This window comes from Pseudobacteriovorax antillogorgiicola, assembly GCF_900177345.1.
In the GTDB taxonomy this organism is placed as follows: Bacteria; Bdellovibrionota_B; Oligoflexia; order Oligoflexales; family Oligoflexaceae; genus Pseudobacteriovorax; species Pseudobacteriovorax antillogorgiicola.
Map to the genome: position 1 here is coordinate 56581 of NZ_FWZT01000014.1, position 115343 is coordinate 171923.

Annotated in this window: 101 protein-coding genes and 2 tRNA genes (1 of these 103 running past the window's edge); 54 read left to right on the forward strand and 49 right to left on the reverse strand. The window is 45.6% G+C overall.

Annotated features, from left to right (window positions below; genetic code table 11):
- Window positions 1-30 precede the first annotated feature (30 nt).
- Both B9N89_RS17860 and B9N89_RS17865 read left to right on the forward strand, forming a co-directional pair.
- Window positions 31-106, forward strand: a tRNA-Ala gene (locus B9N89_RS17860).
- A 269-nt stretch (window positions 107-375) separates the two neighbouring features.
- A complete protein-coding gene (locus tag B9N89_RS17865; RefSeq protein WP_234996127.1) occupies window positions 376-2766 on the forward strand; it encodes an ATP-binding protein in 2391 nt (796 codons plus the stop codon).
- 114 nt (window positions 2767-2880) lie between these two features.
- Here B9N89_RS17865 and B9N89_RS17870 read toward each other — a convergent pair whose 3' ends face one another.
- Complete coding sequence (locus B9N89_RS17870) at window positions 2881-3246, reverse strand: PilZ domain-containing protein (RefSeq protein WP_132321495.1); 366 nt, start codon at window positions 3244-3246, stop codon at window positions 2881-2883.
- A 349-nt stretch (window positions 3247-3595) separates the two neighbouring features.
- Window positions 3596-5101, reverse strand: coding sequence for an ATP-binding cassette domain-containing protein (locus tag B9N89_RS17875; RefSeq protein WP_132321493.1), 1506 nt, complete (start codon window positions 5099-5101; stop codon window positions 3596-3598).
- A 564-nt stretch (window positions 5102-5665) separates the two neighbouring features.
- Here B9N89_RS17875 and B9N89_RS17880 point away from each other — a divergent pair.
- Complete coding sequence (locus tag B9N89_RS17880; protein WP_132321491.1) at window positions 5666-7087, forward strand: aldehyde dehydrogenase family protein; 1422 nt, start codon at window positions 5666-5668, stop codon at window positions 7085-7087.
- Here B9N89_RS17880 and B9N89_RS17885 read toward each other — a convergent pair.
- The gene (locus B9N89_RS17885; RefSeq protein WP_132321489.1) at window positions 7084-7890 is read right to left on the reverse strand and encodes an RNA methyltransferase; all 807 of its coding nucleotides are present in this window, start codon (window positions 7888-7890) and stop codon (window positions 7084-7086) included. The genes B9N89_RS17880 and B9N89_RS17885 overlap by 4 nt on opposite strands.
- A gap of 2 nt (window positions 7891-7892) precedes the next feature.
- Entirely contained in the window at window positions 7893-9932 is a 2040-nt protein-coding gene (metG, locus tag B9N89_RS17890; protein WP_132321487.1) for a methionine--tRNA ligase, read from the reverse strand.
- A gap of 267 nt (window positions 9933-10199) precedes the next feature.
- On the opposite strand from metG, the gene B9N89_RS17895 reads away from it, so the two are divergent.
- The gene (locus tag B9N89_RS17895; RefSeq protein WP_132321485.1) at window positions 10200-11603 is read left to right on the forward strand and encodes a hypothetical protein; all 1404 of its coding nucleotides are present in this window, start codon (window positions 10200-10202) and stop codon (window positions 11601-11603) included.
- Window positions 11604-11618: 15 nt separating this feature from the next.
- On the opposite strand, the gene B9N89_RS17900 is transcribed toward B9N89_RS17895, so the two are convergent.
- Both B9N89_RS17900 and hrpB read right to left on the reverse strand, forming a co-directional pair.
- A complete protein-coding gene (locus B9N89_RS17900) occupies window positions 11619-12827 on the reverse strand; it encodes a hypothetical protein (protein ID WP_143478212.1) in 1209 nt (402 codons plus the stop codon).
- Between the two features lie 265 nt (window positions 12828-13092).
- Window positions 13093-15618, reverse strand: a complete 2526-nt coding sequence (gene hrpB, locus B9N89_RS17905) for an ATP-dependent helicase HrpB (RefSeq protein WP_132321481.1) — start codon at window positions 15616-15618, stop codon at window positions 13093-13095.
- Window positions 15619-15737: 119 nt separating this feature from the next.
- Here hrpB and B9N89_RS17910 point away from each other — a divergent pair, with 119 nt between their 5' ends.
- Window positions 15738-16682, forward strand: coding sequence for an RluA family pseudouridine synthase (locus B9N89_RS17910; RefSeq protein ID WP_159455455.1), 945 nt, complete (start codon window positions 15738-15740; stop codon window positions 16680-16682).
- 10 nt (window positions 16683-16692) lie between these two features.
- Here B9N89_RS17910 and B9N89_RS17915 read toward each other — a convergent pair whose 3' ends face one another.
- The gene (locus B9N89_RS17915) at window positions 16693-17847 is read right to left on the reverse strand and encodes a small ribosomal subunit Rsm22 family protein (RefSeq protein ID WP_132321477.1); all 1155 of its coding nucleotides are present in this window, start codon (window positions 17845-17847) and stop codon (window positions 16693-16695) included.
- Window positions 17848-17951: 104 nt separating this feature from the next.
- On the opposite strand from B9N89_RS17915, the gene lipA reads away from it, so the two are divergent.
- From lipA to B9N89_RS17960, 9 genes are all read left to right on the forward strand, one after another.
- Window positions 17952-18869: a lipoyl synthase gene (gene lipA / locus B9N89_RS17920; protein ID WP_132321475.1), complete on the forward strand. Its 918-nt coding sequence runs from the start codon at window positions 17952-17954 to the stop codon at window positions 18867-18869.
- A gap of 5 nt (window positions 18870-18874) precedes the next feature.
- Window positions 18875-19756, forward strand: a complete 882-nt coding sequence (locus tag B9N89_RS17925) for a lysophospholipid acyltransferase family protein (protein WP_159455456.1) — start codon at window positions 18875-18877, stop codon at window positions 19754-19756.
- Window positions 19757-19768: 12 nt separating this feature from the next.
- Entirely contained in the window at window positions 19769-20416 is a 648-nt protein-coding gene (locus B9N89_RS17930) for a hypothetical protein (RefSeq protein ID WP_132321471.1), read from the forward strand.
- A gap of 13 nt (window positions 20417-20429) precedes the next feature.
- Window positions 20430-21605: an acyl-CoA dehydrogenase family protein gene (locus B9N89_RS17935; RefSeq protein ID WP_200820740.1), complete on the forward strand. Its 1176-nt coding sequence runs from the start codon at window positions 20430-20432 to the stop codon at window positions 21603-21605.
- A 145-nt stretch (window positions 21606-21750) separates the two neighbouring features.
- Entirely contained in the window at window positions 21751-24057 is a 2307-nt protein-coding gene (locus B9N89_RS17940; protein WP_132321469.1) for a tetratricopeptide repeat protein, read from the forward strand.
- A 271-nt stretch (window positions 24058-24328) separates the two neighbouring features.
- Window positions 24329-24610, forward strand: a complete 282-nt coding sequence (locus B9N89_RS17945; protein ID WP_132321467.1) for a hypothetical protein — start codon at window positions 24329-24331, stop codon at window positions 24608-24610.
- A 103-nt stretch (window positions 24611-24713) separates the two neighbouring features.
- Entirely contained in the window at window positions 24714-26123 is a 1410-nt protein-coding gene (locus tag B9N89_RS17950) for a tetratricopeptide repeat protein (RefSeq protein ID WP_132321465.1), read from the forward strand.
- Between the two features lie 15 nt (window positions 26124-26138).
- Window positions 26139-27308 (forward strand): hypothetical protein, encoded by a 1170-nt coding sequence (locus B9N89_RS17955; protein ID WP_132321463.1) that lies wholly within the window; start codon window positions 26139-26141, stop codon window positions 27306-27308.
- A 190-nt stretch (window positions 27309-27498) separates the two neighbouring features.
- Window positions 27499-27575 (forward strand) — tRNA-Val (locus B9N89_RS17960).
- A 48-nt stretch (window positions 27576-27623) separates the two neighbouring features.
- Here B9N89_RS17960 and B9N89_RS17965 read toward each other — a convergent pair.
- Window positions 27624-30140 carry a DUF2309 domain-containing protein gene (locus B9N89_RS17965; RefSeq protein WP_159455457.1) on the reverse strand — a complete coding sequence of 839 codons (2517 nt, stop codon included), beginning with the start codon at window positions 30138-30140 and terminating at the stop codon, window positions 27624-27626.
- 19 nt (window positions 30141-30159) lie between these two features.
- Window positions 30160-31758 carry a proton-conducting transporter transmembrane domain-containing protein gene (locus B9N89_RS17970; RefSeq protein WP_132321459.1) on the reverse strand — a complete coding sequence of 533 codons (1599 nt, stop codon included), beginning with the start codon at window positions 31756-31758 and terminating at the stop codon, window positions 30160-30162.
- Window positions 31759-32019: 261 nt separating this feature from the next.
- Between B9N89_RS17970 and B9N89_RS17975 the strand changes: the two genes are divergently transcribed.
- Window positions 32020-32301 carry a helix-turn-helix transcriptional regulator gene (locus B9N89_RS17975; protein ID WP_132321457.1) on the forward strand — a complete coding sequence of 94 codons (282 nt, stop codon included), beginning with the start codon at window positions 32020-32022 and terminating at the stop codon, window positions 32299-32301.
- 35 nt (window positions 32302-32336) lie between these two features.
- Here the strand turns inward: B9N89_RS17975 and mltF are convergent, their stop codons facing one another.
- The 6 genes from mltF to B9N89_RS18005 form a co-directional block, all read right to left on the reverse strand.
- Window positions 32337-33788, reverse strand: a complete 1452-nt coding sequence (gene mltF, locus B9N89_RS17980) for a membrane-bound lytic murein transglycosylase MltF (RefSeq protein WP_132321455.1) — start codon at window positions 33786-33788, stop codon at window positions 32337-32339.
- Window positions 33789-34212: 424 nt separating this feature from the next.
- Window positions 34213-34986 carry an OmpA family protein gene (locus B9N89_RS17985; protein ID WP_132321612.1) on the reverse strand — a complete coding sequence of 258 codons (774 nt, stop codon included), beginning with the start codon at window positions 34984-34986 and terminating at the stop codon, window positions 34213-34215.
- Window positions 34986-35780 carry an OmpA/MotB family protein gene (locus B9N89_RS17990; RefSeq protein WP_132321453.1) on the reverse strand — a complete coding sequence of 265 codons (795 nt, stop codon included), beginning with the start codon at window positions 35778-35780 and terminating at the stop codon, window positions 34986-34988. Before B9N89_RS17990 ends, B9N89_RS17985 begins: the two co-directional genes overlap by 1 nt.
- Window positions 35765-36085 carry a hypothetical protein gene (locus tag B9N89_RS17995; RefSeq protein ID WP_132321451.1) on the reverse strand — a complete coding sequence of 107 codons (321 nt, stop codon included), beginning with the start codon at window positions 36083-36085 and terminating at the stop codon, window positions 35765-35767. Before B9N89_RS17995 ends, B9N89_RS17990 begins: the two co-directional genes overlap by 16 nt.
- Window positions 36075-36827 (reverse strand): motility protein A, encoded by a 753-nt coding sequence (locus tag B9N89_RS18000; RefSeq protein WP_132321449.1) that lies wholly within the window; start codon window positions 36825-36827, stop codon window positions 36075-36077. The genes B9N89_RS17995 and B9N89_RS18000 overlap by 11 nt, the downstream gene beginning before the upstream one ends.
- Window positions 36828-36907: 80 nt before the next feature.
- Window positions 36908-38161, reverse strand: coding sequence for a lytic transglycosylase domain-containing protein (locus B9N89_RS18005; protein ID WP_132321447.1), 1254 nt, complete (start codon window positions 38159-38161; stop codon window positions 36908-36910).
- 234 nt (window positions 38162-38395) lie between these two features.
- On the opposite strand from B9N89_RS18005, the gene B9N89_RS18010 reads away from it, so the two are divergent.
- The 8 genes from B9N89_RS18010 (at window position 38396) to B9N89_RS18045 (ending at window position 49126) form a co-directional block, all read left to right on the forward strand.
- Window positions 38396-39715: an NfeD family protein gene (locus B9N89_RS18010; RefSeq protein ID WP_132321445.1), complete on the forward strand. Its 1320-nt coding sequence runs from the start codon at window positions 38396-38398 to the stop codon at window positions 39713-39715.
- 120 nt (window positions 39716-39835) lie between these two features.
- Window positions 39836-40606, forward strand: a complete 771-nt coding sequence (locus tag B9N89_RS18015) for a slipin family protein (RefSeq protein WP_132321443.1) — start codon at window positions 39836-39838, stop codon at window positions 40604-40606.
- Between the two features lie 127 nt (window positions 40607-40733).
- Window positions 40734-41942 (forward strand): proline dehydrogenase family protein, encoded by a 1209-nt coding sequence (locus B9N89_RS18020; RefSeq protein ID WP_132321441.1) that lies wholly within the window; start codon window positions 40734-40736, stop codon window positions 41940-41942.
- Window positions 41943-42298: 356 nt separating this feature from the next.
- Window positions 42299-42994 carry an outer membrane beta-barrel domain-containing protein gene (locus tag B9N89_RS18025; RefSeq protein ID WP_132321439.1) on the forward strand — a complete coding sequence of 232 codons (696 nt, stop codon included), beginning with the start codon at window positions 42299-42301 and terminating at the stop codon, window positions 42992-42994.
- Between the two features lie 9 nt (window positions 42995-43003).
- Window positions 43004-44578, forward strand: a complete 1575-nt coding sequence (locus B9N89_RS18030; RefSeq protein ID WP_132321437.1) for a hypothetical protein — start codon at window positions 43004-43006, stop codon at window positions 44576-44578.
- A gap of 18 nt (window positions 44579-44596) precedes the next feature.
- A complete protein-coding gene (locus B9N89_RS18035; protein WP_132321435.1) occupies window positions 44597-47683 on the forward strand; it encodes a tetratricopeptide repeat protein in 3087 nt (1028 codons plus the stop codon).
- A 10-nt stretch (window positions 47684-47693) separates the two neighbouring features.
- Window positions 47694-48869 (forward strand): tetratricopeptide repeat protein, encoded by a 1176-nt coding sequence (locus B9N89_RS18040; RefSeq protein ID WP_132321433.1) that lies wholly within the window; start codon window positions 47694-47696, stop codon window positions 48867-48869.
- Window positions 48866-49126: a hypothetical protein gene (locus B9N89_RS18045; RefSeq protein WP_132321431.1), complete on the forward strand. Its 261-nt coding sequence runs from the start codon at window positions 48866-48868 to the stop codon at window positions 49124-49126. The genes B9N89_RS18040 and B9N89_RS18045 overlap by 4 nt, the downstream gene beginning before the upstream one ends.
- Here B9N89_RS18045 and hutF read toward each other — a convergent pair.
- The 4 genes from hutF to B9N89_RS18065 all read right to left on the reverse strand — a co-directional run bounded on the left by hutF (window position 49119) and on the right by B9N89_RS18065 (window position 52574).
- Complete coding sequence (gene hutF, locus B9N89_RS18050) at window positions 49119-50489, reverse strand: formimidoylglutamate deiminase (protein ID WP_132321429.1); 1371 nt, start codon at window positions 50487-50489, stop codon at window positions 49119-49121. The two genes, B9N89_RS18045 and hutF, sit on opposite strands and share 8 nt — an antisense overlap.
- 2 nt (window positions 50490-50491) lie before the next feature.
- Window positions 50492-51304 (reverse strand): N-formylglutamate amidohydrolase, encoded by an 813-nt coding sequence (locus tag B9N89_RS18055; protein ID WP_132321427.1) that lies wholly within the window; start codon window positions 51302-51304, stop codon window positions 50492-50494.
- Window positions 51305-51476: 172 nt separating this feature from the next.
- A complete protein-coding gene (locus B9N89_RS18060) occupies window positions 51477-51857 on the reverse strand; it encodes an Hpt domain-containing protein (RefSeq protein WP_132321425.1) in 381 nt (126 codons plus the stop codon).
- Window positions 51858-51866: 9 nt separating this feature from the next.
- Window positions 51867-52574: a response regulator transcription factor gene (locus tag B9N89_RS18065; RefSeq protein ID WP_159455459.1), complete on the reverse strand. Its 708-nt coding sequence runs from the start codon at window positions 52572-52574 to the stop codon at window positions 51867-51869.
- A 454-nt stretch (window positions 52575-53028) separates the two neighbouring features.
- Between B9N89_RS18065 and B9N89_RS18070 the strand changes: the two genes are divergently transcribed.
- Window positions 53029-53607 (forward strand): hypothetical protein, encoded by a 579-nt coding sequence (locus B9N89_RS18070; RefSeq protein WP_207912312.1) that lies wholly within the window; start codon window positions 53029-53031, stop codon window positions 53605-53607.
- A gap of 45 nt (window positions 53608-53652) precedes the next feature.
- On the opposite strand, the gene B9N89_RS18075 is transcribed toward B9N89_RS18070, so the two are convergent.
- Together B9N89_RS18075 and B9N89_RS18080 are read right to left on the reverse strand one after the other, a co-directional pair.
- On the reverse strand, window positions 53653-55065 hold the full coding sequence (locus B9N89_RS18075) for an undecaprenyl-phosphate glucose phosphotransferase (RefSeq protein WP_132321419.1): 1413 nt from the start codon (window positions 55063-55065) through the stop codon (window positions 53653-53655).
- Window positions 55062-56162: a glycosyltransferase gene (locus B9N89_RS18080; protein WP_132321417.1), complete on the reverse strand. Its 1101-nt coding sequence runs from the start codon at window positions 56160-56162 to the stop codon at window positions 55062-55064. Before B9N89_RS18080 ends, B9N89_RS18075 begins: the two co-directional genes overlap by 4 nt.
- 336 nt (window positions 56163-56498) lie before the next feature.
- Here B9N89_RS18080 and B9N89_RS18085 point away from each other — a divergent pair, with 336 nt between their 5' ends.
- The gene (locus tag B9N89_RS18085) at window positions 56499-57635 is read left to right on the forward strand and encodes a sigma-54 interaction domain-containing protein (protein ID WP_159455460.1); all 1137 of its coding nucleotides are present in this window, start codon (window positions 56499-56501) and stop codon (window positions 57633-57635) included.
- On the opposite strand, the gene frr is transcribed toward B9N89_RS18085, so the two are convergent.
- The 5 genes from frr to B9N89_RS18110 all read right to left on the reverse strand — a co-directional run bounded on the left by frr (window position 57632) and on the right by B9N89_RS18110 (window position 61546).
- Window positions 57632-58186, reverse strand: a complete 555-nt coding sequence (frr, locus tag B9N89_RS18090) for a ribosome recycling factor (protein WP_132321413.1) — start codon at window positions 58184-58186, stop codon at window positions 57632-57634. The genes B9N89_RS18085 and frr overlap by 4 nt on opposite strands.
- Before the next feature lie 18 nt (window positions 58187-58204).
- The gene (gene pyrH / locus B9N89_RS18095) at window positions 58205-58921 is read right to left on the reverse strand and encodes a UMP kinase (RefSeq protein ID WP_132321411.1); all 717 of its coding nucleotides are present in this window, start codon (window positions 58919-58921) and stop codon (window positions 58205-58207) included.
- Between the two features lie 111 nt (window positions 58922-59032).
- Window positions 59033-59929 (reverse strand): translation elongation factor Ts, encoded by an 897-nt coding sequence (gene tsf / locus B9N89_RS18100; protein WP_132321409.1) that lies wholly within the window; start codon window positions 59927-59929, stop codon window positions 59033-59035.
- Window positions 59930-60053: 124 nt separating this feature from the next.
- Window positions 60054-60833: a 30S ribosomal protein S2 gene (gene rpsB / locus B9N89_RS18105; RefSeq protein ID WP_132321407.1), complete on the reverse strand. Its 780-nt coding sequence runs from the start codon at window positions 60831-60833 to the stop codon at window positions 60054-60056.
- A gap of 176 nt (window positions 60834-61009) precedes the next feature.
- Window positions 61010-61546 (reverse strand): YceD family protein, encoded by a 537-nt coding sequence (locus B9N89_RS18110; RefSeq protein ID WP_159455461.1) that lies wholly within the window; start codon window positions 61544-61546, stop codon window positions 61010-61012.
- Between the two features lie 279 nt (window positions 61547-61825).
- Here B9N89_RS18110 and B9N89_RS31430 point away from each other — a divergent pair, with 279 nt between their 5' ends.
- From B9N89_RS31430 to fabD, 3 genes are all read left to right on the forward strand, one after another.
- Complete coding sequence (locus B9N89_RS31430) at window positions 61826-63268, forward strand: hypothetical protein (protein WP_159455462.1); 1443 nt, start codon at window positions 61826-61828, stop codon at window positions 63266-63268.
- Window positions 63269-63398: 130 nt separating this feature from the next.
- Complete coding sequence (rpmF, locus tag B9N89_RS18125) at window positions 63399-63614, forward strand: 50S ribosomal protein L32 (RefSeq protein ID WP_132321401.1); 216 nt, start codon at window positions 63399-63401, stop codon at window positions 63612-63614.
- Window positions 63615-64538, forward strand: coding sequence for an ACP S-malonyltransferase (gene fabD / locus B9N89_RS18130; RefSeq protein ID WP_132321399.1), 924 nt, complete (start codon window positions 63615-63617; stop codon window positions 64536-64538).
- A gap of 52 nt (window positions 64539-64590) precedes the next feature.
- Here the strand turns inward: fabD and B9N89_RS18135 are convergent, their stop codons facing one another.
- The 4 genes from B9N89_RS18135 to B9N89_RS18150 all read right to left on the reverse strand — a co-directional run bounded on the left by B9N89_RS18135 (window position 64591) and on the right by B9N89_RS18150 (window position 69885).
- Window positions 64591-65934 (reverse strand): M16 family metallopeptidase, encoded by a 1344-nt coding sequence (locus B9N89_RS18135; protein ID WP_132321397.1) that lies wholly within the window; start codon window positions 65932-65934, stop codon window positions 64591-64593.
- Window position 65935: 1 nt separating this feature from the next.
- Entirely contained in the window at window positions 65936-67303 is a 1368-nt protein-coding gene (locus B9N89_RS18140; RefSeq protein WP_132321395.1) for a M16 family metallopeptidase, read from the reverse strand.
- 176 nt (window positions 67304-67479) lie between these two features.
- Window positions 67480-69465 (reverse strand): 4Fe-4S dicluster domain-containing protein, encoded by a 1986-nt coding sequence (locus B9N89_RS18145; RefSeq protein WP_132321393.1) that lies wholly within the window; start codon window positions 69463-69465, stop codon window positions 67480-67482.
- 99 nt (window positions 69466-69564) lie between these two features.
- On the reverse strand, window positions 69565-69885 hold the full coding sequence (locus B9N89_RS18150) for a hypothetical protein (protein ID WP_132321391.1): 321 nt from the start codon (window positions 69883-69885) through the stop codon (window positions 69565-69567).
- A gap of 92 nt (window positions 69886-69977) precedes the next feature.
- Here B9N89_RS18150 and B9N89_RS18155 point away from each other — a divergent pair, with 92 nt between their 5' ends.
- The 7 genes from B9N89_RS18155 to B9N89_RS18185 all read left to right on the forward strand — a co-directional run bounded on the left by B9N89_RS18155 (window position 69978) and on the right by B9N89_RS18185 (window position 76536).
- Window positions 69978-71300, forward strand: coding sequence for an MATE family efflux transporter (locus B9N89_RS18155; RefSeq protein ID WP_132321389.1), 1323 nt, complete (start codon window positions 69978-69980; stop codon window positions 71298-71300).
- Window positions 71301-71521: 221 nt separating this feature from the next.
- Window positions 71522-71998, forward strand: coding sequence for an RrF2 family transcriptional regulator (locus B9N89_RS18160; protein ID WP_132321387.1), 477 nt, complete (start codon window positions 71522-71524; stop codon window positions 71996-71998).
- A 33-nt stretch (window positions 71999-72031) separates the two neighbouring features.
- Window positions 72032-73471 carry a Fe-S cluster assembly protein SufB gene (gene sufB, locus B9N89_RS18165; RefSeq protein WP_132321610.1) on the forward strand — a complete coding sequence of 480 codons (1440 nt, stop codon included), beginning with the start codon at window positions 72032-72034 and terminating at the stop codon, window positions 73469-73471.
- Window positions 73471-74223 (forward strand): Fe-S cluster assembly ATPase SufC, encoded by a 753-nt coding sequence (sufC, locus tag B9N89_RS18170; RefSeq protein WP_132321385.1) that lies wholly within the window; start codon window positions 73471-73473, stop codon window positions 74221-74223. Before sufB ends, sufC begins: the two co-directional genes overlap by 1 nt.
- Window positions 74224-74241: 18 nt before the next feature.
- Entirely contained in the window at window positions 74242-75522 is a 1281-nt protein-coding gene (gene sufD, locus B9N89_RS18175) for a Fe-S cluster assembly protein SufD (RefSeq protein WP_132321383.1), read from the forward strand.
- Window positions 75512-75964, forward strand: coding sequence for a Fe-S cluster assembly sulfur transfer protein SufU (sufU, locus tag B9N89_RS18180; RefSeq protein ID WP_132321381.1), 453 nt, complete (start codon window positions 75512-75514; stop codon window positions 75962-75964). Before sufD ends, sufU begins: the two co-directional genes overlap by 11 nt.
- An 8-nt stretch (window positions 75965-75972) precedes the next feature.
- Window positions 75973-76536, forward strand: coding sequence for a NifU family protein (locus tag B9N89_RS18185; protein WP_132321379.1), 564 nt, complete (start codon window positions 75973-75975; stop codon window positions 76534-76536).
- Between the two features lie 76 nt (window positions 76537-76612).
- On the opposite strand, the gene B9N89_RS18190 is transcribed toward B9N89_RS18185, so the two are convergent.
- Entirely contained in the window at window positions 76613-76819 is a 207-nt protein-coding gene (locus B9N89_RS18190) for a hypothetical protein (protein ID WP_132321377.1), read from the reverse strand.
- A 145-nt stretch (window positions 76820-76964) separates the two neighbouring features.
- On the opposite strand from B9N89_RS18190, the gene B9N89_RS18195 reads away from it, so the two are divergent.
- The 3 genes from B9N89_RS18195 (at window position 76965) to B9N89_RS18205 (ending at window position 82059) form a co-directional block, all read left to right on the forward strand.
- A complete protein-coding gene (locus tag B9N89_RS18195) occupies window positions 76965-78665 on the forward strand; it encodes a S41 family peptidase (protein WP_132321375.1) in 1701 nt (566 codons plus the stop codon).
- Window positions 78666-78737: 72 nt separating this feature from the next.
- Complete coding sequence (locus B9N89_RS18200; RefSeq protein WP_132321373.1) at window positions 78738-79994, forward strand: hypothetical protein; 1257 nt, start codon at window positions 78738-78740, stop codon at window positions 79992-79994.
- Window positions 79995-80022: 28 nt separating this feature from the next.
- Window positions 80023-82059 carry a S9 family peptidase gene (locus tag B9N89_RS18205; RefSeq protein ID WP_132321371.1) on the forward strand — a complete coding sequence of 679 codons (2037 nt, stop codon included), beginning with the start codon at window positions 80023-80025 and terminating at the stop codon, window positions 82057-82059.
- Between the two features lie 38 nt (window positions 82060-82097).
- Here the strand turns inward: B9N89_RS18205 and B9N89_RS18210 are convergent, their stop codons facing one another.
- Window positions 82098-82460 (reverse strand): hypothetical protein, encoded by a 363-nt coding sequence (locus B9N89_RS18210; RefSeq protein WP_132321369.1) that lies wholly within the window; start codon window positions 82458-82460, stop codon window positions 82098-82100.
- 245 nt (window positions 82461-82705) lie between these two features.
- On the opposite strand from B9N89_RS18210, the gene B9N89_RS18215 reads away from it, so the two are divergent.
- Both B9N89_RS18215 and B9N89_RS31435 read left to right on the forward strand, forming a co-directional pair.
- Window positions 82706-84316 carry a CocE/NonD family hydrolase gene (locus B9N89_RS18215; protein ID WP_159455463.1) on the forward strand — a complete coding sequence of 537 codons (1611 nt, stop codon included), beginning with the start codon at window positions 82706-82708 and terminating at the stop codon, window positions 84314-84316.
- A gap of 130 nt (window positions 84317-84446) precedes the next feature.
- Window positions 84447-84614, forward strand: a complete 168-nt coding sequence (locus B9N89_RS31435) for a hypothetical protein (RefSeq protein WP_159455464.1) — start codon at window positions 84447-84449, stop codon at window positions 84612-84614.
- Here the strand turns inward: B9N89_RS31435 and B9N89_RS18220 are convergent.
- The 4 genes from B9N89_RS18220 to B9N89_RS18235 form a co-directional block, all read right to left on the reverse strand.
- Complete coding sequence (locus tag B9N89_RS18220) at window positions 84604-85602, reverse strand: radical SAM protein (protein ID WP_132321365.1); 999 nt, start codon at window positions 85600-85602, stop codon at window positions 84604-84606. The genes B9N89_RS31435 and B9N89_RS18220 overlap by 11 nt on opposite strands.
- A gap of 96 nt (window positions 85603-85698) precedes the next feature.
- Window positions 85699-87810 (reverse strand): response regulator, encoded by a 2112-nt coding sequence (locus tag B9N89_RS18225; protein ID WP_132321363.1) that lies wholly within the window; start codon window positions 87808-87810, stop codon window positions 85699-85701.
- Between the two features lie 3 nt (window positions 87811-87813).
- Entirely contained in the window at window positions 87814-88287 is a 474-nt protein-coding gene (locus tag B9N89_RS18230) for a GyrI-like domain-containing protein (RefSeq protein WP_159455465.1), read from the reverse strand.
- 21 nt (window positions 88288-88308) lie between these two features.
- Entirely contained in the window at window positions 88309-89547 is a 1239-nt protein-coding gene (locus tag B9N89_RS18235; protein WP_132321359.1) for an acetate kinase, read from the reverse strand.
- A 194-nt stretch (window positions 89548-89741) separates the two neighbouring features.
- Between B9N89_RS18235 and B9N89_RS31440 the strand changes: the two genes are divergently transcribed.
- The 4 genes from B9N89_RS31440 (at window position 89742) to B9N89_RS18250 (ending at window position 91965) form a co-directional block, all read left to right on the forward strand.
- Window positions 89742-89906 carry a hypothetical protein gene (locus B9N89_RS31440; RefSeq protein ID WP_159455466.1) on the forward strand — a complete coding sequence of 55 codons (165 nt, stop codon included), beginning with the start codon at window positions 89742-89744 and terminating at the stop codon, window positions 89904-89906.
- A gap of 156 nt (window positions 89907-90062) precedes the next feature.
- Entirely contained in the window at window positions 90063-90797 is a 735-nt protein-coding gene (locus B9N89_RS18240) for a hypothetical protein (RefSeq protein WP_132321357.1), read from the forward strand.
- Window positions 90798-90984: 187 nt separating this feature from the next.
- Window positions 90985-91359 carry a hypothetical protein gene (locus B9N89_RS18245; protein WP_132321355.1) on the forward strand — a complete coding sequence of 125 codons (375 nt, stop codon included), beginning with the start codon at window positions 90985-90987 and terminating at the stop codon, window positions 91357-91359.
- Window positions 91360-91464: 105 nt separating this feature from the next.
- Window positions 91465-91965, forward strand: a complete 501-nt coding sequence (locus B9N89_RS18250; RefSeq protein WP_132321353.1) for a hypothetical protein — start codon at window positions 91465-91467, stop codon at window positions 91963-91965.
- A 17-nt stretch (window positions 91966-91982) separates the two neighbouring features.
- On the opposite strand, the gene B9N89_RS18255 is transcribed toward B9N89_RS18250, so the two are convergent.
- Window positions 91983-92597 (reverse strand): YitT family protein, encoded by a 615-nt coding sequence (locus B9N89_RS18255; protein ID WP_132321351.1) that lies wholly within the window; start codon window positions 92595-92597, stop codon window positions 91983-91985.
- Window positions 92598-92824: 227 nt separating this feature from the next.
- Here B9N89_RS18255 and B9N89_RS18260 point away from each other — a divergent pair, with 227 nt between their 5' ends.
- From B9N89_RS18260 to B9N89_RS18270, 3 genes are read left to right on the forward strand one after another with little or no spacing between them, the layout of a single operon-like run.
- The gene (locus B9N89_RS18260) at window positions 92825-93637 is read left to right on the forward strand and encodes an MbnB/TglH/ChrH family RiPP precursor modification enzyme (protein ID WP_159455467.1); all 813 of its coding nucleotides are present in this window, start codon (window positions 92825-92827) and stop codon (window positions 93635-93637) included.
- Window positions 93621-94391, forward strand: a complete 771-nt coding sequence (locus B9N89_RS18265) for a putative DNA-binding domain-containing protein (RefSeq protein WP_159455468.1) — start codon at window positions 93621-93623, stop codon at window positions 94389-94391. Before B9N89_RS18260 ends, B9N89_RS18265 begins: the two co-directional genes overlap by 17 nt.
- Window positions 94388-94732, forward strand: a complete 345-nt coding sequence (locus B9N89_RS18270; protein WP_132321345.1) for a DUF427 domain-containing protein — start codon at window positions 94388-94390, stop codon at window positions 94730-94732. The genes B9N89_RS18265 and B9N89_RS18270 overlap by 4 nt, the downstream gene beginning before the upstream one ends.
- 82 nt (window positions 94733-94814) lie before the next feature.
- On the opposite strand, the gene B9N89_RS18275 is transcribed toward B9N89_RS18270, so the two are convergent.
- The gene (locus B9N89_RS18275) at window positions 94815-95099 is read right to left on the reverse strand and encodes a hypothetical protein (RefSeq protein ID WP_132321343.1); all 285 of its coding nucleotides are present in this window, start codon (window positions 95097-95099) and stop codon (window positions 94815-94817) included.
- Between the two features lie 249 nt (window positions 95100-95348).
- Window positions 95349-95645 (reverse strand): RNA recognition motif domain-containing protein, encoded by a 297-nt coding sequence (locus B9N89_RS18280; RefSeq protein ID WP_132321341.1) that lies wholly within the window; start codon window positions 95643-95645, stop codon window positions 95349-95351.
- Window positions 95646-96116: 471 nt separating this feature from the next.
- On the opposite strand from B9N89_RS18280, the gene B9N89_RS18285 reads away from it, so the two are divergent.
- On the forward strand, window positions 96117-98852 hold the full coding sequence (locus B9N89_RS18285) for a TonB-dependent receptor plug domain-containing protein (RefSeq protein WP_132321339.1): 2736 nt from the start codon (window positions 96117-96119) through the stop codon (window positions 98850-98852).
- Here B9N89_RS18285 and B9N89_RS18290 read toward each other — a convergent pair.
- The gene (locus B9N89_RS18290; protein WP_132321337.1) at window positions 98849-99547 is read right to left on the reverse strand and encodes an energy transducer TonB; all 699 of its coding nucleotides are present in this window, start codon (window positions 99545-99547) and stop codon (window positions 98849-98851) included. The genes B9N89_RS18285 and B9N89_RS18290 overlap by 4 nt on opposite strands.
- A gap of 93 nt (window positions 99548-99640) precedes the next feature.
- A complete protein-coding gene (locus B9N89_RS18295; RefSeq protein WP_132321335.1) occupies window positions 99641-100000 on the reverse strand; it encodes a hypothetical protein in 360 nt (119 codons plus the stop codon).
- A 251-nt stretch (window positions 100001-100251) separates the two neighbouring features.
- On the opposite strand from B9N89_RS18295, the gene B9N89_RS18300 reads away from it, so the two are divergent.
- A complete protein-coding gene (locus B9N89_RS18300; protein WP_200820742.1) occupies window positions 100252-101361 on the forward strand; it encodes a mechanosensitive ion channel family protein in 1110 nt (369 codons plus the stop codon).
- On the opposite strand, the gene B9N89_RS18305 is transcribed toward B9N89_RS18300, so the two are convergent.
- From B9N89_RS18305 to B9N89_RS18320, 4 genes are all read right to left on the reverse strand, one after another.
- Window positions 101315-101854, reverse strand: coding sequence for a DUF4112 domain-containing protein (locus B9N89_RS18305; protein WP_132321333.1), 540 nt, complete (start codon window positions 101852-101854; stop codon window positions 101315-101317). The two genes, B9N89_RS18300 and B9N89_RS18305, sit on opposite strands and share 47 nt — an antisense overlap.
- On the reverse strand, window positions 101809-102888 hold the full coding sequence (locus B9N89_RS18310) for a transporter substrate-binding domain-containing protein (RefSeq protein ID WP_132321331.1): 1080 nt from the start codon (window positions 102886-102888) through the stop codon (window positions 101809-101811). Before B9N89_RS18310 ends, B9N89_RS18305 begins: the two co-directional genes overlap by 46 nt.
- Before the next feature lie 456 nt (window positions 102889-103344).
- Window positions 103345-104982, reverse strand: coding sequence for an ATP-binding response regulator (locus B9N89_RS18315; RefSeq protein ID WP_159455470.1), 1638 nt, complete (start codon window positions 104980-104982; stop codon window positions 103345-103347).
- 176 nt (window positions 104983-105158) lie between these two features.
- Window positions 105159-105992, reverse strand: a complete 834-nt coding sequence (locus B9N89_RS18320; RefSeq protein WP_159455471.1) for a substrate-binding periplasmic protein — start codon at window positions 105990-105992, stop codon at window positions 105159-105161.
- 265 nt (window positions 105993-106257) lie between these two features.
- Between B9N89_RS18320 and B9N89_RS18325 the strand changes: the two genes are divergently transcribed.
- Together B9N89_RS18325 and B9N89_RS18330 are read left to right on the forward strand one after the other, a co-directional pair.
- Window positions 106258-106917 (forward strand): hypothetical protein, encoded by a 660-nt coding sequence (locus B9N89_RS18325; RefSeq protein WP_132321325.1) that lies wholly within the window; start codon window positions 106258-106260, stop codon window positions 106915-106917.
- A gap of 258 nt (window positions 106918-107175) precedes the next feature.
- Window positions 107176-107943, forward strand: coding sequence for a carbohydrate binding domain-containing protein (locus B9N89_RS18330; RefSeq protein WP_132321323.1), 768 nt, complete (start codon window positions 107176-107178; stop codon window positions 107941-107943).
- A gap of 208 nt (window positions 107944-108151) precedes the next feature.
- Here B9N89_RS18330 and B9N89_RS18335 read toward each other — a convergent pair whose 3' ends face one another.
- Window positions 108152-108544 carry a hypothetical protein gene (locus B9N89_RS18335; RefSeq protein WP_132321321.1) on the reverse strand — a complete coding sequence of 131 codons (393 nt, stop codon included), beginning with the start codon at window positions 108542-108544 and terminating at the stop codon, window positions 108152-108154.
- A gap of 406 nt (window positions 108545-108950) precedes the next feature.
- Here B9N89_RS18335 and B9N89_RS18340 point away from each other — a divergent pair, with 406 nt between their 5' ends.
- Both B9N89_RS18340 and B9N89_RS18345 read left to right on the forward strand, forming a co-directional pair.
- On the forward strand, window positions 108951-109238 hold the full coding sequence (locus tag B9N89_RS18340; RefSeq protein ID WP_132321319.1) for an RNA recognition motif domain-containing protein: 288 nt from the start codon (window positions 108951-108953) through the stop codon (window positions 109236-109238).
- Window positions 109239-109500: 262 nt separating this feature from the next.
- Window positions 109501-112551 (forward strand): hypothetical protein, encoded by a 3051-nt coding sequence (locus B9N89_RS18345; protein WP_132321317.1) that lies wholly within the window; start codon window positions 109501-109503, stop codon window positions 112549-112551.
- A 404-nt stretch (window positions 112552-112955) separates the two neighbouring features.
- Here B9N89_RS18345 and B9N89_RS18350 read toward each other — a convergent pair whose 3' ends face one another.
- From B9N89_RS18350 to B9N89_RS18360, 3 genes are all read right to left on the reverse strand, one after another.
- Window positions 112956-113270, reverse strand: a complete 315-nt coding sequence (locus tag B9N89_RS18350) for a helix-turn-helix transcriptional regulator (protein ID WP_132321315.1) — start codon at window positions 113268-113270, stop codon at window positions 112956-112958.
- 21 nt (window positions 113271-113291) lie between these two features.
- The gene (locus B9N89_RS18355) at window positions 113292-113519 is read right to left on the reverse strand and encodes a hypothetical protein (protein WP_200820743.1); all 228 of its coding nucleotides are present in this window, start codon (window positions 113517-113519) and stop codon (window positions 113292-113294) included.
- A gap of 394 nt (window positions 113520-113913) precedes the next feature.
- Window positions 113914-114810, reverse strand: coding sequence for a LysR family transcriptional regulator (locus B9N89_RS18360; protein WP_132321313.1), 897 nt, complete (start codon window positions 114808-114810; stop codon window positions 113914-113916).
- 152 nt (window positions 114811-114962) lie between these two features.
- On the opposite strand from B9N89_RS18360, the gene B9N89_RS18365 reads away from it, so the two are divergent.
- Window positions 114963-115343: the 5' portion of a YceI family protein gene (locus tag B9N89_RS18365; RefSeq protein WP_132321311.1), read on the forward strand. It continues 183 nt past the right edge of the window; 381 of the gene's 564 nt are visible here — the first part of the coding sequence; the start codon lies at window positions 114963-114965; the stop codon falls past the right edge of the window.

The following is a 115343-nucleotide window of genomic DNA, read 5'->3' on the forward strand; positions in this document are numbered from 1 at the left end:
ATGGGCAATATATTCAATTCCTTCGGGAATGGGGGTATAGCTCAGTTGGTAGAGCACTGCGCTGGCAGCGCAGTTGTCAGCGGTTCGACTCCGCTTACCTCCACCAAAAAAAGCCGCACAGTATTAAAACTGTACGGCTTTTTTTGATTGGAATTAATCTCAATCCCCGCCTAGCCCACGGTCACGCTCATTCCATTAAAAATTTCCTTAAGTAAGAATCTGTAAGCTACCAAAACGATACATAACAAGCTGATTTTGTGGGTTCTCCGTAGTCTGTGGCTCGCCAAGCCTACAGAACAAGACTAGGGTCCCGATAATAGAGATGCGAATCCGAGGAATGTGTAGTGCATTGAGGTAACCATGAATCATTTCCCCATGCATAGGATTATTGGCGGCATCATTATGCTGACTTTAGGGGTTCATTTTTTGTCGTGGTTTCTCTCCCAGTCAAGCCTCCAAGGAGTCACACTCGTTCAGGAGCCTTTGCACGCAGCGGTGGAAGTTGCTGGATCGTTGATCGCCCTTGCAGTGGGGTTGGCACTACTCTCCCGATGGGGAGAGATCTTTTCGGATTCAGGCAATACCAAACCAGTGGCTTGGGCCATGATTGCTATGGGCGTGATTGATGGTATGCACGGCGTCATTAGCCCCGGGAACAATTTTGTTTTTTTGCATAGCCTGGCTAGTTTTGTTGGTGGTTTGTTTTTTTTGAGCGTATTTTTCCCGAAGCTGATCGATCCCATTCCGCCCAAGCCGGGCCTAGCTATCCTGGGGGTTGTGCTCAGTGCAATTTTTTTATGCACTCAAACTTGGCCAGAACTGATCCCGAGAATGCTTACGGACAGTGGCCATTTTAGCAGCAATGCGATCTTCCTGAACTGGGGAGGTGGTCTTGGGCTAGCGCTGGCTGGAGGTAAACTTCTCCGAGACTATTATCGGCAAAGATGTATCCACGATCTCCTATTTAGCCTTCATTGTCTGTCGTTTGCAGCTGCTGCAATGATGTTTGAGGCGAGCAAGCTCTGGGATGTGTCTTGGTGGGCCTGGCATATCCTGAGGTTGTTCGCCTATGGAATTGCCCTGGCGGTGCTCCTCCACGAGAAAGTTGAAAGTGATCAGTCATCTTGGCAAAGTTTGAGCCGAACGATCGCCAAACAATCGAAAAAGCTAGGCCGTGTTGCGGATAATTTAAATCTAACTCTTGAAGCTGCGAATATTGGCATCTGGGAGTTCGACCCAATCCAGCTATCGTTGCGAGGGGATGAGCGCTTTCGAGCCCTTACGGAACAAGATCAAGGAGACTCCCTGATATCTTTTACGCGGCTGAAGTCATCGATTCACCCTGACGACTACGCATCGTTAAAGAAAAAGCTTTTGTCTGTGGAATCCATCGTCGACATTGAGCTGGATGTTCGCGTTGGAAACGAGCACGAGTTTGTGCGCTACTTGAGGCTGAAAGGGAAGGTGCGTCGACATGAAGAGCGATCTGTCATACTCGGAGTCTGCTGGGAAATCACCGATATCAAAACCCATGAGCACCGCTTGGTCCAAGCGCGGCTCGAAGCTGAAAAAGCTAAGTCTGCCGCTGAACAGGCGAGTCGAGCAAAGTCGATGTTTCTATCGAATATGAGCCATGAAATTCGTACACCTTTAAATGGAGTGATGGGCCTATCGGAGGAGATTCTGGAAGAGACCCCGAAGGACCACCCTCACTATCAAGCGATCCATTCCATCGTCGCTAGCGGGCAGTCCTTGCTATCGATTATTAACGATATTCTCGACTACTCGAAATTAGAGGCGGGCAAAGTCGAGCTTGAGCCAGCACCGGTTGATATGCGGGATTTACTGGAAAACCTGATCAATCTTTTTAGCTCTACAGCATCCAGAAATAGTGTCAGTTTGAGTTATTCTTTGGACATGAATACGGCTGAATATCCTGTTTGCGACCGTTATCGGCTTCAGCAAGTGCTCAATAATCTCATATCCAATGCTATCAAATTTTCTCCTGGGGGGTCGGTTAGAGTCGAGGCGAAGCTTATTGTAGCCAATGATGAAACTCATGGTGGCAAGGATCGTGTGCTTGAAATTATCATTGAAGATAGTGGGATCGGTATCAATGAAGAGAACCTCCAAAAACTATTCACCCCGTTTTCACAGGCGGATATGTCCACAACAAGACGATTCGGGGGCACCGGCTTAGGGCTGTCTATCTGTAGCAGCCTCGTTCAGCTGATGGGTGGCAAGATTGATGTCGAAACTGAAATTGGCTTTGGTAGTACTTTTAAGGTGTCGCTTCCAGTGAGCATTGCTCAGCTGCGACCCATGCGACAAAAAGCTAAGATGGACCTGGAGCTGTTAGACTCTGACCTGAAGATCTTGGTGGCTGAAGACAACAATGTCAATCAGATGGTGATAGAAATGAGCCTTAAGTCGCTTGGATTCAGCCCAACGATTGTTGAAAACGGTCAACTCGCTTGTGCAGCAGAATCTAGATCAAATTTTGATGTGATTTTTATGGATTGCCACATGCCGGTGATGGATGGTTTTGAGGCGACAGCAGAGATTCTAAAAGATCGAAAGGGGCGGCATACTCCACTGGTTTGTGCATTGACTGCAAGTGTTATGAAAGATGATATCGATCGCTGCCATCAATGCGGAATGGAACGGGTTTTATCAAAGCCTGTGCGGAAGCACGACCTTTATGAAGTTTTACTTCAGGCTAGCCACATTCGTGGACATTCAGATAAATTAAAGGCGAGCGCTTAAACATAGCAGTTTATCTTCGGCTCGGAGGACATACCAGCTAAATTTTTTAGATGGTATGTAAGATGGAGTATTCACTAAGTCATGAGCGAGATGCCCAAGTTTGATCAATGCAATCTATCCTGCTTTGGTGAAGCAGCGTTTTCTTGAAACTCGGCGATGAATCTCTAAAGCAATCACACCTTGGATGACGGTTTCGATATCAAAATCGTGGGATCTAAAACCTATGTCTTGATATAGATCGCTGCTATGAAGCCAAGACACCTGCAGTGGAATAAAAATTTGATGCTTTGCAATGGCTAACGTTACGAAGTCACCTAGCTTGAAACAAGCTTTTTTGGGAATACTGAGTTTAATTCCGGAAGGGCAGACGTCGCGCACTTTACATGGGAAAGACTGGCTGCATACCTGAAGGCTAAGCTGTTGATCAATTGTTGCTAACGATACGAATTTACGGGCGACAGAACGTTTTTCCTCTAACATAAGCAAGGTTCCTTATCGTAGTCCTCTAAACAAAATATGCTGCTGTCGAAACGACGTTTGCATAAAACTAGTATCGACTCCGCCCACGAGGAGTTAGACGAAGAATTCTTTGGATCGGCGACAATTGGATTGGTGTTACGGTGAAGGTTTCTTCGTTGTGCAGTAAGGGGGCTTGGCCGTAGAGAAAGGAGTAGCAAGGATGGAGCTACCCAATAATTTCAAGGAAGCTCAACCTGCCGACCTAAAACTACCAGCCAAGCAATGTAGATGTGCCTTCCAAGTTATCTTCCAAACAGGGTAGAAAAATACCCTGCCACCTTTTTCTTAAATCTGAAAACCTACTGCTGACTTAGTCTCTGATAAGCTCAGAGCCGTCATTGACCCGCTCAATCCTAAAGAAATCTCGGCAAATTCTCTGTCTGAACGCTCTGTCATGACTCACAAGAAGAATGGCTATCGGGGCATCGGCCAATGCACTTTCAAGTCTCCGCATGGAATCCAGGTCGAGGTGGTTGGTAGGCTCGTCCAGGATCAACAGCTCTTGCTTGCTCGCAATAGCCCAGGCCGTTGCTATTTTCCTCACTTCACCGGGAGAAAATGATGGAGTTCGAAGTAATTTCTTCGTATCAGCCCCTAAGCGAGCGAGAATGTGGATACTTTGTGTGAAAGACTCTTTTGTTTGGCCTTGCCAATTGTCGATGATCGCTTGTTGCTGATCAAGAGCTAGCTCTTGACCCAGATAGAAATATTTCTGGGTGCGAAGATTTTGAGAGGTCAAAACCCATTGGAGAAAGCTCGACTTGCCAGAGCCATTGGGGCCAGATATGGCTACCTTATCCAAACTTTTTATCGTCAGCTCTGGATTCCTCAGGAGACGGCCGCTTGCCATCGATCCAAGGCCAGATGGCAAGTGTAAAAGTGTTCGCTGGGCCTGCTCGGGATTGTCAAAAAAGACCTTCCCTTCGAAGGATTTTTGATAGCCGATACGAGCTTTCTCGTGATGGATCTTCTCCTTGTCGCGGATTAGCTTCGATTTTTTACCCGCGAGGCTCCCGTCTTTGGCAGTGAGTTTGGCGAGGTTGATTTTCTCTTTTGTTGAGTGGTCTTTGCCATCGACAGAGCGCTTGCTCAACTTACCTTTTGATCGAGACTCTTCCTGACGAACCCTCTGCAGCTCTCGCTCTACTTTTTTTATTTTTTGCGCTGCTACCTGGGCCATGTGTTCTTGAGTGGAGGCCTGAGAATCAAGCAAATCCTGAATTTGCTGGTAGTTACCAGCCATCAAGCCTGCTGACCCGTCCTTAAAAACAATACACTGCTGACATAATTCATTGAGCAGCAGACGATCGTGGCTAACGAGCAAGCCTAAACCCTTAAAACTTTGAAGAAGTTCTAGAAGAGCAAGCCTATTTTTTTCATCCAGGTGATTGCTCGGTTCATCGAGAAGCAGGATATCAGGTTGGAAATAGAATGCGCAGCCTAGCTGCAATCGTTTTCGTTCCCCGAAACTTAAGGCCTCAAAAGGCTGGAGTAGGATTTCGAAGAGATCAAGTTTTTCCTTGATCATCATTGCGTAGCCAGAGTAGTCCTCCTGGAAATCATCGATCCTGGGAGGAGGCGTTAGAGCTTCCTGGGGGCAGGATGTGACTAGCCCCTTGCTTTGAATGCTACCCTGGGTGGGCTGCAAAGCTCCACTAGCAATCTTTAGGAGAGTCGACTTTCCACAACCGTTGGGTCCTACAATGCCGGTCCATCCTGGTGAAAGATGACAGGAGATATCTGTAAATGTGGGATACTCTTGCTGATGGTGTGTATGGCCAATGCTAGATAGGCGCAAATATATAGTCGCAGTCATAACTTACCTCGGTAGTCGATTAGAGTTTGATCGAGTGGTTTGGGTAAGTTATTTGTTCATGGGCCCTCTACCTAGGTTAAGCAACATTCAGCCTACTCTAAATCGGCTAAATTAGCAAGGTCCTTGAGTCCCAATTACCGGCTTCCTCCCGCTCCTATACCATTGGGTGCTAGAAATATTCCTTCCAGTAAAATTGGCCAGATAGCAACTTGCGATTGGTAAGGTTGACTGCCATAACGCTAGGCGCCGGTTGCTTTCTCTGAAATTCAATGGCATTCAACTGCCTCCTTCAAGAGTTGATTGCTGTCGCAATGTCCATTGCACGAAGACACGAGTTAGCATGCCCTCTCCAGCACCAAAGGCTGGTGAAAATCCCGTTTCCTAGTGGAAGGCCACTTCGTATCGGTGATGTGAAGTGGTCATTCTTATCTAACCATAACCAAAATTCAGGCTATTCTACAGTCCACTTCGAAAACTTGTTTGAGAAGACCGGCCGTCACCGCTAAGATGCCTCCAAGCAAGGATGATCGTAGGCAACTGACTTAAAGTCTTTTAGGAGACACTATGGAAACGGCTATAGCTAGGACGCACGACAACGATATTAAAAGTGTTTCAGGGCTTTCACTGCCCCGCATTTTGGAGTTGCAACGGTCATACTTTGAATCGGGCCGAACCCAGGAATACGGCTTTCGGATGGAACAGCTGCGCCGTTTTCAAGATTTAGTTCAAAAATACGAACCGAAAATATTTAAGGCGCTCGAAAAAGACTTGGGCAAGGGGCGCCGAGAAGCCCTGATGACCGAGATTGGGTTGATTCGACATGAAATCACTTATCTTCGTAAACACCTGAAGAGCCTCATGAAGGTAAAGCGCGTGGCGACACCGGTACACTTGGCTCCATCGAAGTCCTACATCAGGCCCGAACCCCTTGGACTCGTTTTAGTGATTAGTCCTTGGAACTATCCCTTCTACCTCTCCTTAGTTCCCATCATTGGGGCTCTAGCTGCGGGCAATTGTGTAGTACTCAAGCCGTCAGAGCTATCACCTTCATGCTCAGAGCTGATGGCAGAGATGCTTGCCGATATTTTTCCTGAAGAGTATGTCACCACGTTTTTGGGTGGTATCGAGGTTGGGACAAACTTGATCGATAGGCCATGGGACCACCTGTTTTTTACTGGTAGCACCCAAGTAGGAGCGTCCATAGCTGAAGTAGCTGGTCGGCATCTCACACCCCTAACCTTAGAGTTAGGTGGCAAAAGCCCCTGTATCGTTACTTCATCTGCAAAGATAGATGTTGCTGCCAAACGAATTGCCTTTGGAAAATTAACCAATGCTGGTCAGACTTGTGTAGCGCCTGACTATATTTTGGTCGATGAGCAGGTTCGAGACTCGTTCATCCCAGCTTTACAAAATGAGCTTAGCCAAGGCTTTCAAGCCGACAATCCGCAGGATACTAGCTATGGTCGGATTATTTCCGAAAGGCATTTCAATCGTCTTCTTCAAATGAAGGAACAATGTCGTGTGATCTGGGAAGGACCTGTGCGAGCTGAAGATCGGTTTATGGCACCTTGCTTGCTAGAAGCCGAATCTGATTCAGCAGTCCTAAATGAAGAGATCTTTGGCCCTTTGCTGCCTGTTGTCAGCTATCAATCTTGGGACGAAGCTATCGAATTTATCAAGAGATATCCCAAACCTCTTTCTGCCTATCTTTTCAGTGAAGATGCTTCGGATATGGAACAGTTTCAGTCTAGGCTCAGCTTTGGCGGTGGCTGTATCAACGATACTATGATTCACTTGGCTAATAATAAAATGTCATTTGGTGGAGTGGGTCCGAGTGGTATGGGTGGCTACCACGGCAAGTATTCGTTTGAAACATTCTCTCACCAAAAGCCTATCGTCCAGTCCTCAAGCCTTATTGATCCTCCGTTTCGCTATTTGCCGTTCAGCTCGTGGAAGGAAAAAGCCTTACGATTGTTTCTGCGTTAGAGTTGCGTGGGGTTGCTGCCTTGATGCTGCCTAAGGACTTCACCAAGGGTCGTTCCTAGGGCGACCCCCACATTCAGAGAATTCTTCCTGCCACGAAGCGGTATCTGAATCACTCCATCACAAGCCTTTATAACACTGGGGTTCATTCCGTGGCGTTCATTACCAACGACGATTCCTATAGGTCCAGTTAGGCTGGCTTGGTAAAGATTTTCCGCATTCGATGCTGTTTCCAACGCATAGACCCTAATGCCTTCGTCCTGGAGCTTCTTGATGGCCTCATGACTCGTCTTGAAGTGCTCCCAGGGCACCAGGTCGCTCGTTCCCATAGCTGTTTTGCGAGTTTTGTCATTTTCGGGAGTGGCTGTATATCCGCAGAGATAGAGCTTGCGAACTCCAAAGCACTCGCAGGTACGAAAGGCTGAACCAACATTGAATGCGGATCGGATATTATCCATGATCACATACACGGGTAGTGTGCTACTTTCTTGGGGTATGGGGCGATCGCCTTCAACTAATTCCAGATCGTGGTCCACCACACCGCGACTGTGATTCCGCTCTAGAGGTACAAGTATTCCTAGGAAGTGGTCTCGGCTGATGTGCTCGTGAACTAAACGCTCATGTCGTTGAAGCTCCTTGACCAGTTGGTGCGGATGTTCTCCACACCACTCTAGGATCTGTCTGAGGTCTGCGAGACGCTCTTGATGGCCCTCGCAATCCCAAAGCTGATCGATCTTTTGGCTAAGCTGAACAATACTCCGTAAAGCTTGAGTAAAGTGATATTTGATAAACTGATCGTGATTCAAATTTAGCTAATCCTTTGCCCTGGCTGCGCTCCGGAGTCTGGGGATAAGATGTGGATATCTTTTCCGTCACCGGCTGCAAGCACCATCCCTTCTGACATTCCAAACTTCATCTTCCGTGGCGCGAGGTTGGCAACCATAACGGTGAGTCTGCCCACTAAATCTTCAGGCTTGTAAGCCGATTTGATGCCAGCAAAAACGTTTTTTTGACCTGCCTTGCCAATATCGAGAGTAAGTTGCAGGAGTTTGTCAGCTCCTTCCACCGGCTTAGCATCGACAATTTTTGCTACCCGCAAATCCACTTTCATGAACTGATCGAAGTCGATGGTGTCTGCAATCTCATCAGAGTTTTTAGAAGCTTTTGCCTTGCTCTTCGTCTTTTTCTTAGCTTGCTGTCCCTGCTGACCTAAAAATTCTTTCGTTTCGTTTTGGATGGCTTCCACCTGTTTGGGATCAATGCGCTTCAAGAGGTGCTTGAAGGGCTTGATCCCATGGTTTTCAAGTACTTCCGTAGCATTTTCCCAGGTATAAGGCCCTTCGTTGAAAAGCTCTTCCACCTTTGCTGTGTAAGACGGCAGTACTGGTTTAAGGTAGATGGCCATAATCCGAAACAAATTCAGAATCGTAGTCAAGACTTCCTTAGTCTTATCCTGGTCTGTCTTGATCAGCTTCCAAGGCTCGTAGTGATCGAAATACTTGTTCGCTTCGTCAGCAATATCGCGAATGCCAATCATGGCTTTCGAGAAGTCAGCCTGTTCGTAATGCTGAGCTACGGTTTCACCGATCTTTAGAGCTTTTTCGACTAGCTCTCGACCTTCTGTAGAAAGGCTGCCCATGGTGCCATCGAGCTTGTGAAGCATCGATGCGCCCCGCGATGCGACATTTGTAATTTTGCCGATGAGATCTGAATTCACCCGAGAGACGAAGTCTTGCAAATTGAGATCTAAATCGTCCACACCGCTATTGATCTTACATGCCAAGTAGTAGCGCATGTAAGCGGCTTCCATGTGCTTGAGGTAGGTTTGAACCATGATAAAAGTGCCACGAGACTTACTCATCTTCGTGCCGTTAACGTTGAGCATGCCATGCACCATGATTTTACTTGGCGTGCGGTAGCCGGATGCTTTTAGCATTGATGGCCAGAACAGGCTGTGATGGTAAACGATGTCTTTGCCAATCACATGGTAGATTTCGCGATCCTCGCGATTCCACTCCTCTTCAAAGTTGCGGTCGTTGCGGTCACACCATTCTTTGAAGGAGGCCATGTAACCAACAGGAGCGTCGAACCACACGTAGTAGTATTTCTTGGGATGGCCAGGGATTTCAAAGCCGAAATAGGGCTCGTCTCTTGAGATACACCAGCTTTGCAGTTGGTCGTCTTTGAGCCATTCATCGAGCTTGTTTTTGATAGATGCCCCTGTGTGCTGAGGAACCCATTCTTTCAGAAAATCTTTGAAATCCTGCAAGCGAATAAACAGATGCTCGCTTTCCTTTTGTACGGGCTGATTGCCGCAAAGCGAGCAAAAGGGCTTTTTCAACTCGTGCGCACTATAAACAGTGCCACAGACCTCGCATCCATCGCCATATTGCTCCTCGGCGCCACACTTTGGGCAGGTCCCTTTGACGAAGCGATCTGGTAAAAACATCTTATCATGTTCGCAGTAAGCCTGTTTCAAAGACTTCCGCTCCAGATGATTGCCCTTGCTGAGAGCTTCAAATATGGATGCAGCAAGTGCCTCGTTGTTTTCAGTGTTGGTGGACGAGTAATTATCGTAGGCCACTTCAAAGCCTTCGAAGTCTCGAAGGTGGTCTTTCCGAGCCTGGTCGATGAGCTGCTCGGGTGTGATACCCTGCTTCTGAGCACTAAGCATGATAGGCGCGCCATGTGTGTCGTCGGCGCAGATAAGTTGGCAGTCATGACCCTGCATTTTGAAATACCGAGCCCAAATGTCTACCATGAGGTGTTCAAGCATATGGCCCAGATGGATTTGGCCATTGGCATAAGGTAGGGCGGGTGTAATCAAAATGTTTCGTTTCTTTGTCATGACACGTCCTTATCGAGTACAAAGGTATTTATGCGTCTAAATGGTATTTGCTAGACGCAATGCTAAAGCTTCATAGCTTTAACCCAGAATCGCCTTCAAGAACAGCCCTTTTGGATCGGAAGGCTGTACTCATTGACGGTGTGGGGTGCTTGAAAAAACTCAATCCATTGAAAGCTTTTTTTCGCTTACAATGGTCTTACTTTAAGGCTTGCGAAGTTTGCGGTATGAAAGAAAGAGGCTTCGTAGTTACATCACAGGAGTTCGGTTATGACCAATCGGTTCTTAGTATCCTCTTTGGCATTTGTCTCTCTACTGACTGCTTGTACAAAGGCAAGTGAAGACAAGGAAGCGAAGGTTGGAGAAACGCGTCTTTCTCCTGCGCCTACAATCTTACCTCTCATCGATGGCTCGTGCAGCCAGGGTGTTGCGACCTTCGATCAGCTCGACTTCACGCTGTGGAACGGCCAGCAGCTTACCAACTCGCCCTTCCAGCAGAACTGGACGTCAACCGATCGAATGGAATCTAATCTTGTGAATCAGTTCCTCTACGGGTTTCAAGAGGTATACACCATCAAAGACAAGTGTCGATTCACTAAATCCTTGAACGAGCTGCTATCGCCAGACTGTCTTGAGGACTCGAATGTGACCAGCAATCCAAGAGTCCTACGTATCTGTGAAGGCCAAAATTTTCCTAGAAACTCTATTGAAGCGGCAAGCCTTAGCGTGGCCGGTGCCTTTGATCTAGTAGAAACGTTTTTAAGTAGTTTGGATTTAGAAAGCCTGCCTGACTCTACCAGTGTTCTAGTCTTGCCAGATATTCAGTTCGCACACTCCGATCAAAAGACGTCGGTGTCACTTACAGATAACGCAGCCTGGGTGCTCTCTGAAAGGTTTGTTGGAGTGCCAACCTATATTGTCGTTTACCCCGCCAGTGAGGACTATCTAGAAAGTGGTCGGCCCCCGTTTTGGGAAGTCCCATGGATAGTCGCTCATGAATATGGCCACCACCTTTTCTATAGCCTCTTACCCGACAATGTCCGAGTCGAGTATGGCTATCTTACAGAGTGGCGTGATAGCAAGCCATTTCATGGCAATTGGTTTGTCAACCAAGCTCCTGCTGATGCTAAAGATCAGCGCCTGATGACTGGCATCAACGAAGGCGTTGCAGACTTGCTAGCTCACTATGTCTTTGGAAATAGCTCAAAACAAATCACTAGCTTGAGCTGCGTCTTTGATCAGAGAAATCCAGCTTCAGAGGAACTTAACGATGGTCAGGTCAAGTCGTTTGTGTATGAGGATGGCAAGCTCTCAAGTGATCCATGTGACTTTGTTGACTTTACGGACGTTCATACTATAGGTTCTGTACTGGCATACTTTGTCGACCAAACCATGACCAAACGCGGTGTGACCGAGCCTCAGGCAAAGGGGCAAATGTTGATAGAGATGACTGATCGTTTTGCGCAGCTTTTAGCTGACGATATTAAGGAAGGTGGAAAGCCAGGTGTTATGATCAGATTCGTGACAGCGGTCATCCAAATTTCTCAAGAACGTTGGGGGGCTCTTAACGCCGACGAATGTCAGTTCATCGATCAAATTTTTGGTGATGTTTTTACGAAACAGCAAACGATGCTAGAGGTACAAGGGGAAGCTTGTGAAGCTCCCCTCTTCTAGGCTTTGATATAGAACCTAGCGTCTTGTAGAGTACGTTACATTTGCGGAGAGGTCGACGGTATCAAAGTCAATGACTCCGGTTTCTGCATCGTGGACCAGAAAGTCCACTTGGGCATTTTGGTGAAAGGTATCAATTTCACTTTGAGTGCCAGAGATGCGAGTGATGCTCGAACAGTCGGTTGTGCTACAACCGTCTTCTTCAGCCTGAAATGTCGTTCCCTGTGCCATCTCATAAAAGTTGTAAGCCACAGCTGTTCCAGGTTCGCCTTTCACTGTCACTATAGTGCTCCAGAAGCTATCAACGCCTTGGCCTTCTAATTTCAGGGCTTCAATGCTGCTAATGCTGGAGAATGCGCCCGTCGAGGATAATTCCCCATCGATGGCAAGCCTAATCCGGCGAACGTAGCTGGTATTGTTGTCCGAATCGGTAGATTCCCCAAGAGTTTCGTAGTTGACTCTGTTAGTAACGAGATCTACAGAAAAAGCCCATCCTTCCGCCCGAGCAGCGATCACGTTGTTAGACGCTCGGATATAGAAGGATTCAGGCTCACTTTCTGTCGTGAGTGTGATTTTTCGATCGTAGCCGTGATCATCGCCAAGATCTGTGAGAGTTACATCCTGAAGGGCGTAGACGCCATCGCCACCGTCAGAGAGCCTTTCGACGATCCAGGCATCGGCGCAATTTGTGGAGAGGGTGATTGTGATGTTTCCTACGTTGTTGCCTTCTGTGGTCCAGTCGTCGTCAGAATCCCAAGCACCAGCACGCTCAAGTTCGCAAAGCAGAACTCCGGGAATCCCAATAGCCCCAAGTACGCTGTCAGGTGATCCTGAATTGAAGGCTACAGCACAGTACATGGAGGCTAGGGGAAATTCAGCATCGGTTTGTTCCATCCGCGTTCCGTCTGTTGTCATCGGGTTGCCATAAACTGAGCATCGAGAGTCGCGATCGCTGACGGTTTCACTCTCCTCGTCGCTGTCACTACTGTCACCGTCCTGGAGATTCATTTGGAGCTGTTTTTTCAAGTACAAACCGGAACTTGAAAGACCTACATCATCGGCTTCGATGGATCCTAAGGCTAAGACTCCCACATTGAGTGCGGTCCCTGTGGATACCTCGACATCCGTAGCGGTCGTCGTCGCGTCATCGTCACTATCCTCTTCACCGCAGGCCACTAGGATGCTCAAACCCACGAGAGCCATTGGAATCATAAATTTCTTCATCATTGTCATTTACCTCTAAGCTCGAAAAGAAAACATTTAAACCGGCGATTCGGATTAAGAGCGAACTTCATCGTCGCCCTTAGATGTCTTCGGATTGGTTTCCTAGAGTCCTTGATAGGGAGGTCGGCTGATATGATTACTTTAAAGAAAGGGCTTTTGTGTAGAACCTACAGTGACTTCGAGAAAATACGCACAACGAATTGTATCTTTCAGTATGATTTGATGAATATCGCTTGTCCATGTCTTATCTTCTGCCGAAAGTCTACGGTTATCCTTCGAGAGGGTTTTCCGGCCATTGATGCTTTGGATAACGCCGAGCTAGTTCCTTGCGAACGATGGCATAGGAGCCGCTCCAAAAGCCGGCTAAATCTTTGGTCGTCTGGGCAGGCCGTTGATTGGGAGCCAGCATGACCAGTGTTAATGGCCAACGGCCACCACAGATTTTGGGCCCCTCTTGTAATCCAAAAAAATCTTGAATCCGAGACGAAATCGCAGGGGAGTGTTCACCGAGGTAGGTGATCGTCCGTTGCCGTCCATTCAGTTCGATTTTATCTGGGCAGTTCAAATCGAGAAGCATTTGATCTTCATAAGACAACTGTTGGTAAATAAAGTTTCGCAGTGATGTTTGCCTTATCTCCTCAGCTCTGGTCTGTCCCTCACAAATAGCGTGAATGAGGAGTTCTAACATTTCACCTTCGAAAACAGGCAGGCTATGCTCTACTCCAGCATCGCGCATCAATTCAAGTTTACGATGATAGGTTTTGAGGTCATCATCGTGATCAAAGGGAAAAGGCCAATTTTTCAAGGTGGTTTCTGTCAGAATTTGAGTGATCTGGTCCGGTTCTGCTTCACGTGATTCTTCTTTAATCACAAATTGCCCATAGTAGACGCGATTAAAGGCCAGTACTTTCTGGCTTTTGTCGTCCATGGAAACATCAACCTGAGTGCTAAGCATAGGAGATACTTGGAAGAGTTGCTCCAATGAAACGCTCGAAGCGGTTCGAATCTGAGTTTTGATCGCAGCATGCTGGCGGCCAGGAGTTTCGTGAGCATCCAAAACGATCAGGAACTCCCCTTTACGAGCGACTGATGAATCTGCCAAAACACCTCCCCGCCCGAGGCAGAAATGGAAGTGACGGAGGCTCGGGTTCCGTTTATTTTTCGCTGCTGGCCGATACTTCGCCACGCGGTCTGGAAACCCTGCTAAGACCGCTTGGGACAGGGTGCGATGATTAATACGCTTGATAGATTCCAAAGGCCTCGCCCCAAGGTTATTCTGCAACGATCGATAGAGTCTTGTAACTCGATCGACCTTGCGAGAGTCAATGGCATGAGTGAGCTGAATGCTTTCTAAGTCTTGTTTTTTGACCCACTTTAAGAGTGTGTTACTTTGGAAGCTAAGATCGCAAAAGCCCTCTTCGAAAGCTCTGGAGCCTCGTTGAAGGATCATTCCTTCACTGATTAGACATGAAGCAAGGATTGCTTCTTCGAAAACTTGAAGTGATTGCCCTTCCAGAATAATCGCGCCTAGACGAGGGTGAAGTGGAATTTGAGAGATCGCCTGTCCCTTAGTTGTTAAGGCACCATACTGGTCGATCGCGCTGAGTCTTTTTAAAGTCTCAGAGCTGCTTTCCAGATGCTTCTCAGGTGGGGGTGAAAGCCAGGGCAAGCATGTGGCGGGGTCGGCATCCGCAGCAAGTCGCGATTTTAAGAATAGGATCAGTTGAGAAAGCTCGCTTTGACTCATCTCGTGAGGGGTAAAACGGTCGCGCTTCAGAAAGTCGTTTTCATCAAAAAGTCTGTAGCAGATACCTTGTTGTGTTCGCCCAGCACGGCCTGTTCGCTGGATGCAGGAGGCTTGGCTCACTGCTGCTTCTTGTAACATAGGCAAACCGCTCCATGGGGCATAGGAACTAATATTGGCTAAACCAGTATCAATCACACCCGTGATGCCATCAATTGTTAAAGAGGTCTCGGCGACGTTAGTGGCCAGGATGATCTTGCGCTTCCCGGTTTCCTGGAATGCTTTTTTCTGCTGCTTTGGGGGCAGGTCTGCCATCAAAGGCAGGACGTCGAAGTCTTGTTTTGCTAGGACCCTTTGCAATGCCGCCTGGGCTGCTTGGATCGGTCGCCGTCCACTTAAGAAGACCAGGATATGTCCAGGATACTCGCGCCTTTGAATCATGTCCTGGACTGCCGCGATAACCTTTTGCTCCGTACTTTCTTTCGCTGCACCAGGCTTGTAAACAATCTCCACCGGATACACGCGACCTGGCACTTCAAATGAATTTGACTCAGGGAGATAGTTATCGAGAGTGCTTAGATCAACAGTTGCTGACATGATCAATAATTTTAGATCAGGGCGCTGGTTTTCCTGTAAGTGGCGGATGAAAGCTAAGGCTACATCAGTGTCGAGATGTCTCTCATGAAACTCATCAAGGACAATGTGAGTGAACCCTTGGAGAGTGGGGTTGGATTCCAATAGCCTGAGAAAGAGCCCTTCCGTCATGAACCGTAATTTCGTTCGGGGGCCAATCTTCTGATCGAAGCGAATCTGGTAGCCTACATCCTCCCCTATGGTGCTGCCATGCAGTTCGGCGACATGTTCGGCAGAGAGTTTGGCGGCTAGGCGTCTTGGCTCCAATACGATGGTACTGGCCTTATCTTGAAGCAGAGCTAAGGGAATCCGGGTAGTCTTACCTGCGCCTGGCTCAGCCTTGATGATTGTTACGGGGTTGGCCTTGATGGCGTTCAAGATCTGAGGGGTGTAGGAGTCGATTGGCAACTTGAGCATAGAACTTCCAGAAAAAGATTCGCTTTAGACCATTTGCTTATCATAGGATGCTGATTTTGGGTAGATTATACTCGGCCAAAATGTTATGTAAGCCTGTCGCCATTGAAACGGGAAGATATATGCAAACTGTTGAAATACTTGCTAAACGGGGATTAGTCGGCAAACGACTCGATCTCGCTATGGTCGAGGAGACCAAAGGCCTATCCCGAAGAAAGGCCAAGTCGTTGATCGATGACGGTTCGGTATTCGTGAACGATCAGAGGGTTCGTATCGCATCCAGGCAATTAAGTTTTGGAGATCGTTTAACTTTTCGTTACGTTCCAGACAACAAGAAGAAGCCTCAGCCAGTTCAGATCAGCGAGCGGGACATCTTATTTGATCAGGCTGGTGTCATTGCTATCAACAAACCTGTAGGCTTGCCGTCTCAAGAAACTAAAAAGGGAGATCGCTTCCATGTGGTTCCCCTGGTGAAGCGCTTCTTTCAGACCAAAGGTCGTGATTTAGAACACTTGGCCCTAGCCCATCGACTAGACAAAGAAACATCTGGCGTTCTTCTTCTTGGCGAAACCCCAGAGATCGTTGCGCATCTTATGGATCAGTTTCGGGAAAAAACCATCGAGAAAACCTACCATGCCTTATGTTATGGGAAGGCCCAAGATGAATTTGAAGTACGCTGTCGCCTGACAGCGATCAACCCCAAGAATGGAACAGTAAAGGTCTCCCAAAAGTCGGGTAAGGACTCGCAAACCTTCTTTACAAGAAAAGAGTATTATCAAAAATCGGGAATGAGTTTAGTGGAATGTCGGCCTGTGACCGGCCGTAGCCATCAACTGAGGGCTCATCTGGCAAAAGTTCGGAACCCCATTGCTGGTGATAAAGTCTATGGCGATACTCACCCGAAGCTTTCAGATGAGTTATATCATTTGGTATCGCAGCACCATTATTTGCATGCACGGCTTCTCAAGTTTACCCTGCCTGGGCAAAGCAAGAAACTGCAGGTGAAGGCCCCTTATCCCAAGACTTGGCAGTCGATCATCGAACTCCTACGAAGTCCTTTGACCTAGCGGCCAGAGGCTAGTCCTTTTTTCGATCCTGGAAAACTTCACCGCGATTGAGAACTTTCTTTCCAGTTACTTTCGAAGGGCGCTTTCCAAGATCGTCTCCCTTACAAATCAAGTACTCGAAGTCGTCTTTGTAACGATCTTGAATCTTTGGTCGTCCCACGACCACTGATTCACCTGGCTTACCGGCTTTTACTAAACCGGCTTTTTCCGAAGCCAAGGCATAACCAGCATACTTCAATTTTGAACGATTGATCTCTAAATAGCGATCCAAGTCGGCCATGATTTGTGGCTGAGCCCAGGTTGTTTCGCTGTAGCACCAATCTTTGGGTTTTTGCAGCATCGGGCAAGGCACAGAGCTAGGGCATGGGTAAAGGGGGTGATAGCCCATCATCGATAGGTCGTCGCGAAGCTCCATGGCACTCCGAGCCAGATTTTGATTAGCTGGTTCAATAATCAGGAACAGAGTAGGCTTGAGCATGGATTCCATCGCAAACTCCTGGAATTTTCTTTGAGCCTTTGGGTTTTTGAGAAGCTCATTCCATACATAGCCAAGGATAACGATATTGAGTTCGGAATCGGAGAGCTGGCTCGATATCATATCGAAGCAGTTTTCGAGGCGATCTTTTTTAGATCGAATGCTTCCCTTGAATCCTACGTGTTTGAATCCCAGTCTTGAAGCATCGAGAAATGGGCCTTGCGTGTCTACTAAGGACAAGGACATTTTAGTTTTAGGACTGCGCTTCATCACGAACGCCGCAAGGGTTTGGCTGACAGCTCCAGTGCCGCAGCCCAGATCAAAAACCTTTGCACCTTCGTAGGAAGCCAGAGTCTCACTAAACTTGTGACGCTGATCCATACGATCCAATAGGTTCCAGGCACGGCCACAATTCGCTAGGTGAAAGCCGAGAAGATAAGCGCTAGTCTGCTTTTTAGGGTCCAAGAGGTAACGGGGTAGGTTCTGCCTGTCGGTGGTAAAGGCCTCCCAAAGAGAGCGTACATTGCCTCGTTCGTTGCGAAGAATTGTTTTCAGCTTTTCTTGCTTGCTTGAGTCCCTTGGAATACCCTTCAATCGTGCTGTTTCGATAATCGTGGCTTCCCATGCTGATATCAGCGATGAGGGAAGGGCAACTTCTTGAAACTGGCGGTTTGTGTTAGTCTTTTTCAATTGGGGTATCCTAAAGTGGAAATAGCTTATAAACAGTGTTAAGTTCGCGAGCGTTGTCACTTAGCATAGATTTGCTTGATAAGCTAGAAAGACAGGATAAAAAATTGACACAAAAGCCAGAAGCAAAAAAAGACCTCCATGTGAATAAGCCAAAGTGGCTTAAGACTAAGATTCCCACTGGCTCCACATACTTTGACATCAAGCGGGACCTTCGCAAGAAGCAGCTTTACACCGTTTGTGAAGAGGCAAAGTGTCCCAATATTTCAGAGTGTTGGGCCACCAATACCGCTACTTTCATGATTCTAGGGGATACTTGCACGAGAGCTTGTCGCTTTTGCAATGTGAAAACCGGAAATCCACAGGGTTGGCTCGACGATAACGAGCCCAAGAAGACCGCTGAATCTGTTAAGCTGATGAAGCTTCGCTACGCGGTGCTCACGATGGTCGACCGGGATGATTTGGAGGATGGTGGTGCCGCTCATGTGGCCCGGGTTTTCGATGAAATTCGCAAGACTTCGCCCGACTGCCGGTTGGAGTTCTTGGGAGGAGACTTTCAGGCAAAGGATGATTCCCTTGCTAGAATTTTGGAAGCTATGCCCGAAGTTTTTGCCCACAACATAGAAACCATTGAGCGTCTAACCCCTAGGGTCCGCGACGCTCGTTCCACCTATCGCCGCAGTTTGGCTGTACTCAAGAGAGTTAAAGAATTAGCGAACTATCAAGTTTTCACCAAGAGTGCAATCATGTTGGGCTTGGGTGAAAGCAAGGACGAAGTCGTTCAGTCCCTTAAAGATTTACGAGACCACAACGTGGACTTCATTACCATGGGTCAGTATATGCGTCCATCCAAGCGGCATCTATCGATCAAGGAATTTGTGGAACCCGAAGTCTTTGAAGACTTGAAGGGAATCGCCTATGACCTTGGTTTTCTAGGAGTTGCATCGTCGCCACTTGTTCGAAGCTCCTACCGAGCCGGAGATCTTTACGACCAAGCTTTGGAGTCCCTCAAACAAAAAGGTTAGTGGCCGTGATTTCATTGCAGTTGGTTCTTATCCGTGGTCTGATTTATGCCTTCACTCTTATTCCCAAGCCATTTGTTAGGCCACTAGCAGCTTCGCTGCTGTGGCTTCTAAGACCAGTCCTTGGTAAAGAAAAAGAAAAGCTCTATCGCAATCTCGAAGAGGTTCTGAACCTGCCTCGCCATAGTATTTTTGCTAAGAATTTTGCCCGGCAAGTGTTGCAGCACCAGATTGAATCTGGGATCGAATCGCTGGTATCAGCCGAGAAGGGGCCCCGTCATGACCCGATCGAGATTCTTGGGTTTGAGTCCCTTGAGGCTACAATCAGCGATTTAAAGGCAGCAGGCAAGGGCCTGATCGTTATAACAGGTCACATGGGAAGCTGGGAGTTCGTAGCAAAATACTGTGCCCTGGCTACCGGGGAAACCTTTAACGCCTTGGCTAAGCCATCCAAGTCTCCAGCGGTTACCAAGTATTTGGAGTCCTCTCGAAGTAAGATGAATACCCGGGTGCTCTGGACGGACCGCAAAACTCTGCTCAAAGATATGATGCTAAGCTTAAAGCACGGCCAGATCTTGGGCTTCGTGATGGATCAAAAGCCTGATGGTCGACAGGGGCCCGAGGTGACATTTTTTGATCGGCCAACGAAATTTGTTGCAGGCCCAGCAAAACTCGCGACGCGGATGCAGGCGCCAGTGCTAGCGGTTTTTTGTATGCGAGAGGGGCCTTGGCGGTATAGAATAGTCCACAAAGTGGTTGCATCACCCCATCACGAAGAGCGTGACGAAGTCACCCTTACCCAAGCCATGGCCGCTGAAATCGAGCGTGTCATTCGACTTTACCCCGAACAGTGGGTTTGGAACTATAAGAGGTGGCGATTCCAGACTTAAGAAGGAGTGCCAATGAAGTCGATTTCCCTTAAAGCGGAGCCGATCCATTTTCTCGAAGTTCTCGCTTTCCCGCTGGCATTATTTCATCTATCACCCCATCTTGAATCACTCTATCTTGGGGCTGCACTGGGCATTGTGGGGCTTTTTTTGAAGCTTTGGCTGTTTGCTTATCCTAAAAAGAAGAATCGCAAATTTGAAGTCTATGGCCCGTATCGCTTTTTAAGGCACCCATACTTTTGTAGTACTCTCATCTTGATCTGCGCCGCGGCAATGACAAGCCGTTCCTTGGTATTGTTCTTGGTGCTGATGAGTTTATTTGCGATCATTTTCCTCAAAGAAGCCCCAGGGATCGACCAAACTCGGCAAGATGTCTTTGGCGGGGAGTATCTTTATTATAAAGCATGTATTAGTAGCCTGGTTCCGGGGCTGATTCCGTACCCGGCAGTGACTCAGAAAGATCCTTCCCTGCGAAATCTGTTCGACGTGAGGTTTAAGGCAGAGATCGATTCGATCATTGCCACCAGCGTCTTCTACGGCTACGTATTCGCATACCTAGAGTTTCACCAAATTCGCAGTTATCATTTTCTTTTTGCTGGTCTCTTTATGGGAGTACTGCTACTACGACTAGGCCGTCTGATTCAATGGAACGCGAATTCTTAAGGAGCAAGTCAACGTGAAAACTCCTCACTGTCACCCTTACCCAGACTACATGAATATCTCTGAATTACTGACTGAGGAGCAGAATCGCTTGCTGGGCGAAGCTCGCCGTTTCGTAGAGGAGGAGCTTGAACCAAGCATAGCTGATCACTATGAGGCAGGTACCTTCCCAAAGGAAGCAATCGCTCGCATGGGTGAAGCTCATCTTATAGGCTCCAACCTTGCAGGCTATGGGCTCCCTGGCTACGATGAAATATCCTATGGCTTGATCATGCGAGAGCTGGAACGCTGCGATTCAGCCTTTCGGAGCTGCGCTTCGGTGCAAGGTTCCCTTGTGATGTATCCTATTGCCAAGTATGGCTCTGACGAGCAAAAAGACACATGGTTGGAAAGGCTCGGAAAAGGGTCTGCTATTGGCTCATTTGCCCTTACTGAACCTCAAGGTGGCTCTGATCCAGGCTCTATGGAAACTCGCGCTGAGGATCGTGGTGACCATTGGCTGTTATCAGGGGAAAAACGCTGGGTCACCAATGGTACCTTGTGTGACGTGGTGCTTGTCTGGGCGCGAACGGATGATGGTGTTCGAGGCTTTCTATGCCCTGCAGATACTCCTGGTGTGAAGTTTAGAAGTATCAACCGTAAATTATCACTTCGAGCTTCTGCAAGTGCCGAGCTAAGCTTGGATCAAGTGAAGCTTCCTAAGTCAGCTGAGCTCCCAGCAGCCAGGGGGCTTGGTGCGGCATTAAATTGCCTGAATCAAGCCCGTTATGGAATCGTTTGGGGGGTTATAGGAGCAGCTGAAGCTTGCTATGACGAAGCCCTCAGCTATGCTCAGGAGCGGCAACTATTTCAAAAAAAGCTTAGCCAGTTTCAGATGGTCCAGGGAAAGCTTGCGGATATGACACTGGCCATCAGCCAGGGGCAGCTTTTAGCATTGCGGCTCGGGCAGCTGAAGAATGCGGGGCAGCTGTTGCCTGGACACGTCTCTCTTGGCAAGCAAGGTAACGTCAAGGCGGCCCTTGAGATAGCACGCACCTGTCGGGATATTCTGGGAGCTAACGGAGTTCTCCTCGATTATAAAACGATGAGGCATGCTTGTAATTTAGAGACTGTGTTCACCTACGAAGGAACTCATGATATCCATCGTCTTGTGGTCGGGCAGCAAGTGACGGGTAAAGGGGCATTTTCCTGAACTTGTGAATTCCGTAAAAAGTGACAGTTATTTGTTCATTTCTAGATACTCTGGAGTCCTCTCGTAACGTGACTCTATGACCAAGGCTTCAGATTCCTGTACCTGCACCGATAATAAACGAAACTGGTCGAATTCGAGGTAGGTGTTGAATCTGAACGACCCCAACCAAAAATTAGAATATGCAAATAAGCTGATCTTCGTGAAGGAGTACAAGAAGGCTCAGAAGATTATCGAAGAGCTTATTCGTCATGATTCTTTTACACACAACCTCTTGGTTCATCTCCGGCGGATCGAACTGGCTGTTAAGCTGGAAAATTTGGAGACCCTGAAGGTGGAATACGAGAGAGCCACTGAGAAGAATCCAGATAATGCCAACTCGAAGATTTGTCATATCCTAGTTGAGCAGCATGGTGAAATGATCAAGCCTGAGGAAGCAGTGATTCGCTTCCAGTCGCTGCTCCGCATTGTCGGTCCCCATCCTGCCATCTACTACGGGATTGGGTTCAGCATGGAGATGGAGGGCAATTTCGAACGAGCCCTCTTCAACTATGAGCAGTGTACGACCTGCGATCATGGCTGGTATCCAGGTTACTTCGGAATGAGTCAGATCTACTATCACCTTGGTGATGACGAAAAAGGCGATCATTACTTCTTCATGTTTGAAGAATTAGCTCCCTATAATGTCTATGGCAATTTTGAAACCCATCGCAAGCTTTCCCACGAATTTGTTCAGGATGAAGAGTTTGAGTCAGCGGAACGAGCCATTATATCTCTTTCCGAGTGGTGGATGGACAATAAGGGCTTCTGTCCCATTGAAATTCAAATCTACGAACGCTTTTCGACAGCGAAAATAGCTGACCTGGCAGGCGATCAGCACCGCGCTGAGCAGAGACGTTCTCAAGGAGAGCTCCTTGCCCGAAGGGCGATGGAATCAGAGGATGAGCCCGAGACTGTTCTGTATTTTATCGCGAAAACTTTGGAAGAGTTCTCAGAACTCAATATGGCGTTGGAGTTTTATAAAGAGATTCTGAGTCGCGAGGCAAGTAGCCCCGACATGGTTCAGAAGATTGGCTCTCAGTTTCTTTCGGTCGGCGAGTATGAGCTTGCTAATGAGATATTTGAAACGGCCTACCATCATCATCCGGATCACCCCGAAATACGATTTTGTTGGATGGTATCGAAACTTCGACGCTCTGGTGTGAATGTCGAGGAATATCTCATCGATAAGGAAAGATTGCGAGCACTCTTAGAAAACCAATCAGACAAAGTCGAATTGCTATCACTGCTTCACTCGCTCATGGCTAAGTATGGCCAAGATCCTGATGTTCAGGGGCATATGGGAGATGTCTATCTTAGGCTCGGCAACCAAGACCGTGCCGCCAAGCACTACGAAAAAATGTATGAAATAGATGGAAAGAGTCTCGTGACCAAACTGAAATATGCGTCGTATCAAATGCAATTTGGTGATATAGAACTGGCGAAGCAAATCTTAGACCAGATATCAGAAGTGGATCTTGAAGATTCGTCCGACCAAAAAAGTGAATTGCTATGGCTAAAGTCGAACTATGCCTACCAAACGGAAGATTACAGGAAAGGCCTAGATTATCTCAATCAGGTTCTTAAGCACGATCCTTGGCATGTCGCGTATCTAGTTCAAAAAGCACTTACCCTGTCGGCGCTGGCCCAGGATAAGGTTAGCTTCAATCTCTATGACTCTGTGCTAAAAAAGCTCTCAAAGAATGATGAAGAGGGCTTGGACTGGGATGAATTTACGAGAAAATCTACCATGATAGCTCAAGCCAATTTGCTAGAGTTGGATTACTGTCGCTGCAAGATCAGGTTTCTTTATGCAAACGGTGATGAAAGAAATCTTGTTGCTTTAGTCCATGCTGCCTGCAAACTTGATCCTGGTAAGACCACTTATGACTTTTTAAAGCTTTTGAATACAAACTTCGATAGTCCTAATATCTACTGGGCTTTGGGTCAACTCTACAAAGAGCTTTGGCAACTTGAGGCAGCTTCGGTTTGGTTCGAACAGATTCTAATTTCTCTAGACGCTACTGATGATCATAAAGCAAAAGCCTATCAAGAGCTGGCGGACTGCTTTATCTGGCGAGGCGTGATGATCGACAGGGCTGTGGAATATGCTAAGATTGCCTTAGATATGTCTAACGAAGGGCGGGAAGCAACTTTGCGGACGCTAGCTCATAGCCTCTTAAAAAAAGGTGAAGTGCGGCAAGCCGAAGTTTATCTCGACGAGCTTGAAGATGAAGACCCAGAAGTGATCTATTTGAAAGGACTAGTTCACTACCGCAATGGAGCTGCAGGGCAGGCTAATGAAGTCTGGAAACCCTTGCTGAGCCTGCCTGCCGATCGCTTACGCTTGCACACTATCAAACAGCAAGTCATGAAGTACTATTTCGATAAAGTTCCCTACAAAACTATTAACTAAATATTAACTCTCTGGGGGAAGGTTTGTCTTTCAAACTATTCCTTCTTTACCTCCGAAATGCCTTCCGTTTTTCTGTTGACACTCGCAATCGAATATGGAGAATGTAGCTCGAGCATTAAATTACATCGTGAATAAAAAGTTATCTGCCCTCTGAAGGAAAGGCTTATCCCCATCTTGGTGCGTCTTTCAAAAAGGGATCAAGGCAGGAAGCTTTGCAACACAGTGTCCACCACTGGGGTGCATCAGTCTACTTTTTTCAAGGGGAAGAACAATGAAAGTTATCCAAGATTGCAAGTGCTGCGGTGAAAAAACCAGAGTTCGTCATCGTGACTTCAGCCCCCATGCCTGGGCGGTTCTGATGCACTGGGAGGAGATTGATGCTTCGGCTGTTGGTCAGCCAATCTGCGATTCCTGCTATGATGATCTCCGAGAGCTGTTGATTGAGCGTTCCAGAGAGGTGGATGCGGCCATGGCTCATGGGCAGATTCAACAACTGCAGTTTGTAGTGGATCAGACGCTTTCCAAAGTTCGCGATACGCCTATAGCAAGTTAATTCGATGTAGGCATATTTTACCTATGAATCATAGAGACTTACACTAAAGTATTGTGACACTCTGCCGAAATAAATAGCAGTATGCTGTTTAATGGAGGCAGAGATGTCCACTATCCTCAAGTCATCTAACTTTGTTGATCCTCAGTACCTCACGTGTTTGCGTTCCTATTGGAATGGCCAAATCGAAACTAGCAAAAAGCAAATCGTTAAAGGAATTTCGTCTGCAAAGAACCCAGGCGTGGACTTACTTCTGTACCGACTTTGGATTGAGCTAGCTGCGCAGGAGCGTGACTCTACCACTCTGAATATGCTTAAGGCTCACTTGAATAAATTAGCGGATGAGTCAGAAGACTATAAATCAATCTACTACTCATTGATTGCCCTTGTTCATTTTGAGCTGGATGAAATTGAAGCAGCCGAGCTCATGATTAATAGCCTTGATGCGGAGAAGCATAATCTATATTTTTGCGAACTCAGGTTTTGGTTAACTACAAGGGATTTGGAGCAAAATCCGGATGAATCTTGGCTATTTCAATTCAAAACAATCGATTATGTGGTGATAGAAAAAGTTGCTCGGTACTTTGCAACAAATAGTGCGTACGATCGGTCGTTGGGGGTTTGTCATGCTGCTGAGAAAGCTTATGCGAAATCACATTTGGATAAGCAAATTCAGTTGCAGCTCATCATGAAGCTGGGTTGTTGGAAGGATGCTTTAGAGGCTTCTGATTTTCTTCATAAAAAATTCCCACAAAATCCAAGCTTTCTTCTTGATGCTGGTTATGCATCATTCCAACTCAAAAAGTATAAAGACGCAGTTGACTACCTTGAAATGGGAAAAGGAGTTTCTTACGAGCAAGATCCAGATATCCTTAACCTACTAGGTCACTCCTATGTTGAGCTTTTTAAGCAAAGTCATAAAGAGAGCTACTTCAAGAAAGCGAGCAAGGCCCTTGAAACAAGTATAGATGTGTCACGAGAAATGGGCTTACCAATTGAATATCCTTCGAACCAGAAAATGAGGCTATTGAAAATGAAAGGACATAATGTGGAAATTACAGGGCGATTCTGGTTGGCAAAGCTCAATGCTCAAAGCTTCGCACAAATTAGAACGAAAGGTGAGTCAGACGTTCGTTATCTTAGAAAGCCTCTCGGAGGGCAAGCGCAGCCAGGTGATTTATGCTTCTTCGTTTATGAGGATAAGGTGGATCGAGATGGGCGCAAAGTTTGGCGACTTGGTGCTCTCTATAAAGTTATTGAAAAACCCGAATGGGATCCTATTCATCGCTATCAGAATCTTCTCTCATTACAGTTTCTACCAGAAATTGCAGTATCATTAGATATACACGAAGAAGGTCGGAAGGCTGGTGCGGTTCACAACCCTGAAGATCCCAGACGATTCGATGTTTTTGAAATTGATCAATCCGGCTTTGATGTGATTATAGATAATGTTTGTGAAGCTTTAGGGGAAGATGATCAATTATCCCGTACTCTGACGCAACTTAGAAGCGCCTAAAGGTAAGGTGGACCTATGATTAGAGACTCTATCATCATTGCATTCACTGTTTTGCTATCCACAGCCATGTATGGGCAAGAGGCAGTTCCAGGAATGGGACAGGGCTATGCTGTCGTTGAAGGTAAAGACTTTGCGATGAAACCACCAGCAGGCTGGGAAGTCGCTAAGGAGATCAATGGTGCGTCTCTATTTTTTCAAGCGCCTGATATCGAGGGAGATATCTATCGTCGTAATATCCGTGTCATGTCTTTTAGCGGGCCTCGCTATCTTGATGATGTTTCCTTTGAAGAATTTGCCAAAGAAATTCAGGAGAACTCGTCCAAAATTTCGAATGCTTTGAAGAGCTATCAGATACGAGACTTAACACCAGTCGACTTATCAGCTGAAGTTAAGGGTGGCCTCTTTTATGCGGACTTCACCCTCAATCAAGTGCCCATGATGCAGATGCATATTCTGGTTTCCTCCGCGGAACATCACTTTCTGATGACCTATACAGATACCCGGGAACGATTTGAAAATACGAGCAATGGGCTTTTAGATGAGGCTTACCAGTCCATGCAGTCTGTTCGCATTAAGACTAAACCGCCCGCGAGAACAGATTTTGCTCTTAAGATTGGTATTGGAGTCACACTTGTAGTTGTTTCATTCATATCGGTGACTGTTTTCCGTCGACATCGAGTTAAACAGCTAGGTCATGGACTGGATGAGTATGGGGAGGACGAGGATGCTGTTGAACCCACTCAGAAAGTTGAAGAAGAGGCAACTCACTTAGAGGCAGATGGAGAGGCGTGGAGTGATGACGAACCGCCTAAAAGTGATATATCGACAGATGGGTGGCATGATGAAGAGGCTCCTAAAAGCGAAATTGTTGCCGATGAGTGGAAGGATGAGGAGCCGGCGAAAGCCGATCCGGTAGCGGACGAATGGCAAGACGAAGAGATGCCCAAGAGCGAGGTCATCGCCGATGATTGGAAAGACGAAGCGCCCACCAAAAATGATGTTGTAGCGGATGATTGGCAGGATGAGGAAGTCGCTCCGGTAGAGGATACTAAAGCCAAAAAACCAAAACGTGAGAAGAAGCCTAAAAAAGCAAAGAAGAAGAAAAATATCTACGATTTGGATGAAGAAGACGAAGCGGCACTAGGTGGTGATGACGACGATTCCGATGGCTGGAAAATAAGTTAAGCGGCGAAATGGCCAACTACCAGGCTCCCTAACATGCTAAAAAGACACTATTTGCATATAGATTTCCAAAATCAACAAAATCTCTAAAAACTCAGTTGACAGAAAAATCTGTATCTGCGATAAGCAGAGTCCTCGATGCAGTAGGCACTTGCCAGGTGCAGCGAGAAAGTCATCTTACGATGATGTAAGTGGGGATATAGCTCAGCTGGTTAGAGCACCTGCCTTACAAGCAGGGGGTCTCCTGTTCGAATCAGGATATCCCCACCACTAACTAAAAAAGCCTCGGTTTAAACCGAGGCTTTTTTAGTTTCAGCTCTAAACCTTCCGGTACATGCCTCCTCGGGTTCTGCGGAAAACACTACCATCGCTGGACTCAATTCTCAAGAGATGCAACCACTCGTGGTCAACTAACTCTCGAACCGCCTCATGTCTTTCAATAATCGATTCGATAGCATCTTCAGGAGCTTCAATATAAACCGATAAACGGAGTGGTTCGTGAGTTAATGACTCCCCATCGGATATAGATTCATAGGCCAAGCCGATTCTTAAGTCGCCACCGTTGCCCTCGACGACCCCACTTTCTCCAGTGATATTGTGCAATGTCTTACGGCCAGCACCATAGTAATTGGGAAGGGCGACGGAGCCGTAGTACTGCATGTTTATCCAATTTGTTACAATCATTGGAGCTGTCATGATTCCTTCGAGGATCTTGAAACTATCGTCTGCTTGCCAGTCATAGTCATGGAGGAAAGCCCTGCTTCCTAGGTTGATGCTCGCGGTTCGATCACGGGGGGCAATGATAAAACATGCATTGCCTGCCAGGCCCCACTCGGGACGAATCTCAGACCAATTATCCGCGCGTCGCCCGGTTTGTGGGTCTAGTACATCAGAACGAGCTGTTTGCCGCTCCTTTGAAGTTTGCATTGAGGCTTTATGAAGAGTTTTTCGAACTTTGCGAAGATCATTGTGATACAGGGCAGGAATCTTCTCTTCGTCAAGGAGATAGACTTTATCTGTCACTGTTTCATGCACAGCGGGAACAAAGCGTGTTTCGCGAGGAATGTCAATTCCCTGTTCACGCAAGCCCCCGCGAATTTGCTCATCATTAAGCAGAGCAGTCATAAATCGGGCATTGATATCCCCCGCATGGCCTCCACAGGCACCGCAGTCTAGGGCCGACGCTAGGGCGTTGTTGGTGGTCGTTGCACCATGGCCACAAAGAATCACCAGTCGACCGAAGTCTCTTGTTAGCCCCATACTTTTCAGGACTGTTAAGCACCGACTAACTTTCTCGGTCAGGGTAAGAGCTTGTCCATCGTGAGTTTGGGCCGTTTTGATGCATGGCTCTGTTTCATTGGAGGAGAAACGAGCCGGTGTGTCTTGGCCAGTAATCCTTGCTGCAAGAGTTTTCCATGTTCGTAGAATCAAGTTACCAACGGCTAGTATTCCAAATAGCTCAACGTATAAAAACGAAGCTAACGATGCTTTGCGGAAGTTCTTAAAATAGCTGAAGATGTACATGAGCTCAAAGCGCTTCGCATGACTTAGCTCAGAACTTTGCTTTTTTGGGGATTCTACCAGTTTGTAGGCAGGAGCGATCAGAGCTGGTAAGCGATGACCTTCGCAAGCCTCATGGGATCGATGGAAGTCAATAGGAGCACCAAAAAAACCGGCAAAACCCATGGTCTGGAACTCATCAGAAACTTTCTCAATGCGACGGCGAATCATTTCAGATCGAACGTCGATGCAAAGTGCGATTTTATAGGGAGCTTGAGCCCGAGAGCTTGCAACAAGTTGCTTACCTATTTGCTTGCTCACTCGTCTCTGGTAGGAGAATTCCAGAGCTAATTGCCAGACATAGGGCACAAGGTGAAACGACTGAGGGGCTTGAATCTCTTGATCTATTTCATTGAAACTATGAGCCCAACTATCTGCCTGAGACGGATATCGCTCCGAAAATTCTTGGAATACGGCGTAGTCGTAGATGATGCGGACAGCCAAGAACTCTACAAGCCTTGCTTGAAAGGAAACCTCATATCCTAGATCTCGTTGCCACTCCAGATACTTGAACTGAGACGACCACCCAATCATGCTGGCAAGGAGCCTTTGCAGATAGGCATACTGTCCGAAAGGGCTTTCGATTCCTAGAGCTATTAAAATGTTGGAGATAGCATCTTCAGGTCCTGATTTCAGGAACCTTTGAACAGTTTTCGGGAATGACGGAAGGCCAGAGTGGATCATTGCTTTGTCGAAACGTTGAGCTTCAAACCAGCCCTCCCAAAATGATCCCGATTGCCATGGGTAACGGACGTTTGCTTGATGGCTATCAAAATAACCAGCACAATATTTGCTTAGATCTTCAATGACAAGTTGATGGATATCCTGGTCTTCTTTTAGGCTTTCTGCAAAACTAAGAAATGTTCGGGACGCTTCTTGAGTGTTTTGCGTGAGTTCGTGAAACTCACCTGCAGCTTCGGGGATCTCTGGCCACTGCTGCCTCGCCTGTTCAAGGGCCGATTGAAGCGCCTTCTCGGAAATATCCCCTGCCCTGTACCGCTGTTGATAGTAGGCTAAAGGCATAAATAGAGACTGGTGAAAAACAGCCTCCAGTTCATAAAACACATCATTGATATGTTTATCTCGTTTAAACCAGAAGGGGTTTACGGCAACCGAATTTTGTAATGGCCATACCGGTGTAGCAAGCTTAAGGCTTTCGTCTAATGGGTTCATTTTCACAGTATCTTCTTCTACAGGCTCATGGCTCTGTTTGTAGCTGAGCCGCGGGTGAGTTCGTCTCCCTGAAGGTCGGGCGTCTCCGTGAATTATTTTCATGACCATTCCTTCTATAAAATCAAATGGGGGAATTTGTCGAATAATCTTTTGGGAAAAACCTAGCCAAATATCTTGAACTTATTTGCCCTGCGTAGCCTGCGTTCCATAGGTGGAGATAAATACGCTTCCAGAAAGGAGTACGCGGATCAAATAGCCGACCACTGATCCAAAACCCAGCTGCGAACATGGCAAATGATAGGTATACAAGGCTGAGTTGAGTAAGGATGAACTCGCTTGTTAAGACCACTGACGGCACAGTTCCTTCTAGGAAAATCACCATAGCCTCTTCGAGTTTAGCATAGGCAAATATTGCTGCGGCCATGAGCGTAGTGATTGCAAGTAGTAGCTTACCTGTACTGACGACACTGGGAGCTGTGAAGACGTTTTGGGCTAAAGACAGCATCATGATAGCCCCATAGGTGAAGAGAGCAATATAGTTACCATCTTGATAGATACTGCCAGCATATATGATCACAAAGCCAACGCTGATAGCGGCGCCACTGAGTAAAGGTGAAGGCACCTTAAGTTTTAATCCAGACTTCTTCGCTTCTTCGATGAGGTGCCCCGTGGAGAGAAATGCATGGGCTTTGTAGAAGCTGTGGGCGATGATGTGGAACAAAGCCATCCCGTAGGCTCCCAGGCCACAGGCAAAAATCATGATCCCCATCTGGCTAATCGTCGAGAACGCCAGCTTCTTCTTAATATTGTTCTGAGTCACCATGACTAAGGAGCCATAAACCGCGGTGAATGCTCCCGAGATCAATAGGACGCCATGTGCGATTTGATTTCCGTCGAGGAGGGGGCTGAAGCGAATGATCAGAAAACCGCCAGCATTAATCACTCCAGCATGCATGAGGGCCGAGATTAATGTTGGAGTTTCCATGGTTTCTGGAAGCCAAAGATGAAATGGTAATTGAGCGGACATTGTGAGGGCCGCAAAGCTAAGAAGAATGCCGATGGTAGTGCCTGTTAGTGCCATCTCGGACGTCATTTTTTGGTTCGCTGTGGCGAATAGGTCTTGTAGGTCCGAGGAGCCGAGGTTTGTGTAGGCCATTACCACAGCGATAATTAAGCATAGGTCTCCGAGCCGCGTGATCACTTGACGTTTGCGCGCTGCAAGGAGTGCATTCGGCCGTTCCGGGTAGTAGCGAAGCAACTTGTTCAGGCTGTAGCTGGTCAGCATCCACATGATGGCCAGCATGAGTAGGTTATTGGCTAGGATTAACAGCGAAACAAAAACAATCAGGCCAAGCATATGCTTATAGAAGAAGCTTTGCCTGCTATCGCCATCAAGATATCGAATTCCATAGTGTCCAATGGCAACGCCTAAGATCGAAACCATGAGAAATATTGGAGATGATAAGGAGTCGAAGCGAAGGGTGAGAGACAGATCGAAGCTTGCTAGCTTGAACCCCAAAACTTCGATAAAGCTAGGGCCATAGTGAAGAGTGAACACCAGCATGAAGGTGCTAATAAGGAGAAGTGACCACAGCATGGCAAGCGTTCCTAGTATGCTGACTCGATCCTTGCCCATAACCTCTCCTTCACTGTAGTCTATTTGGCTTACTCTGTCTCGGCTCTTATGATAGCGAATTTGGTGACATAAATCGAATTTCATGAAACACTATTCACGAAAAATATGTCGTATATTGGTATCGGTATGCTAACGGTTTTCTTTAGAAAAACCAAGTAGAATCAGTGATTTGTGCTAAGGTTTGTGAATTGCTGGGAAAACTTGCCTTAGGGCCAGGACAGATACGGCTCAAGGGCGCATAGACAGCAAGGTTTTCGGGCTGCTATTCAAGAAACTTGCATAGCGGTTCGAAAAGCATTTTAGTAGAGCCTACACTAGCCAGATTGACTATAAGAGCGATCCAAGATGACCGAAAAAAGCAATAAATGGACATTCCTTACAAACCACGCCCACGTGTTCATATGCCTGGCCCGAGAACCTCAGGTCACCCTCCGTGACGTTGCTCTTCAAGTGGGCATAACCGAGCGAGCGGTGCAAAGAATCGTTGCCGATCTTGAGGATGGCGGCTACATCGTGCGTACCAAGGATGGCAGAACGAATCGCTACCGCCTGTCCATGAGCAAAAAATTGAGGCACCCAGTAGAAAGAAACTGCACTCTTCGTGAACTCATCGATCTTATCAAATAAGAGTGGCCTGGGCTGCTAATTCTCTACATTCCAAGCTAGTGGCTGGAAGCCTCTTTCAGGTCTTCGCTCTTTAGCTGGCTGATAAGAACTCGCTCGTAGTTTCGAATATTTCTTACGTACTGAACTGGCTCATGCCCGCGGGCGTAACCGTAATCAGTTCTCTTGTAGTACTTCTTATCAGCAAGGAGAGGGAGTATCGTTTTTAGATCGCGCCAAACATTTGGGTTCTTACCCAAGTCGATGGCAAGCTTTCTAGCATCTTGCACGTGATAGTACCCCACATTGTAAGCGGCGAGGCCAAACCATCGGCGATCCTGAGGCTCGATATAAGTCGGAAACCTATCGATAAGGTGCTTCAAATATTGAGCTCCGGCTAGCATACTTTGCTTTGGATCGATGCGATTAGTAACTCCAAGATTTCTTGCGGTGGGAAGTGTGAGCATCATGAAACCACGGACTCCGGTTGCACTCCGGCTCTTTGGGTTCCAGTGGCTTTCTTGGTAGGCCACTGATGCTAGAAATGTGTAGTCGAGCCCGCTGATATCGGCAGCTTCTTGAATGATATCATCAAATCGTGGCAGTCGTTCCTCGATCCTTTGTCGGAATATATAAATATCGTAATAGTCGTGATCACCTGTGGAACCAAAGTATTTTTCGTAGAGTTGGGCAACAAGATCACTTTGGGCATCTTCGGCGAACCAAGCCATACTTTTATCAACCAAGAACTGTGCCTTAGGATGAATCGGCCAAGCAATAGGGCCTCGATCGACAACAAACTTGGATTCGAGTTTGTCGATGAGGTGCTGATTTATGTTGAAGATTGTCTCGTCAGCGATAACGCAATCGAACTCTTTATCGTTTGCTTTCACGAGAAGCTGTTCAGTTGAAAACTCCGAGCTTGCTAGCCAAGTCATTGCAGGGTAGCGCTGATTGAGTCGCCGAAACGTTTCTTCGTGAGAGCTTTTTGCAGTAAAGGCGACTGATCTTGAAATCAAATCAGAGAGATCGTTTATGATAAGATTTTTCTGGCAAACTGCAACTTGGTCGATGTTGAGATAGGGCGGTGAGAACAGCAATGATTTGGAGCGTGTTGGTGTTTTGCTTAAGCCAGCAGCTGCGAAATGGACATCACCTCGACTGGTGGCGTCTAGAAGTTCTTCGACAGTGTCATAGAACTTAAATGTTGCCTTCCTTCCTAAATCTTGCACAAACGCCTTCGCTAAGTCGTATTCGAAGCCGCTTGCCTCCCCTTGGTTGTCAATGAAATAAGTTGTAGGGGCGTTGCGAGTGCCAATTATTATTTCATTGATATTTTCTAAAAGAATCTGAGCGTCGTCACGGTCGCGGTCGGACCCTAAAAAAAACATCGGTCGACAAGATAAAAAAAGTGAAGCAGTGATAAAAAGTGTGATCGACGTGAGAGACCTTGCAACGAAAGCTTTTGATCGCTTTTGATTCTTATTTAAGGTGTGCTTCTCATCATCCATAACTCCCTCTCCTTAAAACATTAGAGTCTTAAGAAGATAAAGCTTCGCATGGGCTTAGTCAATGGAGCTGCGACTAAAGTGCGGATGGGGGACGCAGTCAAAGACACCGTTTGGTGCGACAAACACTAGTAACTGACTAAAATAACTAACCAGCTTTCGCATACAGACAGCTAGGTAAATACCTTGCTTCCTTCATGTCTAGTTTGAATTAGAAACTTTTGACTTAGGTATTCTTCAAGAGTCAGGCGGTAGCCGTGACTTTCGTTAGGTAGTGGGCTATCACCAGCATCGCTTCCATCAGAAGAATTTTATAGATCAGGAAGTTGCTATGAAATCACTTGAGAAACGATCGCAATGAATGCTTTTTCTCGATCCCAATAAATGAGGAGAAATGCCTGCGTTCTTTTTATAGTTGAACAGCCAATTAATCAGCAGTGAGTACTTTGATCTCAATCCTACGATTTTTTCTTCGGTTGGCATCTGTGTCATTGGGAGCGATAGGTCTTTGGTCACCATATGAAATGGTATCAATTAGGTTGGGGCTCATTCCTATTTCGCGAGTGAGTATTCGCGAAGCATTAGCTGCACGAAGAGAGCCTAGTGTATGGTTATCAAACTCACCGTTTGATTTGACATTGTCTGTATGGCCTTCAATTAAGAGTTTGCGGCTCAGCTGGTTAAGAAGCTTACCAAGTCTTATGAAACGCTCCCGTCCCTGCCGAGAGAATCGATAGGTACCAGATTCAAAAAAGTATGCTCCCATAAGTTGTATGGTAAACCCTCGCTCACCTGGAACTGTATTCATGGAATTTCTAAGCCCAAAATCAATGCCATCTGATGTCATGGCAATTTGATCTAATAGCTTATCTACATGGCTCTTGTCACGGTCGATGGCGACTTTAGGATCTTCTTTAATAAGATAGCGCTTGGCGCCCTTGCTACTCGCTTCGCCGTAGTATGCCTTGAAGACGAACTCACCCTTTTTGATTTCACCAATTTCTTGATCTTTTTCGACGAAGTCCGGAACTTCGACAAAGGATTCTCGAATCGCAGCCGTATAGCCCAAAATACGATCAGAGGTACCTACCTCTAACGAGCCATAGAGCACAACGAATGCTGCAAACAATAGGGTCATAAGATCAGCAAAGCTGACGAGCCAACCTTCGCCACCACCGGCATCTTCCTCTTCCTCTTCCATTAAAACCTACCATCATCTTGATATATGAGATGGATCTCCACACGATTGTTCTTTAGGCGCCCATCCTTTGTTTTATGAGAGGCAATAGGTCGACTATCGCCATAAGACGTCGAATAGATGTTTTTTGGATCGAGCTTGCTGTGCTCCATCAAAACCTGTCTAACTCGCGAAGCCCTCAGGGCTCCCAGTTCGATTGGAGAAAGGCGGCCGGTTTGCGTTTCATCGGTGTGCCCTTCAACTAATATCTTAATGGCGTCACCTTTTAGCTGACTTGCAATAGATTTCAACTCTTCCATTCCTTTAGCTGATAAGGCTGCGCTGCCAGGGATAAAAAACGCCCGCCCTAACAGATTTAATGAGAAGCCAAATTCTGTCTCAGAGACTTCTGTGGCCTGCCGAAGACTATATTGAATTCCTCGACCCTTAGAACTGCTGTCTAAGAAAACTTCGATTCTCTGCATATCATCGTTTCGGCTGCGAAGTATAGACTCTGTTCGGTTGAACTTCTTTATAGCTGGATTAAAGGTCCGTTCTCGCTTGACTTCTTCGAAAGTTATTTTGCCTTTGTACATCTCACCCTTGCGAAACTCTTCGGGGATCTCATCGGGAATTTCGATGAAGGCTTCTCGAATAGACGATGAAACCCCTACGACTTGATCACTTTTGCCGCGAGGAGTGATACCATAGAGGACAACGAAGGCAGCAAATAAGAGTGTCATCAAGTCAGCGAAACTGACAAGCCAGCCGGAGCCTTCCTGTTCTTCTTCTTCCTCTTCCACTAATGACCTCGACACGGTTTGACACTGATGACTTTCTTGGGAAACGTGTCTGTATATTTAAGACTTGTATATCGAAAGGGAATCCCATTCATCTTATCAAGAAAATTAGGTTTTGCAGTAAAGTAGCAACGCTGTCTCCCGAGCTTGAAGTTTGCGACACAGATGCTTACCCAACCTTCTTCCACAGATGGATTGCCTTCTGGAAAAGGAATAAAATACCATTCGCATTGTTTTTTCCTTTGGGGGTCGCAACCTGTTAGAACAAAAATCGCAAGGCTACAAATGACGAAAAACGGCATGTTACGCCTTTCATTCTTCACCACTAGATTCCTTGCCCAAGTATGTCTCAAGGCGCTGTTGAATCAGCTTTGGATTGATGCCGTTTAAGATTCCGAGGACCCCAGTTTTTATGATGAGACAATTGGTAAGATGCTCACGGCTTCGATACTTGAGTTTTTTGGCTATCGGTATAAAAAACATGTTCGCCATCATTGCACCATACAGGGTAGTCACAAGAGCTACGGCAAGGCCTGGCCCGATTTTGGACGGGTCGGCGAGGTTCGCCATGATCACGATCAAACCAATCACGGTACCGATCATACCAAACGCAGGGCACGACTCTCCCATGTCATCATAAATTGCCGCTCCGTCGGCTAGATTTTTCTTCATAACCCGCATATCATCTGAAAGAATTTCATCGATGATTTCTGGAGCCGCCCCATCAACTGCAAGTCGAACTCCCTTGGCGAGAAGTGGATTTTCGATAACTTCTTTTTCTAAGGAAAGAATTGACTCTTTACGGGCCTTGTTTGCTAAGTCGATGATCTTATCGATGAGCTCTTCGGATGATTCAACATTGTTGAATAAAGCACCCATTCCGACTTTCACACCGCCAAGGAACACATTCAATGGCCATCTCATCATGGTAGCGGCCGCTGCCCCTCCAAGGACAATAAGAAGACTCATGAAGTCCCAATACATTAGGAGGCTTCCAGATAGAATCATAACGACCATGACCGTTATGGTTCCAATGACAGCTCCGAGTATGGTAGCTAGATCCATGAGAAAAACCTTTTGGAGGCAATATACTAGTCTTCATAAAAAGCTTATCATGATATGACTAGGTAGCTTTTACCGAGGCCTTAACTCAGGGGACTAGGTTCTTCAGGAGGAAGCTTCAGAATAAAGCCTTTGGGCAGCTTTGTTTTAGAAGATCTTATAGCTCTTGGTAGAATATCAGGATTAAGTTCCGCCAAAGTCTCGCGATCGATGTTATAGGTTTTTAGTACCGAACCTATGTTTGTACTCCTTTCAAGGGTAAGCTCTCTGAAACTTAGGGGAGTGGCATGATCTTCCGCTCTGTAGCCTTCTACCAGAGGCTTGGCGACCATCGCTGCGGCTATAAACTCAGCATAGAAGTTCTTCGATGCGAATCCAAAGCGCTTCTTGGAGTAGGATGAGATGAGATCTTCAAGTCGATCACTACCGACTCGCCTTATAGCTCTGCGGATGCCAAAGGGACCGTGGTTGTAGGCGGTTACAGCCAAGGGCCAATTTCCTGTTAGGCGTAGATTGTCATGAAACAGCCATGCTGCAATTCTCCCTGATTTAATTGGGTCACGGCGTTCATCAATACTCTGATTAAGAATCATTTTCTTTCGTGCTATAAATGGCATGATTTGATATACGCCGGAAGCACCTACCTTAGAAACGGCCTTAAGATTGAACGATGACTCGACAAATGCGATGTATGCCAGTTCAGATGGAATTCCAAGCTCTTCAAAGTGTGGGAGTATATGTGGTAGGTAGCGATGGGCAGCTGCAACGCCACGGAGGAAGAACTCCTTTTGCCCTCGTTGTGCCCTGAGAGAATGAGCTATTGTTTTATACTTATTCTTATCTGTGATGTGCTCAGACAAGTTTAATAGCCGTTCTTGCTCCTGAGTTTTCGGAACTCCCTTATTCTTTGCCAATGCTAAGAAATTGGCTTTTGCCAGCCTGATTCGATAACGAAGGGTTCTTCTTGGTTTGACCCGCTCATCAATCAAATCGTCTAAACGTACAACTTCTATAGCTAATTCCGGGTACTCCTTGGAGTGAATTACATAATCTCGGATGGAGTACGATTGGTATATCTTACGCCAAAAGTGTACTCGCCTGGATAGGGAGCCACTTACAGGAAAGGTATCAGCGAACATAAACTTTTGACCCTCGCGGTCAATCTCGTGCTGCGGGCATTGAGGGTGTAATATTTCATAGCTATTCCCAACAGTGGAAAGGGAAAGTTGGCACTCCTTTGGTAGCGCAGACCCATCCGGGTTGGCTGGGGCCATGGTGAGGGCGATGGAGATCGACGAGTAAAGCATAGCAAAGGAAAAGATCATAACGCGTAGCATACTTTGGAACCTTTCAGACGACAGCAGATACAAGAACAGGGAGACAGCACTTCGTTCGCTGTTGCCTCAAAGCAATGCTCGTTCCGCTTTTGACTTCAGATTACCAAAATAATTTTAGTGCCTTACAAAATTGATCTCAATGATGCGCTAGACGTTTGACCAAACATTGGACATTGCAAACTCTGGAGGTTTCAGCAATGATACTGAGGTTGCTAACTTGATTAAGGGGCGGACATGAAAGCTTGGTTGTTCCTGATGTGCCTCATGGGTGCTATCCTCAATTCTTCTGACTTGACCGGCGAGGATCGAAGCTACCAAAAGCTCAATTCAGCTTGGCTTGAAGTCGAAATTGGGATCATTGGGGCCGCTTCAGACGACATTCTTATGGCAGCCTTCGAACAGGTGACGCAGGACGGTTTGTCTGGGCTTGTGATTACGCTGGACACGCCCGGAGGCGCCCTACAAGCAACGCGGACCATGGTCAAGCGAATCTTATCAGCCCCGTTCCCTGTGGTTGTTTGGGTTGGGCCATCAGGAGCCCACGCAGGAAGTGCTGGAGCTTTCATCACCCTCAGCGGTCATGTCGCAGCTATGGCACCGGGAACTAATATTGGTGCAGCCCATCCGATTCAGGCTTCTGGGCAAGATATAGAGGAAGGCGAGGCTGCCAAGAAAATAGAAAATGATACCATCGCTTTCATGGAGTCGATTGCAGATTTGAGGGGGCGTAACAAAGAGATGGCGATTTCGTTTGTAGAAAACTCTCTTTCGATTACGGCGGAGGAAGCCCTAGAAAATAAGGTCATCGACTTTGTGGAGCCCAGCTTGCAAAGTCTTTTTAAGACTATGGATGGCAAGGTGGTTACCGTAAGGGACGAAAAGCAAGTCACTCTTGAAACAGCAAGTGTGGATGTCGTCCGATACGAGAAAAACCTTCGCCAAGAGTTTCTCGAAATACTCTCTAACCCCAATGTTTTCTATCTGCTCTTTGTAGCGGGAATTATTGGGATCGGCTTCGAACTTACCCATCCTGGTTCCATGGTTCCTGGTGTTATCGGTGGCATCTGTATCATCATTGCTCTTATATCAACTTCGGTTCTGCCGATTAATTTCGGTGCCATGATTCTAATTTTAGCCAGCATAGCTTTTATGATAGCGGAAGTTTTTATCCCGTCATTCGGAATCCTAGGAATTGGTGGCTTTATCGCCTTTGTCATTGGTTCAGTACTGTTGGTAGATTCCAGCAACGAGTTAGGGCTTAGAATTTCTTGGTTTACCATCGTGCCGGGCGCATTGGCGATCGCAGGCTTTGGGGCAGCGGTGGCTTGGCTCGTTTACAAGGTTGAAAAGTCTAAAGTGACCTCCGGCGCCGAAGGCATTGTTGGTAAACAAGGTCTAGTTCTAAATGATTTTGTCGAAGGTCAAGGACAGGTTCGGCTAGAAGGAGAAATTTGGTCGGCGCAATCAATGAACCAAGAGAGTTTTAGCAAAGGTCAAGAAGTTGTGGTGGACTCAAGAAATGGGCTTAGGCTGATCGTCAAAGCTAAGGTCTAGAGTAGCCACTGCAAAGTATCGTCCAGAGTTTTTTTAAGTGACGTACTAGCTCAATACAGTGCAAGAAAAATATTGAGGTAGAGATAGGTGAAACTCTATTGAAGGTGTAAGGAGATTTTTATGGGTATCGGTCTGATTATTCTGGTAATGCTAGTCCTGTTGATTTTGTTCTCTATGGTGAGGATAATTTCGGAATACGAACGAGCTATTGTCTTTCGCTTTGGTAGAGCCCTTCCTGAACCCAAGGGTCCAGGAATTATCTTTCTTATTCCCGGTGTCGATAGGGTTGAAGCCAAGGTCTCCATCCGAACAGTAACCATGGATATCGATCCTCAAGATGTAATCACCCAAGACAACATTTCTCTAAAAGTGAATGCGGTCTTGTATTTCAAGGTCATCGACTCCATGAAAGCTGTCCTTAACGTCGAGAATTATCTGTATGCCACAGCGCAACTTGCCCAAACGCATCTCCGTTCAGCGCTTGGTGAGCACTCGCTTGACGAACTTCTAATGAATCGAGAGAAAATCAATTCCCAGCTACAAACAATTTTGGATCAGAATACTGATCCTTGGGGGATTAAAGTCGTGGCGGTGGAAATCAAGCATGTGGATCTCCCACCTGATCAGCAAAGAGCGATGGCAAAGCAAGCGGAGGCGGAGCGAGAGAGGCGCGCAAAGGTAATCGCTGCGGAAGGGGAACTTCAAGCAGCACGACAACTCAGAGAAGCTGCGGATACCCTAACTGAGAACCCGGCGTCAATTCAGCTTAGATATTTGCAAACGATCGCTGACATTTCGGATAATAATACCAAGACGATTATATTCCCGCTGCCACTTAACATATTGGATATATTCAATAAGATTGCAGAAGATAGCAACGATAAGGTCTAGGTGACGCCCTTCTTGGCAGTCTTGTAAAAAAAGAATGATTCAGAAAGTAACAAAGCTCCAAAAAGGAGCTTTTTTTCTGAAAATCTGCTATCCACTAGGCTCTCGATTATCGATTGGGGGGAACTAAATGGCGAAGGGGCCAAATTTGAAGATCAAGCCTATGAAAAATGTAGATTTTTCTGATACCCAGGTGGCATTTGCTCACCTTGAGGACAGTGAACTCCGCAAGGCGTTTCTGCTTTTCAAGATGTTAAGCTATCCTAGCCTGGTAAAGCTAGGGCCAATTCTTGCTGGTCTCTCCTTAAAGCTCCGGCTTCCCATTCGACGATTGGTTAAGAATACCATGTTTGGTCAGTTTTGTGGCGGTGAGGATATTGAAGAGTGCCGCTCCACGATTCAGAATCTTGCTCACTCAGGTATTGGAACAATACTAGACTTCGCTACCGAAGCTTGTCGCAATGAGGAAGACTTTGAGCGCGTGAAGCAAGAGGTCAAGCATACTATCGAATTGGCCCAAATGGAGCGCGATGTTCCCTTTGCAGTCTTCAAACCTACTGGCTTAGGTCGGATTAATTTGCTCGAAAAGCGTGACCGTAAGCTTGAACTCAGCGATGCTGAGAAAGAGGAGTTTAAGGTTGTTGCAAGGCGATTCGAAGAGATCTGCGAGTATGCCTTTCAACACAACGTTCGCGTCTTGGTTGATGCAGAAGAAAGCTGGATCCAAGACTCTGTAGACCAGCTTGTAAGAGATATGATGGTGAAGTTTAATAAAGAACGGCCCATCGTTTACAATACGATCCAACTCTATAGGAAGGATAGACTAGACTTTCTAAAATCTTGCTACGGCGATGCATCTGCCTATGGTTATCATCTGGGAGTGAAGCTTGTCCGAGGTGCCTATCTTGAGAAAGAAGCTAGTCATGCCAAGGATCTTCGCGTTGCAAATCCGATTCATGCAAGTAAAGAGGCGACTGATCAGGATTACAATCTTGCTATTAGATTTTGTATTGAAAATATCCAAATTATTTCTCTCGTTGCTGGCACTCATAATGAAAAGTCAACCAAGCTACTCATGTCTCTCATGCACGAGTTTGGGGTTGCCAATCATGACCCCCGAGTATACTACGCCCAGCTTTTGGGAATGAGTGATAATCTTAGCTATCAATTGGCAAAGAACGGTTATAACGTTTGTAAATATGTGCCTTATGGTCGTTTAGAAGAGCTACTACCTTATCTATCCCGTCGAGCTGAAGAAAACAGTTCGATTCAAGGACAGTCGGGGCGAGAACTTAGTCTTATTCAGCAGGAGCTAAACCGTAGATCTGTACAGTCTTAGTTTGGCTTTCAAGGGTGCTTTGCAAGCTCTTAAGCACCTGAGCTACCTACCTTGGTTCCAACTCTTTTCTATAGTCTCATCCACTTGTCAATCAGGTTCCCAAGCACTTCATTGAGTGACGCTGGGCAGCAAATGCACTGTTGTGACCAAAGCTAAGTGATAGACTTTGAGCAGCATGAAATCAGATCTCTTTCGATAGCGTAAAAAAGTAAGCTATTTTATTGAAGTCTGAATCTCTCAAAAGAAACCAATTATAACAGTGTTTTAGTTCTAAGTCCCGAGGATCGCTTATCCAAGCCTGTGGGTCGAACCGACGACTCAATAGGAAGGTGTGATTCAGTATTAGAGGAAAGAATATGAAACTCGTAAGCAAATTGCTTGGCTCCTTTACCATTCTCCTAGGTGGATGGCTTGTCTCTCCCCAGCCCTTAATGGCTCTCGATCTCAAGCCAGACGAAATTCGTGGGGAAAAGGTCACCAATCCCGTGAGTATTCTTCAGAATCGATATTTTTTGAAGTCTTTTCGTCCTGAAGTTGGTTTTTCGGCAGGATCCTTTGTGAACGAAGCGTATACCGACACCATTCTATGGGGGTATCGAACCTCGATGTTCATCAATGAGTGGCTTGGCTTCGAACTCCAAGCGATTCAAACCAGCGTTTCAGATTCCGATGATCGCAAGGCCTTGAACCAGCTAAAGTATCAGAAAATCGGTACCACAGATGTCGTCAGCCCTGATCCGGAAATCAACAGGATTCATGGTAGTCAAGATGTTAATGTGATTGTGGCGCCATTCTACGGCAAGCTCAACTTGATCGACTCAGTTATCATATATTCCGACCTATACATGGCAGCAGGAGTTTCAAAAGTTGATACTGATCAGGGAGAGCTTAATAGCTTCTCGTGGGCTGCTGGACAAAGATTTTATTGGAAGAAAAGTATCTCATTCCGCTTCGAAGTTCGGGATCGCATCTATCAGGAAACTCGCTCAGACGAAGACTATACGCGACACGCCTACAGTATCGATTTAGGAATGAGCTACTTTCTTTTTTAGAGGTTACCTATGTGTCTAAGGTTACTTTATATTCTGCTTGTCATTGGTCTTTCGGGGCTCAATACGAGTTCTGTGTTCGCCAAAAAAAAGCAGCGTCAGAATTCGTTTGATGACAAGGTTGAAGATACGATTCAAGCGTATCGTCGTGGCGAAAACTCAGGAAAGAAAACCTGGGTCCTATTGAATCGAATGGCAAAAAACTACAGTAAGATGTCACCTGCAGCGATCAGTAGAGTGAAAGCGGTTCAAGCTCAGCTTCTCGCTAATAATGGCTATCCAATTTTGGCCTCCCTTTACTCATCAGAGAGCATCATTATCAGCAACAAGCCACTCGACAAGGTTAATACCACCACCTGGAAAATTCTCGCGAAAGCTAGTGAGGATGAGCCTATTGAATACGTACTGGATCGCCTTGCGCTGAAGTACATGGCAATGAACGAAAATCCTAGGTTCTTCGAAAACGATTGGAATTACTATGTTGCCTCTGCCCTTCTGAACAAAGATAAGGTGATGTTAGCTCGGGAATACTTTCGGAAACTTAAGATGCAGGATCGATTCTACCTTCCTGCGCAGTATCAGATTGCGATTATCAATATTGAACATGGGGCTTATACTGATGCCGAGGCTCGTTTGAAGGCGATTCTCAGCAGCGCATCACAGAAAGTATCTAGCTTGTCCGATGAAAAAAAGCAGACCATGATTAACTATGCTCACATGGCTCTGGCCAGAATGTATTATGAGCAAAAGAAGTTTATTCGCTCGGCTTATCACTATCGCAAAATTCCGAAGACATCACTTCTGTTTTACGACTCCTTGTTCGAGCAGTCTTGGGCACTGTTCATGTCCGGCCGACCCAAGCACGCGCTAGGTTCGCTATACGGCGCCCATTCCCCCTACTTTAGAAGTGTCTACAACCCAGAAAGTAAGATTCTAGAGTCTATGGTCTACTTTTGGATGTGTCGCTATGATGAAGCCCGCAATGCCCTTGCTGATTTTGCTGAGCAGCATGCAGAAGCGGTCGATGGCCTAAAGTCATTTCTTGAAAGGCAAAAGCTAACTCCTGAAACGACCTACCAAGTATTTGAAAATCTGATCAGTGATGTTTCAAGTGCTTCCCTAGGAATTTCAAGACAGGTTCTTAAGACGGCCGCAGAACGAGACGCGATGCTATTGATTCGTAATCAGTATGCTAGTGTTCTTGAAGAACTTAATCGAGTGAACACCAAGGGCGTTTTTGGAATGCAAAAAGGAACCTCTGTACTTACTGGTCGTTTAGAAGATCTGGCCTTAAATATTCGCAATGAGTTAGGCGGTATCTATTTGAAAGAACTTCGCTATCTCGATGAGCACTTTGCTGAACTTTATACACAAGCCCAGTTCCTATATTTGGAGCTGCTTATGGGGCAAAAAGAACACCTACTTGGTCGTGAGTTACATGCGGACAATAAGGTCCGTAATGTGGCCGATATTCGAAAGATGAAAACCTGGAGTGAAAAGACCCAGTCTTGGATGGATGATAAGTTTGAGTACTGGTGGGACGAAGTAGGTTATCAAATCATCGATGTCGATCCTTTATGTAATTGAGGAAGGAATCAAAAGTAAATGTTGTTGCTCAAAAGAAAATCAATTGTTTTCCTTATCGCACTCCTGACTTGCACTCCTGTTCTTCATGGGAAAACTAACAAAAAGAATCGGAAGGCTCCTGATGCTGAGCAGTTAGATAAATACTTAGCGACGGGCAATACTAAGAACGCCGCTGATGAGGCGTTGCAAAAAGCTGATGACTTGCGGCTTAAAACTATCGAATCCATCAAGAATTTGACAAAGGCCAAGATGAGAGATGAGCAGAAATTTGAGCTTTTCTTGCGCCTTGGCGAACTCTATTCAGAGCGTCACGACTACATCCGCGAGTTAGAGATCCGGGAGTACGAGCGTAAACATGACCGATGGATGAAGACTAAAAAGGGCCGAGAGCCCAAGCTTACCTACAAACGATCAAAAGCTATGCTCTATAAGGCGGTTGAAGCTTTCAGAAAATTGATCGCTGACTATCCACGCCACCCACGCAGTGATGCTGCCATGTTTTCATTAGCGAAAACACTCCTGCGACTTGAAAACGATAATTCGATGCTCTTCTTTAAGCAGTTGATTCAAAAATACCCTAACTCACAGTATCTTCCAGAAGCCTATCTTGCATTAGGGGAACACTACTTTTACAAGCAGAATTTCAACCTTGCACAAAAATACTATCAGTCAGTACTGAAGTACAAAAATTCTAGGGTTTATACCTATGGTGTTTATAAGCTTGGTTGGACGTTTTTCAATCAATCAACAGGAATGGATAACAAGAGAAAAGCTGTTGATAAAGCGATTGCTGCTTTTATGCTTGTTGTAAAGCTCTCAGAGAGAGATAAGGGGAAAGTAGGGGGCTTTGATCTCAAGCAAGAGGCTATCAACGATCTCATTATGGTATTCGCAGAGAACCAAAGGACCAATCAGGCATTAAATTACTTTAAGAAAATTGGTGAGAACAAAGCATTTTACGACATGCTGGAGCGTATGGGAAATCTTTATGTTGAAAATGGCGAGGCAGACAAAGCCATCAAGATTTTTAATCGACTTCTACGGGAGGCTCCAACACGTGAACGGAATCCTGAGATCTATCTTACCTTGGTCGCCATACACGATAGCCGTGGCAATCTAAAAGACGTTGTTAGAAATCTTGAAGCTATGGAGAACCTTTATGTTAAGGATAGTGTTTGGACTAGAGCAAACCAACAAGATAAGGAAGCTGTTAAGAAAGCAGAAGAGAAGACTAAAAAGAACATTCATCGATACGGGACGCTCTATCACAATAAAGGTATGAAAGGCGATAAAAAGCCATATCTAATCGCAGCTCTGGCACTTTACAATCTCTATCTAAATAGTTTTCCGAAGGCTGATGAAGCCTACGAACTACGCTATTATCTGGCAGAAATTCACTTTCACTTTGGCAACTTTGATAAGGCTGCCGATGAATATTACATAGTATCTCAAGAAGATGGTAAGTATAGACATAAATCAGCCGTGTCTGCAGTTGCGGCAATGAAGAAGATTGATGATAAGCAGAAATATGCAAAGCTACCACCTCTAGGCCAAGTGAATAAGCCAATGGGAGTTCCCAAGGTAAAAGTAAAGTACATCAAGATGCTCGACAACTTCGTGAAACTCCTTCCGGGGGATAAACAAGGTCACCCGATGAGATATACTGCTGCCTTCACACTATTTGAATATGGTCATTACAAGGACTCACTCGGTCGCTTTGAATCGATTGTCAAAGATATACCTAAAACGAAACAAGGGAAGTCCTCTGTTAAGATGATCTTAGGATACTATACAGAGAAGAAGCAGTGGGATGAACTGATTGCAGTTTGTCGAGAGTTTCTGGCAAATAAAAATATTATCAATTCCAAGTTGCGGATTGATTTACAGCGAACTCTTCGTGATAGCCTCTTTGGGCAGGCCGTGCGCTATAGCAAGCAGAGAAAGTTCTCAGACTCGGCGAAAGCCTTTGTGGCTTATCAAGAGGAATTTCCTAAAGCAAAAAATGCCGATGATGCGCTATATAACGCAACACTCAATTACTACAAAGATGGTAAGGTAGAGGATGCCATCAGTAAGGGTAAGAAGCTTCTACAGGCCTATCCGCGATCGAAGCATGTGAAAACTACAGTCTTGGATATTGCTCAGTCCCATGAAGCCTTAGCCGATTTTAAAGATGCAGCGATATACTTCGAGAAGTTTGCTAAGTCTTATCCAAAAGACAAAGAGTCAAGAGTGACACTTTATAATGCAGCTACATTGAATAAAGGTTTAAAACAGAATCAAGAAGCTATAAGCCTTTACAAACGATACATTAAGTTTTATCCCAAGGATAAGTTAGCCCGGGATGCTCTCTACGAAATAGCGGATCTCTACGAAAAAGAGAAAAATTACAATCAAGCAGTTCGTTATTTTCAGAAACATGCATGGCAGCATGATGTAAATTCAGAGACCTACGTTCATTCCATGGCACGGTCAGCAGAGATTCAATACAACCATGGCAATCGGCCTGGCGGTATGAAGCTCTTTGCAAAACTGTACGATAAGCTGATACAAAAAGACTCACCACCGGCATTTGATGCTAGGCGAATCATAGCCCGAGCAATGTTCAATGATCTCAATCGGGATTTTACAAAATTCCAGGCTATGGGAATTAGCAGCGCGAAGAAAATAGAAAGGGATGTAAAGTTCAAGCAGAATCGTTTGAAATCGATTGTGTCCCAGTATCAGAAAGTTATTGATCTAGCCAGCGGTGAATACACTGTAGCATCCCTGTATCGAGTTGCAGAGATGCATGAAAATTTCGCAGATGAGCTGTTGTCGGCACCAGCACCCAAAGGGGCCAGCCAACTCGAAATTGACCAGTATCGATCCTCCATCGAAAAAGTCGCATTTCCCTTGAAAGAGGAAGCCGAGAAATACTATGAGATGTCTTATGTTAGGTCGAAAGAAGTTCAGACATTTACAAACTGGACTCGTCTTGCCCGAGCAAAGATGTCCATCATCAACGAAGAAAAGTACCCCTTAGTTAACGAGCGAAACGTCGAAGCAAGCTATCTGTCCCACCAGCTTCTCTGGCAAGAAGAAGTGGCTCAGTTAGGAAATTAGGGAGGGTGTAATGAAGTTATTGAAGTCCATATGCATACTTGGCTTGGGAGTGCTGGCCTCCTCCTGTCAAACGACGAGCTATATTGCGAATGTCGATAAGTCTCGCAAGCAGGTAGAGGTTCAAAGTCAATCAGATGATGGCAGTGCGGTCTATGCTCTCCATAAGAACGGAATTCTGAATGATGTTCGTTCAAATCTAAAAACAAGTCTCAAAGAGAATATTAAGGATGTGAAGTCCTTACTCAATTTGTCACAAGTCTATCTTGCCCAAGGTAACTACAAAAAAGCTGAAGACTTCTGTCGCCGAGCACTTCGAAGAGATTTGAAGAACCAAGATGCGAAGCTCATCCTGGCTCAAATCTACTATCGCAGAGGCTACACGGATATGACTGAAATTATCCTCAATAGCATGGGCCGGGCTGCAGAAAAGAATAGTACAGCCTTGAATCTGAAGGCTTTGGTGGCTCTCAAAAACGATCGGCCAGCCTACGCCATGAACTTTTTCAAGCAATCGCTTAAATACAATCCAGGAGATATTGCAACTAGAATGAATCTAGGTGTGCTCTATGTTTACTACAGGCAGGTGGATGCGGCCTCAGTACAGTTTGAGAGAGTCCTAAAGTCAATGCCTGATCATGTTGATGCCAAACTTCATCTAGGAATCATAAAGGCATCACGGGGGCAGTACGAACAAGCTTCAGACTTATACAAAGATGTACTGGATGTTGATCCTGGCAATGCTTTAGCCACATACAACCTTGCTGTTTTAGCGGAAAAGCAAAAGGACTATGATGATTCACTTTCACATTTGAAGAGCTACCTTTCCTCGAACTATGCCAAGCGCCAAGACAACAAGGAAGTATTTGCTATGATCGAGAGACTCCGAGCTAAAAAAGATATGATGGGAGAAACAGTGTCAGACTCTGAGATCCAAGAAATGAGTGCTCAGTTGGATCAACCTATGACGAAAAACGCGGCCTTGTCGGAAGATGAAGATGTCCTAAAAGAAGTAGAGAGACCTAAAGCAAAGAGGCCTGCTATCCAGAAGGAGGCCAATCCTCCATCTCAAGCCTCAAGGCCAAAAGTTAACGCTACCCCCAAACAAGAGAAGAAAAAAGAAGAACCGAAGCCTCCCGCATATAGTGGAGACGATATTGAATCACTTGAAAAGGCGTTAATAGAATGAAACAAACTCTGATATTACTTAGCATCTTCTTCGCGGCAGAAGGCCTTGCCCAAGACAAAGAAGATCAAAAGATCGAAAAGTTTGTCACCGAGATGGACTTTGACTCAGCGTCCATCGATGGCAAGATGAAGGCGCCCTCTGGGTTTTTTCTTCAAGGCCGTAATAAGCAAAGCCTTCAATCGATGGTGCAACTGCGCTCCAATTTTCGTGATCGACTGAGAAACTCAAAGGCGGCTGTGAAAGCTATTGTTAAGTAAAATGAGTCTGAATGCGTGCCATTGTTTCACGATACTGTTGGCGTATAGAATCCTGCTTCTTGTGCATACCACTCTCTACGAGTACTTGGCCGTTCATGACGACTCGCTTGATCATTCTTGAATCATGACCAAAAATTATCGCCGATAGCAGGTCATCATCGGGTTTGCCCACGAGTACAGGATGACTAGCATCTAGAACGATGCCGTTGAAGCGTTGGCCAATTTCGAACTGACCCTGAATCGAGCCTGCGATTTCAGAACCTTCGAGTGCCCTATCAAATAGCAACTTACCACTATTTTGATGCTGATCGAAGAGAAGCGGATTTCGAAGCTCTTTAGTAAGGCGGAGGTGATAGTCAACGGACTCAAGCTCTCGGAAAGGAGATACTTGAATATGGGAATCGGAACCGATAGCCCATTGCCCCTCTGAGCTGATGAAAGAATCTAGCGGAAAAATTCCATCACCAAGATTGGCCTCAGTTGTGGGACAAATCACAACACAATGAGATGAGAGGGCAAGCTCACGGGTTTCCTCTCTTGTGAGGTGGGTTGCGTGCACGAGACTCAACTTTTCATTTGACGTATGCTCTAGCAGCCATTCCACTGGCCTCTTCCCAACTAAGCTTTGAAACTCGTTCACTTCTACCATTTGTTCAGCAATGTGTAAGTGTCGAGGTCCTTGGCAGTGGGGAGCGCCGGTTAAGATACTCAGTATATCCTCAGGTAGTGCCGCTCTCACCGAATGAACACCTTGTCCGAGGCTGACACCTTGAGGAAGGTCACGGTTTAATTGATCCAGTAAGTCATGGTAAGACTCTACGGAATCAAAATAGAACCGACGTTGAGACTGCGATACAGGCTTTCCTAGGCCCCCTTGATTGTAATAAACTGGCACTAGGATCAAATCAATTCCAACATCTGTAGCTGCTTCTGCAAGGCAAAGCCCTAGCTCATGTTTTCGTTGATATGAATTGCCATCAGCTTGGTGGTGAACATAATGAAACTCTACAACCGAGGTGTAGCCGGCTTCGAGCATAGCACTAAAGACGGCACGCCCTATAGCAGTTACGGATTCAGGGTCTAGGGCATTAGCGAGTCGGTACATGGAGTCGCGCCATGCCCAAAAGTTATCATTGCTTTTTCCAGGAATTGATTTTTCAGCTAGTCCAGCCATAGCATATTGGAAACTATGGGAATGAGCATTACAGATACCCGGAATCATATAGCCTAGCCACTCTTCATCAACGACGCTTGAACTTTTCTTGTCGAAGGATGTGATGACGCCCTTAGAATCTAGTGTGACTGTGGGATGATTGTACCATTGACCCTGCCAGTAGAGTTTTTCTATACGGATCTTAGTCATGTCTAGCACCACCGTTTGATTAAGTTTTCAAAGGCTTTTTGAAGCGTTTCACTAAGTTTATTAGCTTTAGGATCTTGCCATAAGTAGTTTGATTCATCCAGATATAGATCCTGTGATATCTCCATCTGGATGCTATGAAAGTTCTGGTCTGGCTTGCCCCAATTTCTAGTAAGGAAGCCTCCTTGAAATGGATCATTGTAGCTTAAGTGGTAGGGGGATGTTTCCAAGCTATCCTTAAAGCATTGACTGATCAGACGATCACAGCTCGATCCTTGGTTGTCACCAAGAATCAAATCTGGAAATGGTCGGGTTCTAATGAGCGGCACATGTCGGCGAATAGAGTGAGCTTCGTAGAGTAGAACCTTGCCAAAGCGTTCTTTTTTCTCGCCCAGTATTGATGCAAGTTCTTGATGGTAGGGTTGGTAGTACAGATTCAAGCGACGTTGAATTTCATCATTGTCAGGTTCGTTATTTGAGTGGGAGTAGAGCGATGTTCCTGAGAAGTCTTTGACTGGCACTAGGCTAGTTTCCGTTCGGCCGTCGTTATAGAGACTTTTACCTTCGGGGCTACGATTGAGGTCAATGACATAACGAGAGTATTTGGCACTAATGACCGTAATCCCTAGTTGAGGAGCGAACTCGTAGAGTCTATCCACATACCAATCAGTATCATCGGGTTGATTGATAATCTCGTGGGGGAAGTAGTCTTTTAATTCATCAGGGAAATCCAGCCCTACGTGAGGGGCACTGATTACGATAGGAATGGAGCTATGATCTTTGGGTTTCTTTAGGTGAAAGGATTGTGGTGTTGTCATACGGCAGAACCCTATATTTATTCAGTGTGCATTCGTTGTATGGGTCAAAATTTTTTAGAAAAGTGACTGTACGATTTGGTCAGCCACTTTGGTGGCATCATAGAAAACAGAGAAAAAAAAAGCACCAACAATCCGGTTGATGCTTGAATTAGCTGTGAAAGGAATGTTTGGCTTAAAGCCAGTGGTCTTTGAGTTCTTTTTCAGTAAGAGGGTAGATCTGTTGAAGTTCGTCGAGTAAGTCTTGTGCTCCATCAAGGCTATTGTTGCGCCCCATGGTTTCAAGCTCTTCACAGATTTTCATCATTTTCATAGCTCCAAGATTACCAGAAGTCCCTTTGAGTGCATGGGATGAACGCTCGAATTTTCCGGCGTCAGCTTCACTCAATGAGGATTGCATTTCACCAAGGAGGAGCGGCGCGCGCTCGAAAAATAGATCGGTAAGTTCAGAAAAAAACTCGTCATCGCCGTCTGCTAGATCTTTGATGGATTGGAGCTTTGCTGCATCCAAGATGGGATGGTCTTCAAACTGTTCTTTACGGACTGCTACACTCATAAAAGCTCCTTAGGAGGCAGCCTCAAGAGGCGGGTTATACTTAAGTGCGAAGCCAACTCCATATTTGGTTTCGATCACAACATTCGTAGAGACGTCTCTCAGTAGCTGCCGTACAGCGTGAAGCTTGCGATGCAGCGCATTATCGGTCACTTTAATTTGTCCCCAGCAGCGCATCTTGAGAGCATCCTTCTCCACAATGGAGCCTTCAGTGTTGGCCAGAGTTGCGAGTAAGTTGATCTCGATTGGTGACGCAAATCGCTTCCCTGACGGTCCTTCAACGGTACGATGAGCGGAATCGATGACTATATCACCGAACTCGACAACTTCCTTAGCCGCTTTCTGGGCAGCATCTGCCATTCTCAGCTTCAGTCTGGCGTTAACTTCGTCTGGGATAAGGGGTTTACGTACAAAGTCATCAGCTCCTGAGTTCAGCGCCTTACTAATAGACTGCTCAGTAGGAGTGCCTGTGATAACCAAGATCGGACAGAAAGGCCAATGACTTCGGACATTTGGCAGTACATCCAAGCCTGTTTTGGTTGAGCCAAGCTGAATATCGATAAAAATTCCAACAGGTTGTAGCTCTTCCAAGCGATCTAACAGCTCCTGCGGGTCTTGGATACCGATCGTCTTAATTTTCGTAGACTTTTCGATAATCTGATGGACCATCACATCATCATCAAGAGTGATGGTATAGGTATCTTCAGGGTTCCCTTTCATAGCCTGATCTCTCCGGTAGGTTAATCTTTCATACATGGAAGGAGATCGGTCCTACCCACGGAATTCTTAATCCAAGGAAGAATTTTCTGTGAATGACAGGTAAGTATTGCAATTAAACCTCTAGAATCAAACCGATTAAAATTTTTTCAGAATTGTAACAGTATTGGGAATTAGCGCCTATTGGTTAGAGTTTCATAGGAGCGGTAATCTTTTTAGCTTGATTAGGCTGCTAAGACCGGCGCAAAAGCTGCATGATTTAAAGTGGATAGAGGAAATTTTGACAAATCTCCAAAAATATACCAATTTGGCTTGACATTTAAGCTCTAATGCTTCATATTGGCGCTATCTCCCACAAGGAGATACTACCTACTCTTTCTGTTGTTGTTGCTGTTATTTGCTGTTGTTACTTGCTGAGGTTGTTGTTGTTATGAAGCTTTTACCATCGATCCCTTTTATGGGACTACTATCCCTATTATTCACATCTTGCGGTTCATCTTATACCACCACTCATATCAAAGACTTTCGAGTCTATATTGAAACCAATGATGATGAAGTCCGAGAAACTGTTTACGAACTAGCTGATGAATACAACAGCGATTTCGGAGCGGAGGCACTTACCATCGTTGATGAGCAAGAAGATGCAAACTCTTATATTCGCTTTATCAGTGGACTTCGGGCACGAGATAATAAACTGGGCCTAGGCCAATGGATCACGATCACCTCTCAAGAAGGTCGTGACCTCTTGCCAAGCAATTCGTCGCTACAAAAAACAGTGATGCATACTATGGAAATTGACTTCGACTTGGAAAACTTTCGAAGCAAGATGGATTCTCGGTATGAAAAGGCTTCTGGCCAATGGCGTCACCTCTACCATTTGTTTTGTCACGAAGTGGGACATGGCTTTCAAATGGGGCACGATACTTCGAAGGACAGCGTGATGTATCGCTCGATCCCAGATAACTCAAGGCCTCAGGTAGACTACGATGACTACTTTAGGCGAGCACGAAAGTTCTTTAACGAACAATATCAATAATTAAAAAAGAGGCTTCAAAAGCCTCTTTTTTTGTCGTTGAAGCCTCTAATAGGCGTTACGACCAATCAGTACTTCTTCCACAGTCATAAATAGAATCTTTACATCTAACCAAAAAGACCAGTTCTGAATGTAGTAGAGATCACATTCGATTCTCTTTTCGATGCTGGTACTGCCACGCCAGCCATTGACTTGAGCCCAGCCGGTAATCCCAGTCTTAACCTTGTGTCGTAGCATGTAGCCTGGAACTTCCTTACGGAACTCATTCACGAATATAGGCCTTTCGGGGCGAGGACCTACCAAGCTCATGTCCCCGCGAATGACGTTCAGGAGTTGGGGTAATTCATCCAAGCTTGTCCGTCGCAAAAAAGAGCCAAATGGAGTGGCCCGGTTGTCTCCGGCTTTAGCCCAAACCGCTCCTGTCTGAGCTTCAGCATCAACTGGCATCGATCGAAATTTTAAGCAGTCGAAGGTTCGACCGTCGAGCCCCATTCTCTTCTGACGATAAAGAATTGGCCCGCGGGAACTTAGGGGCACTAGGATTGCTATTGCAACCATCACAGGTGCAAATATGAGAAGAGCAATCGCTGCACCCAGAATATCCGTTGTGCGCTTCACAAGGCAGTTAAAGCCTGTTAGAGGGCTATCGTGGATGTGTATGACCGGAGTGTTACCCATCATATCGATCCCGGTATTGAATCGAGTATACTTCAGCACATCGGGAATGATCTTTATATCCGCTACCTGATCGGAAATTTGATCTAAGTGGTCCTCTAGGTATTGATACTGACTGTGAGGTAAAGCAACGACTACAGATTCACAAGGGTGAGTCATGAAGAAGTCAGCCCAGTGATGACGACAAGGTGGAAACGTTTGAAAGCCATGCTTCTGGCAGAAGTCGAGGTCTTCCTGCTGTGAAGGATGGTCGGGGATCATGATCCCAATAAGTTCGGAGTCATAGCGAAAGTGACCACTGCTTATGAAGCTCTGTAGCCCCCGTCCAGAAGCGAGAAGAAGCACCTTCTTTTTACGTTGTCGCACACGATAGTAGCGACTTAAGGTGGCTGCCTGCTTCCGGCCTATAATCAGAAATAGGGGTAAGACCAGACTAAAAATAAGTAAAGTTAACCGGGAGTAACGATACTCCTCGTAAAAATAGTTGAAGGCAATGAGGCCGAGCACAAAGTACACTGAGCTTTGGACCATATCAGCTAAATAACCGAGTCGCGACTGGTGCAGCCCAATACGTCGATACATGCCGCCTAGAGTAGTGACCAATATCCATATGGCCAATATAAACGGAATCAATTTGAAATATAGACTCGAAGCTGGAATGCCAAGAGGGCTATCGAAGACGGTGTAAAAACGAATATAAAACGCACAAATCCAGGCTAGGACAAGAGATATAAGGTCAAAACCAATAAAGAATAGACTGAAAATATATGAACTACGAGACTTCAAGAAGAGGCTCCCGTGAGTTGAGTAATCTGAGACATGATACGCTCCTGGAACTTTTGCTTGGTAAAGCCGCTAGCGAAGTCTTGCATCGCCTTGGAATCGAACTGCTTGGGATCAAATGCCTCTAGAGTTTGTTGCAACGATTCCTTAGATAGCTGCTCAAAAAATTGGCCCGTGACTCCTGGCTGGACAAAGTCCAAAGCCCCACCGTCGCGAAATGCAATCAGGGGCGTTCCAGCTGAAATGGCCTCGATTCCAACGATCCCAAAATCTTCAATCCCTGGGAAGATCAGGGCTTCTGCCTGACTCATCAGGGATTGCCAAGTTTGTTGATCTGGCTTGATCATAAATTTGGTATTCGGGCCAGCCAGCTTTCGAAGTCGAGCTTCATCGGGGCCAGAGCCAGCAACAACCAAAGTTAACCCTGCAGCTTCACAGGCCTCAATCGCTAGATCGAACCTTTTATAGGATACAAAAGCCCCGGCTGCTAGAAAATAGGGGCTTTTGATAGGTGCTGCCATGCCTTTGGCTTGAAAGCGTTCTACGTCAACAGGTGGTGGGATGACTTCAGAGCCTCGGCCATAGTACTTGTGGACTCGCTCCTTGACAAATTGGCTATTGGAAATGAATTGATCCACCCGGTGGCTCGATAAGGTATCCCACATGCGCAGCCGTGTGCTAAGCGTGTGAATGATCCCCGAAACAAATGGAAAGCGGGCCAATGGCTTCAAATAGTACGAGCGCTGATCCCAGATATATCGCATCGGGGAATGGATATAGCAGAGATGCTTTGATCGGGGGCCAGGAATTGCGCCTTTGGCAACACATGATGAGGTGCTGATGATCAGGTCATAGTCTTCTAAAGGCAAGGACTCAATTATGGACGGATAAAGAGGGAGCCATAGCTTTCGGAGCCTCTTAAATCGGTTTAACCACTTTGGGTAGTAAACCGTCCGTTCTGCGATGCTGGGTGGCATCTGATCCTTGTCATAGAATAATGTAAAAACTGGCGCATCTGGAAATAGCTCCAGCATCGCCTCTAGGACTTTCTCACCCCCGCGATAGGTGACCAACCAATCATGTACAAATGCTACTTTCATCGCTCTACCTATCGATCCACAAGGGTTTCATTATGCTTTCCCTGATATAAAATCGCAGCAAAAATTTAGTGTTTATCTAGGTTTTGATGAAGCTCCTGTCAATTCCCGTTTGGGACAGGGGTGCTGCTATTGCGTCAAGTTAAGGTGGTTGATAGAATTAAAGAGTAAGCCACTTGATATTCTCAAGCGAGCATCACTAGATCAAAGAGGCCACAGGCTCCTTCCTCATGAAAACGAAAGTTAGATGATTTAGAGAATCCAAGACAACCAATTCTGGTTTAGTTTTATCAACGGTAATGCACATTTGGAGGCATGGACATCTCTATGGGTGTAGATATGACGAAATTTAACAACGCGCACCACTTCCTTTCATCGAGTGATAGCAGTGCTTCCTTGACTTCTAGCCTTCAAAACATTCGTCATACACTAAGCGAAATAAAAGGTCAGAGTCAGGCCATGGATCGAGTGCTTCAAACTGTCGGGAAAGTTGCGCGCTCGGATAGCCCTGTTCTTATTAACGGCGAGTCTGGCACAGGGAAAGAGCTAATTGCCAGAGCGATTCATCGCTTATCTCAGCGCGTGTCACGGCGCTTTGTTGCGATTAATTGTAGTGCGATCCCAGAAAACCTTCTGGAGTCAGAGCTTTTTGGCCATGTTAAAGGAGCCTTTACTGGAGCGGAATCTCGTCGCAAGGGCTACTTTGAGGAAGCTCATGGCGGCACAATTTTCCTAGATGAAATCGGTGATATGCCCTGGCGCCTACAGGCCAAGCTGCTACGAGTCTTGCAAGAAAAGCAATTTTCTCCCATAGGGTCCAATGAAACTAAGTTTGCTGATGTTAGAGTTGTTGCAGCAACCAATGTCAATTTGGAAAAGGCTGTTGCGGATAAGGACTTCCGCTTAGATCTATTCTACCGTCTCAATGTTCTGCCTGTTCGCGTCCCAGCGCTTCACGAGCGTAAAGAAGATATTTCCGTTCTGTTGAATCACTTTCTGGAAGAGAGTAATAAGCAGCACAATTTCATGAACCCAGCCTACTTCCAGCCAGAGGTCTATCAAGTCCTGCAAAATCACCGTTGGCCAGGTAACGTCAGAGAGTTGCAAAATTTGGTGGAGCGTTTGGTAGTGATTACAGGAGGGGGGCGTATCGCGGTCGACGACCTGCCTCCTGAATATCGGCACGGTAAAATTGATGAGCCTAAGGTTACCAAAACTCTTGAGAGCCAGATTCAACAAGATCCTGTTTCAAGTGTGGATAAGGCAGCTCCCGAGGGGGATTTGCCCGAACTTGGGATCAATCTTACCGAATATATCGAGCAACTTGAAAACAGTCTGATACTCCAGGCACTGGAAAGAACTGGTAACAACAAGAACCGTGCAGCAAAGCTATTGGGCCTTAATCGCACGACTCTCGTTGAGAGAATAAAGAAGCGCAAGTTGGCTCCTTTAAACTCTCCATCGCGAGAGCTTTAAACTTTCATCACTTCTTTTTCTTTCACAGCTAAGCGATCATCAACTTTCTTGATGTAAGCGTCTGTGTGCTTTTGAACATCTTGCTGTAACTGCTTGCTATCGTCTTCAGTCAGCTCTTTGTTTTTTTCAGCCTTTTTGATGGCATCGTTCGAATCTCGTCGGATATGACGAATGGATACCTTGGCATCTTCGGCCATCTTTTTAAGCTGCTTTACAATATCCTTGCGGCGTTCTTCAGTGAGCTGAGGAATCGGAATACGGATGACAACCCCGTCATTTGTGGGCTGTAAGCCGAGGTCGGCTTTCATAATCGACTTTTCGATCTCTTGAATCAGGTTCTTCTCAAAAGGGGAGATGACGATCGTGCGAGCATCTGGAGTCGATAGCGTGCCAACTTGGTTGAGAGGGGTTGGTGTGCCATAGTATTCTACTTTGACTCCATCTAAGACAGAGATCGATGCGCGTCCGGTTCGTACGCGAGTAAGATCTGTTTCAAAGCCCTTAAGGCGTTTTTCCATGTCTGCTTGACATTTATTGACAACGTCGTCCATCTAGTTCACCTTTTCTAATTACTGTACTAATGTACCTTCCGACTGGCCGGTAATCGCATTGGAAACACAGCCTGGTTGGTCCAACTTAAAGACGCAAATGGGAATTCCTGCTTCCATACACATGGTGATGGATGTTGCGTCCATAACTTTCAACTTTTTCGAAATTACATCGAGATAGGTTAGTTTTTCAAACTTTTTCGCAGTCGGGTCATTTGTCGGGTCGCGATCGTAGATGCCATCCACTTTTGTTGCTTTTAAAATGACGTCGGCGCCGACTTCACGGGCTCTCAAACTAGCCGCTGTGTCGGTTGTGAAGTATGGATTGCCAGTGCCGCCTGCAAAAATCACCACCCGACCCTTGGCGAGATGCTTCGTGGCTTTGCGACGAATGTAAGGCTCTGCCAACTCTTGCATGTGAATCGCCGTCATGACCCGGCTGTAAACATTGTATTTGGTTTCTAGAATACCTTGAAGTGCAAGACCATTAATTACCGTAGCAAGCATACCCATGTAGTCAGCATTGGCTCTTTCCATATCCCAACCGGCTGCTGTTGAGCCACGCCAAATATTGCCACCACCGATCACCACTGAAACCTCTACCCCAAGCTTTTGCGCTTCGGCGATTTCCCCAGCAATGAACGAAAGAGCATCACCTTCGATACCAAAACCCTTTTCGCCTCCTAGCATCTCTCCAGAAAGCTTTAACATGACCCGCTTAAATACTGGTTTCCCCATCTTACCCTCGCGTGATGAAGCTTGGGTCCAGCAAGATTTTTCTTACTGGACCCAAGAGCTTTGTGATCGATCGTTACCCAAAAAAAAGCGACCCTTAAAGGGTCGCTGTTTTTAGCTTTTCAACTGTGCTGCAACTTCTTCAGCAAAGTTTTCTTGTTTCTTTTCGATGCCCTCACCAAGTTGGAAGCGGACATAAGCAGAAAGCTCAGCGCCTTTGCCTTTTTCGTCGACCAACTTCTTCACTGTATAGTTGGGGTCTTTAACGAAGGCCTGCTCAACAAGACAGATCTCTTTGTAGAACTTGTTAATTTGGCCAACAAGAATCTTTTCGATCATGTTCTCAGGCTTGCCTTGCTCAAGAAGCTTCTTCTTGCCTAGCTCTTTTTCCTGCTCGACTTCTGCAGGGTTTACATCGTCGCTCTTCAAGTAACGAGGAGAAGCAGCGGCAGCATGCATTGCGAGGTCTTTACCTACTTCTTGTACGTCTTCTCCAGTAGCGCCTTCTAGAAGAACCAATGTGCCGATTCTACCACCCATGTGAGTGTATCCAGAAACAACACCGTTGGCAGCTTTTAGAGTTGCCACGCGACGAAGGTTTAGGTTTTCACCGATGGTTGCGATCAAGCTGGTAAGAGTATCGCCAACTGATTTGCCGTCCATGTCGAGTGCTTTTAGCTGATCGATGTCGTTTACGCTATTATCGAGAGCAAGCTTCGCAACTTGATCAATGAATTTAATGAAGTCTTCGTTTTTACTCACAAAGTCAGTTTCGCAGTTGACTTCAACCACACTGCCCGCAGTCTGATCGTCGCTGATAACAACCTTTACAAGGCCTTCAGCAGTGACTCGGTCTGCCTTCTTAGCAGCCCGTGACATGCCTCGCTCCCGAAGGTACAAAATGGCTTTTTCGATATCGCCACCAGTTTCAGTCAGAGCTTTTTTACATTCCATCATTCCAACGCCTGTTTTTTGGCGTAGTTCCTTCACTTGTGCAGCAGTCACTGACATGATCGAACCTCCAGCATATTTCTTATAATTGTATTGTGGTCTTTGGTTTCATATAGCGGTTGTAGATTATCGGTAAAGCAGACAGCTGACCAGGACTTTTTCCTGGTCATCATGCCTTACTAACTTACTTCTTTTCTACGTTGACCTTGTTGCCTTTGTCATCGCGGAATGTTCCAGAGGAAACTTTCGCCTTACCATCTTTTTCAGGAAGGTCTTTAGCTTGGGCGCGACCCGCAAGACAAGCTTCAGCAGCGGTTCCAACGAAAAGTTGAAGTGCTTTGATGCTGTCATCGTTGCCCGGAATTGGGTAGTCGATGAGGCTTGGATCAGCGTTTGTATCCGTAATCGCAACTACAGGGATACCGAGGCGCTTTGCTTCTTTGATAGCGATGGTTTCTTTGTGCGCATCAACAACGAAGATTGCAGCTGGTACACCAGGCATATCTTTGATTCCACCGATGTTTTGCTCTAGTTTTTCTTGCTCACGACGGAGACCAAGAGCTTCTTTTTTAGTGAATTTGTTGATGGTGCCGTCTTGTTCCATGCGCTCGATTTTACGAAGTCTATGGATGCTTTGACGAATCGTTTGGAAGTTGGTGAGTGTTCCACCGAGCCAGCGGTAGTTGATGTAGTAAGAGCTACTGCGTGAGGCTTCTTCTTTGACGAGGTCACGAGCGAGACGCTTTGTTCCAACGAAAAGTACGTGACCACCTTTAGCTGTGACGCCTTCTAAGAAGTCGCAAGCTTTTTGGAACATCTTGACTGTTTTTTGAAGGTCGATGATATGGATACCGTTACGATCGCCAAAAATGTACTGAGACATCTTCGGATTCCAGCGACGTGTTTGGTGACCATAGTGAACACCGGCTTCTAGTAGTTGTTTCATATTAACTGAAACGCTCATAATCTCTCCTGTCGAAGGTTTGACGTCGAGCACTGGAATTCAGAAAATTCTCTGAAATGGAAGCCTTAAAGGCCCACCTTCGTTCCAACGCTCTGTTTGGTTTAAAGAACGCGACAGTTTGGTCGCGCGAATTCCGACCAAACTACTGGTAAAATCCTTCTAGCACAAGGGAAAAATTAATTTGGCAGGTTTAAATTTTTCAGTATTGCGAACGGGCTTTCGTCCTCTTTAGACTTAGAGCGATAAACCTCGTCAGCCGAGATATCCTTGCCGCAAACTCGGCAGCTCTTGCCATCGTCAGACCGTTGCACCAGTTGAGAAGGAAGCGAAGTCATAATCGCGTCAATGATCACTTGTTGAATGTCAACCTGGTTGTCTTCCACATAGTAGTAGTCAAAATCTTCAGCGATCAGGTCGACTTCACTCGCTGTTGCCATTTCATCGCTAGGCTTGAAGCGTGCTTCGAGTTTCCTGCTGAGGGGCCATGAAATGGGGTCAGCGCAGCGGCTACATGGCACGAGGGGGGTGTAGTTAAGCTCTCCTTCGATGGAAGCATAGCCATAACCTTCAGACTTTATTTCAATTGTTCCTGTTAGCAACTGCGATCCAGGCTTGCCAACAAAAGACTTATAAAGTGGCTGTAACCATTCTTCATCACCCTGAATTTCAATGGTTTTGCTCGATGCTTGTAAGTCTTCCAATGAAACTTTCATGTTTTCTACCTTTATTGGCCAACGGCGACGGAAGGTGGTTCTTATTTCATACGTGGAGCACATGACTCCACAATTTATGCGCCTAGGGTTTTAGCGGGAATCAAAAGATTAAGCAATGACTTTCTATACCAAAATGTCGTCATAGAATGAGATCGGATATTCTTTTGCAATGATTTTCGGAGGTAAAGCCTAAGATACTGAATTTCTTAGCCTCGTTACCGATAGGACGGTGAGACAAAACAGGTAACAAGACAGAACTGCTATAGGTATTATTACTAGGTGAAACGCTGGCGGGTTTACAAGGATGGCAAGGACTTAGGTCTTAAGACTGCCAAAGATATTCGCAAGGCCCTTCGTGAAGGGACCATAGACCCGTTCGATCTTGTTTCGGCTGAAGGCTCCAATATAAAGTCGGAGCTTGTCGAGGTCGATGAAATTTTCCGTGAGGACACTGGGGTTGATCATGCTCCAGGTGGGGCAACAAGCACGCAGATGGGGGAGCCCTCACAAAGTCAGTCAAAAAGCCAACCTCAGATCGATATCTCTGAAGCTTCTCCACCGGAACCGGAGGGCGGTCAAGCACCAAAACAACAACCTAAGCCAGCGACCGAAAGCCGCCAGAAAGAGGAGGTGAAGGAGCCCAAGCCAGTTTCTCAAAAAGAGGTACCTAAAACGGAAGCGCCGCAAACTGAAGTGCCCCGGGAGATCTCAAAAAGTCCATCCGATTCATCGAAAAAGAAACGCAGTAGCACTCTGGCTCCAGACAAGAAAAAGTCCAAGCAATTCTATCTAATTGACGACAAAAAAAGAGTCCTCGGGCCGGTGAGTGCCGAGGAAATTCAGTCGCTCTATCGCCGCGGAATTCTTAGCAACTCGGTGAAAGTGCAGAAGTCGGAGCAGGGTAAAAAAGTGCCGGTTAGGCAATTCATTGCCTCGTATTCTGGGAAGCGGATGAAAGCCCTCGCAGACAAGGCAAACCCTGGAAAAGCAGGCAATCCATCGAGCAAAGTCCTCAATGAAATGTATCAGGTGATGAATAGTAAGCGCCTCGTAGAGCGCAAGGCATTCATACCTGGCTTGTCGGTGGCTTTACTAGGAGCTTTCTTAGGGTTTGGCCTATTTTTCTTCCTGGACTTCGACCCTAGTACCCCGAGTGCTCCGAATCAATCAGCAGTCGAGCAAGAAGTCGACGAGCCGAAAAAGTCAGTACGTAAACGTCCTTCGCAAGTCAAAAAGAAACCAAAATTAAAGAGAACTCCGGCGGAGAAGGACAAGCCTAAGCCGAAAAGGCAAGCAAAGAAGCCCAAGCCGAAACCGAAGCCGCCCGAACCTGCGCCAGTTCGAACAGCTCCCGCGGAAAGGAGGCCTCCTCCGACCCCAGCCCCAAGGGCGACCAGGCGCACAGAGCCTAGCCGACAGGCAGCGGTGCGTCGCACTTCTCGACCAGCAAATCGCGGCATTGGTCCGATCAAAAAGGCTATGGGTAAGGCTGGTCAGGTGGTGACCGTAGGCCCTTTGACCTACAATCCTGTCGAGCTGGAAGCATGTGGCCTAAAGTGTCAGTTAAAGTTTAGTGATGGGCAAGGGGGTGTTCTAGAAGCGGTTTTCTTTAAGGGCGCGTACTACGAACGCTTGAAAGCCAAACCAAACGGGGTAACACTTACGGGTAGTAGTAAAATCCAAAGAGGCACTTTGGTGATCTTCATCCAGGACGTTCGCTAGGGTAATCAGTATATTATGAAAAAATTGATTGGCATTCTGGATCGTGTCTTGACGCCTCGATCCAGTCCATGTAATAGGGTATGTTCTAATTTGTGGCCTTATTGCCGGTGGGAAAAGGAGTTTTTTCAACATGCCAGTACCAAAGAAACGTACTTCCAGATCAAAAAATAGAACCCGACGCGCACACCACTCACTGACTGCTCCAGGAATGTCAGTTTGCGGTAACTGTGGCGCGACGAAATACCCTCACAGCGTTTGTGAGTCTTGTGGACACCACAAAGGAAAGCAGGTTATCGAGCCAAAAGCTGACCTAGGAATTGAAGAGTCTTTCGAAGCCGAGGCTTAAATGAAGACACTTGCCATGTTTCCCGGACAGGGAAGTCAGTATGTGGGCATGGGCAAAAGCATTCTTCAAGAGTTCCCTTATACAAAGGAAGTCTTTGAGGAAGCCGAAGACGCTGCAAAGTTATCGATACGCAAGTTGTGTTTCGAGGGCCCTGAGTCTGACCTTCAGATGACGGCAAATACGCAGCCCGCTATTCTGACGACAAGCGTAGCCACTTGGAAGATCCTTCAACAAGAGTGTGGATTCTCTAGCGAGTATTTTGCCGGTCATAGTCTTGGCGAGTATTCGGCGTTGGTTGCGTCCGGTCGCTTGGCACTAGGGCGAGCTGCCTTGCTTGTCCGAAAGCGTGGCGAAGCTATGCAAGAAGCCGTTCCGCAGGGCGTTGGCGCGATGGCCGCTGTCATGAAGGTGTCAGCCGAGGATCTGGAAGCTCTGTGTGCAGAAATGTCACGAGAAGGTTCGATCGTAGAAGTTGTTAACTACAATAGCCCTCAACAACTTGTGGTAGCAGGTCATACGGAAGCTGTGGACAGGATAGCAAAGAAGCTGACTGAACTTAAAAAGCGATGCGTTAAACTAGCGGTCAGTGCTCCCTTTCACTCGCGACTGATGAGTCCGGCGAAAGATGCTATGAAGCCCCTTCTTCTAGAGACAGAATTCTCCTCACAGGAATCTGAGATCTTCGCCAATGTCTCAGGTGAAATCGTTGCTTACAAAGCTCAGCATTTGATCGATCAGATCGACAGCCCTGTGCGATGGACCCAGATTATGCTTGGTGCGGCAGACTTGGGTGTGACTCGTTTCGTCGAAGTAGGTCCCGGTAAAGTCCTCAATGGTCTTGCGCGACGAACCTTACCAAAAGAAGTCGAGTTTTTTCTTTTTGATACTGATGATTGCAAAGAGGCCATCCAAAGACTTGCCTAATAGTTGCTTTGCTATTTGGGAATTCGAAGCCTTTCGAACTCCCACAAGGTGACTAGTTCTCAAGGTAGCTGAACCACTCCGGTTTGAATTTTTCTTCGTCATAAACCACACCCACTCTAAAGTTTCTTAGATATTTCCGGGCTACATTTTGAATGTCTTGGCCCGTGAGTTGGTCGATTTCTGCCGTAGATTCATAAAGGTGCTTTGGATCTCCGAAATGAAAAAGATGCTTCTCAAGTGCTGAAGCCAGTGTGCTATGCTCCTCTAAAGTTAGAAAGTATCGTGTTGCATAAACTGCCTTATGGCGGGCTACTGCATCATCACTCATTCTTACTCTCCTGAGCTTGTCCATGACCTGCCGCACTACTTTCAGAGTTTCTTGAGGCCGTGAGGTGCTTGCGCCGATGACGCCAATTCCTACTGAATGGTTGATAATATAGCTGTAAACACTGTACGACAAAGATCGTCGGGTACGAATTTCAAGGCCTAGCTCCTCGTCTAAAATTTTCATCATCAAATTAGCTGCAGCAGATTCCTTTGAACGAATCCCCGGCATCTGGCACTTGATTTTGATATATGCCGTAGGAATTTCGCGATGCTCTAATAAACCGATCTTTTTTTGGCTCTGGGGAGGGCTAGCAGGAAGGCTTTTACTCTTATTTTGAGCCAGCCAAGAAAAGTTTTCTGCAAGCATAGCTTTGAGTAGCTTCGAATCAATCGTGCCAACTACCGTAATGCTGGCAGCTGATGTCTTTACTTTCTTATAGGTAGCCTTGAGGACCTTGCTAGAGATTTCCTTGAATTGCTCAAGGCGCTCCAGATAGGGAATCCAAAAAGGGTGACTACTGTTATAAAAAAGCTTGTTGACCAATTCGTTGGCGGCGAATGATGGTTTTTGTAAGCGTCCTTTGATGGTGGCTGCACCCTTTTTCTTCTCTAGGTCAATATCCCGTTCGATTAAACTAGGTTGATGAAGGAGACTAGAAAAAATAGGTAGTAGTTGGGGCAGGTACTCCTTAACCGTCATGAGCTGACAGGAAGAGTACTCAATCCCAGCCATACAGCTAATTTGTGATGAATACCTTTCCAATGTTTCATATATCTTAATCTTATCGAAAGCCTTGCTGCTAAGAGGAATCGTCTTGAATAGAATTCCAGGGATGGCTTTTCGATCAGCAGGTTCATCTTTGATACCGTAATGCCAGGTGAATTTTAAAGTGACAATCTCAGAGCCTTCAACTATGCGATTGGTGACTGTTGTGCCTTTAACTAAAAAGTTTTCCGTAAGATTCTTATCGAGAGCTATGATTTCCGGGTTTATGATTACCCCATGGCATGGTCTTGAAAATAGCATCGCGACCAGGAGAGACCATTGCCATTGAAGGATTGCTTTCATGTTAAGATCCTCCTAGTTTTTTCAAAAGATCTTGGCTATTAGGTTCAATTTTGAGGGTTTTTGCATCCTTAGGCGATAGCAAGATGCTTGTTACAAAGGGCTTTTTATAGAGGTACTTATCGACGAAGTTCCTGACTTCAGCTAGAGTTACTTGAGTCAGTTTAGAAAGGTAGTCTTGATAGTATTCCATCCCCGTGATGGCCCACCAAAATCCAAGGCTTTTGATATATTCGGATGGTCGATTGACTTCAAATAGCCGCGCAAGCTTCAGGCTTCTCTGTACAGTATTAAGCTCTTTTAGGGTGAAAAATGTTTTCTCTCGCCACAGGGTCGGGGCTTGGATTAAGGCGTCTCTGGCTTTTGAAAACATTTTCACGGAAGCGGTGCAGGTTAAGCTTAGTTCTCCAGCTTGGGCTTGGGTATAATAGCCTAGGGCTGCATAGTTTGTCATTCCAGAGTCGATGAACTCTTGGTAGAATTTTCCGGACCTCAAGTTCAGCAAGCTAATAAGAACATCTGCAGCGTAGGTATCTTGAACATCGATGCGAGCCCTAGGCCCTTGAAAAACATACTGGACCATGGGAGTCTTTGCCTGAGGATGGATGTCGATGATCGTCGGTTTGTCTTTCGGAAATTCAGGGAACTTGGGTGGTGAGGGGGGCTTCCAGTCCTTTGGATTTTGCCATTTTTTGAAAATTTCTTCGACGGCCTTAATGGTGGCTTGTGGATCCAGATGACCGCTAACTAAAATCGCTGCATTCTTTGGAACAAATACCTCATCTTTCATCGCTAATAGTTGTTCGCGACTCGCTTTTTCAATGATGCCCCGCTCTCCTAGGGGGTCGCGGAGATAATGAAGAGATCCGTATATGACTCTTTTTTTAAGACGATTGATAGTAAAAGATGTTTGCGAGGCATTGCGATCGTATTCATCCAAAACAACCTGTCGTTCGCGCTCTAATTCCTTTTGCTCAAGAAGTGGGCTCGCAATAGCGTGGTACATGAACGAAAGGCCTTCTTCGAGATGGGAGGAAGGCAGAGTGAAATAGTATCGTACTTTTTCAGCTGCGGTATCGCCATTAAATACGATGCCCAGCTCTTGGACTCTTTGATTGAACTTTTCTTGATTAGGAAGCGATTGGTTGCCTTTGAAAAACATATGCTCCCACAGGTGAGTTAGTCCGTTGGTTTCAGGTGTTTCAGTGAATCCACCGGCCTTCACAGCTAGAACTATCGTAACTAGAGGGACTTTAGATGAAGGGTATATGACTAGGTCTAGGCCGTTTCTAAACTTGTGAGTATGAATATTAGCCCAGCTTTGGGCAGCGCAAAAACTCCAGAGAACGATCATAGCCTTGAGAAAACTCATGGACGCTCCATAGTTCGGATATCAGGCATCAGCCCATAGGGGATGGACATCTCCGCCCTGAAAATAATAAAGGGTACCAATTAAGTTCTAAGTATACCCAAATTGACGGAGAATCCCAAACTAGAAGCGAATGGTAGGAAGGGGGGAAGCTGGAGCAGCGCTCCAGCAGTTCGATGCTAGGAGATGGAGTCTGATACCACTTCAGCAATGTCTTTGACTTCGACTTTATCCCCGGCGCCTTTGGCCTTGATGCCATCGGTCATCATGGTCATACAGAATGGGCAAGCCGTAGCTACAGTTTCTGCGCCTGTTTGGATCGCCTCTTCGGAGCGATTCTCGTTGACTCTGGTGCCGATGTCTTCCTCCATCCACATTCGGCCACCGCCCGCTCCGCAGCAGAAACCATTGTTCTTGCTGCGAGGCATCTCCTTCAGTTTCAATCCAGGAATCTTTTTAAGGGCTGTGCGAGGCTCTTCGTAGACTTCATTGTGGCGACCTAAGTAGCAAGAGTCGTGATAGGTCGTTGTCTTGGCCGATTCTGGAACGTTCTTTGCCTCGATACGTCCATCTTTCAAAAGGTCTTGAATCAGTTCACTATGGTGAACAACTTCAGTTTTATAGCCAAAGTCAGGATACTCGTTTTTAATGGTGTTAAAGCAGTGTGGGCAGCCAGTGACTACTTTTTTCACGCCATACTTCTTGAAGTTATCGACATTCTCCCGAATCTGCATATCTGCAAGGTATTCGTTGCCTAAGCGGCGAGCAGTATCACCATTACACCGTTCTTCGGTGCCAAGGATCGAGAAAGAAATATCGGCTTTGTTGAGAATGTTGACAATCGACTTTGATACTTTCTTGTAGCGCTCATCGTAGCTGCCGGCACAGCCAACCCAGAATAGATATTCGACATCACTTTTTTCAGCCATGGTGGTGACACCAAGGTCCTTGGCCCAGTCTGCGCGTGTCGCAGGAGAGAACGCCCAGGGTGTACTGTTGGTTTCAAGGTTCTTATAAGTATTGGCTAATTCTTCTGGGAAGTCACCCTCAGTTAAGGTGAGGTAGCGTCGCATATCGACGATGGCTGGAATATGCTCGATATACAGCGGACAGGCTTCCATACAGGCACCACAGGTGGTGCAGGACCACAATTCATCGGTTGTGATGAAGTCTCGGATCAAGTTTTTGGGCGACTCAGGATTCTCAGGAGCCTGGGATTCCTTCATGGAATATTTGATATCGTGAATGATTTTTCGTGGGTCTAGTGGTTTTCCGGTATTGTTCGCCGGGCATACTTCGGTACAGCGGCCACATTCCACGCAGGTTTGGGAGTCGAGCAATTGCTTCCAGGTGAACTCTTCGGGCTTGCCGACACCGAAAGACTCAGCGTTTTCGTCAAACTCCATGGGGCGAAGACGGCCGCGAGACTTATGGCTTCTGAAAAAGATATTCGGCCATACCCATATTAGATGCTGGTGCTTTGAAAATGGTAGAAATGTGGTAAAGCCAAACAAGGTGAAGCAATGAAGCCAAAAAAGAGTTCGTTCAAATCCATGCCACTCGCTTAGGAAGACGGAGAATGGTGCGGTAAAAGCCATTGAAATGGGTAAGTAGCTTGCTGGTAACTCTTCGATCCGTGCCTTCGCCCCAAGCGTCAGAAGCGAGGTGAATACCAGAGCTAGGATGAATACCAAAACCACCATGGCGTCGTTTTTCGATGCCTGGCCAAGTGATTGCAACCTTGGAGGGGCGAACCAGAGCCGTCGAGCGATGGCCCATACGATGGCTGCGAACACAGCAAAGTTACCAAAGTCTTGGCTCAACAAAAAGGTATGGAAGATGATTCCATCACCTAAAATCCAACCGAAATTAAATCCAGTGATCAAACCAGCAATAAGGGTTTCCAGCGTACCTATGGTAACAGTCACGAAACCCCAGAATATAAATGCATGCATGATGCCAGAGCTCTTGTCGCGGAACATGCGCTCTTGTAGAAATCCAAACCGTACGACTTCTAACAGTCGCCTGGGTGTATTGGTCAGTCTATTGTCTTCAGGGCCCTCGGCCTGATGAATATGAGTCCAAGTTCTAAGTAGATTAAATCCGAAAAAACCAAATGTGCCTATCACCAGGAGTGCAAACACAATATTCGGTAAGTATGCCACAGTGGTCCCCCAAAGATTCGTTGGCGATGTGTAATCTTCAGACGCTAAAATAAAGCTTGGTGCTACTAAAGTCGAGCCTTATCCCTAGTTTAATGAGGCTTATAGGCTTCGATGGAAGGCCTGCAATGATTGGCGTGCCGCAAGCAACATCTTGTGGGTTTCCCATTGGATCCGTGATTCGAGCCCTTGCTGGTATATCGTTAGATATTCCTCGATACTAGTTTGATAGTCAGGGTCAGTTAGAGCGAGTCTTTCGGCTTGAGCTGCGCTGTTACCGGTACGATGGCAAGATTTTAGGGCCTTGAGGCTATCGGGAAGTAGCTTTTTCATTCTTAGAACGACTTGATAAGCCTCACGACTATGGCGCGCTTCAGTTCTGATACGCTCTTTAAGAAGAAAGTGTGATTGTCTAATATCCAAAGGCTCGCCTCCCCTTAGAAGCACCTAACATGTTTTTTTTCAGGTCACAACTGCTGCTATGGTAAGATGTTTTACAAGCTAGGAGAACCTCTTTGGAAAGCCAGCGATTTAAGAAAATTATGGGTCTCTCGCTGCCTATCATGGGCGGAATGGTATCCCAAAACGTCACAAATCTGGTTGATATCTTCTTTGTCAAAAACTTGGGGAGTGCAGCTCTGGCTGCAGTGGGCTTGGGAGGTTTTGCGGCATTTGTCTCGATTTCTCTCGTTCTCGGGGTGTCTACTGGAGTTCAAGCAATTGCAGCGCGACGCAAGGGTGAAGGTGAATTTACGAAGTTAGCCCAGCCGTTGAACACGGGTCTGCTCATTGCCTTGGTTTCAGGGATCGCCTTGGCTGTCCCGCTCTTTATTTTGGTGCCACATTTTTATCCTTACCTGAATAGCGATCCTGAAGTCATCGATCTGGGTAGCTCCTACTTACAGATCAGGTTGCTAGGCATTGTATTTGTTGGCTTAAACTTTTCCTTTCGTGGTTATTGGAACGGGATCAACTTATCCAAGCTCTACATGGGAACACTGGTCTTCATGCACCTTATCAATATCTTCCTCAACTATGCCTTAATTTTTGGAAACTTTGGATTTCCGCAGCTGGGGCTGGATGGTGCTGCGTGGGGGACCAGTATTTCCTTTGCGTGTGGAACCTTGGTTTATCTCTCCCTAGGGATGCGGCATGCGCGCCATGCAGGGTTTCTAAGAATCTGGCCCTCATGGGATCAGATCAAGCAGATGCTGACATTATCGTTACCCAGTGGCGTCCAACAGCTGTTTTTTTCTAGCGGTCTTCTGGCTTTCTTCTGGATCGTAGGCCTTGTTGGTACTACCGAACTAGCAGCTGCGAACATCCTTACTAATGTGATGTTGGTGGCGATACTCCCGGCTATGGGATTGGGGCTGGCTGCTGCATCACTCGTAGGGCAGGCCTTGGGGCGACAAGACGCTGAAGATGCACGGCTTTGGGCTTGGGATGTCGTCAAAGTGGGGATTCTAATCATCGGAACGATAGGCTTGCCTATGTGGGCTGTTCCCGACTGGGTGCTGCTGCCATTTGCCCCAGGGCCTGAGGCTATGGCTGCGTCGCGATTGCCACTCAGAATTACAGGAGCCTACATCGCACTCGATTCTGTCGGGCTTGTCTTGATGAATGCTCTTCTGGGAGCTGGGGCGAGCAAGCAAGTGATGGCTGTGTCACTGTCGTTGCAGTGGATTTTGTTTCTTCCTCTAGCTTTGCTCGCAGTAAGTTTGCTGGGAGCAGGCTTTACAACCCTGTGGGTCATGCAGGGAACTTACCGACTTTTCCAAGCCATAGTATTTATTGTGATTTGGGAGCGAGGTAGCTGGGCGTCAATCAAGCTGTAACTCTCCGTAGCAGGTCCTTGTGGCGATCTTCAAATCTGCCGATAAGAGGGTTGGTAGCAGTTGGGATTCTAGCCAATTATCTCCATTAATTACAGTATTTTAGAGAGATGGGAGCTAGTCGGCTAGAATACTTGACAAAAACAGTAAACATTCTTAATCTAGGCTTGCTAAATGTATAGCTTTTCGCTAAACATTAGCCCTCAAATGGTGGGGTAGAATCCATGAATCTAACATCGAGAAGTCGTTACGCTATCAAGATCATGCTCGATCTTGCCAAGCACACAGAAGAGCCTCTGGTCCGTCGCCAGGACATTGTCAAACGACAGGGGGTTCCTGCTAAGTATCTCGATCAAATTCTCGTACGCCTGAGAAAGGCTGGGTTGGTCGATTCTATCCGAGGTCGAACGGGTGGTTACCGAGTGGGGCGCAAGCTAGACAGCATTACACTCTGGGATATTTTTCATGCCGTTGAAGATGGCATCTACCCGGTGGCCTGTGTTGATGAGCACGAGGCCTGTCGGTACACAGCTTCCTGTGTCGCGAGCGGCCCTTGGCAGCTTATTTTCGATACCTTGAGATCCCAGCTCGAAGGGATGACCCTGATCGATCTTGCTAACCGCTATGCGGTTCAAGAAAAAATGTGCCCCATGGCGGGGATTCGAGAGTGTAAACAAGGCCGCGAGCCCGTCAGAGTATGAGGTCGTGTTTTGAGTCGTAAATTGGAGTCAGAAATGGAAGAAGCTACTTCAGAATTTTCCAACCGAGAGTACAAATATGGGTTTGTCTCAGACGTGGAAACCGAAGACTTCCCAGTTGGTATTAACGAAGATATTGTGAATATGATATCTGATATCAAAGATGAGCCCGACTTCGTTCGTCAGTATCGCTTGAAGGCTTTTCGATACTGGCAGAAGATGTCAGAGCCTGACTGGGCGGAAATCGATTATCCAAAGATCGATTTTCAAGGAGTTCGTTACTACAGCGCTCCTAAGAAAAATACTGATGGACCAAAAAGCCTCGACGAAGTCGATCCAGAAATCCTGGAAACGTTCAAAAAGCTTGGCATTCCCCTTGGCGAGCAAGCTCGGCTTGCAGGTGTAGCTGTAGATGCTGTGTTTGATAGCGTCTCGGTGGGCACCACTCACCAAGAAGAGCTAGAAAAATACGGCATCATTTTCTGCTCGTTTTCGGAAGCTATCCGCGATCATCCTGAGCTTGTGCAAAAGTATTTGGGCAAGGTGGTCCCCTATAAAGATAACTTTTACGCGGCTCTCAACGCAGCCGTGTTTTCTGACGGTTCTTTTTGCTACATCCCCAAGGGGGTGAAGTGCCCGATGGACCTATCCACATATTTCCGTATCAATGCTGCTGGCTCAGGGCAGTTCGAACGAACCCTGGTCATCGCTGATGAAGGTAGCTCGGTCAGCTATCTTGAAGGTTGCACCGCCCCCCAAAGGGATGAAAATCAGCTTCATGCAGCCGTAGTCGAGCTGATTGCCATGGATGACGCCGAGATCAAGTATTCAACCGTTCAGAACTGGTATGCTGGAAACGAGAAGGGCGAAGGTGGCATTTATAACTTCGTGACGAAGCGCGGTCTTTGCGCTGGTCGGAACTCTCATATTTCATGGACGCAAGTTGAAGCTGGTTCTGCGATCACTTGGAAGTATCCTAGCTGCATTCTCAAGGGCGATAACTCTCGCGGTGAATTCTACTCGGTAGCGCTCACCAATAATAAGATGCAAGCGGACACCGGCACTAAGATGATCCACATTGGCAAGAATACTCGCAGTAAAATCATTTCAAAGGGTATTTCTGCTGAGGAATCCTCCAATGTCTATCGGGGCCAGGTGAAAATCATGGCATCGGCGGAAAATGCTCGCAACTACTCCCAGTGTGATTCGATGTTAGTTGGCGATAAGTGTAGTGCCAATACCTATCCCTACATCGAAGTGCAAAACGACTCTGGTACGGTGGAGCACGAAGCCAGTACCTGTAAACTCAATGCCGATCAGCTCTTTTATTTACAGTCCCGTGGGCTTGAAGAGGAAGAGGCGATCGGTCTGCTATTAAATGGCTTTTGCAAAGAGGTCTTCAACGAGTTGCCACTCGAATTCTCAGCCGAGGCCGTAAAATTACTTGAAATGAAATTAGAAGGAAGTGTGGGATAATGCTTGATATTAAGGATCTACACGCCAAGGTGGATGAGGTTCCGGTTCTTAAAGGTTTGAATCTCAAGGTGAATGCAGGTGAAGTTCACGCGATTATGGGGCCAAATGGGGGTGGAAAAAGCACCTTGTCTAAAGTCATCGCAGGGCACCCAGATTACGAAGTGACTTCGGGAGAGATGCACTATGAAGTCGACTTTAAAAGCAAGAATATCAATGACCTTGAAGCCGACGAGCGCGCCCGCAACGGTATCTTTCTAGCGTTTCAATACCCGGTAGAAATTCCTGGTGTGCCGAATACTGAGTTTTTGCGCAACGCTTTCAATGCTCTCTGCAAGCACCAAGGGATCGCAGAGATGGACGAGGACAAATTTGCAGCTTTCGTTAGAGAAAAGGCGGCAATGCTCAATATCGACGAGAGCTTCCTGGCTCGCGAACTGAACGTCGATCTTTCTGGCGGTGAAAAGAAACGAAATGAGATCTTACAGATGGCAGTACTTTCACCCCGTCTCGCAGTGCTTGATGAAATCGACTCCGGTTTGGATGTGGATTCACTACGAATCGTTTCCGAGGGTGTAAACAAGCTCAAGAGCGAAGACAACGCCATCATCCTGATCACCCATTACCAAAGATTGCTCAATCACATCGAGCCTGATTTTGTTCACGTACTAAGCGACGGCAAAATCATCAAGTCAGGTGATAAGAGTTTGGCGTTGGATATCGAGGAAAAAGGCTACGACTGGCTTTTAAATTAAGGTCGGAAAGGGATACGCATGAATACACTTGTTGAACAGGCCTTTCAAACCCTAAGCCACAGACCAGATTGGTTGCTTAAAAAGGGCGAAGAGTCTCTTTCAGCGCTTCGGTCTCTAGGTGTGCCGACTCGAAAAGATGAAGAGTGGAAATACACTAGCGCCAAGAAAATGATCGATAAGCCCTACGCTCTAGCTTCAAATTTAGAGGAAGCTGCTAGTTTGGGTACCTTCTATCATGCTGATGAAAAGTGTCTACGACTGGTCTTTCACAATGGACGCTTTGTCCCGAGTCAATCTAATATCAAAGATGCTCCATCAGGCCTTGAAATCAAATCTTTAAACGACGCTTGGTCGGAAGCTGAATTTGTAAATAAGCTGAAAAGTGTTTCGGAATTCAGAAATGCTTTTCAAGCTGCGAATACGGCTTTGCTTAACGAAGGACTGGTTATTTCAGCAAAGCGTAACCAAGCAATCGCCTCGATTGTTGACTTGGTGTTTATTTATAGCGATCAGGGTCAAGACGAAGAACTTCTTAGTAGCCCTACGATATTCGTCGATGCTGAACCCTCATCAGCTCTGACGGTTCGTGAGCTACACGTAGGTGATCGACAGCGACCTCTACTCAATAACATCCAAATTCACGTCACAGCTCAGGCGAATAGCCGGGTGAAGCTCTATAAGTTTCAGAATCTGGGATCAAACTCGGTTCATGTGGACCACACCGAAGTTGAGCAGATGCGAGACTCCCGTTTTGAGACCTTTAGTTTCACTTTGGGAGCAAGCCTGGCTCGCAACGATCTACAAGTCAAACTCAAAGAGCCTGGTGCTTCGGTACAATTGGATGGGCTCTATGCGACACGGGGTAACCAACATGTCGATAACCAAACTGTTGTGGACCACATTAGTCCCAACTGCGAATCAAGTCAGCTCTATAAAGGGGTGCTCAAGGACAAAAGCCGCGCTGTATTTAATGGTAAGGTATTGATTCGAAGAGATGCGCAGCAAACTAATGCCCAGCAGCTGAATAAAAACTTGCTTCTTAGTGAAGGTGTGGAAGTCGATACGAAACCACAGATGGAGATCGACGCTGATGATGTTAAATGCGCCCATGGTGCGACTGTGGGGCGAATGGCCGATGATGAATTATTCTACCTGGAGAGTCGCGGTATCAGGCAAGATCTCGCCCGCAAAATGCTGGCGATAGGCTTTCTGAATGAAACCATTCAAGGCATAACAGACGAGTTTGTGCGGCAAGAGTTTGAGTTAACTCTCAAGAAAGAGTTTACCGATGGTATCTGAAGAGCACAACAACGACCTCTACCAGAAAGTGCTCCTAGAGCACGCGAGGCAGCCTCGCAACTTCGGTGAAGATGCGGAGGCGCAGTTGCGCGCTGAAGGTCGCAACAAGTTGTGTGGTGACACAATTCGTGTCTATCTCCGATTGTCGGAGAAAGATAGGGTTGAAAAGGCATCATTTGATGGTGAGTCCTGTGCAATCTGCAAGGGCACAGCATCATTGCTAACAACTGAGCTAACAGGCAAGACACGTGATGAAGCAAAGCAGATGATTGAGGATCTCGATCGTTTTGCTAGCGAATGGTCTTTACCAGAGCACCTAGGTGCATTTAAGCCATTGCAGGCATTAAAGAAGTTCCCAACTCGGCTGAAGTGTTTAACTTTACCTTGGCGGACCTTTCAGTCGGCGCTGCTAGGCAATCAAGAAACTGTTTCAACAGAGTGAGGTGGGGCATGGATTTAATTAAGACTATGGTTCGGGCAACACCCAATCCTTATGCCAAGAAAATTATTTGTAACTTTGACGTCAAGGCCCGCGGCAAAGTCAGTTTTAACGGCGTTGATGAATGTACTCATGTGCCCTTAGCTCTAGCCTTGTTTCAACTGCCTGAGGTGACCCAAATTCACTTCTTTGAGAATGTGGTCACAATCACACAAAGTGGTAACATTGCTTGGGATGATTTAGTGGAACAAGCCAAGAAAGTGATTATTAATCTTCTACCCCAGCACGATCCTGACTTTGAAAGTGCTGAACACAATAGAAGGAAGGGTCTCCCAACGGAAATTCTTCAGATTGAAGAAATCTTGGATCGCACCATCAGACCAGCTCTGCAAGGGGATGGTGGAGACTTAGAGGTTCTCGATCTAGATGGTCACCTGCTTACGATTCGTTACGAGGGTGCTTGTGGCTCCTGCCCGAGTGCTGCAACGGGCACTCTATCAGCGATCCAGAGTGTATTACGGGACGAGTACGATCCCGAACTTGAAGTGATTCCTATCATGCTCGAAACTCACTAGGTTCAAGCCTGACCAACAACACCGACTCCGCGGCATTCGATAGGCAACGCCGTGGAATTTGGCCCCCTCCCATAGCTTAGAGAAGTAAACCATTAATCAAGTTTTGAACTGTAAGTGCCAGTAAAATTGTGGCGCCACCCAAGCCTATGAAGGCAAGTGCGATGAGGCTAGCCTTGATGATCTGCTTTTTTTGCTGGTGCTTCATAAGCTCTTCAAAGCGAACGAGAACCGTGTAGTCGTGCACGCTTTGGCTGTAATAAGCTAAATTTGTGGTGTTTTTCATATATTAAACCATCATTATTACTATCAATTCCTCCCGATCTTATGGAAAAAACGACCATATGTCAAAAAAATATATATAGATGTTGACATTCTAGACAGAAAGTCCTAAAAATTCTGTCATCAAGACGTATTATGAGCAGGCCGTGATGACAAGATCCATGACTTTCGCGGTCTTGATTTCATCCCTTTTGCTGACCTTGTTGACTCTGTCGTTGCTTGACAAACGAAATCAAGTCCGACCCATAGACAACGAAATATTCTTCTATTACAAGCTCGACCAGCGTTTGGATAGTCTTGCTACGATCCAAAAAGCGATCGAAACGAAGTACGCTTTGATCGATATTAAGCAAGAGAGGTTAGGTCTCGACATCGAGGGGCTTTTCCGAAAGGCTCGGGACCGAGAGCGCGATTACCCCAATACGGAAAAGTCGTTCTATCGAGCGGTTAGCAACCTTTGGTTTCTGGACCGAGTGAGACAGGTGGTGGCATCCTTCCAGGATACCCACCTCCAAGTCTTGCCCCTATTGGAATTGCCTACGGTGCATCTAGGCTTTCAAATCCATCACGTCGATCAAAAGTACATCATCACAGGCATGGATTCAGATCTTGAGGAAGTTCTTGAGATTGGCGATCAGATCTTTGCTTTGGATGGCGAGCCGATTGACCTTATAACGAGAGATCTTCAGCAATATATTTCCTCCAGTTCGCCCTCCTACAGAGAGCAACTAGCCGTTCAAGCTCTCACCAAGAGGAGCTTCCGGTACCCAAAATCTCCAAGAACACGGCTAACGATTCGGTCGCGAAACGGTGAGATCAAAGACCTAACCCTTGCTTGGCACTATGACTACGAAGTCATCCGCATGGATGCTATGCACTATCTCCAAAATCGCGGGTTTTCGTATAAGGAGAGCCCAGCTCTTTTCGATACTGGCTTTTCACCCTACCGATCCCCCATGGGCCTTGTCGATGCTGATGATTGGTATGGGGTGGAAGACAAAGGGCGGTTGATGTTTCGTACGGGTTTTATGGAGCTAAACAAGCAAACCGCGGGTGTGATTCAAGTCTATTCTTTCTTTGAGCATCAAGTTAGTCGGTATCAGAGTGGCAAGGCTAAAGACTGGGATGAACCGATTTCCAAATTTTTAAAACAACTCAAAGCCAAAAACTTTCCCCTCATACTTGACCTGAGGCACAATCCGGGAGGCCATGTGGATCTGCCCATACAGCTGATGAGTTTGATCGCTCGCTCAGGGGAAAGCTACCCAAGCTATATGGAAGGGTTTCGAGTGACGCCCAACATCATTCAAACTTGGGAGCGTGCTTCTCCTCTTTCAGCAGCCAGTCGGGATGAGAAGAGGGCGATTAGGCAACTGAGAAGAGCAGTTGCCAACGGTCAGGGCTATACCGGAACTTGGGAGAAAACGGATCCAATCAAGGCAGATCAAGATGTGAAAGGCTTCGATCAGCCGATCGTAGCGTTGATTTCCCCACAGTGTATCAGCGCCTGTGACATCTTTGCCCTGCTTTTGGAATCATCAAAGCGAGCAACTTTAATAGGGTCAACCGCCAACGGAACAGGCGCAGGCTTCTTCGATTGGGCGCCATTTTCTGGGAGCACGTGGGTGGATATGCATGAGATCTTCCAGATGGAGATCCCAAACATGCTGTTCAGTCATGGCCTACCAGAAGGACCAGCGGAGTACTCTTCATCAACTTCAGTCATTCGCTTCAATCGTGAGAACCGGCCGGTAAGCTCGGATATATTCTATCAGACTCGACGGGAGGATGTTCTTTCTGGACATCGAGGCTGGTACGGTAAGGCCTTTCAGGTTCTTTTAAGTCCCTAATAATACGATAGAAAAAGTCACCTTGTCGACGGTATGCAGAAAGTCGTCAGCATTAACCGCGAATAGCCGATCATGAAAGATGTTAACGGCTTACGGGCGAATATGGGCGCGGACGCACAGAAGAAAAAAGTTACCAGGCGGGTCATTAAGCAGGGCAGAAACTATATCTGTGGCCTATGCGGACGAGTGCATAAATTCCCTCAGACAGCCGAGGACTGTGTCGAGCGATGCTTTCAAAAATCCATATCCCAAGATGGAGTTGCCGAGAAAACGGTCAAATCTAAAAAGAAGTATCGCTGTAGCTTCTGTAAAAGAGTCTATCCGTCTCTCACCGAGGCAAAGGACTGTGTAGAGAAATGCAAGCAGAAAGCTAAGAAAAAAAGAGAGCGTGAAAAAGCGATCAAAACCCATAGTGACAAGCAAATGGCCGACCGTGCGAAGTTGCTTGCTATGATATCTCAAAATGCAGCTCAGGAAGCGGATGAGCAAGGGCTTACTTCAGATTCGCGGGTTGCTAAACGAGGTCGGTCCTTTGTTTGCCTGCGCTGCCAATCAATATACCCTACTACAAGAGAAGCGCGGGAATGTGCGGATCGGCACATGAGTGGGCCTAAACAAAGCTATGCTGAGCGGGTGGCTAAGGCGAAAGAAGCCGCTCAAGCACGGCGAAATAATTTGGCTCGTGAAGGGCGGGAGGCCGCGCCAGTAGCCAAGCCGAGGCCAACGGTCGTGCATTCCGATCATGGCATTCGTCCCGAATTTAAGAAACCAAGTCAGCCCACCTCACGTGGTGATAGTGATATTTTTGTTCGTGATGGGGCAAACTATGTTTGTCGTTTATGCAACAAAAGCTATTTTACCAAAGCCGATGTTCTGGATTGTTACGAAAGTCACCAGGGGCAGGATTCTAAAAAAGAGAAGCAGGCTGGTATCAAGCTACCTTCAACGAATCCGGACTCGACCGATGATTTTGCAAGAGAACGAGCACTCAAGCTTGGCAATGTCAGTGACAAAGATAAATTTATGCGAGATGGCGCTAAATATATCTGTAAGGCCTGTGGCAAAGGCTACTTCACAAAGATGGAAGTGATCAAGTGCTTTGATAAACATCTCGGTCAAGCTGATGAAGGTGAGACAGATGATACCAAAGAGGACGAAGCGGGGCCGCAGCTAGCAGCAGACGCACACTTGCCAGATAAGAAGAAATTTAGCCGTGATGGGGCGAAGTATGTTTGCAAAAAATGCAACCGAAAGTACTATACTAGGATTGAAGTGGTGGAATGCTTCAATTACAACTGCCCTGAAGTTTTACCTTCGCAAAGAGGGTAACAACTAGTAATAACATAAAGGTTAAGCTATGCCGAAGCCTCCTGTAGCAAAGATCAAAGATCATTGGATCGAAACCCATAACGACAAGCGGCGCGACCCCTATTATTGGATGCACGATGCCAAAAACCCCGAGGTCATCAAGTATTTAGAAGACGAAAATGCATTCCTAGAAGAAAGCATGAAGCATACCGAAGAGCTTCAAAATACCATATTCGAGGAACTCAAAGGACGAATCAAAGAGACTGATTCGAGTTCACCGATGAAGGATGGTAACTACTGGTATTTCTATCGCTATGAGGAAGGGCAGCAGTATCCTATTTACTGCCGAAATGTAGGGGCGGCTGATGGTCCCGAGGAAATCTTGATCGATCAAAACCAATTGGCGAAGGGTCGATCCTTTTGCGATTTCAGTTTTGTTACCAATAGCCCCGATCACAAATACCTTGCCTATGGTGTCGATTTTGTGGGGCAGGAAGCTTATGAGATCTATATTAAAGATCTTGAAACAGGAAATGTTTTTGAACTTGGCATCGACTCTGCCTCCAGTTCTTTCGAATGGCTGTCTGATTCTCAATCCTTTCTCTTTACAGCACTAGACGATAAGATGCGGCCTGTTTTCGTTTACAAAGGAAAAGTAGGCGAACGTTTCAACAAGAATAATTTAGTATATGAAGAGCAAGACGCAGGGTTTTTTGTTTGGCTTGATGAGTCTGAGGATAAGCAATACAAGTTTATCTGTCTCCATGGCAATAACTCTTCAGAAGTACTCTTTGCACCTAATACGGCACAAGATATAACATTTACCTTGTTTCAAGCCAGGGAGCCAGACCATGAATATGAAGTTACTCATAACGAAGGGCAATTTCTTGTTTTGTCAAATTGGAAAGCAGAAAACTATGCTCTCTACGCCTGTACAAATAAAGATACGAAGCGAGATACTTGGCATCTATGGCGTCCTTACGAGCCAGCTATCCTAACGGAATCAATTACGATCTACGACAAGTACATTGTTATTCAGGAAAAGGAAAGAGCATTACCTCGTATTAGAATCATTGAGAAGGAGAGTGAAGAGGAGTTCTTTATTGATTATGGCTTAGAGCCATGTGAGCTTGAAACCATATCTCCAAGAGAGTATCAAAGCGATACGTTACGCTATGTTCATTCATCCATGTCGTCGCCAGCCTGCACCTATGATTACAATATGAAAGAACAGTCCAAACGGTTGGTGAAGATTCAGGAGATCCCTGATCCAAACTTTGATCCCAGTCATTATAAGACTGAACGTATCTATTTTGAAGCCAGCGATGGAACCGCAATTCCGGTATCATTGCTATATCGTAAGGGCTTAAAGCTTGATGGCTCTCATCGACTTTATCTTTATGGCTATGGATCTTATGGTTCAAGCATGGAACCCAGCTTCTCGTCGTCGCGATTTAGCTATGTGGATCGTGGAATCGTCTATGCCATTGCTCATGTCCGAGGGGGAATGGAGCTGGGACGCAAGTGGTATCTGGATGGCAAACTTCTAAGTAAGAAAGCTAGTTTTTCAGATTTTATTGCTGTTGCTGAAGGCTTGATTGAGAAAGGTTATACCGCTGCGGGTAAACTTATTGCAAAGGGAGGTTCCGCTGGTGGACTGCTAATCGGTGCGGTTGCCAATCAGAGGCCCGATCTATTCGGTGCGATGATCGCAGAGGTGCCATTCGTAGATGTACTCACCACTATGTTAGATGACTCCCTACCTCTCACAACCATTGAGTACAATGAATGGGGCAACCCCCAAGAGTCCGAATACTACCAGTATATCAAGTCTTATAGCCCCTACGACAATGTTAAGCAACAAGCCTACCCAGCGATGCTTGTGATTTCGGGTTTGCACGATATTCGAGTGACTTATTGGGAGCCTACTAAATGGGTGGCTAAGTTGCGATCTTACAATACCAGTAGCAATAGGATCTTTTTGAAAACCCACATGGAGGCAGGGCATGGGGGAGCGTCTGGTCGATATGACTATTGGAAAGACTATGCTCTTGAAGTGGTTTTTGTCTTGGAGAATATCAAATAGTTAGCTAAGGCATCGCAAGGATGCCTTACAAGTCCATTTTATTTAACGATGTCTAGCTGTGAAACGAAAAGTATTTTATCGAAGGTACGGTTGAGTGTTTTGCTTTTGAAGTCTGTCATCGGAAAAGACTTCATGAGTACGACCTGGTCACCTTCCTTTAAATCCATCACGCTTGTCGCTGCCCAGACCAATTCTCCCTTCTGAGAAAATTGAAAGTATGTGTAGCCGCTTACGTTCATCGTCTTGACAACCTTGCCTTTGGGATAGGTGTCTGTGTTATGCCCGACAGCCTGGTTGCTTAGCATTCGGGTGGTATCGAACCCTTGTTTGTTTTGGGGGTTCTCGGCCCAAAGCGCCTGGGAAAGAAGCCCGCCCAATGTGATAGCGATAAATTTTTGCATCCTAGAACCTCCAGTTTGAACCTCAAACCTAGTCCATTACTGCACATTTCGCAACGAATCAATTGTTGTCGGAAGCAACCCCATCATTCTGTCAGTGAATGAATTTATTAAGATATATCGAATTGATTTTTTGAGCAAAACTGGGCCAAGCTGACTACAAACGCCCAATGTCAACGTTCAGATACGGAGGAACCGCAAGTTACGGGGATGTAATAACGACGAATTCTATGGAAGGAGCAATGCCAATGCGATCTACCGCATTATGGTTATCATCTGCTATTGTCTATTTGGCAATCTCTGCGTGTGGCAGGGAAGAGCAGGCCAGTTCGGAACTGGATTGGTGGTGGCCAGAAAAAACCTACGAAACAACATCTAATCTTTATCTTGAAACCTTCGACGGCACCCAATTGGTGAGTCAGATTCATGAACCCAAGGAAAAGTTCTTTCCTGGGGATCGGCCGGCCTTGATTTTTGCCAACTCTTGGACACTAAATGAGTACGAATACATCCTTCAGGCGAAGAAATTTGCTGAAAAGGGCTATATCGTTCTAAGCTATGCGACACGAGGCTTCGGGCGCTCAGGCGGCGTTGCCTCAGCTGCTGGTCCTGACGATATCCGTGATGTGTCATCAATTATCGATTGGATGGAAGCAAATACTAGAGTCGACATTAGTCGCATCGGTATGGTCGGCGTATCCTATGGTGGTGGGATTGGGCTCCTAGCCTTAGCCCAAGACGAGCGAATTTTTACCACAGCAGCCTTAAGCGGTTGGGCTGACTTGGAAAAGGCGCTTTATGGCAATGATACCACTCGAAAAGTCTGGATTGATCTTCTTATCGGTTCTGGAAAACTTACAGGTCGCCTAGATCCAGAATTTCAGGTGGTCTATAATAACCTGAAAGTTCAGGAAAATGTCGAGTACACGAGGGAGTGGGCACGGGCTCGATCAGTCGTTCGTATGATTGAGTCGATCAACAAGCGGAAAGCTCCTGTGTTTATGGCCAATAGCTACCGAGATAATCTGTTTCCGCCGAATCAGGCCCTGGAGTTTTTCTCGAAACTTGAGACGACTAAGAAGATCTATCTTAACAAGGGAATTCATGCATCAGCAGAAGTACCGGGGATTTTCGGGTTGGAAAGCGAAATCTGGAGTGATGTTCACAACTGGTTTGATCATTGGTTCGAAAACCCATCTTTCACAGTGAGTGAAGATCTTCCCTATACACTACAAGTGGAAGATGGGAGAGAGTCTTATGCTCGTCTACCAGATGCTAGAGCAAAGAAAGGCGAATGGCATCTGGAGCCTGTCAACCAAATCAGGGCAGGTCTCGGCTATGAAGATGATGCTCTCCCAGGGGTAGTCGTCGAGTCTGGTTGGGATTCCGGAGCTTCTACGGGCATCCCTCTACTAAGCTCTGTGCTCGATTCTCACACGCCGATAAAAGTCAAAAAGTGGTTGCCATTGATCAATCAAAAGCATGGTGCGGTTTACTATAGCCAAGCTGTGAATCGATCCGTAGCAATTCGTGGTGTGCCTCGGGTTGATATGCTTCTAACGCCAATGAGCGAGAGTCTTCAGCTTGTCACTTATCTCTATGAAGTCGATCCGTGGGGTGTGGGGACGTTGATTACCCATGGTGTGACAACGTTAAGAGATCTGCAGCTAGGCCAGACCATGGCCATTGATCTGGAATTGTCAGCGATTAGCTATGATGTGAAGCCGAACCGAAAGCTTGGAGTTGTTATAGATACTTATGACCCGCTCTATGGTCGTCCCGGAGGAGGTCAGTTCAGCTTTCAGATTGCTCATAGCGATATGGCATCATTACAAGTTCACCTTCCAGAACCAAATTGAGACCAAACAGGTGTGACCTAATGGTCGCACCTGTTCCCGGAACTGAATCATAACTATCTAATATTTAGTAATATAATAGTGGCCTGGGACTTGCTCTAATCCTGATGAGACTATTTAGGAGGATCAAAGGATGAAAGCAGTTATCATTATTTTAGCTTCGGCCACTCTTTTTACAGGCTGTGTGACCCACATTCCTGTAGGCCACCATCACGGACATTCGGTGATAGTCAAAAAGAAACATGGTCATCACCGCCACCATCACCGTGGGCATCGCAAGCATATTCGAATCATTCGTTAGTGATGCTAAAACCAATTTTCACTAAATGAATGGCTAAGGGTCGCGTCACTCCTTGGATATACGACTGATAGTCTTTGTCATTTGGCCTCTGTTGTTGCAAGCAACAATAGAGGCTTTTCATTTTCTCCTTTGACAAATGGAGAAGAGACGAGGATTGAGAGGGGTCATAGAATGCAAACTGCAGCTCTGCTGTAAACCCGTGCAACTGGCAAAAATCATAGAAAGCTTCGAGTTCGTGGACGTTGGTTTGGAGAACGCACATGGATGCTGTGATATCAAATCCTTTTTGATCTCGGAGCGATTTGAAATTTTCAAGATTCTGTAGGAGCAGTTCAAAATCACCACCTTTTCGGATCGCCTCGTAGGTTGTTTTGCTGCAAGCATCGACACTAATATGAATTTTGTCGATGGGAATGCCTTCAAGGCTTTTCCTCACACGAATCCAGTTTTTAAATTGACTGTTGGTCACAAATGAAAATCGACATTGTTCATTTACCGATCGAATCTCCTGAATCAAACGAAAGGTATCTGCTTGGATAAAGGGCTCACCACCCAGAACTTCGATTTCACTTAAAAAAGGAAATATTTTCTGGGGGCCTTCTTGCCATAAAAAAGACTCATTATACAGGCCGTTTGGCTGTTGCCAGACATCGCACATCACGCATTTCAGATTACACATTCCATTAAGCCTGAGATCGAGTCTTTTCGGGGGAGACTCTTGAATTTCTGATAGTTGGCTTTGTCCCTGATATCTTGCAAAATTCTCATGGCACTTTAAGTTTGCTATGCGCGATCGACAAATTCGTGGATTGCCAGCCAGGAACTCCCGGCGAAGTTTGCGAATTTTTGGTCCGTTCCAGACTTGTTCAAACGAGTCTGAATGTTGGCCTATGCGATAGCCGAAATGGTAGCAGCATGGGTGCAACTGACCCGTTGGAGAAAGCATCATTTGGTTGAATGGGGCGTGACAGAAATTTTCTTCGCTCATGGCTTGATCTCCTTTCCATTAGGAGTTAGCACTTAGCTGGTGAATTAGCAAAGCTCTTAACAAATTCCAGTTGTGACGAGTGGCGTGCGAGATTGGCTAAGCTGTCTTCTGATTGGAGATGGAGCCATAGGTGCGAAACCGAGGGAGACCAGTAATGGTAAAGCGTTTACCCACTTCAGGAGAGGAGTCGAAAAATATCAGGTGGCAGCAAACGTCCCCTGGATCAGGAGGTAGAATCTTGAATGACGATAACCTCTCTTCTACATGGTCTTGCATATCAACCGATTTTTCTTCAGAGTCGTCTTTCGTTGAGTCGAGGCTAATCTCTTGGCCCTTCTTCAATGCGTCTTCAATTCTTTCCAGCATTCTTTTAGCTTTGACTGCAATTCTTTTTTGGGTAGCGTTCTTGAGAGACCTGAGAATTTTTTGAGCGTCTTTGTATTTCTTTTGTCGAACATGGGCCAATGCCAAATTGTATTGGATAGCCTCAGTGATATCTGTTCGTTCCTCGGGTAAGGCGAGTATCGCTTTTTCATAGAACTCAATCGATTCGTTTACTTTCCCACGCTTAGCTAATGCGACGCCGCGGTTATTCATAAACGTGAAGACCTCACTTAGATTTTCCATACTTGCCATGATCCGCTTAGCTTTTTTTATAGCGCCCCGGGTTAAAGAGAAATTTGCCTCGGTTATCATGACCTGATGATTTCTAGGGTCAAGGCTCTTGATCATGGATAATGTTTGATTCGCCAGTCCGGACTCGCCAATGCTATCTTGGGCATCGGCAATGGCACAGAGTCGAACGATGTTGTAGGGAGCGAGGCTATCTGCCTTTTCGTAGCATTTGAGTGCTGTACTGATGTCATCCAACTGGATCAGTGTTTTTCCGGTGAGATTATAGACTCTTGTGGTATGGTTACCCTGCTGAACTGCCTTGATTAAATGATTCTTGGCTTTGCGATAGTCTTTCTGGGCATAGGCTAGTTCTGCTCTCATATAGTGAATCGCACCTTCCTTAACATTCTGGTTGCTACTCGCTTCTTGAATCACATGACGAGCATCATTAAACTTTCGATTGTGACACAATACTGCAACCTTGTATTCGATTACCGATGAGTCGGTAGGCTTTTGCTCCTGCTGGATCACCCAAGAAAGCGCCTTGAGGAAATCGGTTTCAATCATAGGTTTGGGAATGACATTGCTGATTCCCATTTCCAACATAAGATTACGATCACTGTCATTCACCAAGGACGATACGATTAGGATGGGGGTATTGTGAAGACCCTTGTCCCGGATTCTCTGTACAAAGAAAGGTCCATTTAGCTTAGGAAGTTTCCATTCGGAGACAATAATGTCTGGTGTGAATCCTATAATCTTATCGAGAGCTTCTTCTCCATCATAGCAATGAATAATTCTTTCACAGCCGATTTTATGAAATATTCTATCTAGACTGTTGTGATTAACTTCATCAGAATCTACGATCATAGCTGTGTTGATATTAAATAAATTTATTGTCTCCGAACTATCTCCTAGAGATCGACCCCTAAGGTATTTTTCATAGACTGGGTCTGCTATAGCTTCCAATGAGGGATCGATCAACTTCGCCTGATTTAGGGCTCTGGCACAGTCGTCGAAAGATTCTTGAAGAGCAAAAGCTTCTGCAAGATGAATTAACAGCTCGGGGTGATTTGGGTTTACTTTAATAAGTCGTCGCTCGAAACTGACAAGAGACTGATAGTCTTCCATGGAAGTGAGATAGTCACGAATATACTCTGCCGAAGTAAACATGGTATCCCACTTATGTTGCGACAGTCTTCTGTTGAGAGGGGTTAGATTTTTAGCAAGCTCGTCCTTACTAAATCCAAAGTTGTGATAGGATAGCAAACCCATTTCAAAGGCTTGCTTCAAATATAGAATGTCTTGATCTTTTACGAAAGCCGAAACTTTCAGGTGGCGCAGCTCTGGATAATGATTCACCATCTCTAAGATATGAAATAGATTCGGGTTATCGGCTGGATTTAGAGTTAGAAAGATCCAGCCAAAGGGCTCGTTCTCCATTCGGTCGAGTGCGTCCCGAATGCTAGCAACCCCCTCCACCATACGGTAGCCAAGATTGCGAATGCCATTGTGAATATTATAGCGCCACTCGCTGGTCTCTTCGACAACGAGGACCTTCGACTTTGTCAGTAGCTTTCGTTGGTCGCTCATAGATTAAGATGCTACACCGACAAAAAGCTTTACGGTGCCCTTCTGATTTTGGTCGCCAATTTCATAAGATTCGAAGTCCGTTTCAAACTTTCGCTTTTCCCGTAGCTTGTCGTTTTTCCACACCTTTTTCCACACCTTGGGGACAACTTCTCGAAACGGTCCATCTTCTGATTGAATCATTTCGTAGTTATCCTGTTTGATGGTCTTGCCGATCATACCCTCGGGAATGTTTCTGAACTCTGAAACTTCTGTACCCAAAATAAAAGTATATTCCCCGTATTCATCAGAATCATACTCCGTATAAACGGCGAATACTTTCTGTGGGTTTACCCGATTAGGAATCTTTTCTAGAATCCTTTCTGCAAAAAATCTTTTCCAGAGATGAGGGATCTTGGCTTTGCTGGAGTTTTCAGTTCTATGGCTCGTGCGGGCAGCAATTCCCACAACTCTGAATTTTTCTACGTCTAGCTTTGTCATAGATCCCCCTCTCATTGAGTATCAGATAATGCCTTCCACACATCGGTATGTGTCTCTAGCAATTAATAGTTCCTCGTTAGTCGGAATAACAACGAGCTTAACTTTTGAGTCCGATGTCGAGATAATGCCTTCATTGCCACCTGACATCGATTGGTTGCGTTCCTCGTCAATGGCAACTCCAAACCAAGAAAGGTTTTGGCAAATGCGAGATCGAATCGTGGCTGAATTCTCACCAATGCCACCAGAGAAGATGATTGCATCAGCACCATTCATGTTTGCAAGATAGGCTCCAATATATTTGCGCACTCGACGGCAGAATATATCAATTGCTAAGCTTGCCCGACGATCCTGATTCTCTTCCTCCTCTTCGAGAAGCTCACGCATGTCGTTGGTCAATCCAGATATTCCTAGCAACCCAGACTGCTTGTTCAGCATATTGAATAGATGGGAGTAGGTGATGCCCTCCTTTAAATGGAGGTATTCAAGGATAGCTGGGTCGATATCTCCGGTGCGAGTGCCCATGGTGAGACCTTCGAGAGGAGTCATTCCCATGGAGGTATCCGCTGATTTGCCCTCACGGATTGCACAGGCAGAGCAACCATTGCCAAGATGTAGGGTAATGATATTGGTTTCAGATTTTGGTGTATTAGTAAGGAATCTATAACGATAGCTGATGTACCTGTGAGAGGTGCCGTGAAAACCATAACGGCGAATTTTATAGCGGCGATAGAATTGATAGGGAATCGGATACAAATAACTGTCTTGGGGCATTTCGGAATGAAAGGCTGTGTCGAAAACAGCAGCCTGGGGCACCCCTTTGCCCAGAATCTGCTCGATTGCAGCTATACCATCCAAATTTGCTGGGTTGTGAAGTGGAGCGAGGTCGATGCAATCTTCGATTCCCTCGATGACCTCATCATTGATTAAAACTGACTTGGAAAATTTTTCGCCGCCATGCACAACACGGTGACCCACCGACTGGATATCGCTTAGTTTTGAAATAGCAGTTACGTCACTATCTTCGCTTACGAGCCACTTGAGGACGAAGTCGATTGCTTGGGCATGATTTCGAAAAGGCAGGGCTTTTTTCTGTGTTTTTCTACCGGTAGGCTTAAGAGTGATGAGCGATTGGCTCCCAATTCTTTCAATTACCCCCTTGGCGAGTAAGTCTTCAGCATTTTGGTCAATGGTTTCCTGGGTTACGTTAATCACCTGAAATTTTAGCGATGAGCTTCCGCAGTTCAAAACCAAGATATTCATGTTCGCTCCTCACATGTCTGTACCATCCATCCTAGCACTATAGTCTAGGCAAATTAGTTTCCACCGTTCTGATATACCAGCTGGAAGGGGACTTGACTAAAATATCTTCGAATTCCTCGGTGTTTTTGCCTAGAAGCAAAAAACTCTAGAGCTCGGCTATACCTAGGCCGATACTGAATACCAAGGGGGTACAAATGAAAGTAATATGCTTAGAGTCAAAGCGCGAAGCGCTTGTGAAGGTGGATAGTTCTACCTTAAGTAATGATCAAACAAATGTAAAGCTTAGTACTCACGAAAGCCTATCGCTACACGACACGCTACGAGATGTTGGCCGTGACTCGTTTCTTTGGACCATCTAATTCTTTGTGAAAAGGATTATTTGAAGCCGTCAATCCTACAAAACCCAGCGATCTATATCTATGAAATTATTTCAAAAAATTAATTTGTTTTGATTTCGTACGATTTCCACCGATCGGGCTAAAAGTTTTTGAGGAAAAAATTGATGGAGAGCTTAGATGAAATTTCCAGAAGCGGCACGTTTGCAGAAAATTGTCTTACCAGTAAGTTTCCTTTTGCTTTTGAGTGGCTGTGTAGAGTCCAAGGTGGAGCAGAGGGAAGCAATCGTACCTGATCTAAGTCAGGAAAAATCTTCCAGCAAAATCGATTTTGAAGCCTTTGAGAAGGGTTTAGAAGGAACCTGGATGCTGGATTGCGGGCTTACCGATTCTCAGAAGGTTATTTGGACTTTCGATGGTGAGCGCTTCCAGCAGCATATCAAGATATATTTAGAGAAAGGTTGTCCTGAAAGCTCCATAGCAGCTGAGTATAAAGCTGGGGGCTATTACCACTTCGGCAAGATGATGGTTAACCAATCGGATGCCGTAGAATTTGACTATGTTCAAGAATCCTACTCTCTTACCATACGTCACTCTGTTTATTTGAACGCCTATAATGGAACTCGCGAGTATGGCCATCTTCAGGCATACTGTAAGGGGTTTAAATTTGAGCGCAATGTAGAAACTAGCCTCGTCGGGAAACACTGTCTGGAAGGCGACAATGACTATCAAAAAATCCATGCCAATAGTGTTTTCTATTCTGCGTTGAGGCTGGAGCAAGGAACTATGTATGAGGCTCGCTATACGGCACTCAACGACGGTACCGCTCCGAATAAACGTCCCCTTGGTTTTAATCTTTCAGTCGGCTACCAAAAACAATCTGAACCTGGCCAACTGACTCTTTCGCGACTGTAGATATTCCTTGTCAAGGTTTCGGCTGAACCGATGTTTTTGGGCCAACGGGCCCATTATTTTGCCTTCAGACCTCTGTTTGTAAAAAAGAATGATCGTTCGAAATAGTCTTAGAAATCTTAGCTTAAGGCCTGACCTTAATTGAGAGGCTTCCCTGGCCGTTCCCTTACGTAGCCACTGGGAGGTCACTATGCTGGATTCGAAATCGTTCTCATTGAGATCATGGCTCTTATCATATTATCTCGAAATCATCGTCATCTCGGTATGTGTTGCTGGGGTGGCTCCGTCACAAACTCTATCTGAGAAGCTTTTGGTTTTCATTGCCACTATTGGTGCCAGCACTCTTTGCTTTCTGGTCTACCATCTTTGGATTACTGCGCAGTCCCTAGAAACCGAGTTAGAACGACTCCGAGAGCGACTCCGAATTGAGGTATTGGAAAACGAGAGAAGGAAGGATGAACTCCGAGAGTCGATGCGACTCATTCCAGCATCCGAACTGGAAAAGTATGAAAACGTCATTCCAATCTATTCCAAACAGTCTGACTTAAAACGTCGAGCACCGTGAGTAGCCTCTTGAGAGGTACTCTAGGCAAGATTTCTCCACTAACAAGCTCACATATCTTTCTATAATAAGCTTTATGGGAAAAACTGCTTTAATTGGGAGACTATGATGGCGATACGAATCTTAGCGCTGCTGGCGTTAGGAAGTTTGCTTGGGGCCTGTGAAGATAAAGAGAAGGGATATTATCAGCATCTATCTTCGATTAATAGCTCCATTCAAGAAGGGTCTGTAGAGAAAATTGATAATACTGTTGGAACCTTCTCAAATTATGTAGAGAAAAATAAGCTCTATGATGAAAAGAGTTTTCTTAGCAAAGATGGAATAAGTGAAACGGTTAGCTTCATGAACTGTGTCGAAGACTACAAAAAAGTTCTAGAAAGAAAAGTGAAGCAGGAATCTGAACTTCTTCGCTGGAACACTAACCTCAAGGAAGTTAAAAACCCTCTCACTCTGCGAAGCCTTCCAGAACCAGAAAAAGCTTTTGCGTCTATCGAGCAGAAAATTGAAGCAACCAATTTGAAAATTCAAGAAATCGATGTGGAGTTGCGAGAGCTAAAGATCTTATGCGACAGCAACTATAGTAAGTTGGTCAGCCTTTATAACCGTTGAGCCCTCCAATTGGGAATTTACCCTTGACTGCCTTGTACGAGTCTCAAGGTTCCCACCAGTAACAAGATCCCCAAAAGTGAGACGAGGGCTTGGGTCCAGCCAAGTAGGATGCCGCCACATGCTATAATAAGGCCATCACACAGCAACATTCCTAAAGGGATGGGAGCCTTGGTAAAGTAATGGATCATTTGTGCAAGGCTTACCGTTCCAATAATAGAGTTTCCTGAATCCAATATGAGGTGCACAGACAGGCCAAGGAGTATGGCACTGAGTGGCAAGGCAATCCACATAGAATCGGATATAGGAGCCGGCTTCAAATAAGACGCTGCACTAATGGCAAGACTCATAGCTACTGTACCTATAGCGCTTTTGATACTACTTTTAAAACCCATGACAAGGCCTTGTATCAAAGCCAGAATTAAAGCGATAACAAATGTCGTCAAGCCTAAGTGATCTGCAACAAAGTTTGAAAGCTCACTAAGTACTACTGTTGCTGCGGGCAGGCCACCAACGAAAAGCTTATGTGGCACAAGGCCAGCGTTTACAACGTAACCAATGATGCTGGCTCCAACGATGAGCTTAAAAAACTGATATAGCTGTACTTTTAGTGCGGACCTGACAGTCAGGAGCATAGGGACTCTCCTTTAGAATGCAACAGATCTCGGTTATATAGCTTTTCTAGCGCGTGAAATTAATAAGAAATCGTAGGTTGGTCGACCAACCAATTGTTGTTTTGCATATTGAACTCACATTCAGGTTTGATTCCATAGCCTTAGAGCAAGCTTAACATTAACTGTGATTGATTGGCTTACTCCTTCACGATAGAGTAGTTTTAGCCACTTCAAATAAGGGAGTTCGTGTGAGCTTTCAAGATTTTCTTGAGGACTACTGGGGGGCAGGATTACGGCCACAGCATTACGATGATTGGAGCAAGAAAAAACTAGGTTGCTTTCTGGAAATTCTCACAGACAATTATCTCTTTCATCAGGGAGGGCCAGCATTGGATCATCTTGAAAGCCTCAAAGAGATCTACCCACTGCTTGCCCATGGAGTTGGCTTAAATATTGGGAGTGTAGAGCCCTTCGATGATGCCTATCTAAAGCGTTTAAAGGGGTTCTTACAAAGGTTCCAGCCGAAGATTATATCGGACCATTGCTGCTTCATTGGGGTTGGGCAGCGTTATGCGTTTGATCTTCTACCGCTTCCTAGGAATCAATCATCCTTAGCAATTATGAAAAAGAAATTAGACTATCTACAAGACTATTTGGATAGACGCTTCTCTATAGAAAATGTCTCCCGTTATATTAGTTACGAATCTGATGAAATGGGTGAAATAGAGTTTCTCGTAGAGGTCAGCCGATCAACTGGTTGTGGGATACTTCTTGATGTCAATAACCTCTATGTATCGTCACGGAATGAGGGATTTTCATGGCAGGACGAACTGAAGCAACTTGAGCCCTCCATGGTTACCCAATATCATATCGCAGGGCATCAAGACTTCACGGACTATCTGTTTGACTCCCACGATCAGATCATCAAAACTGATGTTTGGCAGGTTTTGAAGGAAGCTTGGAGAGCTGTTGGTAGTCATCCGGTTATCCTTGAGAGAGATGATGATGCACCTTGGTCAGAGCTTGCTGAAAATTGGAGGCCATATGTTCAGCTTGGATGATAGCCTAAAGCAACTGAAGAGGCAGCAAGAAGCTCTTGTGGCTGCAATTCAGTCAGATCCCAGTGAGCCAAACCACGTGATAGAGCAAGGCCTGAAAGATGCTGGGATCTCGCTGACCTCACAGCCTCATCGACTCGATATTTATCGCAGTGACTACTACGCAAGGCTTGTAAGCGTCGCCAAGGAAGGAATACTTGCTCCCTTGGTGAGGGTTGTGGAAGGTGATGAGCTGTGGCTTTTGCTGCGGGATTACTTGATTCAGTACCCTTGCGAAAATTCCCAGCTGGACTATGTATATGACAACTTCCCTAACTATATAAGAAGTTTAGGAGAAAATTCTGGTTTAAGTCAACTCGCTGACTGGGTTTCGGTCACCATTCGCTACTGGCACCTCACATGGGCACTCAATGGTCATGACACAAGGCCTCTGTACAGGAATCAGGAAGACTTGGATCATGTCTTCCTGCGGTCAGGTTGCGCGCTCCTTGAGGCCGGCCATCCCTTGCCATGGGCAAAGCTATTCGGAGTTAGTGATCAAGAAACTTGCCTCGGGTTAGCATTTGCTAGAGTTAAGGATCAACCAGGGGTTTTGCCTCTGTCTATTGAATTTAATGACTTCGCCGAATCTCTTTTGCAGCGTGCCTCAGTGCAAGTAGCCCTAGAGACTTTGGAAGATCAGAAATGTTCCGCCGATGAAGTGACCAGAGTTCTCTCGGCGATGGTTAGCCACAATCTAATTGTGGAGTCGCCATGAAGAATCTTGTCGCGCGAACAGTTCGTGCTTACTTAGGTCATCGCTGTTTGGCTGACTCTACCGAGACGGTTAAACTAGGGGGACAAGTCTATTTTCCTCCAGGTGATGTTGCCATGAGGTTTTTTACAGAAAAACATCAGGAGCATCTCTGCATATGGAAAGGAATGTCACACTACTTTGATGTTGTCATAGACGGCGAGTCTTACCCTGAGCTGGCTTGGAAGTACATAGAAACGAAACACGAAGCGAAGCAGATCCAAGACTTAATCTGTTTCTCTAGCAAGGTTAAAGTTCGAGCTGGATGGCGATGGCTGGGACGTTCCAAACTCTCCCGGCGTTGATGCGGAATCTATTGCCTAGTCAAGTTGAATTCTCGGCTAGGTGACAAAGTTAACAACGCCGAGGCTTCAACTTGACTAGGCACTAGTCTTGATTAAGGCTTATTGCTCTGAGTTGCTCGCAAATCTTATCATCTTTCAAACAAGCAAAGATATGTATATGTTCAGCGGGGGCACTCTTGGCCCTTAAGGTTGCTATCCTCTGGTCTAGGAACACGTTTCGATTAGTGCTCGGTAGGTTGACGACTTGCTCGATAGTTGCTCGGAACGAGGGGTCATCTCTCGTCATTTGAACCAATCTAATAAAGTCTGGGTTTTGACCAGGATTGCTTTGGTCTGAAGTAAATAGTCTTTTAATAAACTGAAGCATAGGTACCTACTAGGCGCGTAAATACGAAATATCGGCAGTCCTAGGCTGGAGCTTGAAGCTGAATCAAAAGTCTAATATTTTCAGTAATATGAAGCTGGATGCTTGCGACGTCTAACTTCTGAGGAAGCAGTATATCACGAGCAGACACAGACAGACTAATGCAGTCAAAACATGGTTTGCTGATTAAGTCTAGATTTAAATAGGGGGCATATATAAAAAAACCAGCACCTTAATGCTGGTTTAGTATGCTTACCAACGGTTTCCGCCGCCGCGAGGGCCTCCACCTCGGTTGTCACGAGGCTTGTCCTGGGCTTCGTTCACCTTGACTGTTCTGCCATCAAGGCTCTGACCATCCATCTCAGCAATGGCTTGTGATGCGGCATCAGCTTCTGCGAACGTTACGAAACCGAATCCACGAGATCGGCCTGTTTCCCGGTCAGTGATGACTTTTGCATCCACGACTTCACCGAATCTCTCGAATGCCTCACGTAGACCTTCGTTATCAGTGTTCCAACTAATTCCACCAACGAAAACTTTCTTACTCATAAAAAAACTCTTAACTTAGCGCACCATGATGATGCTCGATAACCTCTGCACAAACGGGGAAATCCACTGTTTGCGCCCCAAATGGGTTTTTCTATAATATAGAGACCCTAAAGGACCGTTACATGATATAACGTTTGAGAGCAACTAAAAAGCATTCCTTGAGCGGTAGCCTGGTTTCAATGACATGGTTATTGGCCTTCCAAGGGCCCCAGAGGGTACTTCTAAGCTAAGGAAACCCCTCCCTAATTAGCGAGTCTTTTGTTTGAATTTAAAATCGATGTAGGAAAAATTTTTTTTGCGATTACGGCTTCTTTTTGTCATCGAGGCTGGGTAGTTATGCCGGGCTTCTGAGTGCGACTGCTTCACCCCGGATCGTTTCACTTCTTCTAGTCGCCTATTTTCCTATTTAAAATTCGACCGCTAAGGCTTACCATCTAAGTCAATACGACAACTAGGTTGATAGGTGACGAGATGGTGGTTCGCACGTTAGTCCGCTATGGGATTGGTCTTATCGTCTCTATTCCAAGTTCTGCCACCAATGCTAAGCCACCAGAGGAGTCTGCCCCTCGTCTTGAGGAACCAGAATTTATTGAGCAACTCGATCCTGAAAGGCTCCATGTTTTGGGCAGCCGGATCAAAAGAATTGACCAAGAGCAGAGCTCCCCTTTGATGGTGCTGGATCGGGATATGTTGGAGTCATCAGGGGTGATCAGTTTGGGAGAAATATTCCGAAAATCGGCACTACTTAGCCCACGCGGAAATTTTAGTGGGGACTCCACGAGGATTGCTGCCGGAGCATCACGGTTGGACATCCTAGGTCTAGGTGCATCGCGAACCCTGGTTCTTTTGAATGGTAAACGGCTCCCTCAAGTTCCCGGAGAGGAAAGTGTGAACGTGGATAACATACCTCTTGCCTTAGTGGAGAGAGTGGAAATTCTCTCTGGAGGAGCTTCCGCAGTCTACGGTGCCGATGCGATAGCTGGAGTTGTAAACGTAGTCTTAAAAAAAGACTTCACGGGAACCGAAGTGACAGGATTTCTCAGCCAAACGGAAGATGGCGGGGGTGATGAATTGGAGTTGGCATTAAGTCAGGGTCTAGCGTGGGGAGGATCGTCTCGGTTGGTGCTCAGTCTGGGAATTCGGCGACGTAGCTCTATATCAAAGCGTGATCGAGACCTAGCGTTTGCAGACGATAGCCGGCAATACACCGTTTACAACCCACCTCCGGGCACTTGGAGCTATCAGCCTGTAATTGATGGTTCCGAAGGGCTTGAGTATGGCAATTGGCAAACAAGTGCGAACTGCCCGAACTCTAATCGAGTAGCCACAGTTCCATCGCAACCAAACGATGTTTACTGTGCTGGCCTGAGGCGCGACATTGATATCGAATTGATCCCAGAAAAAGACGAAAAGTTCCTGACAGCTCAGTTCGAAACAAGTGTAAGCGACTCACTAAGCCTTCGAGCATGGGCGAGCTATCACGACTCTCAAAACCAAACTGAGCAGGGTCAATTCATGGTGATTTCAGAAGATCCGATTTACGCTCTTCCTGTGCTAGTTAGTCGAGAGCGGGCACTGGAGCAGAGTATTATAACAGCGGATCAGCCAGGGGATTACTTCTATATTTATGCCCCTCTGACAGAAGAACCGGAGCGGAGTTACACAAATCGTAGTCAACGAGCATCATTAGCAGTGACCTTGGAGGGGTTCTACGATGATTGGGAGTTTAACACGACGATTGGATATCAACGATTCGATGGTAGTCGCGAGGGAAAGAATATCTTTGCAAACGAGACCATTGCCAACCTGTTTTATAATGAAAGTAATAGCTTAGGTCAGGATCCGCTCTACAACCCATTGGATCCAAACCGTGATTCTGTTGCTTTTTTAGCTGCCTTTCGGGATCTGGAAAGCTCCATGGAGAGTAGCGCAAGCACCTGGGATTTCTTTGCCCATTCCCTGTTTCAAAGTCCTTGGGGGCAGCCTTTATCTGTCGGGGCGGGTGCTTTCTTCGGGATAGAGGGTTTTAGGCAAACTCCAGATGACAATGACAAAGAGTTCAACACTCTGGATCAACCGCTTTATACTGGGACATTTACTGAAGAAGGCGAGGGAGATCGAGAAAATCAAGCAGTCTTCGCTGAACTCCTTTGGGGGGCTAGTCAATCCATTGAGGTGGATAGCTCATTCCGCTGGGATCGATATTCTGACATCGGTTCGACATTCAACTATGGAATGGGATCAAAGTGGAGTGTGTTGCCTTTCTTGGGGATCAGGGCGCGCTATGGAACAAGTTTTAGAGCCCCTCCATTACCCTTTATCCATCAAAAGGGAGTTGGTCAGTTTATTACCATTAACGACGATTACTGGTGCCAGGTGGAGCAGCAAAACAATCGCTTTTGCGATCCGGAAGCCCCAAGCAAGACTTTGAAAGTGAATATTCCTCGAAATAAAAATCTAAAACCAGAAACAGGTAGAAACTATATTGCTGGTCTACTTGTTGAACCAACCAAGAGTATCGCTTTACTTGTCGATTACTACCTTTTGAGACTTCAAGATACCTACCAGCAAGATAGCGTACAAAGTATCGTCAACCGTTGGTATGAAGAGAATCCAGGCAGCACCGATGGTGGTGTCATCGATGAAAATGAAATCCTTGTTGATGAAAATGGCGTTATTTCGTCGATCAGCTTGCCCTATCGAAACCTGGGGGAACGTCGTGTTCAAGCTATTGCCGGACGCTTGACTTTTGAAGAACGGTGGGGGCCTTGGGGCATCCGATGGCTCTCAGACTACTTTAGAACCTTAAGTCATAAAATCCGGGAATCTGATGATGGGGACCTCAGAGAGCAAGTGGGCTACTATGATTTTCCAGCTTGGCGAATGAATCATAGATTTACTGGTAATTGGGGCAGACATTCCTTATATCTAGGCGTTCAGGTGATTGCGGCTCAGTCGCAAGACCCTTTATTGGCAAGTGATACATCCCTTGGCACAAGTGTCGGTGACTACAAGGAGTATGATGTTTCCTACCGGCTTGAGTTTCCAGATAGTGGTCACCTTCAGATTGGTGTCAATAACCTCCTCAACACCATAGGAGGCACCAATACTGCCTTTAGTAGTATCGGTGAAGAAGATACCATCTCGACGAGTCTCTACTCTTATGCGGGAAGAAGCGTTTTCTTAAGGTTAACCCAACGTTTTTAATAAGTGCAAGAGTTGGGGCCATCGATCAGGTATGAAATTCTCACGATACCGCTTTGCTGCTTTTGTAGGGCAGGGAAAGTCCAATGACTCACGGTTGCTAGTCCAGCCTCGTCATAGAGACCTGGGGGAAATGCATTGATGATTTTAGGTTGATCAACACGGCCATCGTTGTTGATGGTGAAGCTTACATCAACGAAGCCACTCAATTGATCCTGGACTTCTCCATCGTGAAAGTTGGTCTGCCAATTGAGTGGTCGAATGCTTTCCAATGGTGCAGTTGGACTAGCGCTGCCATGATAGATCGGGCTTTGGCGATTGAACATGAATGCAGTCACTTGATTGTGGTGATTGTAGATAAAGCCTGCCCGTGCTTGTCTGATGGGCATGTCGCTCTGTGGGAATTGCCATTTTTTCAGCGCCGCCTGACTTTGTGTCTGGAGGGTGTCACTTGACCATGCAACAGGAGAAATATTAAAAGGGAGCCCATCTGGACTAATGTTGAAGTCGAAGACATGATAGACGCAGCTGCGATCCGTGCGAACTTGAAAATTTGATTCAAAATCAGGCCATGAAAAATTGACAGAATAGACTCGTTTTGGGGTCAGGTGAGTATCAATTGCATAGTAGTAGAAGTTCTTCTTATGCATGCAAGACGAAAACAGCATGGGCATCAGGGCAAGCCAAATAGTGCGCATTGAGGGCTCCGCTAAGATCTAAGTTTTGTCCTTAGACACGGAGCCGATGCAGATATTGCAAGCGGCTTTAAATTAGGGAGAAGAGCCCGCGTCTCATGGGCTCAAGATATAGTGCTGGCCGTTTTGATCCACCCCGTGAAATAGCTCGTACCCGGGCTCCCATGTAAAGCAAAGGTCTTCACCGTTTCCAAGAGTAACCCCCACTTTGGAGTCCGTCGTGTTGAGAAGCTCCAAAGCCGTCTGATAATCTTCCATGCTGACTTTTACCACTAGAATCTCGGTGACCTGCTCGGCTTCCACAAATTGGCTAATAGTTGGATGGCTTAGAGCCTGGGTCATATCTGCGCTGACATAGTAATTTTGGAACTTCGCGAATACGGTATCTGATCCGCTACCAGAGGCTGATAGCGGCAATATGGCAACTAGTAGCGAAAATAAAAAAGGTTTGAACACACGACCTCCAACTAAAACGATTCAAGTGCCGGCACTTGCTATTGAACCTGGAAATAGTTTTGTCAATATAAATTGGGAATAAATTTTCTTATCCTACCCTATTTATATGGCTCGAACCAGTGTGATGAGAGCTAGCTGCAAGAATTATTGTCTTGATTCAAAGGATAGGCGATGCAAGGTTGAATGCGGCAAGTATATCGAAATGAAGTCCCAAAAAAGATGTTGTATAAACCCAGAATCCTTGGAGATTTATGTTGCAGCCATTATCAGAACTGTTGGACCAAAAGCTTTGGTCAATCCCTGTCTCTGACTATCTCATATCAGCAAGCCTTTTTCTCTCGATTGTAATTCTAGCGCCGATGATCATACGTGCTCTGCTGAATCTGCTGCAGAAGATTGTTCCGGACGAGAGCTTTAAAGATCTCATTCGCAATCGCTCGATTCGATTTTATCGCTGGTTCTACTTTGTGCTCGCAGCAATGCTAGCTACCAATAGCTTTCCATTGCCAGAGCGGGTGCAATTTGTCATTAACTTGGTGTCGACCTCGTTGATATTGATACAGATACTGATTATTAGCTCGAAACTTATACGGTTTTCTGTGTCCAAAAGTTCTCTTGGGCGTGATAGCGATGGCCACATGACAGCTATCAACCAAAACCTTGCATCTATTATGGTCATTTTCGTCTGGGCCCTGGCGTTTCTGATTCTTTTTGACAATTTTGGGTTTAATGTTGCGACTCTCATCGCTGGTTTAGGGGTTGGTGGTATTGCCATTGGTCTCGCTCTGCAAACTGTTTTAGGAGATGTTTTCGCCTCATTTGCAATCGGTTTGGACAAGCCTTTCGAAATCGGAGACTTCGTTATCCTGGGTGACTTTCTTGGGACAGTAGAACGGGTTGGGCTCAAGACGACTCGCATCAGAAGTTTAGGGGGAGAGCTTCTGATCTTTTCAAATAGCGACCTTATCAACTCCAGGATTCGAAATTACAAGAAGATGCGAGAGCGTCGCATCGTATTTAAGTTTGGAGTCACCTATGACACCGATCAATCTCAACTTGAAGATATTCCATCCACTGTGAAGTCGATCATTGATGAAGTTGAGGGGACTCGTTTCGATCGAGCGCACTTTCAACAGTTTGGCGACTTTTCGTTGGATTTTGAAGTGGTCTATTATGTCTTGAATCCCGACTATAACACTTATATGGATACTCAGCAGAAAATCAATTTCGAACTGAGACGACGCTTCATTGATGCTGGTATAAGTTTTGCTTTCCCGACTCGAACCATAGATTTTCCTGCTTGGGAAAAGTCGCTTAACGCCCCGGATAGAAACCCATCTGAGATGCAAGATAGGACATAACTTTGGTGGTCAGATAAGCGCAAAGAATACTGAATGCCAAAATGCTAATGAGGAGAGCAGCGAGAAAAATAATATCGCCTGTTCCTCTAGTATGATCCTCCTTGGCACGACGCCAAAGCTCAATATTTTTGGTGTTTGCTTTCCAGAATATATCTCCTAAGTCACCTATAATGGGTATGGTGCCAAGGGCGGTATCGAACATGACATTTAAGATCATCCTAGTGAGAGTCGATCGAGGAACTCCTCGTTGATAAGCCCTAACAATAATGTAAGTCGAAAGAAAGCCGCTGGATAAGTCCCCGATTCCAGGTACAAGGCCCAAAACTGAGTCGAGTCCAAAGTATATTTGAGTGCCGGGAACTCTCACGCTAGCGTCTAGGATGCGGGCAAGGCTGCGAGCTTCAGATTCAGGCATATCGAGTTCCTTCTGCATATTACTGTTTATGATCAATGTTGTTCTGCTGGAATATACTGTCTGATAGTTTGCTGCCATGCATCACCATGGAGGATGGTGAGCATTTCACGATTGACTCTCTCCCGTAGCTCATCGCCTGCTCTTACGGCAAACGCATACTGTTGTTTTAGTTCCTCACTAGGAATGATTGTCATGTCTTGAGTTAGGTTGAGTTTTTCTAAATAGAATCGCAAGATGGGCTCGTCATAGAGCATGGCCTTGACATCTTGGGTTTGGATGGCCTGTAGACCTTGAGTGACGCTATCAACATAAACGAGTTTGGTATTGCCAGCTTTTTTCAGAAGAATTTCGCTTGTTGAGTCGGAAATGGTAGCCACCTTATGTTGCTTGAGGTCGTCAAGCTTAGCAATTTGATTTGAAAGTGTGTCAATCGTCAAGCTGGCGGCAATAGTTGCTGTAAAGCCGCTGATGATGATGATGCTGGCAAACATCCAGACCATGGCGACGAGTCGGCCGCCAAATGTTATAGGTGTGCGATCGCCATAACCGACTGTTGTCATCGTTACAGCCGACCACCAGAGAGCATTACCTAAGCCTTTTACCACCCCTCCACCGAATTGCTCGGTATTGTGCTTTCTTTCAAAGAGCCATAGGCCTGCACCGGCGAGCAACAAAACTGAGAGTAAGGCTAAGACTGCTCCCAAGAATTCAAGCGATAGCACGCTATAGAAAAGACTCAAGATGATTGACTGATCAGATTTATCGATTGCAATAGCATATCCAGAGCTATAGATGGGATGAGTGAAATCAATACGGCTTTCCCTTTTCTCAGTCATAGTAAGGGCGGCGACGGCGATATCGATATTCTGGTTTTCTAGATCTGATACCAGTTCTTCTAAGGTTTTTTCTCTAATTTCGTATTCCAGATCGAGGTTTCTTGCGATTTTTTTCCAAAGGTCGATACTTAGCCCCGACCAATTGCCATTCTCATTTTTAACAACAAACGGTGGGGATACTTTTGTCCCAACAACGAGCACCGGCTTGTTTTCTCCAGCCGCATGAGTACTTAGGCATGTCGTTAGTAGAAAGAAGGCTAGAATCAGATGAATCATGGTTATTCCCTAGTATCATTGAACTTGGTACAGGCCGCACCCAGAACTTTAACACGGCTTGCAAAAATTCTGTATCGTCCATGTATTCGGAATAGGTTGTGCCCGTGCTGTAGCAACCCATTGTTTCATGTCAAATTGTTGGATTTGAATGTGAGCTGTGGTTAGAGAACTATCAGATAAGCAGTCTCATTGGATAATAGGTTTGGGCTTCTAGGAGTTTCCCTTGAGCTAGAGCGGAAGCACCAAGGTAATTTAGTAGTTTGGGTTTTGGGCATATATCTCCGACCAAAGAGACAAATTCAAAAGTAGTGCAGTTCGCCAAGGATCTTGCATAGAATGAGCATGATTTCAAGATCATCATCGACGACTAGGCAATGCTTCGACGGAAGTGTGTCTCCCAAAAAATTAGTGCTCGCAAGCTAGCCTGACTGGCGCCTTTTCATAGTGACAAAACTATTAAGCTGCCATACTTTTTACATCTTCTATTGCTTGCTTCAAGGTCTCGTAGGAAAACGGTTTTGCTAAGACTTTTAGGTTAAGTGCATCTTTTATCGCACGATCTACCATCTGAGGAATTCCCGTAGAAAAAATACAAACAGCTTTTGGGGAGAGATTTTGCGCTCTGATCTTTTGTAAAAGCTCCCAACCATTCATATCTGGCATCTGATAGTCGATAATAATAATGTCAAAGTCTCTGATTTTTAGAAGGTCAATGGCATCAAGACCACTCCTAGCAGTCTGAACTGCATATATTCCATCATCGACTAGATACTCACTGAGCAGGTCTAAGACGTCGGTGTCGTCATCTACTAGCAAGACCGTGGGCTTACTATCTGAAAGAGTGATCGGAGCTCCCAGGAACTCAGGAAGTTCAATAGTGAATTGGCTACCAATACTCAGTTCACTCTTTACTGTAATCCTGCCATTCATTGCTTCAATCATGGTTTTTACCAGAGGGAGGCCAAGTCCCGCACTCATATGATTTAGCTTTCCATTGTTTTGCTTGAATGCATCGAATATTTTAGTCTGTTCATCGTCAGAGATCCCTATCCCATTATCTTGAACTGTACATTTGAGCATTCTTGGATGGGAGTTGGATAGCGTTGCGGTTACTACTACAAGTCCGTGGTCAGTGAACTTCATAGCATTACTGATTAGGTTTGTAATCAGTTGCTTAAGTCTTAATTGAGGTGCATAGAATATTCCATTGACGTTGATATCCATCCTGAGTGTATTGTGATGATCTGGATATATGGCCGTACATGTCTGATTCAAATCCTGAAAAAACTCTTGGAGGTCAAACGTGCTCGGGGAGAATTGCATTTGACCAGCCTGAGTCTTGGTAAGGTCAAGAAGGTCATTTACCAAGGCAAGCATGTGCTTTCCAGATTGATGAATGGAGTGAAGATCCTTGTGAATATTGCCATATGAACCAGACTTGAGATCCTCGTCAATCAACTCGCTGTAGCCAATGATGGAGTTGATAGGGGTTCGTAGGTCATGACTCATCAATGAGAAAAACCTCACTTTGTCTTCTAGTGTTTCTGAAAGTTTGCGATTCAGTTCATTGAGTTTGCGTTCGTGTTTAGCTCGGGTGGTTTCAAAAGCGTAGAAGAAGATGAGTATAGCAATTGTCGTCGATGCCAAAGAAAGAATAAAGATTGGAACCCAGTTTTCTGGTCGGACGCCGTATAGATGTTGATTGAAATCGTGCGGCCTGGTGAAGTAGAGTACAACGATCGATCCAATTGATCCGATGGTAAAGATAAAGCCTTGTTTCCAGCCTAGAAGCAAAGTTGCGAGAATAGGTATTCCTACAATAGCGACAAGCACAGGGGATTGTAAACCTCGACCTAGATAGCCAAGGCTAAAAATGGTTAAAAGAAGAGTTGTAATTGTAATGTATGATGCCACTGCTGTGGGGATTTTTTTAGTGTAGTTCAGCCCGAACATTGAAAGGAAGATGAGGTCCGCGAGGAAGGTAATAGCTAAAGCATTATGATTTTCCGGGTCAATAGCACTACCAATCAGCAGAACGAAGGCTAGCAAAATTCCAAGACTGGCAGAAACTAGGTTAAATACGCTTGTTCGCAAGTTGGAGTCTATCATTTTTTTCCTCACACGCTTCAGATCTCGTATCGGATTGCAAATGATTTAGATGAAAAATAAAACATAGAGGTTACAGCAAGGTAATGCTGCCATCAAAGGCATATTTTGGTGTAGGTAAGGAATCATTCGAATATTTTTATGAAAAATGGAAAAGGTGGGAGTCAATCAAAAAGGTCCGGCTTAAAACTCCAGTGCTGATCAAGCCAGTCACAAGTCCATTTGCTGTAATTTTTGAATTCCGAGTCATTCAAAATATCTTCGAATTCACTATCCTTGCGAAGTTTATCGAGGCCTCGATTGAGAGCCTTGACAAGCTCGACACTCTTTTGATTCTTCTTGGGAAAAATTCCATGTAGGTGTGATACTTTAAGTGGTCTCTTGTGATGAGTAATCAGCGGTTGCTTCTCCGTTGTGAGGATTGTTTTGACATAGCAGTAGCCAACCTCATGGGCCACTGGAAAAAGATCGACTCTTTTTTCAGATAGTTTCCTCATATTATTTTGGTCGGAAGCGATAAACTCACCTTTGAGCTTTCCACTTCTGACCATGGAAAGTAGCTCTTCTGTATAGGCAAAGGACCTAGTAAGGCCTATGCTATATGGCTTTAAATCCAGTAAACGCTTCCAGTCGAAACGAGTGGCTTTTAGATGAAAGAAAACCTGCTCTTGATCTAAAATTGGATCGGAGAAGTGGAAAATCTTCTCTCGGTTTGGTGTTCTAGTCCAGCCTAGTGAGCCATCATAAGAGCCGTTCTTGACTTCATGGTAGACCCTAGTCCAGGGCTTAAATTCGATTTGCGCTTGATACCCTTCTTTCTTAAATGCTTGAACGACGATTCTAGAAAAAACCCCATTCTCTTTAAAACTACTTGAGAAGTAGGGGCACCATTCGCCAGTGACAAGGCGAACTTTTTTTGATTGATCAGGCTTGGTGGACGTAGCTTGAAGCTCGGGTGCCGACAAGAAGGCCATAAAAATAATATAATACCTTAACATATCAACCCCATTGGAAAGAGATCTAGCAGAAAATATCTGCAACAATCTATATTGTTTTAGGAAAGCTTGCAATTCATCTGTTTTAGCATCTCGTCCCATAGAGATTCTTTCTCAATGTAATAATTACTAGTCGTTAAAAATAAGGCAGGTGTAGCGGCTCTCTACATCTGATCTCCAGTATTATCAGGTTCAATTACTGGCACCAGTTTTGCTCATCTATTTGATGATAATCCGTAATGATTTAAATTCGTTTTTGAGGCGCATCATGAACAAACTGTCAATTTTAGTTGCTATTCTCGCGCTAAGCTCACTTGGTATTTCTAAGCCTAAAAGTAAGAAAACAATATTTATCGATGGATTGGATACTGCATCCTATTCAACGATTGTAGTCGATCGAGGGCAAGTTAACGATCGAGATTTTTCAACCCTAAAAGTGAACTTCGGTTTTCAATTTATTCGGTACGATGATCTTGCTTATCTTACGATTGGTTTTGGCAAGTCGGGATTCTACGATGCTGTCAAAGATTGGTCTAGCAAAAGGCCGTTTCAATTTAATTACCAGGGTGCAACTGTTGGCTTGGGCTTGTTCCCAAGCTATCTGTTGGATGTAGAGGTGATGCATTGGTTCTATGCTGCTGGAAAATCCACTGAAACCATAACGGGTCGAGAGAACCCCGTAGCAGCCGTCGAAGATTATATTAAGAAATACGATTATGATGTTAAAGACACATCGATCTATATTGGGTATCGGTTTCGCCCTCAAGTGCGCTTTATCATTGGGGCAGGTTTCCGATCACTTTCTTGGGATGCGAAGACTTATCGTCAGGATCAAGAGATTAGCGTCCCTGGCGATGAGGTGACGACGGGATCAGATTCAGACATGTATCTTCTTATAGGTGTTAAAGGGTCCTCCTTAATGGAATAGGTTTGTTCTCTGCATCAAGATCAAGTTCTGGTGCAGAGTGCAGTCGATAAGATTATAAAGCCGCAAAGAACTGCAAGGAAATGCCTATCTAAACGATTCGTTTATCAGTCGGTATTTATACATCGAATTATGATGGATCGTTTCATTAATGTTTGAGATTCAGCAAATCTTTTTCTTAATCTTCTATTATCTACATTGAAATCCCCTATGTAAACGAGTACTAGTTTCGTTAGTAATGACTTTCAAGAGGGAATAGTTATGATCAGATTCTTTGGTCAATTGGTATCGACTGTGGCATTAATTTCAGGGTCTAGCTTGTTTGCTGGTAATTTAGTAAGCAATGGCGACTTTTCTCAAGGTAGCAACCATTGGCAAACCTATGTATTTGAAAGCGAAGCGTCCGCAACTTTTAGTATTGGTGCTTTTTACGATGACGGTCGTGTTACCATAAGCGATGGTGGTTCCGAAGCTTGGCATATCCAGCTTACCCAGAGCGGTATTAGCCTAGAAAAAGGTAAGTCTTACCGTTTACGATTCGATTACACAACGTCGAGCCACAGTTCCGATGGCGATATTGATGTCGCTATTGAGGAAGCAGGAAATGACTACACCCAGTACTTTCCTGCAGTAAACTTGCAGGCAAATCCGGGCCCTGGCCGGTTTGATCGAACGTTTACCATGTCTCATGAAAGTGATGATGATGCAAGAATCGCGTTTAACTTTGGTAACAACGAAACACCATTAAATAGATCAGCGGTCATATGGGTCGACAATGTAACCCTAGAAGAAGTGAACCAGGACCACAAAGCGGTCAAGTCTATCACTTATAAACATTACTTTGATTATGCGGGTGATCCAAAGCCAGAGTGTGAGAGTGCTAATATTGGTCAGACAGTTGTGGAGCGCCAGGGTCATTATTCAACTACGTTTAAAATGTATGTTTGTCTTAGTTACTACGATCCAAGCCTATCACAGCCCATCTATGGTTGGGTTGTTGTTGCTGACTCTACTTCGTTGCGACCCTAATGATTGAACTTTGAGTAAAGATTTGGATCAACTCAAATTTCAACAAGGACGCACCAGTCTTAGCTTGAACGGTGCGTCCTAATCATAGCTCAGACCCACGAAAGCAGTTGATCATCGCTTGGATGCTAGCGATTTTCTTAAACAGCTCATGAATATCTCCTTTTGATTTGCTAGAAACGCTTTGAGAAGCTTTCAGACAGAGCCTATTCTATAGCACATCAAGGAGTTCAAACTCACCATCACAATCATCTTGTGCGGATTCAACAACGGATTTGCTATCAACCACTGACTGAGGGGCATAGTAGTTATACTTGATCATTCCCATACTTGGATAGTAGCAGGAAGCAACTTTCTGACCAGAGCCAGAAACGCCGTCAACATTATAATCTCGCTCAGAAGGGCAAGAGCCTTCTTCGTAGTCATTTAGCATCGTGGTATAGGAGTCGTTGAATTCGAGACATTCGCGACCCACTATAGAAAAGTGTTTAAAACTTGGAGCTTGAGTGACTTTGGGCCCTTCATCGCTCTTAGAGTCTTTCCCACAACCGACAACAAGTACAATTAATGTTAAATTGATGAGTAAACTTAGTAGTATCTTCATTTTGAGTTATCCGTTTAAAATTAGTTGACTTTACTAAGACATCGCAGGTGGGTCTTTATTGCATGTTTGGCTGGTAAATTTATACTAGTAATATCAAACGGGTGTAGAGTTATTCGCAAGTCAGCTCCATTCATCTTGGAGGTCATGAACTCTCATCGATCATAGATCTTCTCCTCAGAAACGCGAAGAGCTTGCTGTGCGATGCCATTTCATCAGATGAGGGTATTTGTGGAAGCGAGTTGGAAAAAAATCATACTTTTTTTCAACCGTCTAATATCATTGAAACGATCGCAGTAGTAGATTTTATAATCTTATGGTATACTGAGGCGAAATCTGCACCCATTGGGATCGAGGAAAAGCCTCGTTTCCCGAAAAGTGGTTGCGTGTTTAAGAAAAAAGAGAGTTTATGAGTAACAAAGTTTTTGTTGGTGGATTGAGTTGGAATACTGGTGACGAAGAGCTTCGTGAAGCTTTTGGTCAATTTGGTGATGTGTCTGATGCCAAAGTAATCACAGACCGTGAAACTGGACGGTCACGTGGCTTTGGATTTGTCACTTTCGGTGACAACGAGTCTGTTCAAAAAGCGATTTCTGAAATGGACGGTCGTGAGCTAGACGGTCGCACCATTAAGGTCAACGAAGCGGAAGATAAGCCCCGTGGTGGTGGTAATCACGGTGGCGGACGCCGCTGGTAGACATGCCGCAGAGCCTGCTTTTGCAGGCTCTTCTTCCAAGCATCTTCATCGATATCCTTTCCTGGTTTCTCCAGCATTAGTTTCCTTATTTTTAAAATGCCAATTAGTAGCTCCACACTCGCGGATCTACCCCGATGTAGTCTTGCCCGCATAAGGTCCAGTTTTCAAGTGAGTCTGTTCTAGATCGATGCAATAACATACGAGTTTCTGAGTCATTTCTCACTACTGATGAGATTCCAATTTCTTGATTAAGGACGACAATATGAACCGGATAATGATTCTCGCACCTATAGTGCTGTTGGCTTTCTCATGCGGGGGTAAGTCTTCTTCTGGTAACTCTCCTGGCAATCCACCTCCAACTCCAGATTCATTGTGCGCTGGGCGAACGGCAGGCGAGAAGTGGAACCAAGCAGTCGATTCGGGTGTCGCGACCTATACCTGTGATGAGAATTTGCAGGGAATCAGAATCTCGCTAAGCTGCAATACAGGCTTTACTTTAGAGGGTGATCGTTGCGTGGAAGCACCGAAAACTTGCGATGGAAAGTCTGTAGGTGAGCAGTGGCAAGAACCTATCGACAATGGCACCGGGGCCTTCACTTGCAACGCTAGTCAACAAGAAGAGCTTGTATCAGTAGTGAGCTGCGAACCAGGATACGAAGTGGTTGGTCTACAGTGCACTGAATCTCTTGTTAAAAAAAATTGCGGTAGCCATGAAGATGGAAGCACATGGACACAAAAAATTCCCAATGGAACGGGGCATTTCAAATGTGATAAAGGCGAAGAAGTTTTTGTAAGCATCGAATCTTGTAACAATGCCTTTGAAGCAGTTGATCAGCAATGTGTAGCTATTCAACCGAAAATTTTGACTTTTTCGAGCGAGTTGTCGAATGTGAAGCCTACTGAAAAAACCAAGGTCACGTGGACAACTCAAAACGTGCAGAGCTGCACCTTAAAGAATACCGATCCCAGGAAGGATTTAGGTTATGTTGATCCTTCTGGGGAACTTGATTTGCCCTACGGCGAGTACCTTCTTAAATGTACTGGAGACTATGGGGAGCCTGTAGTTAAAACCATAACAATAACGAACTCGTACAAAGATCTACCGTACAAAGTGAATTTTTTCACTGCGACACCCGATGGAGTCAACTACACTGGCGCCCAAAAGTACAAGACGACACTCAAGTGGGATATCATCGCAGATGGGGGGTGCCGACTACGCTATGCTGACTCATGGTTAGAGGCTAGCGAAGTAGAGATAGAGTTTACGGTGTACTCATTTCAGGAAGACGAGACTATTGAGCTCCAGTGCAAACATGGTGGCAGCATCTATACGGAAGCCGTTACGATAAATATTGCTTCCTTAAAACGGGTTTCTTTCCAACCAAGGAGCAACAATGACAAGATTACCCTTGCCAATCCTGGGATGATTGTCCAAGTCGGGGCTGTTGGTCAATATCTAGGCTCTTGCCAAACAATTGATCCCGATGGCAATCCCACCGGTAAAGAACTCATTCAGGATCAGCAGGGCAAGTCCCATACAGGATTTTTTCGCCCTCAGAAAAGTGGGACGTACCAGCTTCAATGCCAGGGTTTTGACAATCACTTGTTTACCAAAGATGTTGAAATTTTTATCGAGGAATCGACATTAATCGAAATCGCGGAGTTTTCACTGGAGAAAGACTGGGTCTCTCCCGGAGAACTTAAGAATGTTGAGCTAACTATTGACGTTACAGGAGCCGAAAGTTGCAACTTGCAGAGTAGTAAAAGCCTAAGTCAGCAAGTTGATATGAGCAAGATCGGTCAGTCGATGGAATTCGATCTATCTGAATGGTCGGAAAATGAAGTCGAGATTAACTTACTTTGCCAAGATAAAAACGGAAGTACAAAAACACTTTCACAGCCCTTGATTCTAAATGTCGCACATCTTGCAATCACAGCAAGCAATCAATTTGTTGAGCCAGGTACAGAGGTGAAGCCTTTCATTGCGGCACATCTTCCCGGAGATACCCACTGCGAATTGCGGAATAGCGTTACCGGTTACGAGGGAAGTATTGAGGAGCTGAAAGTCAAATCATTTAGTATCGATCAAGCAGAGACCTTAAAAATCAGATGCCAGAAAGATGGGTTGGCTGTGAGCCATCAAATGGGTATTTGGCTTACATCTGAAGAATATGAGCTATGCAACAGTGAAACCAATGTCTTTGAAGGTAATGCTTCACTGGACTATGAGAAGGTGAGAGCTAGTCTTTCGCAATGCAAAACACTTGCGGGCAATTATACTCTAGGAAATCAAGAACTACTCGATAATCAAATAGAAATTGAACTACCGCATGTAGAAGTGATAAGCGGAGAGCTCTCTATCGGCACATCATTCTTAAAAGCGGCCTCTTTCCCCGCGCTATCACGAGTGGGATCGCTGACATTAAAAAGCAACAATGTTGATGGTAATACTAAACCTACACTCTTCACATTGAATGCCGACAAGCTTGTCGCCTCTCGCAAGATTAGCTTAGAAGGTGCAAATATCGATCAGCTCAAGCTACCGTCGCTATCTAGGTCTAGGATTGAGATACAAAATATCACAAGTACATGTTTGCCCGATTCTCTTTATGACATTAATTTGCCTAGTATGACCTCTGGTAGTCTCACTATCTTAAACAGCTGTGTTGAAAATATTGTACTTGGTGAGGATACTGATAAGAATGACGCTGAAAATACAATTCTGACGATAGACTTGACAGTGAATGAGAATGACTTCTTAGAGACTATTTCGATAAAAAGTTCTGTGTCACATTTAGCATTCTTCTATGCTTACCAGAATGATTTGCTCAAGAAGATTGAACTCGGAGCCACTGAAGTACTCTCTGATATTTTTATTTGGAGCAATCCTAGCTTAGCAGACGTTAGCCTTCGTTCTGTGAACTCCATCAAAGATAGTCTCACAATAAGAAATAATGGTGCTCGGGCTCAGGAACGGGGAGTACTTGATTTAAGTGGGGTTGAGATGTTTAGCGGCATAGAAATTAACCAAAATCAAAGTTTTAAGACGGTAACTTTCAACAATGAGCCTTTCAAGAATCGTAGATCTAGCATCAAAATTACGTCGAACCACAACCTTACTGGGGTAAACAACTTAGAGCATTTATCAGAAATGGAATATCCCTATCGAAGATTAGATATAATCGTAAAGAAAAATCCAGATCTTTGTTTCGAAGATGAAGACAGCCTGATTATGAAACTAATAAGTATTCCAAGACTCAATAACATCGACATCAGCAGTAACAACTCTCAATGTGCTAATTCAAACAACTGATTGATTCCTGACCAGGCCGGGCCATTTGCCTGGTCAGGATAAGCGAATATTCTTGGATATATCGTCTCGTTCGGTGGTGTATTTGTGCGGCCCTGCCACTTGTCGGGGGCGAGTTTCGTAAGATCATCCACTATTGTGTGAGCAGAGCCTTTTGCTATGGCGGCTGTTTGTGTTTATGCAGTAAATCTTTTTCTTGACAGCTTTTAGCTTGGAGGGTAGAGATTGCTGTGAGAGGCAACAAATTGCAGATCTCATCTGCATAATACCAAAATCGCCAGCCGACTAGCCTTGTTCATACACGAAAGTTTTTACACCCTCATTTGTTTCCCTCGATACTGTTCCCTTTTTGTTCCCTCAGCCCAGAAAGTGAATAGGAACTTTTCTTCCGAGTAAACGATTACTTACTAGGCAGCGTCTATAACCTTCAGCTTCAACCCGGCTTTTTTTATTTGTTCTTCTATTATTAGCTTCGCGAAGCTCTCAGGATGATACCCCAAAATTTTCGCATACTCGACAGCCTTTTCAGGGCTGGGAAGCCTTCTTCCCTTCTCAATATCGCACACTTTTTGTCGAGAAAGGCCTAGTAGCTTACCATATTCTTCTTGCGTCCACTCTTCCCCTTCTCGGATCGAGCGAAACAGGTCTGCAAAGGTTAATGGACCGCCTGTTAATTTTTCCAGGAACTTCATCGCTTTTGATTTTTTCTTTTTAGTAGTCATGGTTATGCACCTCTATCACAACTATGTTGTCAACGATTTGGTATATAGCCCTCCAAGACTTAGCAGTCTAATCGATCTTTGACCTTTTCTTTTGCCCTTTAACGGCTCATCATGAAATCCTGGAATTTTCCTAACTTCCTCGATTCCATAATCTTGTACCTGACTTACCCAATACATCAACTTAGACTGGACGTAGTTCGGTACTTTTCGGAGCTGCTTCTTGGCATTATTTGAAAACTCGACTTCCATGTCTTGTAATTCCTCCTGCAAGGAATGTACCCTTAATATGGGTACAAGGCAATCACAAACTCGAGTTTTGCGGGTAGGATGTTCCCTTTTTGTTCCTTAGCTGAGAAAGACTCTAGTGATTTTAGGTTGTTAGTGGTGGAGGCGGCTGCAATCGAACCTGGAAAAAGAAATACCAAACAAGCCAAGGCTTTGTAAACCTTAAGTTTTTAGAGGTCAGATTGGTTGGAAGAGGTTCAGCTCTGGCAGCTTACGTATATATACCGAATGGGTTGGGAAAAATTTTTCTGAGAATTTCGGGTGAGGTTTCGTTTGAACCTATTATTTTTGAAAAAGCTTGCTTAGCTATTACTCTCGCTCAATCAATCGCTGATCGAAAAAAGTGTTCATTGCCGATTCATAGATGAGTGGCTTCATAAGCTGAAAATTCTTCTGCCGCAAAGTCAATGAAGTTGCGTAGCCGAACTGGCAAAAACTTTTTCTCCACATAAACCAGCGACAAAGCAACTTTATCCGCAGTCCAATCAGGAAGGATTGGTATGAGAGAGCCTCTTTTAACTTCACTTGAGACATGGAATCCGCCTAGGAATCCCATTCCAAGTCCTTCCATCACGAGGGCTTTAACGACGTGAGGGTCATCACACCAAATATGGGAATTGATCTTTTGAGAATGGGTGGACTTCCCTTTCTTAAAAGTTGCTTTTCTGTTCTTAACAGGCTTAAAGCCTATAATGGTATGTTGACTTAACTCCTTGGGGTGGGTTGGTGATCCATGCTTGTCGATATATTCTGGACTGGCGAAGGCCCCTACTTTGGCTTCGGCCAACTTGCGCAACTTGAGAGAAGAGTCGGCAAGCTTTCCAATTCTTATGGCTATGTCAATGTTGTGCGAGACCAAATCTAACCGTTCGTTTGTCAAGATGAGTTCTAACTCGACTTTAGGAAAAGCTGTAGAAAAACGCCTGATCAACGAAGGCAAAACACTTTGGCCGAGATCCACCGTTGAAGTGACTCGCAGCAGTCCTTGTGACTCTGTATTTGACTGGGTGATTTCATTTTTCGCTAGTTCAATGACTTCCATTGCTTGAAAGCATCCCTCATAGAACTTCTGCCCCGCTTCTGTGACGGAAACACGTCTTGTAGTCCGATTGAGGAGAGTCACGCCAAGAGACTCCTCCAGCTGTGAAATGCGAGCACTAACTGTAGAGTTAGGGATATCAAGAGCCTTCGCTGCGCCAGTGAAGCTCTCGGCTTGTACAACTTTCACGAAAATATCTATTGATTTCAGCTGCATATATTATCCAAATATATGTAAAGAGATTTTTAATTATACCCTATAATGTAAAATCAGAAAATACCGTAAAGTCAATTGTGTGTGGGATGAGGAAGCAGCGCATCGCTAAGCATTGAAAGTCTGAAACACTTTAACCGTAAAAGGGTTCAACGATGAAGAAAAAGACAATTATTCCAGCGATCATCATATTGTTCATGATATCGACCAATCTATACGGTTCAACCGACGGAAACTGGGTTTCTTGGGGTGCTAAGAAAACGATGTTTTTGTTCAACGACAAGACTGCCATCGGCATGAACAAGAACATTAACGCGAAGCTCGACAAGTCTAACGGTACTATAAAGTTAAAGATGTCAATTCCTCTAGACAAATTCGACAGTGGTGAACCCGACCGCGATGCTGAAGTTGTTAAGATGTTGAAGGGCGACGTTAGTAAAAACTTGATGTATGAATCTGAGACTTTCTCACCCGAAAAGTTTGAACAGTTACGAAACGGTCAAACAGATCAAATTTCCGGCAAACTAAAAATCGGC

What these genes read in the sequence shown, in the direction of transcription:
- B9N89_RS17875 (WP_132321493.1), bottom strand. Translation starts at nt 5,101, where the DNA reads ATGACTGCGACTATATATTTGCGCCTATCTAGCATTGGCCATACACAC.
- B9N89_RS31440 (WP_159455466.1), top strand. Translation starts at nt 89,742, where the DNA reads ATGAAAGTAATATGCTTAGAGTCAAAGCGCGAAGCGCTTGTGAAGGTG.
- sufU (WP_132321381.1), top strand. Translation starts at nt 75,512, where the DNA reads ATGGTATCTGAAGAGCACAACAACGACCTCTACCAGAAAGTGCTCCTA.
- B9N89_RS18020 (WP_132321441.1), top strand. Translation starts at nt 40,734, where the DNA reads ATGGCGAAGGGGCCAAATTTGAAGATCAAGCCTATGAAAAATGTAGAT.
- B9N89_RS18140 (WP_132321395.1), bottom strand. Translation starts at nt 67,303, where the DNA reads ATGAGTTTTCTCAAGGCTATGATCGTTCTCTGGAGTTTTTGCGCTGCC.
- mltF (WP_132321455.1), bottom strand. Translation starts at nt 33,788, where the DNA reads ATGGATGATGAGAAGCACACCTTAAATAAGAATCAAAAGCGATCAAAA.
- B9N89_RS18055 (WP_132321427.1), bottom strand. Translation starts at nt 51,304, where the DNA reads ATGACAACACCACAATCCTTTCACCTAAAGAAACCCAAAGATCATAGC.
- B9N89_RS17965 (WP_159455457.1), bottom strand. Translation starts at nt 30,140, where the DNA reads ATGAAAATAATTCACGGAGACGCCCGACCTTCAGGGAGACGAACTCAC.
- B9N89_RS18000 (WP_132321449.1), bottom strand. Translation starts at nt 36,827, where the DNA reads ATGGATCTAGCTACCATACTCGGAGCTGTCATTGGAACCATAACGGTC.
- B9N89_RS18215 (WP_159455463.1), top strand. Translation starts at nt 82,706, where the DNA reads ATGCGATCTACCGCATTATGGTTATCATCTGCTATTGTCTATTTGGCA.
- B9N89_RS18360 (WP_132321313.1), bottom strand. Translation starts at nt 114,810, where the DNA reads ATGCAGCTGAAATCAATAGATATTTTCGTGAAAGTTGTACAAGCCGAG.
- B9N89_RS18340 (WP_132321319.1), top strand. Translation starts at nt 108,951, where the DNA reads ATGAGTAACAAAGTTTTTGTTGGTGGATTGAGTTGGAATACTGGTGAC.
- B9N89_RS18205 (WP_132321371.1), top strand. Translation starts at nt 80,023, where the DNA reads ATGCCGAAGCCTCCTGTAGCAAAGATCAAAGATCATTGGATCGAAACC.
- hrpB (WP_132321481.1), bottom strand. Translation starts at nt 15,618, where the DNA reads ATGCTCAAGTTGCCAATCGACTCCTACACCCCTCAGATCTTGAACGCC.
- B9N89_RS17880 (WP_132321491.1), top strand. Translation starts at nt 5,666, where the DNA reads ATGGAAACGGCTATAGCTAGGACGCACGACAACGATATTAAAAGTGTT.
- B9N89_RS17930 (WP_132321471.1), top strand. Translation starts at nt 19,769, where the DNA reads ATGAAGTCGATTTCCCTTAAAGCGGAGCCGATCCATTTTCTCGAAGTT.
- B9N89_RS17945 (WP_132321467.1), top strand. Translation starts at nt 24,329, where the DNA reads ATGAAAGTTATCCAAGATTGCAAGTGCTGCGGTGAAAAAACCAGAGTT.
- B9N89_RS18195 (WP_132321375.1), top strand. Translation starts at nt 76,965, where the DNA reads ATGACAAGATCCATGACTTTCGCGGTCTTGATTTCATCCCTTTTGCTG.
- B9N89_RS17910 (WP_159455455.1), top strand. Translation starts at nt 15,738, where the DNA reads ATGCAAACTGTTGAAATACTTGCTAAACGGGGATTAGTCGGCAAACGA.
- B9N89_RS17970 (WP_132321459.1), bottom strand. Translation starts at nt 31,758, where the DNA reads ATGAAATTCGATTTATGTCACCAAATTCGCTATCATAAGAGCCGAGAC.
- pyrH (WP_132321411.1), bottom strand. Translation starts at nt 58,921, where the DNA reads ATGGGGAAACCAGTATTTAAGCGGGTCATGTTAAAGCTTTCTGGAGAG.
- B9N89_RS18135 (WP_132321397.1), bottom strand. Translation starts at nt 65,934, where the DNA reads ATGAAAGCAATCCTTCAATGGCAATGGTCTCTCCTGGTCGCGATGCTA.
- B9N89_RS17895 (WP_132321485.1), top strand. Translation starts at nt 10,200, where the DNA reads ATGACCAATCGGTTCTTAGTATCCTCTTTGGCATTTGTCTCTCTACTG.
- B9N89_RS18325 (WP_132321325.1), top strand. Translation starts at nt 106,258, where the DNA reads ATGAACAAACTGTCAATTTTAGTTGCTATTCTCGCGCTAAGCTCACTT.
- B9N89_RS17955 (WP_132321463.1), top strand. Translation starts at nt 26,139, where the DNA reads ATGATTAGAGACTCTATCATCATTGCATTCACTGTTTTGCTATCCACA.
- rpmF (WP_132321401.1), top strand. Translation starts at nt 63,399, where the DNA reads ATGCCAGTACCAAAGAAACGTACTTCCAGATCAAAAAATAGAACCCGA.
- B9N89_RS18210 (WP_132321369.1), bottom strand. Translation starts at nt 82,460, where the DNA reads ATGCAAAAATTTATCGCTATCACATTGGGCGGGCTTCTTTCCCAGGCG.
- B9N89_RS18265 (WP_159455468.1), top strand. Translation starts at nt 93,621, where the DNA reads ATGTTCAGCTTGGATGATAGCCTAAAGCAACTGAAGAGGCAGCAAGAA.
- B9N89_RS18200 (WP_132321373.1), top strand. Translation starts at nt 78,738, where the DNA reads ATGAAAGATGTTAACGGCTTACGGGCGAATATGGGCGCGGACGCACAG.
- B9N89_RS18070 (WP_207912312.1), top strand. Translation starts at nt 53,029, where the DNA reads ATGGGACTACTATCCCTATTATTCACATCTTGCGGTTCATCTTATACC.
- B9N89_RS18240 (WP_132321357.1), top strand. Translation starts at nt 90,063, where the DNA reads ATGAAATTTCCAGAAGCGGCACGTTTGCAGAAAATTGTCTTACCAGTA.
- sufC (WP_132321385.1), top strand. Translation starts at nt 73,471, where the DNA reads ATGCTTGATATTAAGGATCTACACGCCAAGGTGGATGAGGTTCCGGTT.
- B9N89_RS18080 (WP_132321417.1), bottom strand. Translation starts at nt 56,162, where the DNA reads ATGAAAGTAGCATTTGTACATGATTGGTTGGTCACCTATCGCGGGGGT.
- B9N89_RS18245 (WP_132321355.1), top strand. Translation starts at nt 90,985, where the DNA reads ATGCTGGATTCGAAATCGTTCTCATTGAGATCATGGCTCTTATCATAT.
- B9N89_RS18035 (WP_132321435.1), top strand. Translation starts at nt 44,597, where the DNA reads ATGTTGTTGCTCAAAAGAAAATCAATTGTTTTCCTTATCGCACTCCTG.
- B9N89_RS18010 (WP_132321445.1), top strand. Translation starts at nt 38,396, where the DNA reads ATGAAAGCTTGGTTGTTCCTGATGTGCCTCATGGGTGCTATCCTCAAT.
- B9N89_RS18015 (WP_132321443.1), top strand. Translation starts at nt 39,836, where the DNA reads ATGGGTATCGGTCTGATTATTCTGGTAATGCTAGTCCTGTTGATTTTG.
- B9N89_RS18005 (WP_132321447.1), bottom strand. Translation starts at nt 38,161, where the DNA reads ATGCTACGCGTTATGATCTTTTCCTTTGCTATGCTTTACTCGTCGATC.
- frr (WP_132321413.1), bottom strand. Translation starts at nt 58,186, where the DNA reads ATGGACGACGTTGTCAATAAATGTCAAGCAGACATGGAAAAACGCCTT.
- B9N89_RS18190 (WP_132321377.1), bottom strand. Translation starts at nt 76,819, where the DNA reads ATGAAAAACACCACAAATTTAGCTTATTACAGCCAAAGCGTGCACGAC.
- B9N89_RS18300 (WP_200820742.1), top strand. Translation starts at nt 100,252, where the DNA reads ATGTTGCAGCCATTATCAGAACTGTTGGACCAAAAGCTTTGGTCAATC.
- B9N89_RS18320 (WP_159455471.1), bottom strand. Translation starts at nt 105,992, where the DNA reads ATGTTAAGGTATTATATTATTTTTATGGCCTTCTTGTCGGCACCCGAG.
- B9N89_RS18060 (WP_132321425.1), bottom strand. Translation starts at nt 51,857, where the DNA reads ATGAGTGTAGCAGTCCGTAAAGAACAGTTTGAAGACCATCCCATCTTG.
- B9N89_RS18185 (WP_132321379.1), top strand. Translation starts at nt 75,973, where the DNA reads ATGGATTTAATTAAGACTATGGTTCGGGCAACACCCAATCCTTATGCC.
- hutF (WP_132321429.1), bottom strand. Translation starts at nt 50,489, where the DNA reads ATGACTAAGATCCGTATAGAAAAACTCTACTGGCAGGGTCAATGGTAC.
- B9N89_RS17900 (WP_143478212.1), bottom strand. Translation starts at nt 12,827, where the DNA reads ATGATGAAGAAATTTATGATTCCAATGGCTCTCGTGGGTTTGAGCATC.
- B9N89_RS17865 (WP_234996127.1), top strand. Translation starts at nt 376, where the DNA reads ATGCATAGGATTATTGGCGGCATCATTATGCTGACTTTAGGGGTTCAT.
- B9N89_RS31435 (WP_159455464.1), top strand. Translation starts at nt 84,447, where the DNA reads ATGAAAGCAGTTATCATTATTTTAGCTTCGGCCACTCTTTTTACAGGC.
- B9N89_RS18285 (WP_132321339.1), top strand. Translation starts at nt 96,117, where the DNA reads ATGGTGGTTCGCACGTTAGTCCGCTATGGGATTGGTCTTATCGTCTCT.
- B9N89_RS17975 (WP_132321457.1), top strand. Translation starts at nt 32,020, where the DNA reads ATGACCGAAAAAAGCAATAAATGGACATTCCTTACAAACCACGCCCAC.
- B9N89_RS18330 (WP_132321323.1), top strand. Translation starts at nt 107,176, where the DNA reads ATGATCAGATTCTTTGGTCAATTGGTATCGACTGTGGCATTAATTTCA.
- B9N89_RS18305 (WP_132321333.1), bottom strand. Translation starts at nt 101,854, where the DNA reads ATGGCAGCAAACTATCAGACAGTATATTCCAGCAGAACAACATTGATC.
- sufB (WP_132321610.1), top strand. Translation starts at nt 72,032, where the DNA reads ATGGAAGAAGCTACTTCAGAATTTTCCAACCGAGAGTACAAATATGGG.
- B9N89_RS18345 (WP_132321317.1), top strand. Translation starts at nt 109,501, where the DNA reads ATGAACCGGATAATGATTCTCGCACCTATAGTGCTGTTGGCTTTCTCA.
- B9N89_RS18290 (WP_132321337.1), bottom strand. Translation starts at nt 99,547, where the DNA reads ATGCGCACTATTTGGCTTGCCCTGATGCCCATGCTGTTTTCGTCTTGC.
- B9N89_RS18160 (WP_132321387.1), top strand. Translation starts at nt 71,522, where the DNA reads ATGAATCTAACATCGAGAAGTCGTTACGCTATCAAGATCATGCTCGAT.
- B9N89_RS18110 (WP_159455461.1), bottom strand. Translation starts at nt 61,546, where the DNA reads ATGAAAGTTTCATTGGAAGACTTACAAGCATCGAGCAAAACCATTGAA.
- fabD (WP_132321399.1), top strand. Translation starts at nt 63,615, where the DNA reads ATGAAGACACTTGCCATGTTTCCCGGACAGGGAAGTCAGTATGTGGGC.
- B9N89_RS17985 (WP_132321612.1), bottom strand. Translation starts at nt 34,986, where the DNA reads ATGGAAGAGGAAGAGGAAGATGCCGGTGGTGGCGAAGGTTGGCTCGTC.
- B9N89_RS18355 (WP_200820743.1), bottom strand. Translation starts at nt 113,519, where the DNA reads ATGGAAGTCGAGTTTTCAAATAATGCCAAGAAGCAGCTCCGAAAAGTA.
- B9N89_RS18065 (WP_159455459.1), bottom strand. Translation starts at nt 52,574, where the DNA reads ATGAAAGGGAACCCTGAAGATACCTATACCATCACTCTTGATGATGAT.
- B9N89_RS18040 (WP_132321433.1), top strand. Translation starts at nt 47,694, where the DNA reads ATGAAGTTATTGAAGTCCATATGCATACTTGGCTTGGGAGTGCTGGCC.
- B9N89_RS17950 (WP_132321465.1), top strand. Translation starts at nt 24,714, where the DNA reads ATGTCCACTATCCTCAAGTCATCTAACTTTGTTGATCCTCAGTACCTC.
- B9N89_RS18270 (WP_132321345.1), top strand. Translation starts at nt 94,388, where the DNA reads ATGAAGAATCTTGTCGCGCGAACAGTTCGTGCTTACTTAGGTCATCGC.
- B9N89_RS18350 (WP_132321315.1), bottom strand. Translation starts at nt 113,270, where the DNA reads ATGACTACTAAAAAGAAAAAATCAAAAGCGATGAAGTTCCTGGAAAAA.
- B9N89_RS18335 (WP_132321321.1), bottom strand. Translation starts at nt 108,544, where the DNA reads ATGAAGATACTACTAAGTTTACTCATCAATTTAACATTAATTGTACTT.
- rpsB (WP_132321407.1), bottom strand. Translation starts at nt 60,833, where the DNA reads ATGAGCGTTTCAGTTAATATGAAACAACTACTAGAAGCCGGTGTTCAC.
- B9N89_RS18220 (WP_132321365.1), bottom strand. Translation starts at nt 85,602, where the DNA reads ATGAGCGAAGAAAATTTCTGTCACGCCCCATTCAACCAAATGATGCTT.
- B9N89_RS18025 (WP_132321439.1), top strand. Translation starts at nt 42,299, where the DNA reads ATGAAACTCGTAAGCAAATTGCTTGGCTCCTTTACCATTCTCCTAGGT.
- B9N89_RS18250 (WP_132321353.1), top strand. Translation starts at nt 91,465, where the DNA reads ATGGCGATACGAATCTTAGCGCTGCTGGCGTTAGGAAGTTTGCTTGGG.
- B9N89_RS18310 (WP_132321331.1), bottom strand. Translation starts at nt 102,888, where the DNA reads ATGATTCATCTGATTCTAGCCTTCTTTCTACTAACGACATGCCTAAGT.
- B9N89_RS18280 (WP_132321341.1), bottom strand. Translation starts at nt 95,645, where the DNA reads ATGAGTAAGAAAGTTTTCGTTGGTGGAATTAGTTGGAACACTGATAAC.
- B9N89_RS18085 (WP_159455460.1), top strand. Translation starts at nt 56,499, where the DNA reads ATGACGAAATTTAACAACGCGCACCACTTCCTTTCATCGAGTGATAGC.
- sufD (WP_132321383.1), top strand. Translation starts at nt 74,242, where the DNA reads ATGAATACACTTGTTGAACAGGCCTTTCAAACCCTAAGCCACAGACCA.
- B9N89_RS18275 (WP_132321343.1), bottom strand. Translation starts at nt 95,099, where the DNA reads ATGCTTCAGTTTATTAAAAGACTATTTACTTCAGACCAAAGCAATCCT.
- B9N89_RS18235 (WP_132321359.1), bottom strand. Translation starts at nt 89,547, where the DNA reads ATGAATATCTTGGTTTTGAACTGCGGAAGCTCATCGCTAAAATTTCAG.
- tsf (WP_132321409.1), bottom strand. Translation starts at nt 59,929, where the DNA reads ATGTCAGTGACTGCTGCACAAGTGAAGGAACTACGCCAAAAAACAGGC.
- B9N89_RS18230 (WP_159455465.1), bottom strand. Translation starts at nt 88,287, where the DNA reads ATGACAAAGCTAGACGTAGAAAAATTCAGAGTTGTGGGAATTGCTGCC.
- B9N89_RS18030 (WP_132321437.1), top strand. Translation starts at nt 43,004, where the DNA reads ATGTGTCTAAGGTTACTTTATATTCTGCTTGTCATTGGTCTTTCGGGG.
- B9N89_RS18225 (WP_132321363.1), bottom strand. Translation starts at nt 87,810, where the DNA reads ATGAGCGACCAACGAAAGCTACTGACAAAGTCGAAGGTCCTCGTTGTC.
- B9N89_RS17870 (WP_132321495.1), bottom strand. Translation starts at nt 3,246, where the DNA reads ATGTTAGAGGAAAAACGTTCTGTCGCCCGTAAATTCGTATCGTTAGCA.
- B9N89_RS18255 (WP_132321351.1), bottom strand. Translation starts at nt 92,597, where the DNA reads ATGCTCCTGACTGTCAGGTCCGCACTAAAAGTACAGCTATATCAGTTT.
- metG (WP_132321487.1), bottom strand. Translation starts at nt 9,932, where the DNA reads ATGACAAAGAAACGAAACATTTTGATTACACCCGCCCTACCTTATGCC.
- B9N89_RS18045 (WP_132321431.1), top strand. Translation starts at nt 48,866, where the DNA reads ATGAAACAAACTCTGATATTACTTAGCATCTTCTTCGCGGCAGAAGGC.